The sequence below is a fragment of the Mucilaginibacter sp. MD40 genome (genome assembly GCF_002288635.1).
GTDB lineage: Bacteria > Bacteroidota > Bacteroidia > Sphingobacteriales > Sphingobacteriaceae > Mucilaginibacter.
In genome coordinates, this window is the sequence record NZ_NRSW01000001.1 from 3,772,953 (window position 1) to 3,888,295 (window position 115,343).

117 protein-coding genes (2 of these 117 cut by a window edge) are annotated in these 115,343 nt (G+C 45.2%); 49 read left to right on the forward strand and 68 right to left on the reverse strand.

Annotated features, from left to right (window positions below; translation table 11 throughout):
• The 37 genes from CKK33_RS16925 to CKK33_RS17110 all read right to left on the reverse strand — a co-directional run.
• Positions 1 to 60: the beginning of a hypothetical protein gene (locus CKK33_RS16925; RefSeq protein ID WP_095705241.1), read on the reverse strand. Its footprint begins 810 nt before the window's first position; 60 of the gene's 870 nt are visible here — the first part of the coding sequence; it begins with the start codon at positions 58 to 60; the stop codon falls past the left edge of the window.
• A gap of 24 nt (positions 61 to 84) precedes the next feature.
• Positions 85 to 795 (reverse strand): hypothetical protein, encoded by a 711-nt coding sequence (locus CKK33_RS16930; RefSeq protein WP_095705242.1) that lies wholly within the window; start codon positions 793 to 795, stop codon positions 85 to 87.
• Between the two features lie 11 nt (positions 796 to 806).
• Entirely contained in the window at positions 807 to 1,523 is a 717-nt protein-coding gene (locus CKK33_RS16935; RefSeq protein WP_095705243.1) for a hypothetical protein, read from the reverse strand.
• A 1-nt stretch (position 1,524) separates the two neighbouring features.
• Positions 1,525 to 1,974: a PH domain-containing protein gene (locus tag CKK33_RS16940; protein WP_095705244.1), complete on the reverse strand. Its 450-nt coding sequence runs from the start codon at positions 1,972 to 1,974 to the stop codon at positions 1,525 to 1,527.
• Positions 1,971 to 2,438, reverse strand: coding sequence for a hypothetical protein (locus tag CKK33_RS16945; protein WP_095705245.1), 468 nt, complete (start codon positions 2,436 to 2,438; stop codon positions 1,971 to 1,973). Before CKK33_RS16945 ends, CKK33_RS16940 begins: the two co-directional genes overlap by 4 nt.
• Positions 2,435 to 3,010 (reverse strand): hypothetical protein, encoded by a 576-nt coding sequence (locus tag CKK33_RS16950; RefSeq protein WP_095705246.1) that lies wholly within the window; start codon positions 3,008 to 3,010, stop codon positions 2,435 to 2,437. Before CKK33_RS16950 ends, CKK33_RS16945 begins: the two co-directional genes overlap by 4 nt.
• Entirely contained in the window at positions 3,011 to 3,802 is a 792-nt protein-coding gene (locus CKK33_RS16955) for a DUF4099 domain-containing protein (protein ID WP_095705247.1), read from the reverse strand.
• Positions 3,799 to 5,124: an ArdC-like ssDNA-binding domain-containing protein gene (locus CKK33_RS16960; RefSeq protein ID WP_095705248.1), complete on the reverse strand. Its 1,326-nt coding sequence runs from the start codon at positions 5,122 to 5,124 to the stop codon at positions 3,799 to 3,801. The genes CKK33_RS16955 and CKK33_RS16960 overlap by 4 nt, the downstream gene beginning before the upstream one ends.
• Positions 5,121 to 5,954 carry a site-specific DNA-methyltransferase gene (locus CKK33_RS16965; protein ID WP_095705249.1) on the reverse strand — a complete coding sequence of 278 codons (834 nt, stop codon included), beginning with the start codon at positions 5,952 to 5,954 and terminating at the stop codon, positions 5,121 to 5,123. The genes CKK33_RS16960 and CKK33_RS16965 overlap by 4 nt, the downstream gene beginning before the upstream one ends.
• A complete protein-coding gene (locus CKK33_RS16970) occupies positions 5,938 to 6,384 on the reverse strand; it encodes a M23 family metallopeptidase (RefSeq protein ID WP_158223464.1) in 447 nt (148 codons plus the stop codon). The genes CKK33_RS16965 and CKK33_RS16970 overlap by 17 nt, the downstream gene beginning before the upstream one ends.
• Positions 6,374 to 6,817 carry a hypothetical protein gene (locus CKK33_RS16975; RefSeq protein WP_095705251.1) on the reverse strand — a complete coding sequence of 148 codons (444 nt, stop codon included), beginning with the start codon at positions 6,815 to 6,817 and terminating at the stop codon, positions 6,374 to 6,376. The genes CKK33_RS16970 and CKK33_RS16975 overlap by 11 nt, the downstream gene beginning before the upstream one ends.
• Positions 6,814 to 8,832 carry a type IV secretion system DNA-binding domain-containing protein gene (locus CKK33_RS16980; protein ID WP_095705252.1) on the reverse strand — a complete coding sequence of 673 codons (2,019 nt, stop codon included), beginning with the start codon at positions 8,830 to 8,832 and terminating at the stop codon, positions 6,814 to 6,816. The genes CKK33_RS16975 and CKK33_RS16980 overlap by 4 nt, the downstream gene beginning before the upstream one ends.
• A gap of 79 nt (positions 8,833 to 8,911) precedes the next feature.
• Positions 8,912 to 9,700, reverse strand: coding sequence for a DUF4099 domain-containing protein (locus tag CKK33_RS16985; protein ID WP_095705253.1), 789 nt, complete (start codon positions 9,698 to 9,700; stop codon positions 8,912 to 8,914).
• 75 nt (positions 9,701 to 9,775) lie between these two features.
• Positions 9,776 to 15,307, reverse strand: coding sequence for a helicase-related protein (locus tag CKK33_RS16990; protein ID WP_095705254.1), 5,532 nt, complete (start codon positions 15,305 to 15,307; stop codon positions 9,776 to 9,778).
• Entirely contained in the window at positions 15,297 to 15,668 is a 372-nt protein-coding gene (locus CKK33_RS16995) for a hypothetical protein (RefSeq protein ID WP_095705255.1), read from the reverse strand. Before CKK33_RS16995 ends, CKK33_RS16990 begins: the two co-directional genes overlap by 11 nt.
• A gap of 22 nt (positions 15,669 to 15,690) precedes the next feature.
• Positions 15,691 to 16,512: a DUF4138 domain-containing protein gene (locus CKK33_RS17000; RefSeq protein WP_095705256.1), complete on the reverse strand. Its 822-nt coding sequence runs from the start codon at positions 16,510 to 16,512 to the stop codon at positions 15,691 to 15,693.
• A gap of 1 nt (position 16,513) precedes the next feature.
• Positions 16,514 to 17,686 (reverse strand): conjugative transposon protein TraM, encoded by a 1,173-nt coding sequence (locus CKK33_RS17005; RefSeq protein WP_095705257.1) that lies wholly within the window; start codon positions 17,684 to 17,686, stop codon positions 16,514 to 16,516.
• Positions 17,687 to 17,688: 2 nt separating this feature from the next.
• Positions 17,689 to 18,138 (reverse strand): hypothetical protein, encoded by a 450-nt coding sequence (locus CKK33_RS17010; protein ID WP_095705258.1) that lies wholly within the window; start codon positions 18,136 to 18,138, stop codon positions 17,689 to 17,691.
• A complete protein-coding gene (gene traK, locus CKK33_RS17015) occupies positions 18,116 to 18,730 on the reverse strand; it encodes a conjugative transposon protein TraK (RefSeq protein WP_095705259.1) in 615 nt (204 codons plus the stop codon). The genes CKK33_RS17010 and traK overlap by 23 nt, the downstream gene beginning before the upstream one ends.
• A 12-nt stretch (positions 18,731 to 18,742) precedes the next feature.
• Positions 18,743 to 19,888, reverse strand: a complete 1,146-nt coding sequence (locus CKK33_RS17020; protein WP_095705260.1) for a plasmid transfer protein — start codon at positions 19,886 to 19,888, stop codon at positions 18,743 to 18,745.
• A complete protein-coding gene (locus CKK33_RS17025) occupies positions 19,888 to 20,667 on the reverse strand; it encodes a hypothetical protein (RefSeq protein ID WP_095705261.1) in 780 nt (259 codons plus the stop codon). Before CKK33_RS17025 ends, CKK33_RS17020 begins: the two co-directional genes overlap by 1 nt.
• Entirely contained in the window at positions 20,664 to 21,326 is a 663-nt protein-coding gene (locus CKK33_RS17030; RefSeq protein ID WP_095705262.1) for a hypothetical protein, read from the reverse strand. Before CKK33_RS17030 ends, CKK33_RS17025 begins: the two co-directional genes overlap by 4 nt.
• A complete protein-coding gene (locus CKK33_RS17035; protein WP_233138248.1) occupies positions 21,323 to 22,084 on the reverse strand; it encodes a hypothetical protein in 762 nt (253 codons plus the stop codon). Before CKK33_RS17035 ends, CKK33_RS17030 begins: the two co-directional genes overlap by 4 nt.
• Complete coding sequence (locus tag CKK33_RS17040) at positions 21,999 to 22,523, reverse strand: MT-A70 family methyltransferase (RefSeq protein WP_158223465.1); 525 nt, start codon at positions 22,521 to 22,523, stop codon at positions 21,999 to 22,001. Before CKK33_RS17040 ends, CKK33_RS17035 begins: the two co-directional genes overlap by 86 nt.
• Positions 22,524 to 22,539: 16 nt before the next feature.
• The gene (locus tag CKK33_RS17045; RefSeq protein WP_095705265.1) at positions 22,540 to 23,205 is read right to left on the reverse strand and encodes a hypothetical protein; all 666 of its coding nucleotides are present in this window, start codon (positions 23,203 to 23,205) and stop codon (positions 22,540 to 22,542) included.
• Positions 23,202 to 25,655: a TraG family conjugative transposon ATPase gene (locus tag CKK33_RS17050; RefSeq protein ID WP_095705266.1), complete on the reverse strand. Its 2,454-nt coding sequence runs from the start codon at positions 25,653 to 25,655 to the stop codon at positions 23,202 to 23,204. Before CKK33_RS17050 ends, CKK33_RS17045 begins: the two co-directional genes overlap by 4 nt.
• Positions 25,636 to 25,929, reverse strand: a complete 294-nt coding sequence (locus CKK33_RS17055; protein WP_095705267.1) for a plasmid transfer protein — start codon at positions 25,927 to 25,929, stop codon at positions 25,636 to 25,638. The genes CKK33_RS17050 and CKK33_RS17055 overlap by 20 nt, the downstream gene beginning before the upstream one ends.
• Positions 25,926 to 26,234: a DUF4134 domain-containing protein gene (locus CKK33_RS17060; protein WP_095705268.1), complete on the reverse strand. Its 309-nt coding sequence runs from the start codon at positions 26,232 to 26,234 to the stop codon at positions 25,926 to 25,928. Before CKK33_RS17060 ends, CKK33_RS17055 begins: the two co-directional genes overlap by 4 nt.
• 72 nt (positions 26,235 to 26,306) lie before the next feature.
• Positions 26,307 to 26,594 (reverse strand): DUF4134 domain-containing protein, encoded by a 288-nt coding sequence (locus tag CKK33_RS17065; RefSeq protein ID WP_095705269.1) that lies wholly within the window; start codon positions 26,592 to 26,594, stop codon positions 26,307 to 26,309.
• Positions 26,595 to 26,662: 68 nt separating this feature from the next.
• Positions 26,663 to 26,902, reverse strand: coding sequence for a hypothetical protein (locus CKK33_RS17070; RefSeq protein WP_095705270.1), 240 nt, complete (start codon positions 26,900 to 26,902; stop codon positions 26,663 to 26,665).
• Positions 26,899 to 27,234 carry a hypothetical protein gene (locus CKK33_RS17075; protein ID WP_095705271.1) on the reverse strand — a complete coding sequence of 112 codons (336 nt, stop codon included), beginning with the start codon at positions 27,232 to 27,234 and terminating at the stop codon, positions 26,899 to 26,901. The genes CKK33_RS17070 and CKK33_RS17075 overlap by 4 nt, the downstream gene beginning before the upstream one ends.
• Positions 27,235 to 27,238: 4 nt before the next feature.
• Positions 27,239 to 27,964 (reverse strand): ParA family protein, encoded by a 726-nt coding sequence (locus CKK33_RS17080; RefSeq protein ID WP_233138249.1) that lies wholly within the window; start codon positions 27,962 to 27,964, stop codon positions 27,239 to 27,241.
• The gene (locus CKK33_RS17085) at positions 27,900 to 29,012 is read right to left on the reverse strand and encodes a relaxase/mobilization nuclease domain-containing protein (protein WP_095705273.1); all 1,113 of its coding nucleotides are present in this window, start codon (positions 29,010 to 29,012) and stop codon (positions 27,900 to 27,902) included. Before CKK33_RS17085 ends, CKK33_RS17080 begins: the two co-directional genes overlap by 65 nt.
• Before the next feature lie 426 nt (positions 29,013 to 29,438).
• Positions 29,439 to 29,843 (reverse strand): plasmid mobilization relaxosome protein MobC, encoded by a 405-nt coding sequence (gene mobC, locus CKK33_RS17090; protein ID WP_095705274.1) that lies wholly within the window; start codon positions 29,841 to 29,843, stop codon positions 29,439 to 29,441.
• 172 nt (positions 29,844 to 30,015) lie between these two features.
• Positions 30,016 to 30,975 carry a hypothetical protein gene (locus tag CKK33_RS17100; RefSeq protein WP_233138250.1) on the reverse strand — a complete coding sequence of 320 codons (960 nt, stop codon included), beginning with the start codon at positions 30,973 to 30,975 and terminating at the stop codon, positions 30,016 to 30,018.
• Between the two features lie 10 nt (positions 30,976 to 30,985).
• Complete coding sequence (locus CKK33_RS17105; protein WP_095705896.1) at positions 30,986 to 31,261, reverse strand: hypothetical protein; 276 nt, start codon at positions 31,259 to 31,261, stop codon at positions 30,986 to 30,988.
• Positions 31,262 to 31,457: 196 nt separating this feature from the next.
• Positions 31,458 to 31,715 (reverse strand): hypothetical protein, encoded by a 258-nt coding sequence (locus tag CKK33_RS17110; RefSeq protein WP_095705277.1) that lies wholly within the window; start codon positions 31,713 to 31,715, stop codon positions 31,458 to 31,460.
• 835 nt (positions 31,716 to 32,550) lie between these two features.
• On the opposite strand from CKK33_RS17110, the gene CKK33_RS17115 reads away from it, so the two are divergent.
• Complete coding sequence (locus CKK33_RS17115) at positions 32,551 to 33,615, forward strand: alpha/beta hydrolase (RefSeq protein WP_095705278.1); 1,065 nt, start codon at positions 32,551 to 32,553, stop codon at positions 33,613 to 33,615.
• A gap of 229 nt (positions 33,616 to 33,844) precedes the next feature.
• On the opposite strand, the gene CKK33_RS17120 is transcribed toward CKK33_RS17115, so the two are convergent.
• Positions 33,845 to 34,741 (reverse strand): AraC family transcriptional regulator, encoded by an 897-nt coding sequence (locus CKK33_RS17120; RefSeq protein ID WP_095705279.1) that lies wholly within the window; start codon positions 34,739 to 34,741, stop codon positions 33,845 to 33,847.
• 172 nt (positions 34,742 to 34,913) lie between these two features.
• Between CKK33_RS17120 and CKK33_RS17125 the strand changes: the two genes are divergently transcribed.
• The 3 genes from CKK33_RS17125 (at position 34,914) to CKK33_RS17135 (ending at position 38,459) form a co-directional block, all read left to right on the forward strand.
• A complete protein-coding gene (locus tag CKK33_RS17125) occupies positions 34,914 to 36,512 on the forward strand; it encodes a carboxylesterase/lipase family protein (RefSeq protein WP_095705280.1) in 1,599 nt (532 codons plus the stop codon).
• Positions 36,513 to 36,604: 92 nt separating this feature from the next.
• Positions 36,605 to 37,456 (forward strand): aldo/keto reductase, encoded by an 852-nt coding sequence (locus tag CKK33_RS17130; protein WP_095705281.1) that lies wholly within the window; start codon positions 36,605 to 36,607, stop codon positions 37,454 to 37,456.
• A gap of 19 nt (positions 37,457 to 37,475) precedes the next feature.
• Positions 37,476 to 38,459, forward strand: a complete 984-nt coding sequence (locus tag CKK33_RS17135) for an aldo/keto reductase (RefSeq protein ID WP_095705282.1) — start codon at positions 37,476 to 37,478, stop codon at positions 38,457 to 38,459.
• A gap of 56 nt (positions 38,460 to 38,515) precedes the next feature.
• On the opposite strand, the gene CKK33_RS17140 is transcribed toward CKK33_RS17135, so the two are convergent.
• Together CKK33_RS17140 and CKK33_RS17145 are read right to left on the reverse strand one after the other, a co-directional pair.
• Positions 38,516 to 39,268, reverse strand: a complete 753-nt coding sequence (locus CKK33_RS17140) for a LytTR family DNA-binding domain-containing protein (RefSeq protein WP_095705283.1) — start codon at positions 39,266 to 39,268, stop codon at positions 38,516 to 38,518.
• Positions 39,265 to 40,314 (reverse strand): sensor histidine kinase, encoded by a 1,050-nt coding sequence (locus CKK33_RS17145; protein WP_158223467.1) that lies wholly within the window; start codon positions 40,312 to 40,314, stop codon positions 39,265 to 39,267. The genes CKK33_RS17140 and CKK33_RS17145 overlap by 4 nt, the downstream gene beginning before the upstream one ends.
• A 372-nt stretch (positions 40,315 to 40,686) precedes the next feature.
• Between CKK33_RS17145 and CKK33_RS17150 the strand changes: the two genes are divergently transcribed.
• From CKK33_RS17150 to CKK33_RS17185, 8 genes are all read left to right on the forward strand, one after another.
• Complete coding sequence (locus CKK33_RS17150) at positions 40,687 to 41,202, forward strand: nuclear transport factor 2 family protein (protein WP_095705285.1); 516 nt, start codon at positions 40,687 to 40,689, stop codon at positions 41,200 to 41,202.
• 16 nt (positions 41,203 to 41,218) lie between these two features.
• Positions 41,219 to 42,346 (forward strand): aldo/keto reductase, encoded by a 1,128-nt coding sequence (locus tag CKK33_RS17155; RefSeq protein ID WP_095705286.1) that lies wholly within the window; start codon positions 41,219 to 41,221, stop codon positions 42,344 to 42,346.
• A 98-nt stretch (positions 42,347 to 42,444) separates the two neighbouring features.
• Positions 42,445 to 43,248 carry an ATP/GTP-binding protein gene (locus tag CKK33_RS17160; RefSeq protein WP_095705287.1) on the forward strand — a complete coding sequence of 268 codons (804 nt, stop codon included), beginning with the start codon at positions 42,445 to 42,447 and terminating at the stop codon, positions 43,246 to 43,248.
• A gap of 44 nt (positions 43,249 to 43,292) precedes the next feature.
• Complete coding sequence (locus CKK33_RS17165) at positions 43,293 to 44,459, forward strand: sorbosone dehydrogenase family protein (protein ID WP_095705288.1); 1,167 nt, start codon at positions 43,293 to 43,295, stop codon at positions 44,457 to 44,459.
• Positions 44,460 to 44,463: 4 nt separating this feature from the next.
• Complete coding sequence (locus tag CKK33_RS17170) at positions 44,464 to 44,889, forward strand: cytochrome c (RefSeq protein ID WP_095705289.1); 426 nt, start codon at positions 44,464 to 44,466, stop codon at positions 44,887 to 44,889.
• Positions 44,886 to 45,482 carry a flavodoxin gene (locus CKK33_RS17175; protein ID WP_095705290.1) on the forward strand — a complete coding sequence of 199 codons (597 nt, stop codon included), beginning with the start codon at positions 44,886 to 44,888 and terminating at the stop codon, positions 45,480 to 45,482. The genes CKK33_RS17170 and CKK33_RS17175 overlap by 4 nt, the downstream gene beginning before the upstream one ends.
• A 62-nt stretch (positions 45,483 to 45,544) precedes the next feature.
• Entirely contained in the window at positions 45,545 to 46,024 is a 480-nt protein-coding gene (locus CKK33_RS17180; RefSeq protein WP_095705291.1) for a cupin domain-containing protein, read from the forward strand.
• Positions 46,025 to 46,363: 339 nt separating this feature from the next.
• Positions 46,364 to 47,422, forward strand: a complete 1,059-nt coding sequence (locus tag CKK33_RS17185) for a PAS domain-containing sensor histidine kinase (protein ID WP_095705292.1) — start codon at positions 46,364 to 46,366, stop codon at positions 47,420 to 47,422.
• On the opposite strand, the gene CKK33_RS17190 is transcribed toward CKK33_RS17185, so the two are convergent.
• The 6 genes from CKK33_RS17190 to CKK33_RS17215 form a co-directional block, all read right to left on the reverse strand.
• Positions 47,391 to 47,780, reverse strand: a complete 390-nt coding sequence (locus tag CKK33_RS17190) for a response regulator (protein WP_095705293.1) — start codon at positions 47,778 to 47,780, stop codon at positions 47,391 to 47,393. The genes CKK33_RS17185 and CKK33_RS17190 overlap by 32 nt on opposite strands.
• Positions 47,781 to 47,890: 110 nt before the next feature.
• Complete coding sequence (locus CKK33_RS17195; protein ID WP_095705294.1) at positions 47,891 to 48,781, reverse strand: helix-turn-helix domain-containing protein; 891 nt, start codon at positions 48,779 to 48,781, stop codon at positions 47,891 to 47,893.
• Positions 48,782 to 49,249: 468 nt separating this feature from the next.
• The gene (locus CKK33_RS17200) at positions 49,250 to 50,170 is read right to left on the reverse strand and encodes a hypothetical protein (protein WP_095705295.1); all 921 of its coding nucleotides are present in this window, start codon (positions 50,168 to 50,170) and stop codon (positions 49,250 to 49,252) included.
• A 134-nt stretch (positions 50,171 to 50,304) separates the two neighbouring features.
• Positions 50,305 to 51,957 (reverse strand): alpha-glucan family phosphorylase, encoded by a 1,653-nt coding sequence (gene glgP / locus CKK33_RS17205; protein WP_095705296.1) that lies wholly within the window; start codon positions 51,955 to 51,957, stop codon positions 50,305 to 50,307.
• A 30-nt stretch (positions 51,958 to 51,987) separates the two neighbouring features.
• Complete coding sequence (locus tag CKK33_RS17210) at positions 51,988 to 54,381, reverse strand: phosphoketolase (RefSeq protein ID WP_198952492.1); 2,394 nt, start codon at positions 54,379 to 54,381, stop codon at positions 51,988 to 51,990.
• Positions 54,382 to 54,385: 4 nt separating this feature from the next.
• A complete protein-coding gene (locus tag CKK33_RS17215) occupies positions 54,386 to 55,582 on the reverse strand; it encodes an acetate/propionate family kinase (protein WP_095705298.1) in 1,197 nt (398 codons plus the stop codon).
• 633 nt (positions 55,583 to 56,215) lie between these two features.
• Between CKK33_RS17215 and CKK33_RS17220 the strand changes: the two genes are divergently transcribed.
• The 17 genes from CKK33_RS17220 (at position 56,216) to CKK33_RS17295 (ending at position 74,775) form a co-directional block, all read left to right on the forward strand.
• Entirely contained in the window at positions 56,216 to 56,470 is a 255-nt protein-coding gene (locus tag CKK33_RS17220; RefSeq protein ID WP_095705299.1) for a hypothetical protein, read from the forward strand.
• Positions 56,471 to 56,710: 240 nt separating this feature from the next.
• A complete protein-coding gene (locus CKK33_RS17225) occupies positions 56,711 to 57,298 on the forward strand; it encodes a hypothetical protein (protein ID WP_095705300.1) in 588 nt (195 codons plus the stop codon).
• Positions 57,299 to 57,302: 4 nt separating this feature from the next.
• Positions 57,303 to 57,917 (forward strand): AraC family transcriptional regulator, encoded by a 615-nt coding sequence (locus tag CKK33_RS17230; RefSeq protein ID WP_095705301.1) that lies wholly within the window; start codon positions 57,303 to 57,305, stop codon positions 57,915 to 57,917.
• Between the two features lie 60 nt (positions 57,918 to 57,977).
• Positions 57,978 to 58,568, forward strand: a complete 591-nt coding sequence (locus CKK33_RS17235; protein ID WP_095705302.1) for a hypothetical protein — start codon at positions 57,978 to 57,980, stop codon at positions 58,566 to 58,568.
• Positions 58,569 to 58,697: 129 nt separating this feature from the next.
• Positions 58,698 to 60,386 carry an alpha-amylase family glycosyl hydrolase gene (locus CKK33_RS17240; protein WP_095705303.1) on the forward strand — a complete coding sequence of 563 codons (1,689 nt, stop codon included), beginning with the start codon at positions 58,698 to 58,700 and terminating at the stop codon, positions 60,384 to 60,386.
• A 1-nt stretch (position 60,387) separates the two neighbouring features.
• Entirely contained in the window at positions 60,388 to 61,035 is a 648-nt protein-coding gene (locus tag CKK33_RS19450) for a hypothetical protein (protein ID WP_143822990.1), read from the forward strand.
• Complete coding sequence (locus tag CKK33_RS17245) at positions 61,028 to 61,858, forward strand: DUF2764 family protein (protein ID WP_158223468.1); 831 nt, start codon at positions 61,028 to 61,030, stop codon at positions 61,856 to 61,858. The genes CKK33_RS19450 and CKK33_RS17245 overlap by 8 nt, the downstream gene beginning before the upstream one ends.
• Before the next feature lies 1 nt (position 61,859).
• Positions 61,860 to 63,632 (forward strand): V-type ATP synthase subunit A, encoded by a 1,773-nt coding sequence (locus tag CKK33_RS17250; RefSeq protein ID WP_095705305.1) that lies wholly within the window; start codon positions 61,860 to 61,862, stop codon positions 63,630 to 63,632.
• Positions 63,613 to 65,034, forward strand: a complete 1,422-nt coding sequence (locus tag CKK33_RS17255; RefSeq protein ID WP_095705306.1) for a V-type ATP synthase subunit B — start codon at positions 63,613 to 63,615, stop codon at positions 65,032 to 65,034. The genes CKK33_RS17250 and CKK33_RS17255 overlap by 20 nt, the downstream gene beginning before the upstream one ends.
• Positions 65,035 to 65,066: 32 nt before the next feature.
• Positions 65,067 to 65,615, forward strand: coding sequence for a V-type ATP synthase subunit D (locus CKK33_RS17260; RefSeq protein WP_198952493.1), 549 nt, complete (start codon positions 65,067 to 65,069; stop codon positions 65,613 to 65,615).
• Positions 65,616 to 65,628: 13 nt separating this feature from the next.
• Entirely contained in the window at positions 65,629 to 67,098 is a 1,470-nt protein-coding gene (locus tag CKK33_RS17265) for a V-type ATP synthase subunit I (RefSeq protein ID WP_143822991.1), read from the forward strand.
• A gap of 51 nt (positions 67,099 to 67,149) precedes the next feature.
• The gene (locus CKK33_RS17270; RefSeq protein WP_198952494.1) at positions 67,150 to 67,560 is read left to right on the forward strand and encodes a hypothetical protein; all 411 of its coding nucleotides are present in this window, start codon (positions 67,150 to 67,152) and stop codon (positions 67,558 to 67,560) included.
• A 55-nt stretch (positions 67,561 to 67,615) separates the two neighbouring features.
• Entirely contained in the window at positions 67,616 to 68,899 is a 1,284-nt protein-coding gene (locus CKK33_RS19825; protein WP_095705310.1) for an efflux RND transporter permease subunit, read from the forward strand.
• Positions 68,900 to 68,903: 4 nt separating this feature from the next.
• Positions 68,904 to 70,856 carry an efflux RND transporter permease subunit gene (locus CKK33_RS19830; RefSeq protein ID WP_095705311.1) on the forward strand — a complete coding sequence of 651 codons (1,953 nt, stop codon included), beginning with the start codon at positions 68,904 to 68,906 and terminating at the stop codon, positions 70,854 to 70,856.
• 163 nt (positions 70,857 to 71,019) lie between these two features.
• Positions 71,020 to 72,210 (forward strand): TolC family protein, encoded by a 1,191-nt coding sequence (locus CKK33_RS17285; RefSeq protein WP_198952495.1) that lies wholly within the window; start codon positions 71,020 to 71,022, stop codon positions 72,208 to 72,210.
• Positions 72,211 to 72,316: 106 nt separating this feature from the next.
• A complete protein-coding gene (locus tag CKK33_RS17290; protein WP_233138251.1) occupies positions 72,317 to 73,477 on the forward strand; it encodes an efflux RND transporter periplasmic adaptor subunit in 1,161 nt (386 codons plus the stop codon).
• A 2-nt stretch (positions 73,478 to 73,479) separates the two neighbouring features.
• A complete protein-coding gene (locus tag CKK33_RS17295) occupies positions 73,480 to 74,775 on the forward strand; it encodes an efflux RND transporter periplasmic adaptor subunit (RefSeq protein WP_198952496.1) in 1,296 nt (431 codons plus the stop codon).
• Between the two features lie 181 nt (positions 74,776 to 74,956).
• Here CKK33_RS17295 and CKK33_RS17300 read toward each other — a convergent pair whose 3' ends face one another.
• From CKK33_RS17300 to CKK33_RS17365, 14 genes are all read right to left on the reverse strand, one after another.
• Positions 74,957 to 76,999 carry a copper-translocating P-type ATPase gene (locus CKK33_RS17300; RefSeq protein ID WP_095705313.1) on the reverse strand — a complete coding sequence of 681 codons (2,043 nt, stop codon included), beginning with the start codon at positions 76,997 to 76,999 and terminating at the stop codon, positions 74,957 to 74,959.
• A 27-nt stretch (positions 77,000 to 77,026) separates the two neighbouring features.
• On the reverse strand, positions 77,027 to 78,280 hold the full coding sequence (locus CKK33_RS17305; RefSeq protein ID WP_095705314.1) for an MFS transporter: 1,254 nt from the start codon (positions 78,278 to 78,280) through the stop codon (positions 77,027 to 77,029).
• Between the two features lie 192 nt (positions 78,281 to 78,472).
• Positions 78,473 to 78,703, reverse strand: a complete 231-nt coding sequence (locus CKK33_RS17310; RefSeq protein WP_095705315.1) for an SHOCT domain-containing protein — start codon at positions 78,701 to 78,703, stop codon at positions 78,473 to 78,475.
• A 16-nt stretch (positions 78,704 to 78,719) separates the two neighbouring features.
• Positions 78,720 to 79,001 carry a DUF5676 family membrane protein gene (locus CKK33_RS17315; RefSeq protein ID WP_095705316.1) on the reverse strand — a complete coding sequence of 94 codons (282 nt, stop codon included), beginning with the start codon at positions 78,999 to 79,001 and terminating at the stop codon, positions 78,720 to 78,722.
• On the reverse strand, positions 78,998 to 79,213 hold the full coding sequence (locus CKK33_RS17320) for a hypothetical protein (protein ID WP_095705317.1): 216 nt from the start codon (positions 79,211 to 79,213) through the stop codon (positions 78,998 to 79,000). Before CKK33_RS17320 ends, CKK33_RS17315 begins: the two co-directional genes overlap by 4 nt.
• 129 nt (positions 79,214 to 79,342) lie before the next feature.
• Positions 79,343 to 79,813, reverse strand: a complete 471-nt coding sequence (locus CKK33_RS17325; protein WP_143822992.1) for a 5-fold beta-flower protein — start codon at positions 79,811 to 79,813, stop codon at positions 79,343 to 79,345.
• A gap of 199 nt (positions 79,814 to 80,012) precedes the next feature.
• Positions 80,013 to 81,095 carry a glycosidase gene (locus tag CKK33_RS17330; RefSeq protein WP_095705319.1) on the reverse strand — a complete coding sequence of 361 codons (1,083 nt, stop codon included), beginning with the start codon at positions 81,093 to 81,095 and terminating at the stop codon, positions 80,013 to 80,015.
• A 39-nt stretch (positions 81,096 to 81,134) separates the two neighbouring features.
• Complete coding sequence (locus tag CKK33_RS17335) at positions 81,135 to 81,812, reverse strand: class I SAM-dependent methyltransferase (RefSeq protein ID WP_095705320.1); 678 nt, start codon at positions 81,810 to 81,812, stop codon at positions 81,135 to 81,137.
• A complete protein-coding gene (locus CKK33_RS17340; protein WP_095705321.1) occupies positions 81,812 to 84,424 on the reverse strand; it encodes a multicopper oxidase domain-containing protein in 2,613 nt (870 codons plus the stop codon). The genes CKK33_RS17335 and CKK33_RS17340 overlap by 1 nt, the downstream gene beginning before the upstream one ends.
• 10 nt (positions 84,425 to 84,434) lie before the next feature.
• Positions 84,435 to 84,890, reverse strand: coding sequence for a heme-binding domain-containing protein (locus CKK33_RS17345; protein WP_095705322.1), 456 nt, complete (start codon positions 84,888 to 84,890; stop codon positions 84,435 to 84,437).
• Positions 84,891 to 84,893: 3 nt separating this feature from the next.
• Entirely contained in the window at positions 84,894 to 85,478 is a 585-nt protein-coding gene (locus CKK33_RS17350; RefSeq protein WP_095705323.1) for a DUF3347 domain-containing protein, read from the reverse strand.
• Between the two features lie 79 nt (positions 85,479 to 85,557).
• Positions 85,558 to 86,058, reverse strand: coding sequence for a DUF3347 domain-containing protein (locus tag CKK33_RS17355; protein ID WP_095705324.1), 501 nt, complete (start codon positions 86,056 to 86,058; stop codon positions 85,558 to 85,560).
• A gap of 76 nt (positions 86,059 to 86,134) precedes the next feature.
• Positions 86,135 to 86,545, reverse strand: coding sequence for a hypothetical protein (locus CKK33_RS17360; RefSeq protein ID WP_095705325.1), 411 nt, complete (start codon positions 86,543 to 86,545; stop codon positions 86,135 to 86,137).
• 79 nt (positions 86,546 to 86,624) lie between these two features.
• The gene (locus tag CKK33_RS17365; RefSeq protein ID WP_095705326.1) at positions 86,625 to 87,875 is read right to left on the reverse strand and encodes a hypothetical protein; all 1,251 of its coding nucleotides are present in this window, start codon (positions 87,873 to 87,875) and stop codon (positions 86,625 to 86,627) included.
• A 246-nt stretch (positions 87,876 to 88,121) separates the two neighbouring features.
• On the opposite strand from CKK33_RS17365, the gene CKK33_RS17370 reads away from it, so the two are divergent.
• From CKK33_RS17370 to CKK33_RS17395, 6 genes are all read left to right on the forward strand, one after another.
• Positions 88,122 to 90,356, forward strand: coding sequence for a cation-translocating P-type ATPase (locus CKK33_RS17370; RefSeq protein WP_095705327.1), 2,235 nt, complete (start codon positions 88,122 to 88,124; stop codon positions 90,354 to 90,356).
• 14 nt (positions 90,357 to 90,370) lie between these two features.
• Positions 90,371 to 90,583 carry a heavy-metal-associated domain-containing protein gene (locus tag CKK33_RS17375; RefSeq protein WP_095705328.1) on the forward strand — a complete coding sequence of 71 codons (213 nt, stop codon included), beginning with the start codon at positions 90,371 to 90,373 and terminating at the stop codon, positions 90,581 to 90,583.
• Positions 90,584 to 90,693: 110 nt separating this feature from the next.
• Positions 90,694 to 91,167, forward strand: coding sequence for a hypothetical protein (locus tag CKK33_RS17380; protein ID WP_095705329.1), 474 nt, complete (start codon positions 90,694 to 90,696; stop codon positions 91,165 to 91,167).
• A gap of 68 nt (positions 91,168 to 91,235) precedes the next feature.
• On the forward strand, positions 91,236 to 91,799 hold the full coding sequence (locus tag CKK33_RS17385; RefSeq protein ID WP_095705330.1) for an AraC family transcriptional regulator: 564 nt from the start codon (positions 91,236 to 91,238) through the stop codon (positions 91,797 to 91,799).
• A 13-nt stretch (positions 91,800 to 91,812) separates the two neighbouring features.
• Positions 91,813 to 93,309: a hypothetical protein gene (locus CKK33_RS17390; RefSeq protein ID WP_095705331.1), complete on the forward strand. Its 1,497-nt coding sequence runs from the start codon at positions 91,813 to 91,815 to the stop codon at positions 93,307 to 93,309.
• Between the two features lie 240 nt (positions 93,310 to 93,549).
• Entirely contained in the window at positions 93,550 to 94,164 is a 615-nt protein-coding gene (locus CKK33_RS17395; RefSeq protein ID WP_095705332.1) for a TetR/AcrR family transcriptional regulator, read from the forward strand.
• A 46-nt stretch (positions 94,165 to 94,210) separates the two neighbouring features.
• Here the strand turns inward: CKK33_RS17395 and CKK33_RS17400 are convergent, their stop codons facing one another.
• A complete protein-coding gene (locus tag CKK33_RS17400) occupies positions 94,211 to 94,435 on the reverse strand; it encodes a helix-turn-helix transcriptional regulator (protein WP_095705333.1) in 225 nt (74 codons plus the stop codon).
• Positions 94,436 to 94,583: 148 nt separating this feature from the next.
• Between CKK33_RS17400 and CKK33_RS17405 the strand changes: the two genes are divergently transcribed.
• The 5 genes from CKK33_RS17405 to CKK33_RS19835 all read left to right on the forward strand — a co-directional run bounded on the left by CKK33_RS17405 (position 94,584) and on the right by CKK33_RS19835 (position 98,886).
• Positions 94,584 to 94,826 (forward strand): hypothetical protein, encoded by a 243-nt coding sequence (locus CKK33_RS17405; RefSeq protein WP_143822993.1) that lies wholly within the window; start codon positions 94,584 to 94,586, stop codon positions 94,824 to 94,826.
• Between the two features lie 172 nt (positions 94,827 to 94,998).
• On the forward strand, positions 94,999 to 95,547 hold the full coding sequence (locus CKK33_RS17410; RefSeq protein WP_095705335.1) for a hypothetical protein: 549 nt from the start codon (positions 94,999 to 95,001) through the stop codon (positions 95,545 to 95,547).
• Between the two features lie 198 nt (positions 95,548 to 95,745).
• The gene (locus CKK33_RS17415; RefSeq protein ID WP_095705336.1) at positions 95,746 to 96,570 is read left to right on the forward strand and encodes a universal stress protein; all 825 of its coding nucleotides are present in this window, start codon (positions 95,746 to 95,748) and stop codon (positions 96,568 to 96,570) included.
• Between the two features lie 725 nt (positions 96,571 to 97,295).
• Positions 97,296 to 98,303, forward strand: coding sequence for an ATP-binding protein (locus CKK33_RS17420; protein WP_095705337.1), 1,008 nt, complete (start codon positions 97,296 to 97,298; stop codon positions 98,301 to 98,303).
• Positions 98,304 to 98,652: 349 nt separating this feature from the next.
• A complete protein-coding gene (locus CKK33_RS19835; protein WP_095705339.1) occupies positions 98,653 to 98,886 on the forward strand; it encodes a helix-turn-helix domain-containing protein in 234 nt (77 codons plus the stop codon).
• A gap of 41 nt (positions 98,887 to 98,927) precedes the next feature.
• Here CKK33_RS19835 and CKK33_RS17435 read toward each other — a convergent pair whose 3' ends face one another.
• A complete protein-coding gene (locus CKK33_RS17435; protein ID WP_095705340.1) occupies positions 98,928 to 99,332 on the reverse strand; it encodes a helix-turn-helix domain-containing protein in 405 nt (134 codons plus the stop codon).
• Between the two features lie 2 nt (positions 99,333 to 99,334).
• Positions 99,335 to 99,742: a helix-turn-helix transcriptional regulator gene (locus tag CKK33_RS17440; RefSeq protein WP_095705341.1), complete on the reverse strand. Its 408-nt coding sequence runs from the start codon at positions 99,740 to 99,742 to the stop codon at positions 99,335 to 99,337.
• A gap of 638 nt (positions 99,743 to 100,380) precedes the next feature.
• On the opposite strand from CKK33_RS17440, the gene CKK33_RS17445 reads away from it, so the two are divergent.
• From CKK33_RS17445 to CKK33_RS17455, 3 genes are read left to right on the forward strand one after another with little or no spacing between them, the layout of a single operon-like run.
• Positions 100,381 to 103,578 carry a SusC/RagA family TonB-linked outer membrane protein gene (locus tag CKK33_RS17445; RefSeq protein ID WP_095705342.1) on the forward strand — a complete coding sequence of 1,066 codons (3,198 nt, stop codon included), beginning with the start codon at positions 100,381 to 100,383 and terminating at the stop codon, positions 103,576 to 103,578.
• Between the two features lie 11 nt (positions 103,579 to 103,589).
• Entirely contained in the window at positions 103,590 to 104,966 is a 1,377-nt protein-coding gene (locus CKK33_RS17450) for a RagB/SusD family nutrient uptake outer membrane protein (RefSeq protein WP_095705343.1), read from the forward strand.
• A 14-nt stretch (positions 104,967 to 104,980) separates the two neighbouring features.
• Complete coding sequence (locus CKK33_RS17455; protein WP_095705344.1) at positions 104,981 to 106,297, forward strand: TlpA family protein disulfide reductase; 1,317 nt, start codon at positions 104,981 to 104,983, stop codon at positions 106,295 to 106,297.
• Positions 106,298 to 106,363: 66 nt separating this feature from the next.
• Here the strand turns inward: CKK33_RS17455 and CKK33_RS17460 are convergent, their stop codons facing one another.
• The 3 genes from CKK33_RS17460 to CKK33_RS17470 form a co-directional block, all read right to left on the reverse strand.
• Positions 106,364 to 106,639 carry a hypothetical protein gene (locus CKK33_RS17460; protein WP_095705345.1) on the reverse strand — a complete coding sequence of 92 codons (276 nt, stop codon included), beginning with the start codon at positions 106,637 to 106,639 and terminating at the stop codon, positions 106,364 to 106,366.
• A complete protein-coding gene (locus CKK33_RS17465; protein ID WP_095705346.1) occupies positions 106,626 to 107,111 on the reverse strand; it encodes a MauE/DoxX family redox-associated membrane protein in 486 nt (161 codons plus the stop codon). Before CKK33_RS17465 ends, CKK33_RS17460 begins: the two co-directional genes overlap by 14 nt.
• A gap of 308 nt (positions 107,112 to 107,419) precedes the next feature.
• On the reverse strand, positions 107,420 to 107,986 hold the full coding sequence (locus CKK33_RS17470; protein WP_158223469.1) for a Crp/Fnr family transcriptional regulator: 567 nt from the start codon (positions 107,984 to 107,986) through the stop codon (positions 107,420 to 107,422).
• Between the two features lie 270 nt (positions 107,987 to 108,256).
• Here CKK33_RS17470 and CKK33_RS17475 point away from each other — a divergent pair, with 270 nt between their 5' ends.
• From CKK33_RS17475 to CKK33_RS17490, 4 genes are all read left to right on the forward strand, one after another.
• Positions 108,257 to 109,540, forward strand: a complete 1,284-nt coding sequence (locus CKK33_RS17475; protein ID WP_095705348.1) for an aminotransferase class I/II-fold pyridoxal phosphate-dependent enzyme — start codon at positions 108,257 to 108,259, stop codon at positions 109,538 to 109,540.
• A 20-nt stretch (positions 109,541 to 109,560) separates the two neighbouring features.
• Positions 109,561 to 110,142, forward strand: a complete 582-nt coding sequence (locus CKK33_RS17480) for an N-acetyltransferase (RefSeq protein WP_095705349.1) — start codon at positions 109,561 to 109,563, stop codon at positions 110,140 to 110,142.
• Position 110,143: 1 nt separating this feature from the next.
• Positions 110,144 to 111,064, forward strand: a complete 921-nt coding sequence (locus tag CKK33_RS17485) for a response regulator transcription factor (RefSeq protein WP_095705350.1) — start codon at positions 110,144 to 110,146, stop codon at positions 111,062 to 111,064.
• A gap of 123 nt (positions 111,065 to 111,187) precedes the next feature.
• Positions 111,188 to 112,318 (forward strand): RteC domain-containing protein, encoded by a 1,131-nt coding sequence (locus CKK33_RS17490; RefSeq protein WP_095705351.1) that lies wholly within the window; start codon positions 111,188 to 111,190, stop codon positions 112,316 to 112,318.
• A 404-nt stretch (positions 112,319 to 112,722) separates the two neighbouring features.
• On the opposite strand, the gene CKK33_RS17495 is transcribed toward CKK33_RS17490, so the two are convergent.
• Both CKK33_RS17495 and CKK33_RS17500 read right to left on the reverse strand, forming a co-directional pair.
• On the reverse strand, positions 112,723 to 112,953 hold the full coding sequence (locus CKK33_RS17495) for a YtxH domain-containing protein (protein WP_095705352.1): 231 nt from the start codon (positions 112,951 to 112,953) through the stop codon (positions 112,723 to 112,725).
• A gap of 54 nt (positions 112,954 to 113,007) precedes the next feature.
• Positions 113,008 to 113,568 (reverse strand): biliverdin-producing heme oxygenase, encoded by a 561-nt coding sequence (locus CKK33_RS17500; RefSeq protein WP_095705353.1) that lies wholly within the window; start codon positions 113,566 to 113,568, stop codon positions 113,008 to 113,010.
• Positions 113,569 to 113,820: 252 nt separating this feature from the next.
• Between CKK33_RS17500 and CKK33_RS17505 the strand changes: the two genes are divergently transcribed.
• Both CKK33_RS17505 and CKK33_RS17510 read left to right on the forward strand, forming a co-directional pair.
• Positions 113,821 to 115,221 carry an ATP-binding protein gene (locus CKK33_RS17505; protein WP_095705354.1) on the forward strand — a complete coding sequence of 467 codons (1,401 nt, stop codon included), beginning with the start codon at positions 113,821 to 113,823 and terminating at the stop codon, positions 115,219 to 115,221.
• 13 nt (positions 115,222 to 115,234) lie between these two features.
• Positions 115,235 to 115,343, forward strand: the start of a protein-coding gene (locus CKK33_RS17510; protein ID WP_095705355.1) for an FAD-dependent oxidoreductase. The gene runs 1,550 nt beyond the window's last position; 109 of the gene's 1,659 nt are visible here — the first part of the coding sequence; the start codon lies at positions 115,235 to 115,237; its stop codon lies off the right edge, out of view.

The window sequence follows — 115,343 nt, forward strand, 5'->3', positions numbered from 1 at the left end:
TTTCATTGCGGCCGCCGGGTTTCCGCCAAAGCTCACTTCATTGAAGCAGGTGTTTGCCATAGGTAATGGTTTTGTATTGATTAACTAACGGTTTGGGCCCGTCTTGTGCTGCTGCCCGGGCTGCCAATTGTTCAGGCAGTCCCTGAGGAAGAGCAAAGCGACCACTTCATCGCGGCTGGTTTTTGGGTTTACCAGCTCCATTTCCCCGTCCAGGTAAGTTTCCATCGCCCAGACCGTTTCCGCGTCCCAGTGGTCACACAGGGTTTTCGCGGCCCGGAAGTTCCGGTTTTCGGCGAGTTTCATAAAGAGATCGCCCGTCAGTAAGGGGCCATAGGTTTCTTCCAGCTCTCCGGCGGTAACGGAACTTGTTGTGCGGAACATGGCGGGGGTTTCCGCCAGCAGCCGCTTCTTTTCTTCCAGCAGCCTTTCCCAGGAACCATAGTCGTGACCTGCGATATCGGTTATATCTAACCAGACATGATTAAATTCGCCTTCCTTATACCAGGCCTCGCCATAGACCATGTTGGCGGGTTCCTCATACCAGTGCACATAGTCGAGCCCGAAGTGTTCCGCCAGCCGGAGCACGCCTTCCAGGTTCGGCACCCAGCGCGTCTCATAAAAAAGTTTGTTCCCTTCCATGGCGGCATCGAAAAAATAACTGCTGTCCGGCTCTTCCGGCAGGACATCGGGCCGGAAAGCCTTGCCATATTCCGCCGCTGCAAACAAGGTGCGGAGGCGCAGCAGCCCGGACAGGTCGCCCGAGAATTCTACGGTGTTGGCGCAATAGTTAGCCATAACAGCTTTGTTTAACGCCCATTTTTACGGCCCGCATGTTGACTTAAACGTTGCTTATTTTCTTCGATAAATCCTTCAAGACCGATACCGGTGATAGGTTTTAAGCTGGCGGAATGTTTTAACCGTACCGGGTTATGGGCCAGTAGCCCCGCTTCGCCCAGTTCGCATTCACGGGCTAAAGCCACCGGGTCAAGGCCATACTCATTAGGGATCTCGGCTATAAGGACATTTTCAGGCATTTCGGTGACCGTTTCATTAAAATCGAAAACGTTATGTTCCGCTGTGTCGTAAAAGAATACGTAATTCAGGCCATCGTCCGACATATCCAGGTCGTTAAAGCTGATATGTTTCCAGGGCTCGGCGGTTTCGCGCATTTCACGGAGCCGCCAGTCCACGGTAAAATCGGTTCCGGCGATATCGATGTGGGGAAGTTCTCCTGATAGCCGGCGCGCCGTTGCTTCATCGCCGAAATAGATACCCCAGTTTTCATCATGGCTACGTAGGTTGATACTGGTGCGCGAAAGCGCGGAAATGCCTTCGGGATTTAATATGAGTTCAACGGGGATTTTAAAATTATTGCCGTTGATCTCCGCCCAAAAAAAATCTTTAGATAAAGAATAGCCTAATGCCTCGTACGAAATGGTATTATCCGGGCGGTTATATTGCTTGAGTTCCTGCTGGTCCGCGTCAATAATGAACGGGCGGTTATCCATAACTAAAATATGCATATCAGTTTAATTCTACGATCTTGCTGTTCTGGCGGGCACGCTGAACGCGTTCACGAATAATATCCGGCAGGTCGGACTTAGGAATGCCCCGTAAAATGGTGACCGGTCCGGTAAGATCGGTAGTCAGCAACGTAAGGCTCATTAATCCAAAAAGTTGCATCAGTAAATTGCGGGTAACAATGTAATCCTTGACCCTGTATAACTCAAGGCTGTCCGTCCTGCGCAGAAATATGCCGGTTGAAATGTGCAGTACCTCGGCATCAAAGCTATAAACCGTCTGCCGGATTTTCCAGTAACGGTATAAACCAATGGCGCTGCAAAATGCACTGATCAAAATAAAAGCAGGTAAAAACCGGCAGGCCATACCGAAAAAGAGCAGCGCAAGCAGGATTATCGGGATAACCATCAGTAATGCATAGATCGCGGATGGCCTAATGGTGATCGTATTCATACGCTTTCAGGCTGGAAATAATTTCGCCACATTTCCTTATTTGCGGCAATACCTTCCTTTAACTGCTGAAGGACCTGCAGCATGGTATGATTATCTACGCCGATAATACGGATACGATCAGCCGGGGGCCCTTCAAGGCCGCAGTGGATGTGTGAAACGTGCAGCCAACGTAACGGCCCGTTATAGCGAATGTCGGTACCCTTCAGTTGCCAGATCGCGCGGCTTTCCACTGTTTTAAAAATTACGCCCTTGCTGACAACCAGCATGTCCTGGGTAAAATAATATTGCACAGCAGTAAGCGTAATCAGCCGCCATATCAAGATGGCGGAAAGCGCAAGGTAAACCATGTACCATAGTATATTCATTCCCCAGGCCATATAAGCGCTTACGATAGTGAGGATGGTATATGGTGCCAGTTGCAGGAAAATGTATTTGACCGAATGTTGAAAAGAGATGAGTGTCATAAGTTTTGATATTTTATTTGTTCAAAAAAGGTGTTATAGCTCCGTGGCTTAACGGTCCGGATTCCGGAGCGGATGCCCAATGTTTTTTCAAATGCGTTCAAGGTCAGCTGCCCTTCGGAAAAGCGGTGCCCGTCAATATGGAATTCTTCGTCACCAGTGTACCGGATAGCGATTTTTTTAGTGCGAAGTGCAGCGGATACCTTGACGTCTGTAAGCCGTCCCAGGATGTCCTTACCAAATAATAAGGTGGTTTTACCCGTGATCGAGGGTATATTTTCCCAATGGTTGCCAACTGCTATGAATTGCAGGAGGTCGAGATCCGGAAAGGAATGGGCCGAAAAACTTAAAAAAGAGATGGCTTCCATTGCTGAAAAACTGATAAAAACCAACGGGCCACAGCCGGCAGTCCAGGGATTGACAGCCGTTGGTAAGCGGTGTAAGTTTGGGGCGACATGCTCAAATTCGTCACCGAAAGGAAAAGCGATACTTCCATCGGCCAGTACCCGGTAGTAGGGTTCAAAAAAAAGCCGGACGTTCCGGGGAACGCCCAGCTTATTTAACAGCATAGCCATTTAGCGCGAACGGCGGCTATTTGTCCGTGTTTTATCGTCGCCGCTCAGGTCAAGCACAGGCGCAGGTTCTTTTTCCTGCTGCTGTTTCATTTTTTGAAGCGTATCCTTATAATCCTGGCTTAATTCCGATGAAGCTGCATCATGTTTTTGACCGATGAAGGCCTTAATTCCGTGGAATAACAGGTAGGAAATGCCACCGTCAAAGACAATTGAAGCGATCAAAGCGAGGCGGTTGGCCCGAATTCCGTTGCGGTTCGTTGCGGTATACTGCACTTTAGTACCGTCAGCGACTTCGACTTCTTTACCACGCTTAAATTTGGCTTTCTGTTCAGGCGTAAGGGGCTGACCATTGATCTCGTCGGGCGCCTCCAATTTTTCCTCGTCAGTTTCCAGAAACTGATTGGTTTCCCGGTCAAACTCCACCAGTACACGTTTTTTCTGCCCTTTACTGTCAACGATGTCCTTTTCAAGACTTATTTCATCGCCGGTTTCCAATGCCCAGGATTCTTCCTCGGAAAGATATTCAGGCGCTGTGCTGCGCAGATAGGTCGGGTGTATCATCAGTTCGGGTTTGCCGGCAACACCGCTGACCAGCGAAATTTTGGCATTCAATGAAGCGATCCTGATCTCCGCATACTCCAAATTTTTTAAGGGTAGCATTTGAGTGCGGCGTCCGGAAAGCAGCGCTTTAAGGTCCGCTTCTTCCAGCATCACCCTTCCGTCAGATACAAGGCCGATTGCCGCCAGGTCATCCAGCGGCAGTTCGGCTTCGTTAAAAATTTCGGTATTCACCGTTTCCTCCCGCTTTTTTGTTTCTCACCGGCTTCCTCATTCAGGTCCAGCTCTGGAATTTCTTCATATTCCTCACTGAAATCGAGGATGTTGCCCTCTTCTTCATCCAGACCATTGCTGTCCTGCTGCCGGAAGCTGATCACATTGTCAGCTTCATGTTCCAGTTCGTTCTCATGCTCATACTGGATACTGTTATCCTGCTCCTCATTCAAACCTTCGGACTGTTCAGGCGCTGCTGTTCTGTTTTGTTCCCGTTGCGTTTTCAGCCCCTCAATTTTGGCATTCAGCAAGGAAGCATAGATACCGTCACCTGGGCTGGCCTTAAAGCGGTTTCCGGTGGATTTGTCCATCACCTGCAGGTCCTTCCCCCGCAGTTTGCCCATCACCTCATATTGTTTCTCATTATAGTCGATCACATCGCCTACAATAAGGATCCGGTCCTGCCTGGCCGCCTGGCGTTGTTCAGGTGAGTTGATCAGGCCATGAAGATAATCCGTAATGTATTGGGCGTTGTTGGCGGCCTTCTCCAACTCGTCCGGCATGTCCACGGCGGCCTGATAAACATCTTCCAGGTTGATCTGGGGTGCCAGTTGGGAATAGACGCCAATTTCATTTCCGATAAAGAGTGCTGCAAGGGCTGGTTTGGCTTGTTCCGCTGCGGAAATATCCATTGGGTCAAACAGTTCTTTATCCTGGCCTGCAAATTTCACGACCTCGTATAATAAGGCAGCCTGGTATTCCTGTGGCGTTCCGAAGCTGTCCGGCTCCGGCATATAAATGATGCGGTCCGCCGCATCATAGCCCGGCTCGCCAATGGTTGACTCTACCTTGGCATTGCTTAGCTCTACCAGCTTGCCCAGTTGTTCCATCGGGTCAGGCCTTGATGATGCCCTGCGTTCTTCATATTCCTTTAATGGAGGAATACCTTCGATCTGCGTGGCATTAAATACATAGGCGTCCGTTTCAACCGGGTTCGCCAGTTTGATCAGTTCCGTTTTGGGGTTACGGCGGCTGTTGAGCTGCGGTTTGCCCTGCTCATCCAGAAGTTGCACACGGTCGGTCGTTTTCAGGAAGCTTATAAGCGTTCCTTTGGAACCGGTCTGTACTTTCCAGCCGTTCTTGTTCGATGCCTGTTTAAGTGTCATCCAGCGCGGGTCGCGCGGTCCCTGCATGGCAAGCCATAAGGCATTCATGCCGCGATAGGCCTTGCCGGTTGTCGGGTTCACCGGCATGGCAAAGCCGGGAAGATCAAATGGGCTCTGCCTGTCGTTCATTTTTTCGACCAGGCGTGCCGCAATCTGTTGATTTGATTGTTGACTCATAAAATTTGTGTTAATTGTTTGTAAATGGATTGTTCCTGCGCAAATCTTGCGCGGCAATAACTGATCAGGTCTAAAGGCTGATCTTTCAGGTAATAGATATGCTGATTTTGTTCAATGGCGATAAATTGCCTGCCTTCCCGTATGGCAGCTACCGGGAATGTTCCGCTGCCGCAGGCATTATCCAATACAATGGCACCGGGTTTTGAGTACGTTCGGATCAGGTATTGGCCGAGCGCAACGGGCTTCTGCGAAGGATGAACTGTTTTGCCTTCACATTCCGCTGTTTTGAAATAAACCCAGTCTGTATCGGTATCCTCAAAAAATAAAACATCGGTGGGATGCCGCAGCCCGTCGCTTTTGGAGTGTGTCGGCTTATAATGACCATAACAACCTGTCAGATTGGGTTTGCGGAAACCCCGGTCATAAGGTTGGCCTGCTACCATTTGTGGATAGTAGTCCGGTTGCTTTTTATAAAAAATGCAAATATCCTCATGCTTTTTGAGCGGCTGCCGGTTAGCTTGCAAAAAATTGGGGGTCTTGGATTTAATCCATACCAGTTTGTAGCGGTACCATTCGGGATTGCTCAGGATCAGCCTGGCTGTAAAAAGGCCGTGTGCCGTCAGGATGACAACCCCGTTTATTTTACTGATACGTTTATACTGTTCCCATAAACGCGAAAAATCTATGACGGTATCCCAGGGATTTTGCGTGGTGCCATAAGGCAGGTCGCTCAATACTAAATCGATACAGGCATCCGGCATTTGTGCCATAATTTCCAGGCAGTCCCCTTCGGTTACCTTTCCCAAAAAGTCGTTAAGGCTTTTCATCATCGGTAAGCCGGTAGAGGGTATGGTAAAGAAACTTTAACGGATTAAGCCATTGGTTTTCATACGTAAGGGCGAAATGCAAATGCTCGCCGGTTACGGCGCCCGTCGAACCGGTAACGGCGATCGGCTCCCCGGCTGCCACCGTGTCGCCCGGTATAACGAGCCATTGGGATAAATGACCGTAAATACTGCGCAGGGAATTGCCATGATCTATGGTCACGGACAGACCGAGCTTAGGGTTATACCGGCAGCTTTGTACAACGCCGTCCAGAATGGAAAAGACAGTGTCACGGTGAGCAGCAAGATCGATGCCTGTATGCAGCTTTAACCTGTGGTAAATGGGATGCAGCCGGTAACCAAAGCCGGAAGTCAGGCGTATTTGTCGTAAAGGAAGGCTGCACATGAGCATAATTCCCCAGAGTCTAACGGCCATAACTTTTTGCATTCGTTTGTTCCTGTTCCACAGCGTTTCCGATATCCAGGCCCAATTTGCTTTGTAAGGTTTCCATTGCCTTATTTAGAATACCGGGGTTTTCAACAGCAAGTTGCATGGCTTCCCTGGCACCTTTGCTGGTCCCGTTTTCGAGGAGGTTGCCTATACGGTACAGGGCCTTTAGGTCAGGAATCGCAATATCTTTCGTATTGGTCATCATCTCCTTGTAGATATCGTTAGGCTTTTTAAAAACCAATAAGGCATCACTGCCATAAAGTGCGCGCTCATTCTTGCCAAAGGTGACATAGATATCATCCTTTTCGGGTTCCGCAAATATGATCATGGCCATTTGACCCTGTTTGTTAACCGGGTCTTCAGGCAGTTCAGGATGGACCAGTACGAGGGTACCGGTCAGGTCATCAGTTTGATTCATTTTCTGTTATTTTTTAATTGCTCTTTCATGGTAGCTTTTGGCGTATTAACTTTTGGCGGCTGATGTTTCTGGATGATCTGGGCGATCTCGCGGTTGATCCGTTTAAAGTTTTCTGTCAGTACGGTTTCTCTGTTTGCCCCGAAATCATAGTAGACGGGGAGCGGCCTGTAGCCCGCTTCTTCTTTCTTGAGTTCGTCCAGGTCGAGATTCACACGGCAATTAATCGATGAGGTTTCGTAATCCCCGGTGTATTGTTCTTTGACATCAGCCGCGATCACGCCAACGAGTTCGCCGGCGTTCAGCGTAGCTATTTTGCCGGCGGGCACCAACGTTTCCAGCTTTTCATTCAGCGATGTCGATGTCTTGTTGCGGTCAATAGAAAGCCCTTCGCTGATCTGTTTATTTCGGCCCAACAATTTTTCCAGCCAGTCCAGGGTTTCCTTGCTGCGCACAGACCCGGATAATACATTGCCTGTCACAGAAGTGATGGTCGCAGCGGTTTCTTTACCGTATTGTTGCTGAAACTGAGGAAGTTCCTGCAAACCCATCAGGACGGCGACCTTATTGGAGCGGGCTGTGGCGATAAGATTTTCGATTTTATGCACAAACAGCGTTGGTAATTCATCGATGATCAGTGCCGAAGGCTTATTTCCCTTGCTGTTGATCAGCTTGGTCAGCCGGTTGATGATGACTGAATAGCAGGCGGAATTGATATTTTGCGTTGCCGGGTCGTTGGCCAGAACCAGCATCGCAGGATGTGCCTTATCTGATATTTTCAGATCAAAGTCGTCCCCGGAAAATACCCAATACGTCTCCTTGGTGGCGAGCCGTGATAAAAAGATCTTCAATGTACCGACCTGACCTTCTAACTGGTCAAATGCCTTGTTTTTAAAGGCTGAAACGAAAGGCGATAGCAGCGAGGCCAGTTCTGCCTGTTTGAACAGCGTTTGAAATATTTCCTCATAGCTGCGGTTTAGCAGGGCTAACACGTGCGGAAAGGAAGAATATTTCCCCTCTTCATACCGGCTCATGAAATAGATACAGGCAGACAAAAAGTTAATGGCGGACTGGGTAAAAAACTGGTCTGAACCGCCCGATTTGTCGCCTTTTTTCATGGCTTCCACCAATGCCTCAGCCGTTTCACCTGCATCAGCCAGCGTTCGGATATAGTCCTTTTTCCAGGGATTGATGCGCCGGCTTTTTTCCACCTCGTTGAGGTTCACTACATGGAAGTCATAGCCTTTCAGTTTGCCTTGCTGTTTGGCAAGCAGGTAGTGATAATAGGCGATCTGCCCGAGATCAGGGAATTTGAAATCGTATAACGCCAGGCAGAAACCCTTGGCGGTCAGTTGCCGGATAAATGGATTGACGATCGAAAAACTCTTGCCGGAACCTGGCGTACCGATCAGAAGCGTCGCCCTGAAAGGGTTGGTCAGGTTGATCCAGCCGCGCCGGACTTTACGCTTGTAATAGAACAGCATGGGAATGTTCACCGAATAATCCGTTGCTTCCAGTTTTTCCGGCTGCTGGAAACTTTCGCCTTCTACGTTCCAGACATCTTTGCCTAAGCCGGAGCGTATCAGCTTGGAAATATTGTCCATGGCGATACTGGTCAGTAAAGCGCCACCGGCCGACAGGATCATATAGATCAAATCCCACCAACTTGTATAGGCAAATACTAATGGCCCGTCCCGCCCGTAACAAAAAAGGCTGCCGAAAAATAACAGCAGCCCCAACACGAGCGGGTAAACGATATGTTTTTTGGGTTCGAGATCGACTTCCTTTTTGGCAACCGTACCGATACTGACCAAACAGATGAGGGCTAAGGTGGCCAGTTTGCTGTAAACCAGGTTTTGGTAAAATGGAAGCAGGCTGATCCGGTACAGCGCATGGTGAAAAATTCCCCATATCGGCGCCCGGATGTAAATAAAAATGGCCGCTTCAAGGGCGACCATCACATAGATCAGACATTGCAGGAAGCCATGCAGCTTCTGTTGTTCACGTGTTTCTTCCATAAGTGATTTGTTTATCGGCTGGAGGGATGGCAGCCGTTCTTTCCTAAATCATTGATCTTAAAGCAGACAAGACAGCGTGCTAACGCTTATATGGTTTCTGAGTCCTTGCTTTTCCTGAAATGTTGAGTGTTTCACGAAATAGGGGTTGCACCTCGGCATTCATCGCATCAAATTCCTTTTTAAATGCTTGGCTTTCCTCAGCGATTTGCGCTGTTCCCAATGGCCTGATACCGTCAATCAGTTCATAGTGCTTTCCGTCTTCCGTGTCTTTCGATAGTATAAGTGAGTACCGGTTCGCCAATAATCCATTGCTATCCGTGGCTTTATAAACCAGGTTTGTTCCATCCGGTAAGGTTAAGGGGATTGCGCGGCTGAAATCGGCCTTTTGTGCCGGACTTAATTCAAAACCGTTAATACGGTCCGGTATTAACACTTCTTCAGGCGAATAAGAAATAAATTCACGGGTTTCCTCATCGTATTCATAGATATACTCATATTTCTTAGACACATCGGGTGGAGCTACGGCGGTTGCCATCATAAAGCGGGCATGCAATTGTTGGCCATCGATGAGTGCCTGTATAGTGTCATCTCCACGAGCAAACGGGAGCCTGGGTTTGTGATAAACGGGATGAACACGAATAAATGCCTGTCCATCGCGATCCCGGTGCAATGATAATTTAGCATCCATTTGTGCGATATTCATGCCATTGGATGAGAGATCGTGCAAACGCATCAGGGAAGTTCGGCGGCCTGACAGCAGTACATACAAGTCCTCGGGTTCTATCTTTAGATCACCGTATTGATCATACAATCCCAGGGACCTCATTTCAGAGTCGCTTAATTCATAAAGCGCGAAAGAGTTACGCATAAAAAACAATTAGAATTGAAAAACCGCTTGAATGCGGCTAAAGCGAACCAAGGAGAACAAACGGCAAGTACAATCTTATCTTCCGCCAAATTTTCGTAGCTGCGGTTTTTCTTCCTGTTCCTCATCTTTTTCCTCGTCACTGTTAAGCGATAACACATTGTCTTCTTCAATTTCCTCAACCTCATCGGAATTGATTTCCACGATCTTCATTTGGTTGTCGCGGATAGTGCCGGCGATTTGTTCCTGGAGGCGGGCAGATTCGGCTTTCAGTTCGGCCAGTTCTTCTTCCTTATCGAAGGTCCGGCCCATGATCTTGGTCAGTACGGCCTTTTCCTCGTCGGCTGTTTTCAGGTCCTTTTGGTATTTTTCCCTCAGACCGGTTACCCGGTCGATGGCGCTGATATAATAGCGCGCGGCCAGTTTCGGGTTGTCGATATTGGGATGCCCGCTGTTATACAGGTATTTGATGCCCGAGGCCGGGCTTTCGGCATACAGGCTGTTGTGGTAGCTGTATTCCATGATACCGTTTCTTTCAAGGCCTTCGCGCTGCTGGCGGAGATAGAGTTCAAAACCATACAGCGTACCGATCTGCTTATCTTCCGACTCCCCTTTCGCAGGTTTCCAGTTTTGGTAAAGGTCGATGATATGGCGGCCGATGACTTCGGGATCGGCGGAATCCAGTCCATCGATGCGGATGGGATTGTGTTTCGTGCCCTCGGCATCATGGGTCAGCAGGCTTTGATAGCTTTGCTCATCGCCGGCCAATTTTTCCAATGTACCCCGCGTTTTTTCCGTATCGCGGTCAATGGTTTCGATGCGGTAACGTGCCTTTGACACCTCTTTATAATGAGTGGATTTGGCGCCTTCCAGTACTGCGATCTTTTTATCGATACGGGTTTTGTCCAGCAGCGAGGTGTCGCCTGAAAGAATGGCGATATATTCCGCGAAGTTCATGCCGCCCTGTTCATCGAGTGAGCCTTCATCAATGGAACGCACGCTGAGCTGGCTGTTTTTGATCTGCGAAATAAAGGTCTGCTTGTTCTTCAGCAGGTTGAACTTATAGGTGTCGAGCGATTGCTCGGTCGCCAGGATACCGCGGAACACGGTATTATCAAAATGCTGCTTGGCGACCCAGTTGCCGGGACGTGCGCCTCTGCCCCCGCGCTGGTTCAGGTCTGCGGGACGCCAGGGCAGGTCCAGGTCCCACATGGCGACCACACGGTTCTGGATGTTGTTGCCGGTACCCAGCATATCTGTGCTGCCGAACATGGCGCGGATATAACCCTCGTTCATCAGGCGGAACATTTCCGGGCGTTTCTTTTCGGGCCAGTCGTGGATAAAGGAGATCTCGTGGGCCGGGATATTAAAATCCTGCACGAGCTTGTCCTTAAGCGCATTATAAATATCGAACTGGTCCTTTTTAGGTGTACCGATGTCGCAAAAGACCAGTTGTGTACCCCGCCATTCCCGGCTCTTATGATAGTATTCGTTGATGAGCCGTGCACAGGTGTTGACCTTGTTATCGGGATGATCGCTGTATTTTTCCGCATCGATGAGGCGCATATCGGCGGACATTTTCTTCGCGTAGTTGGTCGCTATGAGCATCCTTGCGTTGTCCTCTTCCTCAGTCAACGGCGCCCGGCCGATCAGGGTGGCATCGCCGGTTTTCGCAAAGGTCATCAGCCGCTGGATAAAATCCAGTTGATCAGGCGTTGGTTTCAGGTTGATGAGCCGTTCTTCGATCTGCGGACGGTCCTGCTGAATCTGCTCGGCGGTTTTGTAGTCGGTGATCTCGTTATAGAAAAGCGCCAGTTCGGGCACTTTGATGAAGTGCCGGAAGCGCTCCTTCTGGATGATCTCGTTGGTGACCGAAAATTCAAAATCGACCGTTTTCCTCGCATAGACAGCCGCCCAGGCATCAAAATTGCTGATCTGCTGGCGCTCCAGTTCGCGCGGCCGCAGGTACTTGAAGATCAGGTACATTTCGGTCAGACTGTTGGAGATCGGTGTGCCGGATAAAAAGGTTACCGCCAGGTCCTGATCGAATTTCTGCTGCAAGGAACGCACCGCGAAGAGCATATTTAATGCGCGCTGGCTGCCCTGCGGGTTTCCCAGGCCGGCGACCCGGTTATGCCGCGTGGTGAAGGTGAGGTTCTTGAACTTATGCGATTCATCCACGAAAAGATGGTCGATCCCCATCGTCTCAAAGGTGATGCCGGTATCCTGGTTGTTTTCGATGGCATAAACTGCGCCGTCCAGCTTAGCCTGAAGGTTTCGTTGCTGGATTTGAAGGCCTTTGAGCATCTTGCGGGTGATCTCCCCGCCAAGTTCCCGCGCGGTATCTAAATCGAGTTCCACGTTGTTGAGCTCGATCTGGGTGATCTCCCGAACGATCTCCGGCGCCTGCGGGATTTTGCCGAACTGGTCGTGCGTCATCACAACGCAATCCCATTGGTTGTTGGCGATCTGCCGAAAAAGCTGCTGCCTTTTGCCCGGTGAAAAATCATTTTCGCCGGGGGCCAGCACACGCGCGGCCGGATACGCTCTGCGGAAGGTATCCGCGACCTGGATGGCATTGGCTTTTAATCCTAAAATTGACGGCTTGAACACAATGCCCAGCCGCTTCATTTCCATGGCAGCAATGATCATCGTCAGCGTTTTGCCAAGCCCCACTTCGTGGTCAATCAGCGCGCCCCGGTTTTGAATGATACGCCACGCGGCGTTCTTCTGCGAATCGTAAAGCGCCGGAATACGCAGTGCCTTCAGATCCAGGCCCGGAAAGGTCAGGTGGCTGCCATCATACTCCCGCAACACATAACAGTTGTAGGTATCGTTATACTTTTTTTCCAGTGCGGATTTTTCGTAGTCAGGAAGCGCCTGCAGCCAGACCAGGAAACGTTCGCGGATGGTTTCGATCTTTTGATGCGCGGCTTGGGTGGCCTCGTTATCGGGCACTTTCACCTCAACACCATCCCTGGTCACTTTGTAGGTAAAAAATGGCGAAGTGTTTTCCAACGCATATTCCAGCAGCGTATGGCCCTTCATTTTCTGGCCGGAACGCGGCGTCACGCTGAACTCCCCGTCGGTTACCGCATTGCCGCCAGAATAGCCGACTTTGAACATATCCATCGATGGGAAATAGGCCACCTGGGTTTTCAGGCCGAACAGCGAAGTAGCGAAACGCTGATAGTAGTCCGCCGGTATCCAGCGTTCCCCAAGGTTAAAGTCCAGTAGCTCGAAAGGGATCGGTTCGGGCTGTACCCGCGTAATGGCCGCCAGGCTTCGGGCCACCTGCAGGTCATCGGGAAGCTCTTTCGTAACGGCTTCGGCCTCGGCAAGTTTCTGCACAACGTTGCCCGACAGATAATGGTCGCTGGTTTCCCAGGCCATGCCCTTAGGATTCAGGTAAATGTGTTTTTCCAGCGCGGCAACCAGTTCGCCCTCTGGCAGCCCGGTCATTTCGCAGATATAGGGCAGGTCCACTTTTCCCTTGTCATTCAGACAGCGGGCCAGCGCCTCGGCGGGGTCGTCAGTTTTGAGCGCTTCCTGCCGTGGAAATACCGGCCCGTTGAGAATATCCGAGCGCACGATGCTACCTTCCTGCTGTTTTTCCAGCGAATACAGAATTGTAAAGCCAAAGGGCGGGTCGTTCAGGATACGCGAGCGATTGAGTGTTTTGTTCAGTTCGCCATAGGTTTCCGTAAAGGCCTGATAATGTCCATTGAGCGTTGCACGTAATTCGGGTTGCTCCTTGAGCGATTGCATTTCTGTGTCAAAAAGTTCGACATAAGCATCCCGAACGGCAACGTAGGCCTTGTAAAAAGCCCGTTGCTGCTGGTCTTCAAAAGGGAAAAATTCAGCTTCGGCCTCACCCGGCGTACCGATCAGTCCGGCTTTATCACCATGTACGACGAGCGTATCCTTAACATAAAAGGGTTTAAGGTTGCGAAAACCTCTTGGTTTTTCGGCTACCAGGCCGAAGGCTGGTTCAAGGCTGCGGTCGCCTTCATAAACATAATTATATCCAAAACCCTTTAGTTTTGCGGATAGCATCCTCAGTTCGTCTGATAAGGCATTCCCGCTTAGCCATTTGGCCGATAATTTAACTTCAGCAGCATTGGAATACTGTTTATACAGATATTTTCCGGTTACTTTTGAACGGGCGGTCAGCAAAACCACCGTATCATGTTCGGGTCGGTCGGTGGTACGGATAGTACTGATAATACGGGCGGACGATGGTACTACGGCTGCTTCATCGGTATCCGATAAGTAAGCCTGTGCCTTTCCGACCGGTTGAGGTGCAGTATCAAAAAGGCCGAGCTGGGCAACAACATGGGTTTCTTTAGGAACCGGGACATCCAGAAAAGTGAACTTCTTGCTGTCTGTTTTAACCGCTTCATTGCGGCTTTCCAAATCCCCGTTTTCAAACCCTAACTGTTGCTGCAATGTCTCGAACCGTACTTTATCAAAGCGGGCATCCAGGTCATTGGCCAGTTGTTCGACCATGGCCGGAAACAGGGCTTCCATATCACCATTATGCCAAACTACCCGTGCGGGTTTGCCGTATTGATTGGTGCCTTCGGCAACTTCGTCGGCCATAATCAGTTCATGGTGACGATGGGCATAGGCATTTAAGGGGTAAATGCCATTTTCGCCGCTCTGTTCAACGGTGGACAATAACAATTCCTCTGCTTCCGTAAAACTGTCTTTGTGATCATTCTTTTGTACCATTAAGAGGTGCGTTGGTGCTTCCACATTCGCATTATCTTTCATCAGGTTGTCCGGCAGGATCAGCAGGCTGACAAAATCGGCCTGTGTGAACAGGTATTTGCGTGCCATAGCATTACCGGGGGTATTTAGAAAAGCATCTGTTGTTAGAAATGCCAGCAGGCCACCGTGACCGATCTTATCCAGCCCTTTTGCAAAAAAGTAGTTATGGATGCGATCAGTAATATTGTTGTTGTGAAATGCCTTGTCAAAAACAGAAATATTGCCGAACGGGATGTTAGAAGTGATCAGATCAAAACGGCCCTTTTCGGTAGCCGCCGTTTCTTCGAAACCTTTCACCTGGACATCTACCGGAACCGGCAAGGCCGAACAGATCGCTGCCAGCACTTTGCCCGTCAGTTCGTCTTTTTCAACAGCGGTGACATTTTGCAGGTCGGGTAACAGCCGCACCGCTTCCGTAACGAATATTCCGGCACCAGCGCTTGGTTCATAAACGCGTTTGGGTAACACGTCCCGGTCACCGAGGGCGGTATAGATCGCCCTCGGTATGAGGTCCGGGGTATAATAAGCGGTCAAAGAGCTATCCTGCAAGTCATCAAAAGCACGCTTATACCCATAACTGCTCAGTTTTTCCTGCAGCAGGGCATGCAGTTCCATGACCTGCGGGTACAGGCGCAGATCAGCTTCCGAGGCGTTCATCTTCACCCATTCTTCGCGCTCACCGGCAGGGTAAAGTACTGCCTTCAGACCGCCGAAGCCGGAATAAGCTTTAAGTGATTCGACTTCGGTGGTGCTCAGGCCCCGTTTTCCGTCCCAGTCCAAAACGATCCGCAGGGCGGCGATATTGGCGGCCAGTTTCTCACGTGCATTATAGGCCATTGCTGCCCCCTTCCTGTAAATAGTCGTCAATGGCGGTGATCACTGCGTATCGCAGCAGGCGGTTGTCGTCCGTTTCCGGCCATCCAAACTCTTTTAAGGTGATTTCGCAGGCTGCACAGATGTTGAGTAATTCATAACGCATTATCCCTGCCTCATGAAAGCGGAGCCAATGCAAGTGAAAATCCTCTTCCAAAACATCTTCCAGAAAATCGAGCGGAGATGATGGCAAGGCCGAAAAGCTATCTATACCGTCTAAATCTGCCAGGTATTCCGCTAAAGTATTTTCATCCTGCAGGCGGATATACAAGGCAGGGTCAAGCCGCACCAGCGCTTCTGCGAGGCGAATTGTAGGTTCTGCCATAATTTGTTGTAATTAGGCCCGCCTATCTTGGAAAGACATCGGCGTGAAGCAGGTCCTTATAATCAGCTTTCAGGGTCAGCGTGCGTCCCGACAACTGTTTTTCACTGAGGTCAATAGCAAATACTTTATTGCCGGGAAAGGTTAGTTTTTTAAATGCGAAGATATTCCGGTAATACTTATCAAAGGAAGGAATGTCCTGCAACACGAAAAGTGGTTTAACCTCGACCGACTGTATCGTACTGGCCTTGGTTACTTTTTTGTCCTCGATACTGAAGTGCAGCCGGTCAATCGTATAAGGCAGCCTGGTTTTATTACGAAAACCGATATCCAGAAAAATATAATCGCCAAGCGTATAGATGTGATAAAGAAAACCCTGCAGGCCAAACGCTTTTGCTTTTTCAACCGGATCATCCGGCCGCATGGCCAGCAACCGTAGCGCATTAGCTTTTAGTTCCGGCTGTGAAAGGCCAACTTCGGGATTATCCAGAGGGCGGCAATCCGATGGCTCCACGGCTATTTCAGTCTGAACTGTTCCATCGTGGTCATCGGGACAGGGTACGATGCGATACTGTGCAATAAACTTTTCACCTGTGATCGTAACAACGGCATCGTTAAATCGCGTAATGGAGTCGCGGGTATGTATGCGCAGGATGTTCGGCACCGGAAGGTCACCGGAAACAGCTTTTACGGAAATGTCCACAAAGCGGATGGGTTCAGGTGAAACAAAGTGAACGGATACGTTCTCGGGAAGGTAGACGACCGGCAGGTCGCGTTTTTTTAGCTGGGCAAAACTATGCCCTGCTGCCGAAATGAAAACAGCAAGCAATAACAAATATTTTTTCATGTTAATGGTTATTTTGAAGGGTTTGCGGATCGACCAGGTACACGTAGGTGCCGTATTTGATCTTCGCCTTGTTTTTGCGGATAGCGCCCGCAATGGCTGAGGAAGTGGACTGGAATATTTTATCCATGGAACTCATCAGCAGTTGGTTGCCGGCGCTGCCGGATTCTATGCTTACACCCTGCATGGTGTTACCGCTGAGGTCTTTAGTAAAGTCACGGAACGCCGATGCGGGAACGTACAACCCTAAAATCCCGTCCTGGTCATATACTGAAAGCTTCACCGGCAGTATCTGACCGGCTGACAGCACGGAATTGATCACAAAGGTTACCCTTTGCTGGGTAAATCCATTGACCAGGCCATAAAGTGTGCTTCCCTTAGGGATCAGGTTTTTACCGGCCCAGATATCTTCGAGCAACCGCAGCCGGATACGTGAACCGGCATAAGCGGTGACATCCTCGTCGATGATGGCAGAAATAAGCTCACTGTGCGTTTCCGGCCTGACCGTGTTAAAATCCACGACTCCTTCCGGTGCCTTACGGACCTCCAGGGCCACCGGCTGCTCTGCAAGCGCCTTAGCTTTGGCCTGTTGTTTTTGCCGTTCGGATCTGAGCGAAGGGTCATTTGCTTTCTGCATGCTGTCTACGTAGGCCATCTGCTGCTTAAAGACAGCCATTGGGTCTTTTTCCCGTTCGGTAACGCCGCTACCGGGATAATTTGCGGAAGCTGTTTTTGCTTTTCGTTGGGTGGCCAGCGCATTTAAGGCTGCGGTCACCTGCCTGTCCTGAACGGAGAACCCCTGTTTAGCGGGCGGCGCGGTCATACCTGAACTGAAACGGGCTTTCATGGCCCGGTCAATGGAATCCAATTGCATCCGTTGTTTATCGGAATAGCCCGCCGACAATTTAGTACCGGCGGTTTCGTCATTGGTTACCGGCGTCACAGCCGTCAGGCCATCGCTTTCCTTATAAGTATTCCGGAAAGCATCCAGCTTATCGGAAAGCGCGCTTTTTTTAACGTGGGCCGAAACGTCGCCCACATTGCTTTGTATTACTGCGGCCTGATTTACCGGCCCTTTTTCTTTCGTCTTTCCGTGAAATACATAAAAGAACAGGCATAAAAAGGGCAGCAATATCAACGGCACGATATAGCGCGGCTGTTTAAAATTGATTTGCATAATTAATGAATTTGATGTTGAATAGCGGCAATGGAGTCCAATGCCTGTTCAAGCCGGAGACTATCCGCAGGTGATATTTTTCCTTTCGCCAGGATGGCTTCCACTTCCTGCTTGAGGCCAAGCGTCTGTTTTAAAGCGGCGCCTGTTTCCAGTATCCGGGAAAAGCCGTCATCCAGCGGATGCGGGCTTTTGACCGGGGCCGCGTTGTGGTGAGGCGCAGCCGAACCTGAACCCGGCCCCGGCCCATGGGCGGGATGGTGAAATACCGTGAAGGACAGGGCTGCCGAAAGCACCAGCAATGCGACCATACTGCCAAAAATGGCCTTCGGATGGTTTGCGCAAAAGTACCCGAAGCTCGTTCCTGCCTGCTCGAAATAGCTGCCGAATTCCTGGCGCAGCGATTTCCAAAGTGTTTCGCCGGGATCTCTGTTAGAATGAATTCTTTTGAACATCGGAGAGGTCTTTATTTTCAAGGGTTTTCCAGCCGGTGATCAGCACACCGTGCGGGTTATTGTCGCTGCGCGGAATATCCTTCAGGTAGCCTTCGGTGATCAGGGAGCGCGTCAGCGTGGAGCTGCGGCGGTCGATCTTCAGTTTACCATAATACCGGAAATAATGCCTTGGCATATCCAGCAGAATGGAGTCGGTTTGCAGCGTCAATACCGAACTGGAGGACAGAATAGAGGTAAAAAAACCTTTTTCCTTCAGGTCGTCATATTCGCGGGCCCCGGACTCGTCGATCAGGTACATCGCTCTTTTTAGCTGGTATTCGATGTACTTGTCATCAGGCGTCAGCGAAAAGAACAGGGAATGGAAAAGGTCAACATGCGCCCGGTATTCTGCCGGCCTGTTCACTTGCATATCGGTTTGTTTGGCGAGGATCGGCACATTGTTATCCAGGATATATACGCTTCTGCGCGCATTGGCCACCTGCTCAAAGGCGAATATGGATACGATACCGCTGATGACGACGGAGCAGATGAGGCTGCCCAAAGCAACGACAGTCGCAAGCCGGATCTTGGCTTCGATATTTTTAATAAGCATGAACTATTGATTTTACAGCATGGCGCCGCCGGCTTTGCGGGCGGCCATGACCACCATCGAGGCGTTGCGGCCAAATGCTGAAGATGCTGAGCTGATCCCTGACGTGGAAATGATCCAGGTTGAGATCGATGGTACCGTGAACATACAAACGGCACCGATAAAGAAGACGACGATCACTTCGCCGAAAGACAATACGCCATTACCTGCAAATACGGCGAACTTTTCCATCAGGCCGCTTGCGCCCGGACGGAGCAGCTCCTGGTATTTGCTGATCTCCGAGGATAGCGCATATTTCTGCATTAAAGCGCAAAGGTACATGATCAGGTAAGCAATACCGGTATAGAGGTTAACAGAAACGAACCTGGCAACCCACGTTGAAAAACTATCTCTGAATGCGGGTAGAATACTGACTGCGACCGCGAATGGCCCCAATATGATCAGGATACTTGAATAGATGATCTGGATCATAAAAATTATGTAGGTCGCGATCCGCAGTATCCAGATCCCTGCCAGTTCCAATATTTGTGTCATCAGCAATTGAATACTGATCTGCAGGCGGGCTTTTAATTCCATTAAAGGGGCGACAACGGTGGAAATGCCTTCCTTGACGGTGGATGTCACGGCATCCCAGGCCTTGCCGTACCAGGTATCCGATTCTTTGGCGGCAACTTCGGTTTGTGCCTGGAAATTATACAGGGAGTCCGCCACCTGTTTCATGAGGTCGGCCCTCTGAAAACGAAGCTGGTTCACGTTATCCTGTTCCGAGGCGAACATTTGCTGCGTTTCATTGGCAACAAGGTCGGTGGGAAAAGCGACCATTTTAGCAAACCCGCCCCACCAGAGTATTACCATGGCCAGGCCGAAGGGCCTTAACAGGGGCATGATCTCTAATTTTTTATCCCCCGCCATCATTTCATAACTTTTTATAGCAAAAAAGATGATCATAAAGATAGCAGCCAGTGCCTTGGCGTCGGTGATAAAGAGGTCAAAGTTGGACCAGATAGATTCTTTTAGGCTGGTTAGAAAGGTCATCATTCCCGACTCGTAAACGCCGTCACCCTGTAAAAATTCCAGCGATTTTCCATAAGTCGTATCCTGCGCAAAACAGCAGAAGCATACCGCGCAAAGGAAAACGATCAATATTATTTTCTCTTTCATCAATATTTCCTTTCTGCCAAAACCTGCCTGGCCAGCGCTACGTCGGTGGCCGGTGTCCAGCCCGTCGTTATGACCGGTGTGCTTTTGGCGGTGGCCTGTTGACTGACCATATGAATGTTTTTCTGCGCGGTAGCCACGCGTGTTGCCCAGGTTGCTGCCAGTGTTCTGTATTCTTTCAGATAGCGGTAATACGCCATGATACGCGAGCCCCTGTCCATATCTGTTGTTCTTGCCGCCTCGATACGTTCTTTCAGCATGGCCAGTTCATTTTCATACCAGGGCAGCAAGCCTTCTGAAACCACCGCCGTCCTCACCTTTGCGGGTAAAGGCCCGAGGATCGTGGCATCCGAGTAATTCAGAACGGGCGCAAGCGCCTGGCTATAATATAGCAGCCAAAGCGGATCGGCGTCAGATAGCAGGCCGGACTGTTCGGCGATAGCAGTTAAGGCCGTGTTTCTGATCGTATCAGAATTTAGTTTATAGCTATTGTCAACCGAGTTCATCGTGCCAACGAGCGCCAGGCGCTGCGTTTGGGGGCCGGCAGCGGAAAGCGGCCGCAGGTCGGTTTTATGGTAATTCGGCTCAAACAGTCCCCAGGTCAGCCAGTAATAGGGGTTCAGGCTAAGGAAGCCTGCTTTGGGCGTGAACTTGTTCTGGTCCCATTGCAGGTAGACCATACGTTCTTCCTGGTAGCGGACACTTTCATCGCTGACCACCCGTTGGGCGCAGGCACGCAGGGCAATAAGCGGTGTAAGGATCATTAATAGGATAAATCTCATTTGTTTAAAAATTTTGCGTTTTGAATGATCTGCGCAGCGAAAGCGCGATCTTTATTGATGTAATTGGCAAATGGATTCAGCGTTTTGAGCACGCCGCGTTCCCTTGCCCAATACATGGCCTTCCAGGTTCCATAAGCCATGCCGTCCAATATTTGCAACTGCTGGACCACCTTGCGCAGCAACTGGTCGCGGCCATTGTAATCAGCAAGCACATTTCCGTCCGATTTCAGGATAAAACCGGATATATCACTAACCATGGCGGTCGCTTTTGGCCCGAAATCATTCTGAATTTTCATGGTTACCAATAGCAGCAGCGGATCATCTTTGGCCAGCATCATGCTTTCGTTGAGGTAATAGATGATGTCGGTTGTGGTACGGGAGATCTGCCTGACCATCAGGCCGTCTTTTAACACGGAATTCACATTGGCGAGGGCATTGTAGATCAGCGTCTGTGCTGCTACCACCGACGATTCATTGGCGTTAACCGTATTAACGTTATCGTTGATCTTTTTAAGATAATCCTGATGCGTACCCTCGGCCGCCATCCGAACGGCCTGGTTTTCCTGAACCACTAACAAATGCTGCGGATCAATGACCATCTCCTGTGCAAAGGCAGCGCATGAGCAAAAGCTGAAAACTAATAAAAGCAACCCTCTCATCGTTTCAGGTATTTGGCATTCGTGAGGATATCAGCGATCATGTGCTGATCCTCATAAACGAAGTCGTCAAAGGGATTGACGTGATGCAGTAAGGAAGCCAGGGTGCCGAACTGCACATTGCGTACCAGCCGGTTGCTCATATCTTCAATATTGCTGAGCTCTGTTATTACATAATCAAAGAGCAGCTTGCGGTCAGACGACTTCATTTGATTGACATCCCCGATAGAAAGAATAAGGCCTGCCAGATATCTGATGAGCATTTGGGAATGCCCGGCAAAATCGATCTCTGTCTGATAGGCCAGGGGAATTATTGCGGGGTTCTTTTGTGCCAGCTGATACAGTTCTGACTGCGAATTGATGATGCTGCTGACCATGGGTTCGGCTTCAATACCAACATTGGCGGCGGTGATTGCAGTTCCAAGCGTTGAATAACGGTTTTGCAGCGTACGGTACATATCCTTGATCTGGCCAAGCAGGGTCTTATTGGTTGTTTCCGTCGAGGTGACGGTAGCCTGTTTATCCCGCGCATTGGTTTGAAGCGTATGTTCCGACTTCGAATAGGAAACCAATTGTAAAAGCTCCGGAATATCGAGTACCTTACCCTGTCCGTAAGACAATACCGAAAGTGAAAGGCAGAAAGCTGTAAGCAGCAGATATTTTTTAAGCATAAATTTAAGGATTAAAGAATGCGGGCTGGTTCCCATACTGGTCCCATCCTTGCCGTGCCTGGCGGCTGAAGACATCAAACCGGCGTGCATCCGGGTACAACTGTTCGATCAGTCTGTAGGCAATTTCAGGCTTGCGGCTATGTTGCCTGGCGGCTTCATGAAAAACCGAAAGGAATTTACCGCGAACATGCGGTGCTACCGGCATAAATTTGCCATGGTAACACCAGATCAGGTATTCATGAGCAAAGCGAACGCTGAAGCAGGGCGCCATACCGTTGCCCTTATCCCATATCAGTCGGCAATGACGACGATAGCCACGCATTTGCAGCATGTTTTCACAGGCCAACAAAAAGCTTTCAACCGTCCAGATAAACAACGAATGCCGTTCGGCGGCGAGGCTAAAAACATCTTCGTCTAACAGCCTGAATATGGACTCGACAGACATCGTGCTATAATCCAGCTCACGGCCCTGATTAGGCCGAACCTTTCGTAAACCACCTTTGCGCATAGGCCATGGCGGATCGATCATCAAGACGCCGTAAGGTTTATCGATGCAGGTATTTGGCTTCACTGATGACAGAATTGGCGATCCGTACATCCTCACTTTGCCAGGTAGCCCATGGATTGAGCGATGCCCAGATGCCCCGCAGCTGTGCCCAATACATGGCCCGCTGCATCCCATAGGCCAGGCCGCGCAGGGCATGCATTTCGGTAACGATGTGGTTAAGTAATTTCCCGCGTTCCGAGCTATCCATCAGGTTGTCGCTTCCACCGCGTAATACATAGGCGGAGACATCTGTTGCCAATGCTACTGCCCGTTTTTCAAAATCCTGCGCTCCCTGTTGCGCGAACAGTAACAGCACGGGGTTACTGCGTGCGGTCTGAACTGCTTTATTGACATCGCTGACAATATCTGAGCCGGTTTCGGCTATATCTTTGATCGAATACAGGTTATTGATCACCGATGCCACTTCAGACAATCCTTTGTAGATCTTATTCTGCAAATTATTAACGATGACCAGCTGGCCGCTTACGGCAAGCTGCGCGGTTTGTATGGCTGTTAGTTTATTGTTGGTATTATTCAGCTGGCTGTTAATGATGGCGCTGTTGGCCAGCATGGCGCCGGACGTTGCGGGGTCAACCACCAGTTCCTGGGCATGTAGTGCCAGGGATAGCATCAGCCCAGTGATTAAACAAAGGAATGTTTTCATATTAAAAGCGTTATTGGTTTATTGTGCAGGTTGATCTTTTGCACGAAGTCACCCGGAGCCACGCCGCTGTGTTCCAAATCTGAAAGAAATGCCTCCAGCGCTGCGGGGTAAGAGCCATAATGATGAACATAGATCTGCACGGCGTTTTTTTCCGGTTTTTCTGTGGTATAAACGTAATACTGATGACGGCTTACCTCTACGCCGTAAACCTCGCCGGTGGAACCGCGCCGGATATAGACCTCGTTAAATCTGGCGCGTCCGTCTTTATTATCCAGCTGATTGATGGTGAATATCTTTCGCTGTTCAGTTGGTGAAATGGAGAGCACTTTGGCGATCTCGCCGTAATTATCCCGGAATTTTCTTTGGTCAAGCAGGATAACGGTATCCGAGTTATTGATGATGCTGTCCTTTACCACCGGATTACTGATAATATCGGAGAGTTCCTGCGTTACCTCTATGACCTCGCCCCAGAATTTCCGCACGGTCTTGTTCAGATAAAGCAAAAATGAACTCATGATCGGAGACATGAGCGCCCGCCAGGCTTCTTCAAGGATCAGCACTTTGCGCTGGTTCTTACGATTGCGCATCTTCTGGATGAAAACATCCATAATGATCAGCGTCACGATGGGCAGCAATACGGCGTTATCCTGAAGGGCATCGATTTCATACACGACGAAGGGCTCATTTAGCAGCGACTGGTCGCCCGCCTCGTTAAGGATACTTTCGTATTCCCCTCCCCGGTAAAACTTTTTGAGCACATAGCGAAACTCGTCCAGATCGAACGGAATCCGTTCCTCGCTTTTGATCTCGGGTATTTTGTTTAGCGCGAACTCGTAAAAACTATTAAATGAAAGATCAATGTCAGCGTCATCCGAAAAGGCGATCGCATAATACCCGCTTACGGTAGCCGTCAGTACATCCCGCTCAATAGTGGAAACAGAACCTCCGGCACCTTTCCAGAGCAACGCGATCAGGGTCACCAGGTTATCCTTTTTTTCCAGGTTATACTCGTCTTCGGTGATCAGGAACGGATTCATCGTTATCGGCCTTTCGTCCGACCAGGTGATATATTTTCCGCCGTAGTAAGCGCAAAGACCTGAGTAGGAATGCCCGACATCCACGATCACGACATCCACATTAAAAAGCAGATATTGCTCCACTAACGAGTTCATAAAGAATGACTTACCAGAACCGCTGGGACCTAACACGAACTTGTTCCTGTTATTGATGCGCCCGGTGCGCATCGGCAGATCGGCGGGGTCTATCGCCACCGGGATACCTTTTCGGTCGGTTAACCGGATGCGAAAGGATGAGGGTTCATCTTCCATCGGACGCTCCTTGAAAAAAAGGCAAAGCGCGGCATCACTGGTGGTCAGAAACCAATCGTAATTCTTCAATTCAACGCCGTTTCCCGGCATCGCTGCCCGGAACAATTCCAGTTGGTTATAAGCATTCTGGTTGGGAATGATGCCTAATTGGAACAAAGCGCTTTCAATAAAATTTGCCGAGCGCTGGATATCGGCAGCAGGTGCGGACAGGATAATACTGTAATGGACATTCACGAGCAGCTGACCGTTACGCGCGACATCTTTGAGCAGCTGATCGATATCTTCTACACAAAGTAAATTTGCAGGGTCAGGAATACCCGAATGCCGCTTGCGCTTGACTTCCAGTTTATTGAGCAATGCCTGTTGTCCGGGGATTTCGATGACCTGGTTATAAAGGATGGCCTCAAAGGCCGGCACGCTGTTCAAAAAGGAAAGCATATCCACCGGAAAGCCACGCACCGCTTCGTTCTCATTAAGCTCGGTGAACGTTCCGATCTCAGAAGGCATATCTACGTTTTCACTGTTCACCAATGGAATGCAGCGGATGGAACGGTCGCCCATCAATATTTCAGTGTCCGTTGGTTTGAAGTTGTTCAGTGAAAATGGTGCGTTGCCAAAGCGCATGGCGAGCACTCTCCGGATAAGGCCGCTGATCTGAGCTTCGCTTAAAATAACGGGTTCGCATTTGGCGGCCTTTAATACATCGGTAACTTTGTTAACAGACGTGCGGAAATCCCGCAGTTGTTTGGGGTCGTAAATATAAAAGCGACCTTTTTTAACTTGCCTGGTCAGCGTCAGGTAAGTATCGATCCGCAGTGCTGCACGGCCCTGAAAATGCGCATTGAACTTTTGTTGCAGGTATTCAGTTGCGGGCGGCGGATCGAATGGGGCCTTGTGTATGATATCCTGTTTTTGCAGCAGATAACCATCGCCAAGTATTTTGATGATGCCGGTCAGCAGGTTCTGAAATTCATCGTAGTCGCCCGCCGCCGCCGAATGCTGGATAATGGGATTTTTCATCGCGATCACCACGGAAAATTCACCGCTTGCACCGTACAGGATATCGAAGTCTTTACCGGCGTCTACGCCGATATAAGGCGTTTCAAACTTCCGGGCGTTCATAGATCAAAGGGGTAACGATAAAGATGCCCTTGTGCCGCGTCTTGTTGTACAAGCCTTTTTTCTGGCGTGAGGCGATATAGACCAGGCCGCCGACAATGCAGCCGATCAGGACGACCGTGCCGAGCCACATATTGATCACGGCCATCGTGACGGAACCCAAAACGAGGCCCGTAAGTACGGCGCCGATGCCCCAATAAATGAATTTGCCACGGAAGCCTTTGTAAATAAGGGGCCGCGAGAGCCCCTTATAAACTGTAAATTTTCGTGCTGTCATAAACCGAAAAAGGCTTTGATGATCAGCGATGAGAGAACTAAAAAGAGACAAGAACCACCCCAACCCATTAACTCCTTGTTAATGTCTTGGTCACCGCTGTTCCATTTTGAATAGACGCGAATACCGCCGACAATGCCGACGATCCCGCCGATAACAAGCGTGATATCGGTCACCGGGTCTACATAGGTTTTCAGGTTTGAAGTAGCGGCGTTAAGGCCGTTAACACCGCTTTGGGCAAATACGAAGATTGGGCTGACGATAAACGCCAGTACCCAGACCAGCTTGCGCTGAATGTTTTTAAGCATGAAAAAAGCATAAAAAGGATTTTTTGAAGCCGGCTTAAAGATGTCGTGCGGCTAACATGGAAAATGATGGTTTTAAATACCGAAAACGGCCTGACAGAACGCACCGAGTAAAACCATAAACAAGGCGGAAAAGAACCAGGCAGCCACTTCAGCCGTGAAGCGCTCGCGGCCCATTTGCAGATTGTGGTAAATACGCACGGCACCGATAATGCCCAGAATGGCGGCTATGACGAGCGACAGATCGCGGGCTGAAAAGAAGGACTGCGCCAGGTCTGAACGGGCCTCCTGCATTTCGGTAATACCCGGCTGGCAAATCGCGGCGGCAGGTATAAACAGGAGCAATACCAGCAGCTTCTTCATTTAGAAGGTCACCGACTGGTTGTAAGCGATCAGCTCTAATTTTGCAAGCTGAAAAAGGTCTTTCACCCTCACCCCGCCAAGGGCCGATGTCGCCACTTCGGTATTCCCTTTTTTGGCTGGTTCCGCTTTTTTTCTTCCTGTACTTCGGGTGCAACCTGTAGCGGCGCTACCGCCTCCTCAAAATGAAGTTCCGGGACGGCCTCTTTGCCGCCCTGCTGTTTCCTGCGCAGGACATCCCAGGCGATATTGAGTAAATAATAAAACGCATACAGCGCGGTTAACCAGGAAATAAATTTGATCCAGGTCATAAAGTCATGTTTTGAATGAATTGTTTAATGATCGCTTTGAGTTCGGGGTTTCCCTCGAATAGCTGTTTGACGGCAAAGGCTACCAGGCGCGTAACATCGACTCCCGTCGCCATTTTAAAATGATTGAGTGTTTTTACCGTTTTTTCATCGAACCGGACGTGTACCAGGCTCTTATGGTTCGAATTGTCATAGGCCCTGATCAGCTGAAGAATTTCCGCTTCTTCGTTTTTTGTTTTTTTAACCTTTAAACCCTTTGGCTGCTCCCGGGACTCGGCTGGCGGCTGCGCGATACGGTTACGTATCTCATCAGCCAATGAGGTGATCTTTGTCATCGCTTTAGCTGTTTGCGTTCACCGTAATTTTTTCCTCAATCACGCTGTAGATCTGGTCAAAGACCGGGATAATGACCGGAATAACAGGCAGCGGTGTCATAAAGGTGGTAACCCGCTGAAAATCGATCCTGTCCGGGATCATCGGCGCCAGGACGCCGAGTTTGGATAATTGCTTGTTTACTTCCTGCATCGTCTCGTAGCGTACATTCGCTTTTACCCGGTTGGGAATGAATATGATCGGGATATCCGCGTTGAGCTTACGAAGTACGATAGCGAACAGCACGGTAGAATCGAAGCTGAATTCATCATAAGAAAAAGGGCAAATGAGCAGGTCTGCTGAACCAAAAACCGGCAAGAGTCCATCATCATCCAGCTTTCCCGGCAGGTCGATGATGACCGCTTCGTTCGGGGTTTGCATGATGGCGCTTTGTAATACCGGGTAATGCGCCAGTTGTGCGGCGACCACGTCATATGGCGGTTTATTTTCCAGTACTTTTGCTTTTTCAAACTTTTGCGCGATGGACTGCTGATAATCCATATCGATCAGCGTTAATTTCTGATGTTTGACCATGGTCAGGTAGTTGGCAAGCAAAAGCGCAAGCGTGCTTTTTCCGCACCCGCCTTTCTGATTGCCGATAAGAATGTTCATAAAATTAAGTTTTAAGTTAACGGGTGTTGGTGCGCGCTTTTTTCTGCCTGCGCCTGCGTGGGCCGTGGATCTGCTGATCATCCACGTCGTTCGTGAGATAAGGCCGGAAATAGGTCAGGTGACTGTTCTTTGCATGATGGTCAGCCGCTTCGCCGGTAGTTCTATCCGGAGATAACCCTGTAGAAACTTCTGTATCCGGGCTGGCCAGTATTGCCAGTTTGATGATCTCACTGCCTTTGAAAACCCGCTGCTGGAGGTGATCAATGACAGTGTACCCATAAGGCGGCTTATCGCCGGAAGCGTGGTAGATCAGTTCAATACCGAATTCATTCCTGAGAAAATCACCCAGGTCAGAACGATAAGTACCCGTTTGGGATGTTCTTCCACCCGGAAGATGGAGTGTTGCACGCTCAGGAACAGGGTTGTAAACGGCCTTGTATTTATTAAAGATCGCTTTCCATTGAATTGCCTGGCGTTTATCGGGCATAAAGGCCGCAAGACGTTCTTCAACACGTTTCCCACTGACCGCAAAAAGCTGGCGTCCATATTTATAGAGTAAAAACTGACCTTCCTTTTCATGGATTTGATAGCCCATGCCTTCCAGCAACAGGAGCACCTGCGCTTTAGTGGAACACTGGTATTGCAGTGCTTTGCCTGCATCCAATTGCGCCTGATGCGCCTCGTCCATTTGCAGCAAACGGTTAAGCTGGTTAACTGCACGTTTATGTTCAAAGGCGCTGTCGATCTTTTTGCCCTGCCGGTCAACCCGCGTGGTGACCATGTGCACATGGGACTGGTCGGTGTCCCGGTGATGTACCAATAGGTAAGGCTGATCTTTGTAGCCCATCTGGTCCAGCCATTGGCCGGCAAGCTTTGCCAGCTTATCTTTATCAAAGGAATGATCAGGCGCTGAGATCATGGCATGAAACTGCGGAAGCCTTACATTGCGATTGAGGCCGGATAATGCTTCCAGGTAATTCCGGTAATCTTCCGGCCGTACTTCGCGCAGCTGCCGTAGCGCTCCAAAACCCGATACTTTCATTAAAGTCGCCTGTCCCTTGGCGATCTTATCAAAATTATAGGTGATCGCTTTGAAAGTTGCAGCAGCACGGAAAATTTTAACGATCATAGCAGAGATGAGCTAAATACCAAGCGAACCAAATCGCTACCGATCAGGTGAACAATGTAATCTTGTAATAGACTAACCACTAAACCGGATATCGCTGGAACAACAAAACAGCAGACCAGTCTAACTATTCAGCTCCAGAGCAATCGAACAACCTAACATGCTAATTTCCGATCATTATCTCTATCAAGCATTAGATCCCGGTAATCAAATAACCCTGTATCAACTCAACTAAGCAGCAATCCAACTTAAGATCAGGCTAACAAGGTAATCCTGAAACAACTGAACCAGGCAGCAATCCAGTTTAAGATCGGGCTAACAAAGTAATCCTAAAGCAAATGAACAAAGCAGCTAACGCGCAAATGATCAAAATATCGGGATACGATGATATTTCGTAGCTGTGAAGCAACGGCGCCATGTAACAGTCGATCACGGTATCAAAGACCTGATCAGTTTCCGGAATAACAAGGCAAGTTCCATCTGTTCATTTTCATGACGGCCAAGAAGGCGGAGATATTCATCAATGACCGGAGGAGATAAAAGTCCCCGTTTTTGCAAACGGTTCGCATAACGCGCCAGCTGATTGATATTGTTCCCGCTTCTTGATAATTCGAGGCTGACAGCATCCAGCCGTTTCATCAGCGCTGCGGCATTTACCGCAATGCCTTTACCCTCATATAACAATTTCCGCCTGACCAATTCCGTCTTTTTTAAACCAAGTTCTTTTTCCAAAGCTTCGACCTGCCGGTATTCTGCTTCCGTGAACCGGACATCGATCTTAAAGGATCGCTTGTCATCGCCTGCCGGCGGCCTGCCGCCCTTGTTCCTGGTCATAAGCAAAGAAATTGAGTTGCGAAATTTCTTCCCCCGGCATCAGCCGGGCAAGATTCTTTTTGGCCGACCGGAAATCCCGAAGGGTTTCCGTCGGACAAAAAGACATCTTGCAGGGTAAAAAACAAGAGGGCCCCTGCATTAATAAATGGCACATTTTCAAGAAAAAGAACCCTCAACGCACAAAAGGTATTTCGATGTTTTTAAAGATGTCTATGGGCTTTTGTGCTTCGTAGGCAGCGCGCGCTTCAGTGCGGCGCTTTTCACTGTAATCGTGATGCCCGTTGAATGCCGGTGTACCATCGCTTGCATAGGGCAATTCTATGATAAACTGTCGCAGTGACTGGTGCCCTTCAGGGGTATGGTCAAAATAAACCGAGATCGCCGGGTACCGCATGGCCATCTTTATAGCGGCAGGCAGCAGGCTATAGCTGTTGATCATTAACGCGCTGTCGGTCAGTTCCGGATGATCGTGTTTCCAGCTTAAGTAATCAAAGATATCCTTGAACACGCAAAGGCGACGGCTATCGCCCGTCAATAGGGTAAGCCCTTTGTTGCCGAGGCAACCCTTGAAATATTTATTGCGTACCTGCCAGCTGCCGGAATCATTTCGATGCCCCGCAGCAAAAAACTGTCTGGGCTGCAGCTTGGCATGGACGCTATGATAATGAACTTCCTGCAAAATGCCCTGCGCTTCTTCCCATATCCCGCGCTTCTCCAGAAATAACTGGATCGATGGTGTTTTGCCGAGTTCGCAAACCTTGTCTACATGGTAATAGGGTTGAATTAAAGCTTTATGCCGCTTACGGCGGGATGGTTTCATTAGCGTGACCGCTGCAGGAACAGCCTGCTCCATCATTTCACGAAGTTTGCCGCACACATCCCTGATTTCAAGTCCGGGCCAGAAGGCCAAGCCAAAATCGATCACGTTGCCGCCTTTGCCCGTGCCTTTATCATACCAAACGCCCAGGGTGTCATTCACGCAGAGGGACGGTTTTTTACCGTCCTGGTGAAGAACGCTGCGATAAACGGTTTCCCGCCCGGAATTATGGGCGGGCTGATAGCCAAGGCGGGCAAGCAGTCCGGTGATCGATACCTGTTCGCGGATGACCGCAGGATTCATAGTTGTTTCCATCATGTTTGAATTATAGTTGACGCCAGATTTCCAGGCCTCTGACGATAGCCTCTATCTCTATCCGGTCAATGCGCCAGGCGGCGGAATGATTGCCGTCGCTGCGTATGCTTAACTCGCCTTTTGCCAGCATTTGGTCAATGTTTCGCCGGCCGTAACGGCGGTAGGCCTCGCGTTTCTTCAGGTAAGGCGGCAGCTTGCCGGTGCGGGTGAGCGCGATAATAGCCCCGAGTTCGGCGGCCTCGCGGACGATGGTCCGCAATTGTTGGGTAGTCAGGGGGATTTCCATAAGCGGTGCAATAAAAAAGGGGGCCACCAGGGCCCCCTTCAAGACAAATTCGGGACATACTCACGTCGTATTCTACAATACGGGCCTCTCAGCCTGCCCGGGCGCTTTCAGCATGTTGCGGCTTTACGCTCACCTTCGCCCGATTTCCGCTTTTCAGGCGGATAATGCGTCGTCCCCAGATGTCAAATAACGTCCGTCACCTTTCTGCCACCGGCAGGTAGGTCAGCCGGTTGCTGGCGGCACTTACGGCTTCCAGTGCAGAGCGGCTGATTGTCGTCCCTTGAGGGGTGATAAGCCTTTCGGCGATCCAGCGGTCCACACAGGTGCGACCGTAGCGCCGGTAGGCTTCCGACCTGCTGAGCGTTTCAGGGAGCAGGCGTTCCGTCGCCAGTACCTCATTGGCACCGGCGACCGCAGCCGCTGTAAACAATCCGATCAGTTCGTTTGGTTCCATAGCCTCGGGATGACAGGACAAAGGTTGCCGGACGGTGAATTTTTCTTTCAAGAGGCACTACAGGGGGCACCAACGATTTTTTTACCATGACACGTAATAAATTGAAAATCAGATCAATATTTCAAATTATTGCACCAAATAATGTGATAGTTGAGAGGGAAAACAGGATATATGTATGATGTTCGCTTGTTATTAACATCAGACAATACGCATAAATGACGTTTAAAGGGAGGGTGATGTCATTACGAAATGGGCGATAGCGTGGTTGGTGATCTTATGTTTATGCCCAGCGAGAGGATATTTGTTCGACTTCGATATATGCTTTGATAGTCAGTCATTTACGAGGATCGTAAATGACTTTTTTTTCGACAAAGCTCTTGCATTTACTTAGCAATTTATCAAAAGCGTCAATCAATAAAAAAGAAACAGGCTGCGCAATTGGCAATAACAAACGCCGGGTTTACTAAAATCAAGTTAGTAGGAAAAAGTTTCACCAGGGAATCATCCAGGATCTCAGGAGAGTTGGCACTACAGGAGAAGAGGGCATTGGTAAATTGTTATTTTCACACTCACCGGTTTTTCGGCACTTTTGGTGGTAAGGAAAATAATTACATCAATTTTGATATGATTTACGCTGAAATAGTACTTCTTGGATAGCGTAGCTCAGTATGACCACCAAAAGTGTCGAATAACTTTTAGTTGACCCGCTTTTTTCATTTTAAATGAGATTGATGGATTTTTCGGCAACAGGATTAAGAGATGAATCAGATTATCGGTGATTCGCATTTGTACAGCGATTTAATTTTTTATTTTTAATAAAAATTAATAGCGCCTTATGGAAAATAAAGCTCCTTTAAAAGCCATCCGTCAACAAAAAAAAGGCTCCCGCATCAAACGCGCTTTAATTTGGTTGTTTTCCTCCCTGATCGTTATTATTATCCTGGTTTTTCTGGCCTTTAAACTTTCACCCTGGCCGTCGGTATTATTGATCAGGCATTACCTCCCGGACGAGGGGCCAAAAACAGCGGAAGCGCTGAAAAAGCATATCCCCGGCGGGATATCCTCAGTATTGGAGCAGCAATATGACCGTATAGATAAAGATGCATTCCTTGACGTATACTACCCGTCAGCCATATCGGGTACAGATCAGGTATTGCCGGTTATTGTGTGGGTACATGGCGGTGGATGGATCGGAGGCAGCAAGGAAGGTATGGCCGGCTATTGCAAAATACTGGCGGGCAAAGGCTATACGGTGGTAGCGGTAGATTATTCGCTTGCTCCAGGGAAACATTATCCAACGCCGGTTAAGCAGGTGAATGCTGCATTGGCTTATCTGCGGCTAAATGCCAAACGCTTGCACATCGATGCCGCTCACTTTATCCTTGCAGGCGATTCGGGCGGAGCAAGCATTGCGGCACAATTAGGCAATATCACAAGCAATAGCGGTTATGCGCATTTGATGGGGATAGTCCCGGCCATTAGCCGCGCTGAACTTTCAGGTCTTATTTTATATTGCGGGCCGTATGATGTAGGGATGGTCGATCTGAACGGAAAGAGCGCATTCCTCCTGAATACTTTACTATGGGCCTACAATGGCAAAAAGGATTTTATAAACGACCCGTTTTTTAAGACCCTCTCGGTCGTTAACTATCTGAACAGTGATTTTCCTCCCTGTTTCATTTCAGTTGGTAACGGTGATCCTTTAAAAGCACATTCAGAAGCCTTAGCCAGAAAGCTTGCATTGCTCCATGTGAAAGTAGATACGCTCTTTTATCCACCAAACTATATACCTAATTTGCCTCATGAGTATCAGTTTAACCTGGATATCGATGCGGGAAAAAAAGCATTGGAGCGGTCCCTTCACTTTTTAAGCGATCTTAATATGACAAACGGAAAATAACCCCTGTTATCAACTGGTCTCATTAAAAGCGAAAAAAGCGTCTCACTAATGGGTTCTCCGATACTTTTTTTTACTTATTTAAAGGCTATATGTTTGTCAATTAACAGGTTCATGCAAAAACCTTAAAGTCCGGGTTGTCGTATTTTTTAGGTAATCAATGGGTTTCGTTTGTATTTGCATTTTGGCGGATATGCGGGTCGTACGGTCTATTCAAGGTAGCTCCCCGGCTTTAATTTAAATTGCGATATTCTAAAGGTGTTTGCCCAACCTGTTTTTTAAATAACCTTGCAAAATGCTGCGGATATTTAAAGCCTAATTCACTGGCTATTTGATTTACCGTTTTGTCGCCCTCGAACATTTTTTCTTTAGCAAGATCAATCAGTTTGAATTGAATATATTCCTGTGCAGTTTTGCCAGTCTCCTTTTTAATCAGATCGCCAAAATAATTAGCGGATAAATTTAACGTATCTGCACAATAAGCCACCGATGGAAGCCCGATGGCTTGGGGCTTTTCAGAGGCAAAATAGTTATTCAGCAAATTGTCGAACTTCTCTATGATTCCCTGAAGTGCATGTTCACGGGTGATAAACTGCCTGTCGTAGAAACGGATACAATAGTCTAAAAACAGCTCGATGTTGGATACGATCAACTTTTTGCTATGCTTGTCAATAGCACGTTCTAACTCATAATCAATCTTTGAAAAGCAGTCCAGTACAATGCTTCTTTCTTTTTCTGATAGATGAAGCGCTTCGTTGGACTGGTAACCGAAAAAGTTATAATCATGGATATGTTTCCCAAGTGATGTGCCATGGATCAGATCTGCGTCAAAAGCAAGTACATAGCCTTTTGGCTGGTAATATTCGCCATTGCCGTTGACACCTGCTACCTGCCCCGGGGCCATAAAAACCAGCGTACCTTCCTGATAATCGTAAGTATCTCTGCCATATACCAGGTCCCCACATTTTACATCTTTTAAAAACACAACGTAAAACCCAAAATACATCTTCGATCCCTGGCGCGGAGCGGCTTTTGATAAATCCACCACGCTGATCAGCGGGTGTTTTGTTTCGTTGTTGTTGAAAGCGTTGTACTCACTTATGGTATTGAACCGTAGCATATCATCCATGGCACTATTATTTTCTTCAAAATTACGCTATTAATTCATTAGCCTTTAGGACGTTTGGTTAAATCAGTAATAATGGTACAAACATCCGTAATCTGTATCCTATTCCAGTAGAGGAAACCAGTCATCTTTGTAGTATATAGCATCGTTGCCTTAAAATCAATTCGTAAATCTTATGAAAATAGTATTAGCAGGTCTTGCATTTCTGATCGCATTTTCAGCTTGTGGTCAACAAACTGCCACAGGACCAACTGTCAGTACCAAGGCAGGCGTATTACGTGGCGTTACTGAAGACAGTGTTTCCAGCTTTAAAGGCATTCCTTACGCAGCAGCGCCCATAGGCGAATATCGCTGGCGTCCGCCACAGCCATTTCCCGCATGGAATGGAGAGCGTGATGCTACAAACTATAGTGCGGACTGCGCTCAAATGGGCTGGCCGCGCAATGGAAAATCCATATCCAAATCCTCATCTGAAGACTGCTTGTTTTTAAATGTCTGGAAACCGGTTAATGCAACATCATCCTCTAAGTTGCCGGTAATGGTTTGGATTCATGGCGGCGGCTTCGTTGCAGGAAGCGGCGCACAGCAAAACTTTTCCGGCTCAACCTTCACCGATCATGGGGTTCTCTTGGTAACCGTCAATTATCGTCTGGGCCGCCTTGGTTTCTTTGCGTTCCCAGCGCTTGATAAAGAACATCCCGAAGAACCGAAAGGCAATTACGCTTATATGGATCAGATTGCGGCACTAAGATGGGTAAAAGCCAATATTGCAGCATTTGGCGGGAACCCGGACAACATAACCATTTTTGGTGAATCTGCGGGCGGCGTCTCCGTGCAATCATTGCTCACCATACCATCAGCCAAAGGCTTGTTTCAAAAAGCCATCGTTGAATCGGGTGGCGGCAGGGACGGCGTACTGACGGGAAGGCCGATTAATAAGGATAACGCTGATTCCTATTATCCGATCTCGGCAGAAACTATCGGGATAAACTTCGCAAAAAAGCATAATATCGATGGTACGGACGCGGCAGCACTTGCAAGGCTGCGAGCCTTAAGTGTGGATGAAATTGTCGATGGCGGACAGGAAAACGATGGCAGTACACCTATTTATTCCGGGCCTATCCTTGATGGCAAACTCGTTGTTGAAACCGCGCAAAGCGCTTATAATGCCGGTCATCAGGCAAAGGTTCCGCTGCTGATCGGTTCGAACAGTGCGGAAGTTCCGGCAGGTTTTGTAAATGCCACTTCAAAAGAGGCTCTGCTGAATTTATTCGGCAACATGAAAGCTGAGGCCGGTAAAATTTATGATCCTGATGGCAATACCGATTTTGAAAAAATGCTTACCTGGGTAAATACAGATAAGGTTTGGGCTGAACCCGCCCGGTTTAGTGCAAGGTCAATGGTGGCTAAAGGAGCGCCAGCCTATGTCTATCTATTTTCCTACGTTGCCCCGGCATCGCGTCAGTTTATGCGCAATGGCGCAATGCATGCCTCTGAAATCGCTTATGTCTTCGGCAATCCGCGAAACATGAATGGCGCACCGGTAGATTCGTTGGATAAATTGGTGGCAAAAACGATGAACATGTATTGGACGAACTTCGCCAAAACGGGCAATCCAAATGGTGAGCGCTTACCCAATTGGCCTGCTTATGATCCAAAAACAAATGAATTAGTGGAGTTTAAAGCGGATGGTTCTGCGGTCGGAGAGCCTGACCCAAGAAAATCGAGATTGGATGTGATAGAAAAGGCGGTGACAACTGGCAATCTGCATTAAACGGTAAAAATGGTACAAATTCCCGTAATCTGTATCCAATTAATAGCAATTGCAGGTACGACCTTTGTACTGTTTAATGAAAAACAAAATTTATGCAAACAGTAAAATTAAATAACGGTGTAGAGATGCCAATCTTAGGATTTGGCGTATTCCAGGTAACCGACCTGGCAGAATGTGAGCGGGGTGTAATCGATGCCATCGAAACAGGCTACCGGCTGATTGATACTGCTGAGTCGTATATGAATGAAGAAGCGGTAGGAAAAGCAATCAAGGCGAGCGGTATTGCCAGGGAGGAGCTCTTTATTACCACGAAGCTGTTTATTAAGTCCAACGGCTATGAAGAGGCTAAAAAGTCCTTTGAAAAATCTTTAAAAAAACTCCAGCTGGATTATCTCGACTTGTACCTGATCCATCAGCCTTACGGTGATGTTTATGGTGAATGGAGGGCGATGGAAGAACTGTATAAAGAAGGAAAGATCCGTGCTATCGGCGTAAGCAATTTTCACCCGGACCGGCTGATTGATCTGATCATACATAATGAAATCGTACCGGCTGTCAACCAGGTCGAAACCCATCCATTTCATCAGCAAACTGAAGCTCAGCAGTTCATGATCGATAACAATGTACAGATCGAATCCTGGGGGCCATTCGCTGAAGGGAAGAATGATCTATTCAAGAACGAATTACTGCAATCTATCGGGGAAAAGTATAATAAATCAATTGCCCAGGTAGTATTGCGCTGGCTGACGCAAAGAGGTGTCATAGCGATCCCTAAATCGGTTCGCAAAGAACGCATGGCTGAAAACCTGAACAGCCTCGATTTTGAACTGACTGGCGAAGAAATGGAAAAGATCAAAACGCTGGATACCAATGCCAGCCTTTTCTTCGACCACCGCGACCCTAAAATGGTGAAGTGGTTAGGCGAGCGCAAACTGAATAACTAAAAAACAACTATCTACAATTATGAAAAAGCGGCAATTAGGAACAAGCGGTTTGGAAGTATCAACCCTCGGTTTTGGTTGCATGGGTTTAAGCTTTGGTTATGGCCCTGCAACTGAAAAAGGTGCGGCTATCAAATTATTACATGCTGCGGTAGAACGCGGTGTAACGTTTTTTGATACTGCTGAAGCGTATGGCCCATTTGATAACGAGAAATTATTGGGTGAAGCTTTTGCGCCATATCGTGACAAGGTGGTGATTGCTACTAAGTTCGGTTTTAAAGATGGTAAACCTTCATTAGGAACAGACAGCCGCCCGGAACGTATCCGCGAGGTAACCGAGGCCGCCTTAAAGCGCTTGCGCACCGACCGTATCGACTTGCTTTACCAGCACCGTGTAGATGGTAATATACCGATGGAAGATGTAGCCGGAACGGTTAAGGATCTGATTGCCGAAGGGAAGGTAAAATATTTTGGTCTTTCAGAGGCGAGTGTTGATGCTATCAGGAAAGCACATGCCGTACAACCTGTGGCCGCCCTTCAAAGCGAGTACTCGCTTTGGTGGCGCGAACCGGAGGAAGAAATTATCCCTGTGCTCGAAGAGTTGGGTATTGGATTTGTTCCTTTCAGCCCTTTGGGGAAAGGTTTTCTGACCGGGGCAATCAATGAAAACACTTCATTTGACAAAACTGATTTCCGCAATACGGTTCCTCGTTTTTCAGAGGAAAACAGGAAAGCTAACCAGGGTTTGGTTGAGAAGCTTGGCCATATCGCTGCGGACAAAGGTGCAACTGCCGCACAGATCGCATTGGCATGGTTGCTTGCTCAAAAGCCATATATCGTGCCTATCCCAGGAACAACTAAATTGCACCGCCTGGAAGAAAACCTCGGTGGAGCAGATATCACATTAAGCGCTGCCGACCTGGATACGATCAAAGCATCACTGGATGAAATCGAAGTATTCGGGCATCGGTATTCAGCGGATGCGCAGAAAATGATTAACCGGTAATTCCTGTATAAATTAGCTGTCAATCGTTCTTTAAGGATAATTGACAGCTAATTTTACTACACCCAATCTTTTATAAATTCGCTGAATGCTTCTTTATACTGATCGGTTACGGGTATGGTAAGTTCCCCAATTTGTAAGGTGTTTTTAGTAACTGCTGTAACTGCATTCTTTGCTACAATGAATGAGCGGTGAATCCGTATAAAACCTGAGGCGGCAAGCCGCTCTTCCAAATTTTTCAGGCTTATTAAAGTAAGTAAGGGCTTATCTTGATTTTTAAGAAAGATCTTTACATAATCCTTTAATCCCTCAATGTACAAGATATCCGTAATCTGAATTTTTACCAGTTGGTAATCAACTTTTAAATAAATATAATTTTTTTCAATGTTTTGCTGTGCTGGAATAGAACCGGCATTTACGCTGGTGTTCTTTAACAGTTTAAAGTATTCAAAAGCTTTAGTTGCAGATTTTGTGAAGTCCACGAAGCTGAAAGGCTTTAACAGGTAGTCCAGCGCGTCAACCTTAAACCCTTCCAGCGCATACTGATCGTAAGCTGTGGTAAAAATCACGCGCAGGCTTTTATTTCTTCCTGTTTGTTCGATTATCCTGGCGAGCTCTACACCACTCAAATCAGCCATACGGATATCCAAAAAAAGCAATTGCAGGTCCGGCTGTTCATGGATCGCCTTAAGCGCTTCAATGGCATTAGTGTAAGTAGCCATTAAATGTAAAAATGGCGTTTGCTCTATGTAAGAGGTCACCAGTTTTAAAGCAACCGGTTCATCGTCTACCGCTATACAGTTTATTCTCATTGCAAATCCAGCGTTAATATCACGGTATAATCTTTAAGCTTGAGGTCATTGATGACCTCAAGGATATGCCTGCCGGGATAAAGCAGATCAAGCCGGCGTTTGGTGTTTGCTACCCCTATCCCATTGCTATCTTCCAAATGTTCGGATTTATCTTCAAATAGCGAATTTTTCACTTCAATCTTTACCTGAGTTCCCAATTGGCTGATATCAATATAAATATAACTTGGATGTACCGAACTAATGCCATGCTTAAATGCATTTTCGATAAAGGGTAGAAAAAGCATTGGTGCTATTTCGCGGTTCTTCATCCCTTCTTGCTTTTCGTAAATGACCTGTACGTTATCTGTGAGCCGCAGCCGCATTAAGGCAATATAATCTTCTACGAATTTTATTTCCTTCTCCAATTCTGTAGTATCATTTTTTGTTCCGTAAATTACATACCGCATCATATGTGATAAAGTGTAAATGGCATCTTTAGATGCCGTTGGATTGATATCTGCAAGCGCGTATATTGTGTGCAGGATGTTGAAGAAAAAATGCGGGTTGATCTGGGCCTTTAGCAGAGACAACTCGGTGGTTACCTTTTCGCGGGAAGTCGCTTCAAAGATAACCTGGTCGGCTTTCATCTTCTTATAAAAAGAAATGATGGTGCTAATGCCCAGCAATACCAGAGCGGTCATCATTGTCCAGTAAAAGTCATGCGTATTCTTTGGATCCGGCTTTTGGTTAAATAACTTACGTAGTGCGGCATTTGCGCCGGTTATATGGTCAAGCCATCCGTTTAAGTAAACGGAGACTATGACCAGGATTAATGATATAATGATAAAAAAAAGCAGTTTACCTTTATACAGTAACTTTGGGGTCAGGATCAACAGGTTAAAATAGAACAGGGCGGCCCAAATTAAATGCATGGAGATTCGCTTAACCCAAAATTCACTGGGTAAGTTAAATGGCCAGGTTAACGGGAAAAGCGTATAAATGATCAGCCCTGCCACGATGTAAAAATGTACCGAGAGAAATATCTTTTTTAGAACTGGAGAACCCATATATCCTTTTAATATAAAAGTAGTATAAAAAAGTGCGTTTTGTTTCTCAGGCAAAACGCACCATACCGTTTCAAAACAGTAATCAACTAAATCCCATCTCACCGGGATCGCACAAAGCAGCATATTTTTATGGAATAAAAATCGCCTAATAGACGGTTGGCGTTATAAAATCGATGGAATGGTATTTTTTATCTATCGTCGCTATCATCATAAAATCACCCTAACGATATGCCGAAAATTGCAATTAGTCCCACAAAATCAAAGCCATCGATTTTAAAAGCGGTTTCGTCTATTTTTTATGCGCAGCGGTCTATTACCAAATTCTAAGTAGTTGAAATTGCGTTGATTTGAGATAAACCAAAATACAAAATCATGAAAGCAGTAATCATTGCACTGTTTATGTGCATTGCAGGTATGCAATTATCAAATGCTCAGGCCAAACTGCCAGGAGCGGCAGCCACAACCACCACTAAAGACGAGCAGGAATTACTTGACCTTTCCAAAGCCAAATGGCAGTGGATGGCCGATAAAAAAGTGGATACGCTAAATGAACTGTTCAGTGAGAAATGTGTGTTTGTGCACATGGGCGGCAGTTGGGGTAAAACCCAGGAATTGAACACCATCAAAGGTGGCTTTATCTGGTATAAAAAAGCCGAAGTTTATGGTGCATCAGTAAACATTTTCGGCAATACCGCCATCCTGTTGAATGATATTGACCTGCTGGCTGTTGTAGGCGGTAATGAAGTTACCCATGCTTTTATGGTGACCGAAGTTTATATCAGGGAGAATGGCAAATGGAAAATGGGTTCACTAACCTTTTCTACGCTGTTAAGGCCGGTCAAAATGAATGGCGGAACAAGTCAACAACCAACACAACCACAACATTAACATTAATCTAAAAAATATGAATCGTCGTGATGTCTTAAAAACAGGGCTGACACTTGCAGGCAGCTCTTTGCTTGCTTCAAATGTAAACGGCAATGCCTTAATGCCCGGAACAACTGCACAAAACGCAGCGCCCGGACGGCGCAAGCTTGGTGGTAAGCTGGAAGTTTCCAGCATCGGCATCGGGGTACAGAATATGCCGCGGACTTATCAGACTACTATTCCATACAGGCCTGATATGATCAAAATTATACAGAAAGCATATGATCAGGGCGTTACCTTATTTGATACGGCAGAGGCATATGGGCCATTTGAGAGCGAGCGGATATTAGGAGATGCGGTTTCTTCCTTCCGCAATAAGATTGTGATCGAAACAAAATATGGCTGGAATATAGACCAGGCTACTGGTCAGCGTTTACCCGGTTTGAACAGCAAGCCCGATCACATTAAATTGGTTGTTGAAGGCATGCTGAAACGTCTTCGCACCGACCGGATCGATCTATTATATCAGCACAGGGTAGATCCGGCAGTACCCATCGAAGATGTTGTCGGCGCCATTAAAGACCTGATTCAGCAAGGAAAGGTGCTGCATTATGGACTTTCTGAGCCCGGGTCCCAAACGGTAAGGCGCGCGCACGCGATTCATCCCATTACTGCAATACAGAACGAATATTCTCTTTTATGGCGCGGACCTGAAGAAACAATTATCCCGCTTTGCCAAGAATTGGGAATCGGTTTTGTTTGCTGGAGCCCGCTTGGCGTAGGTTTCCTTACCGGTGCCATTGACGCCAATACACGGTTTGCACAAGGCGATATTAGGGGGATAGAGGAACGGTTTTCACCTGAAAACCTGCCAAATAACCTGGCATTGGTCAAGTTATTAAAAACATGGGCGGATCGGAAACAAGCTACACCCGGTCAGGTATCACTCGCCTGGCTACTGGCACAAAAACCGTGGATCGTTCCAATACCTGGTACTACACAGATGGCGCACATGCTCGAAAACAGCGCTGCAAATGAGGTGAAATTCACCGATGACGATTGGAAACAATTTAACCAGGAATTAGCAGGGATAGCGATCAAGGGTTTACGACTGCCTCAGGCTGTATTAAACTTTTCGAATGTCGAAGCACCTGCTAAACAGTAATTCAAGAGCGGTGTAAAGCACCTGAATGCAAGCGATTAAGGGAGTAGGTTGTTCGTAATTCTTTTTATTAATGATTTAAAATCAAATAATTGACTGCTATGAAAAAGCTATTATTATCCATCATTGTGTTATTTATCGGGTTGACCGGATTTGCGCAGCGCCGTTTAGAAAAACTATGGGAATCTGATTCCCTTACCCTGAAAGGCCCGGAATCGGCGCTTTTTGATGCCAAATCCCAATCGCTTTATATTTCCAGCATGGGTGCAGGTAGTGTTGTGCAAATGGATCTGAACGGCAACATAATGAAAAGTGATTTGGTAAAAGGCCTCAATGCCAATAAGGGATCAGGGATTTATAACGGCTTATTTTATACTGCCGAAACATCGGCTGTTGCCGTTATCGATCTTGCAAAAGGTGCTATCATTAAACGCATACCAATCGAAGGCGCAGGGATGTTAAACGATCTGGCCATAGATTCAAAAGGAATTGTTTATGTGAGCGATACCAGAACTGGCAAAGTACACCGGATAGAGGGTGACAAACCTGCCGTATACCTCGAAGGTATACCGGGTGCAAACGGATTGCTCACGGTCGGTGATGATCTATATGTGGTAGGCTCAACGCTATTCGAAAAAGTAAGTTCCGGTAAAGAAATCACAAAAATCGGAGATGGTTACGAAAGCGGTCTTGATGGTATCGTCATGATAGCCAAGGACGAGTTCATACTCAGTAATTACACGGGGATCTTATACGATGTTAAAGTCGACGGCACAAAACAGGTATTATTGGACACCCGCTCCAAGGGAATAATGTCCAACGATATCAGTTATAATGAGAAGACAAATACGCTATATGTTCCTTCATTTCGTACCAACCGCATCATCGCTTATAGCGTAAAATAAGACGTCAACGAATCATTTTTCAAATCATTTTAACATTAACCGCTATGAAAAAAATACAATTTATACCTCTCGCCGCCGTGTTGACCGGCCTGATTTTACTTGGGAATACCTATAAAACTGCGGCGCAAAACGCCGGTGACGGTTCAGTTCCTGCCATTACCGATGCCAGCGCTAATCTGCCTTTAGATAAAATTAAATTACCTGCCGGCTTTTCGATAAGTGTGTACGCGGAAGTTCCGGGGGCCAGGTCGCTGGTGATGTCCCCCTCCGGGACCCTCTTTGTAGGAACGATGAGGCAAGGTTTCGTTTACGCTGTAAAAGATGTAGATGGCGATAATAAAGCAGATAAGAGATGGGTGATTGCCTCAGGCATGAATAACCCCAACGGCGTAGCGGTTAAAAACGGTAATTTGTACGTCGCTGAGATCAGCAAGGTCACCAAATACACTGACATCGAAAATCATCTCGCCAATCCCGGCAAAGGCGATGTTATCTATGATAAATTCCCCACAGAATGGCCGCATGGCTGGAAAAACATTGCTTTCGGACCGGACGGCAAGTTGTATGTTCCGGTAGGCGCTCCATTCAATATTGGTATGCCCGACGAACGGCACGCATCCATATTCCGAATGAACGATGATGGAACGGGAATTGAAAAATTTGCAAGCGGGGTACGCAACAGTGTCGGTATTACCTGGAGCCCAACGACGAAAGAAATGTGGTTTACCGACAATGGCCGGGATATGCTGGGAGATGATTTGCCTCCCGACGAATTAAATCATGCACCAAAGGCAGGGATGAACTTTGGGTATCCCTATTTTCATGCCGGCACCATCAAAGATCCCGAGTTTGGCGGCACCCACCAGGCCTCTGAATTTACACCGCCGGCTCAAAACCTTGGGCCGCATGTTGCTTCGCTTGGTCTTAAATTCTATACTGGCAATATGTTTCCTGCAGATTACAAGAATCAAATATTCATTGCAGAACATGGCTCCTGGAACCGCACCAAAAAGAACGGCTATAGGGTCAGCCTGGTTAGCGTCAAAGACGGTAAAGCCTCAGGTTACGAAACATTCGCCAGCGGCTGGCTGGATGACGCGACCCAAAAGGTATGGGGCCGGCCGGTAGACGTGCTTGTACTCGCGGATGGATCAATGCTGGTTTCGGATGACACAGCAGGTGTAATCTATAGAATTACTTATAAAAAATAATGGGATGAGAAGGCCATTCTTCCTCATCCTATTTACCTTTTTATCGCTCATTTCGCAAGCGCAAAAAAGAAAATCACATGTTACCTATAGGGTGACCGGAAAAGCGATATATGTAAAGCATTGCATGACATGCCACCAGTCAGACGGAACCGGCGTACAGAACATGATGATTCCGCCGTTGATAAAAACCGACTATGTACTTGGACCTAAAGCAGCGATTATTAAGATATTGCTAAACGGACTAAATGGAGATATAAAGGTTAACGGGGATAATTATTCAGGCGAAATGCCCTCGCAAGCTGTGTTGAAAAACAGCGAAATAGCAGCAGTGTTGACCTATGTGCGCAGCAGTTTCGGCAATAAAGCCAGCCCGGTAACCGTAAGTGAAGTAAAAAGCGCCCGGGCTGCCAATAAAAAAGCAGGGTTATGAAAAAGCGGATCTTTCTATTTCTCCTTTTTGGATTGTGTTGTATGGCATGCTCAAGCGCACAATCTCAATCATCAAAAAAGATTTTGATCGTGTATTTGTCGCGAACTAATAATACGAAAGCGGTTGCTCAAATGATTCAAAGCTATGTGGGTGGAAGGTTGGCAGCGCTTGAGTTGCAAAACCCTTACCCGGCAAATTACCGTCAGCAGGTCGACCAGGTTGTGCACGAGAATGAGACGGGGTTTCTGCCACCATTAAAAACCAAAATTGACAGTATCGAAAAATATGATATCATATTTATAGGTTTTCCGACCTGGGCAATGCAGATGCCGCCGCCCATGAAGAGTTTTTTACATCAGTACAATCTCGCCGGGAAAACCATAATTCCTTTTAATACTAATGCCGGCTATGGGGTAGGCAGTGGCTTCGAAACATTGAAACAGCTTTGCCCGAATAGCACTGTACAAGAAGGCTTCTCAACCACAGGAGGGAAGGAACGTGATGGAATACTCTTTGTTATGAAAGGCGAAAAGGAAATTCAGGTACGGGAAGAAGTGAACCAATGGCTAAGGAGAATTAAGATGCTAAAATAATTGCAGTTGTGCAACTTCTTTTAGCAGCTCAACCAGAGGAACGATAACTAAAATCTATTGTTATGAAAACTGAAAATTTTATAAAAAGGCTTTCCGGAGGAATATTGACCGGTATCATTTTCGTTGTTTTCCTTCCGGGCAGTGCGAGCGCCCAAACCGGTCGAGACTCGACGCGATCAATCCCGGCAGGCGGATTCTTCACGGGCGGTACCGCCTCCGTAATCAGGATTCCGGCTGTACCGGAAATAAACTGTGGCGTAGCCAAGGTTAGTTTTCCAGCCGGCGTTCGCACGATATGGCACGCTCATGCAGGCGGGCAGATCATTGTAGTTGTTTCAGGCACGGCCTGGTACCAGGAAAAAGGTAAACCAAAGCAGGTTATTAAACAGGGTGAGTCGGTGATCTGCCCGCCAAATGTAATGCACTGGCACGGCGCTACACCCGATGGACCTATGGTACATACGGTAGTCACTCCTAATCTGGACAAAGGAGGTGTTACATCAGGACAGGCTGTAACAGAAAAGGAGTACAAATCATTGTAGGATATTTTTTGCAAATAAACCATCAATATATTTTTGATTCCGCTTAACTATTTGCTAATTATAATTGAGCTTATTGCATGGAATGGTCGCTCCATGTCCGGGATGAATTAATCGTCGAAGTTATCGATGATCCGCTGTTCATCCGCTCTAAAGATAACGTGTTTCGACACGTCATCGTTAAATAATGCCCGATGATCATTTTAACTGGTGACGGCAGTCATTATTTGGCATTGGATACATCACTACTTTTATTGTCTGAATAATACCGGCACACAAATACGGTCGGTGCGATCACAGGGTATGATCGTCCGTGGAGCTAAATTAATTTTAACAAAATAGATGAAGGATACCGACCTGGTCGCGGCGATTTACGAGCATATGGCCGACGGAATTGTGATCGCAGACGCAAAGGGGTTGATCTTGTCTGCCAACAAGGCGGCCTGCCTGATGTTCGGTTACGCCGGAGAGGAATTGTACAGACAGCCTTTTGGGATCCTGTTAAGCGCTTCGGCCGCTCCCCTCGCTATGCGGTTCTGCGGCGAGGTGAAAGCACTTCAAAGGAATGGCTCCAGATTTCCGGCCCGCTTATCGGTAAGCGGGGTGATGCACCAGGGCCAGCAGTACTACGCAGCGGTCTTTTGTGATCTGAGCCGGGAGAAGGAAACGCAGGCCAGCGATGAGGTCCATATTTTCCTGCGCAAAGAAAGCGAGCTTAAGCGGATGAAGCATCGTTTCATCGCGCTGGCCTCACATGAGTTCCGGACCCCTTTGAGCAGTATCCGCTCATCGGCTGCCTTGATCGAACGCTATTATGACCGTTTGGACCGAACCAGGGTGTTCCGGCATTTACATAAGATTAAAAAGTCCGTGGGCGGACTGATCGCTATGTTGGAGGATTTTTTAGAAATGGAAAAAATTGACAGCGGCAAGCTTCAGCCGGTCGGCCAAACGTTTGACCTGGCGCAGCTTTGCGGGGAGATCGTTGCAGAAATGCAAGAACAGGCACAGGCTGGTCAGACGATCACGTACCGACATACCGGTCTTGAGACAAACGTTTTTCTGGACAAGGATATGCTGCGGTATTGCCTCTGCAACCTGTTATCCAACGCGATTAAATATTCCGGAGATCAGGGCATCATCGACATGCGGTCGGTGATCTCGGCAGAGGACTGGCGGATCAGTGTCATCGACCACGGGATCGGGATCCCTGTGGCCGAACAGGCCCATTTGTTCGATGTATTTTTCCGGTCGTCCAATACGGTCAATATACCGGGTATCGGTCTTGGTTTGCACCTGGTCAAACGAATCACCGAACGCTTACAGGGTAGTATCAGTTTTGAAAGCAATGAAAAGGCCGGCACCACTTTTACCTTGTGTTTTCCACCCCTCCATCACTAAGCATTTTTTTCACGGAGGCAAAAAGTTCATTTTCATCAAAAGGTTTGATGAGGTAATCGCAATAGCCGATGGACAGGGCCTTTGCCCGGTCGGCATTTTCTGATTTAGCGGTCATAAAAACAAAGGGGATATGCCCTGTTGTAGTACTTTCCAGTAATGCGCTGAAAACCGCATAACCATCTGTTTCCTGCATCAGCACATCACAGATCACCAGGTCAGGCAATTCCAATTCGGCCAACCTGATACCTTCCGTTCCGTTGTTGGCGGTAATGACCAGATAGCCCTCCAGTTCAAGTAATTCTGCTGTGTTTTCACGGATATCCTGGTTGTCTTCAATAAGTAGTATCGTTTTCTGCATGTTAGATGCACCGTTAATAGGTTCGGATCAGCAATTACTGGTTAAATATCGGCAATAACCCGTAAAGTTACCCATCCAAAACACCTGAATAGTTATCCAAAACACGCAGATCAGCGTTCCGGCTGCTGACGAAAGACCGAAGGAGATAAGGCCGAATGCTTTTTGAAAAATTTAGTAAAGGCTGCCGGGTTGCTGAAATGGAGTAATTCAGCCACACGCTTAATGCTCAGGCCCCGTTGCGCCAACAGCAGTTTAGCTTCAGCCACAATCGCCTCATCGATCAGTTGCCCCGGTGTTTTACCACAGGCGTTCTTGATGGCGTGGATCAGGTATTTGGGGGTGATAAAAAGCGAGTCGGCATAAAATTTCAGGTGATGCTCTTCCTTATCGTGCAAGACCAGCAGTTCGGTGAACTTTTGGTACAACTCCTGTTCACGACCGATCCGGTGCCGGGCATCGCCGGGATTTTTTTTGTAGATGGCGGCGGCTTCGAACAAAAAGGTAAAGAAGAGGCTGCGGATGATCTCTACATGGTAGACCGACCCCTCATCTCCTCTTTTTTCCTTCAGTATCTCATACAGCTGAAGCAGTGGGGAGGCATCTTTGAAGGTAAGCGGGATACAAAACCCAACCCGTTCGGTCAGGTAATGAAAGGCGTCCAGCAGGGATGGATCGATGATGTTGCGGAGTAGGAACGACCGGGTAAAAAACAAAAACCTGCCTTTACAATCCGGGCTGATCCGGGTGACCTGGATGATCGTTTCAGGACTGGCCCCAATGAAATCATACGGAGTGAGGGTCATGCGCCTTTGATCGACCACTACCTCCAGCTCTCCTTCCACACAAATAAATAAGGCGTAATAATCCGGCCGGAAAAGCGCGTTGCCGGCCGTGAGGTATTCATCCGCTGATATAAAATACTCTGACGAGTGCCATTCTTCATTTGCCTGGGCAAGCATCGCCGTGATGGAGACTAAGGGTATATTTTTCTTGCTTTTCATTAAATTAAGAGCCTTGATCAAAGATAAGCCCTATCCGGCGACTAAAAAGTGATGGACGGCATTAATTTAGCTGACCATGCTCCAACGACCCGGCTATAAAAAAGGGATATTTAGGATCTCCTACCAGATATCTTCGGGCAACTTTTCATTAATAATCAAAAAAGTTAGGGGTTGCCAGTGAATATAGACGAAGCGAAAAATATCCAGGTCGTTTTCCTTGAAATACCGGCGATGCTTTTTTTGAATGGACATCAGGCAGTCAAAAACAAGTTCAGGGCTAATGCTGTCCGTTAACATGGGTCAAAAGGTGCCAAAAAAAATTTGACCCGGCAATGTTTCGGATGATTAATTACAAGCATTTTTGAACGTGTTGCCTTTCTTGCCAACAAATCATTTTTAAATGCTGATGGTTATTGGAGCTGAAAGCTTTGATTGAGTACCCATATTCCACGGTGAATCGGTGATCCGTTAATATGGAAAAACAAGCAATGGGACCGTGATATGCCCGGGAAGGGCATTGGTTATGTACCTGCCTACTATTTCTTCAAAATGAAAATGACGATTAACCAATACCAACAGATCATTTTGCATACCATTGATGATGACGTCAACAGCAATTAACAAATCCTTTTCCTTTATATTATTAAAAAAAAGTTGATCATAATTTACCTTTTTGCAGACTTCTTCAGTAAATACTTCCTGCGCGTATGCTTCGACCATTTCAGTTAATCCAGGTGCCGTTACGTGTCCGATGGACAATTTTGCGTTCCATGGTTTTGCGAGCGCTGCCAAATATCGTACGATTTGTATGCGGCAATATCTTAGATCAGTTAGGTAGGTCAATCGTTCAATTTTTTTTAATGGCCAGGTTTCCGGAACAAGCAATAATGGACAAAGGACCCTGTTCAATACAGAATGGGCATTAAAAGTTCTATTTAGTTGAGCTTCAGTTATGGTATCGCCCATTCCTTTAACGATCATCCATACCTGACGTTTAATCACCAGTTCGATCACTTCATTTTGGCTTGTAAACGCGATATCGACTTCTTCTATCCGGGGCATAAAATTAGCCTGGCCATCGGTAAGTATTTTTAGATGGTAACGCATACCTGAAGCAGGATAATCAACACAATTGCAGTCTTCGGGGCAGGGCTTGGATAGCTCATCTTTCATTCCCTTATCGGAAACTTCATAAGGAAAGCAGTCACATCGATCCGTACAGAGGTCAAAAATTGCCTCTGAAGGTACTTTACAAAATTCTTTTTCGTCTATTCCGATGCTATTCAATAATAAAATGTCAGCTTCCATCTTTTGCGCTATTATTAACGCAAATTCCGCAGCATGCCGCGCTTCGGAAGAATTATCGTTGATGATCAAAATGGTTCCCATGAGCTTTGGCTATCGTCTTTCTATTTTAAGCCTAAAGTTTAAAAACAAAATGCGTTTAAAATATGATGACGGTCACCAGGAGAAATGTTTATTGTCAATTAATAGCCAGGCTCATAATTGTCAGTGAAAAAACTTTATGCCATATAGATCTTTTCATAATATTCATCTGCTAATCTACCTGCTTCAAATTCGGGTACTATTTCGTTCGCTGCGGTTTTGATCATGGCGATCCAATTTTCAGGTTGAGTATAATACATCGGCAAAACAATGTCTTCAAGGGTGTCCAGCAGATTTTTGTTTTCCTGGATGTCTCTTTCAACCATCGATGACCGGTCTGGTGCCGGCGCTATTACAAAGCAATTCTCCTTATCCTTTGCAAATTCCGGCACCCAGCCGTCAGGCAAAGACAGGTTAATGCTCCCATTCATAGCCGCTGTCATGCCACTTGTTCCTGAAGCTTCATGATACATTCTTGGATTATTCAGCCAAACATCTGAACCTTTTTTGAGCAACGCCGATAAGCCAAGTTCGTAGCCGGTAAGCACAGCGCAGTTAGCAAATGGTTTTGTGCGGCTAATCATCTGGTTAAATAAATTTATTGATCCTTCATCTTCCGGGTATGGCTTTCCGGCCCAAATTAGCTGCACAGGATAATCTTTACTATCCATTAATTTAATGAATCTATCCCAGTCAGCCATAATCAGGTCGGCGCGTTTATAATCCGCAAAACGTCTGGCCCAAACAATGGTCAATATATTTTCATCGAATAGTTTTCCGCATTGATCGGCCACAACTTTAAACAAATCACTTTTCATTTCCTGCTTTCTGCGGGTGATACATTTATTGTCGCGCGCGGAAATAGCTGTATTAAATTGGATGTCTGCCCAATAGGCTTTATTCTGCGCATTGGTGATCGATACAATTTCACATATTCCGGGATTGTCGCCCCACATTCGCCGTGCTACTTCCCCGTGTAGTTTAGAAACACCGTTAGCCTTTCGTGCAAATTTTAATGCCGCCAGTGTATAGTTAAAATAGTCGCCTTCCATACCTAATATGGATTTCGCTTCATGATCCTGCAAGTGGTAAAAAAAAGACATCTCTTTTAGCAAACTATACGAGTGGGCCTCATTACCTGCCATCTCGGGGGTATGTGTGGTAAAGACCACCCGTTTTCTTACCTCTTCCAGGCTTTTATATTTCGCGTACAAATAAAAATTAAGTGATACGGAATGCCCTTCATTCATGTGGTACACATCAGGTGTTATACCTAAAATATCCAGGAGCATGGCCCCGCCAATACCTAAAACTATAGTTTGCGCAATGCGGGTTGCTTCGTTTTGGTCGTAAAGACAATGGGTAATTGAGCGCGAAAGCTCATCATTTTCAGCGATATCGGTACTTAATAAAAATAACGGGGCCGATTTAAATGTTTCCGGTTTGAGCAGGTAAGCCTTTACATGTACCGGCGAATCATGGACGGAAACCGTAAAAACAATGCCGGTATCCTGTAAAAACGAATACTCCTTTTCTATGAACTCGGGTTTCATTAGGCCATTATTGCCCTTCACCTGATCGTAATAACCGTATTTCCATAAAATACCAATGCCCAGCAGGTTTTGCTTCAACTCATAGGCACTGCGCAAATGCGATCCCGCCAGGAATCCAAGTCCGCCGCTATATATTTTCAACGCCTGGTCGATGGCAAATTCCATGGAGAAATAGGCGATGCTGGCAGTATATTTTTCATCCGGCGCAAAGCCAAAAATATCTCCTCTGGTTATCATTTATCGTAACGCTTTTATTTTTAACATTTATTAACTTCCTGTCCTATCGGTCCATTTCCAATCCAATATTTCCGGCATATCCTTACCATTCGACCTTATAAATTGTTTGTGTTCAGTTAGCTTATCCATCAATTGTTGTTTTAAATGAACTCCCTTGCTGCCGGTTTGGGGTAGCCGGTCGATCACATCCATCACCAAATGAAACCTGTCCATTTCATTTAAAACGGTCATATCGAATGAAGTGGTTATAGTTCCTTCTTCTTTATAGCCTCTGACATGGATATTGGCATTGTTTGCCCGGTTGTAGGTTAGCCGGTGTACCAGCCAGGGATACCCGTGAAATGCAAATATGACGGGCTTGCCGGTGGTAAACAGCTCATCGAAATCTTTATCGCATAAACCGTGGGCATGTTCCGTATTCTTTTCCAGTTTGAAAAGGTCAACCACGTTAATCACCCTGATCTTCAATTCGGGTAAATGTTCGCGCAAGATGGTCACGGCTGCCAATGTCTCCAGGGTCGGCACATCGCCGCTACAGGCCATCACCACATCAGGCTCACAATCCTGGTCATTACTGGCCCAATCCCACATACCGATCCCACGGGTGCAATGTTCAATCGCCTCATCAATGGTCAGCCATTGCGGCGCAGGATGCTTGCCGGCTACAATAACGTTTACATAATGACAGCTTCGCAGGCAATGATCGGTAACCGATAACAAACAGTTGGCATCAGGCGGCAGGTAAACCCGTACTATGTCCGCCTTTTTATTAACAACATGATCGATAAAGCCGGGGTCCTGGTGCGTAAATCCATTATGGTCCTGCCGCCATACCGTTGATGTCAATAAAATATTTAACGAAGCTATATTTCTTCGCCAGGGGATTTCACGGGTTGTTTTTAACCATTTGGCATGTTGGTTAAACATGGAGTCGATGATATGTATAAACGCCTCGTAACAGTTAAACAGTCCGTGCCTGCCGGTTAATAAATAACCTTCCAGCCAGCCTTCGCATTGATGCTCGCTTAACATTTCCATTACACCGCCCGATGAAGATAAAAATTCGTCATGTTCATCAACCGGTCCGAGCCATTGCCGGTCAGTCGCTTCAAACACAACATCCAGGCGGTTTGAAACAGTTTCGTCAGGGCCGAAAATCCTAAAATTTCGTTTGTCATGATTTTCTCTGATCACATCCCGCAGGAAGCGCCCGGAAACATAGGTATCTCCTTCGCCGCCGGTTCCGCGAACGGGAATGGGTACGGCATATTTCTTAAAATCAGGCATACGCAACTCACGTAACAGTTGCCCTCCATTGGCATGGGGGTTTGCGCCCATTCGCCTGTCTCCTTTAGGTGCCAGTTCTGCCAGTTCCGGGTTCAATCGCCCGTTTTCGTCAAAAAGTTCTTCCGGCTTGTAGCTTTTCATCCAGCTTTCCAGCAATTGCAAATGTTCAGGCGGGGCAGCGGCGGAAACCGCCAGTGGTATTTGGTGAGCCCTGAAATTCCCTTCTATTTTATACCCGTCCACCTCTTTGGGCCCCGTCCATCCTTTTGGCGACCTTAGAATGATCATTGGCCAGCGCGGGCGCGTTAGCTTCTCCTGGCTAACAGCATCCTGTTTAATTTGCCGGATCTGCTCAATTGCTTTGTCCAATGCTGCCGCCATTGCCCAGTGCATAGCCTCCGGCTCAGCGCCTTCGACAAAATAGGGCGTCCAGCCATAGCCAATGAACAGCTGTTCCAGCTCTTCGTGACTTATCCGCGCTAAAACGGTAGGGTTAGATATTTTATAGCCGTTTAAATGCAGGATCGGTAATACGGTGCCATCTGTAACCGGGTTTAAGAATTTATTGGAATGCCAGGCGGTAGCCAGCGGGCCGGTTTCGGCCTCGCCGTCACCGACCACGCAGGCCACTATCAGGTCGGGATTGTCAAGGACAGCGCCAAAAGAATGACTCAAGGAATAGCCCAGCTCGCCCCCCTCGTGTATAGAGCCTGGTGTCTGTGGTGAAGCATGGCTGGAAATTCCACCGGGGTAGGAAAATTGCGTAAAAAGCCTTTTCAGGCCATCGGTGTCTTGTGAAATAGCCGGATAAACTTCACTATAGGTACCTTCCAGGTAAGTGCCTGCAACTACCGCCGGTCCACCGTGCCCCGGCCCGGAGACGTAGATCATATCCAGGTCATACCGATTGATTATCCTGTTTAAATGGGTGTAAATAAAGTTTTGCCCGGGCGTTGTGCCCCAATGCCCCAGCAGCATATTTTTTACATGCGCCAATTTCAACGGCTCCTTAAGCAATGGGTTATCGCGTAAATAAAGTTGCCCGACTGATAAATAATTGGCTGCGCGCCAGTATGCATTCATTTTTTGAAGCATTTCGGGCGACAATGGTTCCGGTTTAATCAATTCAGTTTTCATCATGTTAATTTTTAACGGCTTGATCTAATACCCCGACAACCAGGTTTGCGATCATTAACTCTTCGTTTGTTTTTATGACGCGGACGGATACCCGGCTCGTCTGTTTAGAAATCAGGGGGGTGTTCTCCAGATTTTTTTCTTTGTCTATATCAATACCTATAAAATCGAGGTCCCTGCAAATCCGGTCGCGGATAACGGACGAGTTTTCGCCAATACCCCCGGTGAATACCAACATGTCCAGCCCGCCCATTGCAGCAGCGAGCATGCCTATAAACTTTTTGGCCGAATAACAAAAAGTGGTGAGCGCTTCTTTTGCCCGGACATCGTCAGGCTCCATGTCAAGCAATTCCTGCATATCGCTCACACCCGAGATGGCTTTTAAACCGGAATGTTTACTCAGCAAATCGTCCAGTTCGGCTGGACTTAATTGATATTGATTTAAGAGGTATAATAATACACCGGGATCCAGGTCGCCTGATCTGGTACCCATGACCAGGCCCCCTATCGGGCTCATACCCATTGTCGTATCAAAGCTTGATCCGTTTTTTACTGCCGCCATACTGGCGCCGTTCCCCAAATGGGCAATAATGATTTTTTTCGCAGCAAGGGCGGAATATTCATCAGCCAGTTTCTGCATGATGTACTGGTAGGATATACCGTGAAAACCATATTTCATTAGCCCTTTATCTTTATATTCAGCTGGCAGCGGGTAATTTTGAACGTAAGAAGGCATATCACGGTGAAAAGAGGTATCAAAACAGGCGATCTGTGCTGTATCAGGATAAGCTGATTGAAATGCCCTGATGACTTTGATCTCATCCGGAAGGTGATTTGGGGCGAGGTAAATATACCGGCGTAAGGTTTGCAATAACTCATCGGTTATTTTTTCTGGTTGGCGGTGTTCCGGGCCGCCTTGTACAATCCGGTGTCCTATGGCAACCAGCGGATAGCGTAGCTGCCTGTTTTTCAGCCAGTCAACGATCACATTGGCTGCGGCGTCCATATCATTGAAATGCGCAACCCGGTTTTCCAGGATATTAAAAGCACTATCCTTTATTTCAAGCTGGCTATTATGAGCCCCAATGGTGCTGATAGCGCCTGAAAATTCAATTTGAATAGGTGCAGAACGATACAGGCAGAACTTCAGGCTTGAAGAACCACAGTTCACCGCTAATATATATGTATCCGGTTTATCGGTCATTTAATTGTTGTTTGCAGCTATAACGATTACTGTGTTTAAGATTGAATCCATAAATCAAATATCAGTGCAGGGATGCTGATGAAAAATGACGCGTATCATTATACTGTCTGATTGAGGACAATAGAAATTTTAAATTTACACTAAAGAGGTCATCTATGTTGATGTTCACAACATCCCATCTAAGATTATAAAAGATGATGACAATCACATTTCCAAATGTCCGCGATCAGTTTTATTACCAGGATATGACCATAGATTTGAACAGGATTTCAATTTATATCAAAAATGAATACTGTTCAAAAGTATTTGAGGCCGGTAAAAAAACGGGAAAAGGGATTAGATTATCTTTTTAAAAATAAACTCCAAAACTGTATTGATCAGATCACGTACAGGGAAGGAGACTGGATCGCTCTCGAACAAATGCTTGGCAAGTTAAAAATTTGATATTACGATTCTGAGAAAGTAATACGTTATTAATTTAATACCTCAAAGGTGAAACGCGCAACGCTCATATTATTAACAGCCATTTATCTGTTATCCAACCTTGGGTTAACGGTTAATAGCTATTATTGTTGCGGCGTATTATTGTCGACTTCCCTTTCCCCGGGACCTAAACATCATGACGGTTGCAAAATGGCGTCCGATAACAACGGATGCTGTAAAACAAAGAAGCAATATTTCAAGCTTAAGGACCGGCATTGGGGCGAGCCCGGGTTTAATTTGAATGTAAAGCTGTTTCCAGCTTTAGATATGCTCAGCCCTTATGTTACCACTAACTCGTGGTTAAATAACCGCGGGCACCAGGTTATTTCTTATAACAACCACCGGCGGCCCCCTGACTGGCTTAAAACATCCGTTTATATTTTCAATTGCACTTACCTGATCTGAGTGATCCTTTGTCTAACCGCCACTTCGGCTGCATGGTTAGCGTTTCCTGTTGATTTTTCTTAACGCCACATTAGTACCGGTCTTTTCGGCTTAAATTATTTATCGACCCTTTAACGCAAGGGGCTCATAAATGAAGATAGCCCTATTTGCCGGCAATGGCGATCCATTTGATTAACAGGGGATGTAGTTGCTTTATTTCTAAAGTTCTATCAATAATCACCATAATTAAAATAAGTAAAAATGAAAAAATTAAATAGTTTTTTGATACTGGCCGGACTTTTCCTTGCCATATCGCAGAATTCGTTTGCCCAAAAAGACAGCAGCGGGATTTATAAAACTGCCACCGACTTTCAGCAAAAAAAATTGTCTTATGCTATAAACTACAAAACAGAAAAGCATAGGATCAATGACGATTTTTTATTTAGCGCAGGTAAAATAAAAGTCGTTCATGAGGGCAAGGCTTACTTCATGGACAAGAACAGTACCTACGGTTATAAAAGCACGACTGGTGAGGTTTTCAGATTTGTTGACAATAAGGAATACAAGATTCTGAATCCCGAAGCTTCATTAATGCTATATGAGGTTCCAAATATCAACAAGGCAAGCAAAGGGCAATTTCGCACCTATCCGGTGTATTTCTTCAGCACCGATGCGTCTTCAATCCCGCAGGCTTTAACAAAAGAAAAACTCAAAGCGGCATTCCCAAACAATCATAAGTTTCACGACGCATTGGACGAAAACTTCAAATCGGACGGTGAACTGGCGGCTTATGACAGCTTTCACAAAGTATATAAACTAAACCGGATTTTTAATAACAGTTTAAAATAAAAAGATGAATGCGACTTATTTGCATATCAAAAATATGTGCTGCCAAAGATGTATTGAAATAATCAGGAGGCTGTCAAAAAGCGTTAAACTTTCGGTTATTTCAATTAAACTGGGTGAACTGGTTCTTAAGGGTAAAGTCAGCAGTGAAGACAAGGATGACTTTGAAAAAAAGATTAATCAAGAAGGTTTTTATCTTTCTGAAACCCACCAGGAAAAAGTTATCGGCCATCTCAAAACGCTGCTCCTTCAGTATCGGGATGAACTGATGAAAAATGAGAAGCCGATCAAGCTGTCAGAATTTATAGTTGGCCATATGCAAATGAGTTTTTCCCATTTAAGCAGGATTTTTTCAAAATCGGAGGGGGTAACAATTGAGAGGTACTTGTTGCTGCTGCGCTTAGAGAAGGCGAAGGAGCTGCTGATTCAAAAGCAATTATCTGTTACGGAGGTTAGCTACAAGCTGGGTTATAACAGCCCGCAATCTTTTATAACACAGTTCAGGAAAGATGTCGGGAAAACACCTCATGAGTACCAGCTAAGCCCGTTGCCGCCGAGAAATAATATTGATGCGCTGACAAATCAATATATCAAACAACAAGAGCATCCAGGCGAACAATAGCCGATTACACGGTAAGTTAAGTTTGTGATCTAATGATAATTAAATTAAAAAAAAGTAAAAATGAAAAAATTAAATTGTTTTTTGATACTGGCAGGAGGTTTCCTTGCCATATCGCAGAGTTCATTTGCCCAAAAAGACAGCAGCGGGATCTATAAGACCGCCGCCGATTTTCAGCAAAAAAAATTGTCTTATGCTATTAATTACAAAACAGAAAAGCATAAGATCAATGACAATTTTTTATTTAGCGCAAGCAAAATAAAAGTAGTTCATGAGGGCAAGGCCTATTTCACGGACAAAAACAGCACCTACGGTTATAAAAGTACGACCGGTGAGGTTTTCAGATTTGTTGACGATAAGGAGTATAAGGTGCTTAATCCTGAAGGGCAATCCTTATTACTCTACGCTTTCTCAAAGATCTCCACCGTCAGCAAAGGAAACGTCAGGCATTATTCGATTTACTTTTTCAGTCCCGGTGCATCTTCGGCCTTGCAACCTCTAACAAAGAATAACCTGAAGGCAGCATTTCCCAACAATCATAAATTTCATGATACATTGGATGAAAACTTCAAAACGGATGATGAGCTGGCCGCTTATGACAGCTTTCATAAAACATATAAACTGATCCGGATTTTTGATAACAGCCTTAAATAAAATAAGGACGACCCAAACGTATGTCTGCAATACATCCATTGAAAAAGGATGATACAGATGAATTAAAAAGCAGGTATTTCATGGATTTTGTCTTGAAATACCTGTTTATACCCTGGTTAAAAGCTTTATATGAAATCCATAAATGATATAGACCTGTCACCCAAACCTGGAAAAAAGTACTGGGATAGCTGTCACCGCGAATGGCGGGAAGAGTTTATCTACTTCTTATTGGTTGACCGTTTTCATGACAACGAGAAAAGACAAAGCGCGGAATTTGAAGTTAGGCATTCCGGCTTTGGAGATGAAAAACAACTGGGTAAATCGTGCGGGGGCACTATTCGCGGCATCACAGATCATCTTGATTATATCAAAGAACTGGGTTGTACGGCAATATGGCTAAGCCCGGTTTTTAAAAATAATCCGGAATCCTATCACGGCTATGCTATTGAAAATTACCTGGAAATAGATCCGCGTTTTGGCACCAAGGACGACATGGAAAAACTGGTCGAAACCGCTCATAGTTATGGCATGAGTGTTTTCCTGGATATCGTTTTACATCATAGCGGCAATAACTGGCGTTATCCGGATGGTCTCGAATATTTTTACTATAAAGGGTTCAGGTTTCCTTTCGGCGGATGGCGTTATGAAGATCAACCGTCACCGGCGGAACTGCGGGACCCGGAATTATATGGACGTAAAGGACAGATCCGGAATTTTGACAGTTACCCTGAAACAAGGGAAGGGGATTTTTATGGTTTAAAGGCATTCAAAAATGATGAGTCTTCCGAAGCCATTTATGTTCAGAAGATATTAGCTGATATTCACTGCTATTGGATGAGAGAGCTGGATATCGATGGTTTCCGGCTGGATGCCGTAAAGCATATGGGCGAGTTATCCATCAGCCGCTTTTGCTCAGCCATACGGGAATATGCCTATGCGCTCGGCAAGGAAAATTTCTTTCTTTTTGGCGAGGTTGTAGGCGCAGATGAAATGTACAACCGCTATTGGGGGGCTAAGATCTTACCGACTTACCATGATCAAAATATTTACTATGGACTAAACTCCGTATTGGATTTTCAGTTGTACTTCACTTTGGAAGGTGTGATCAAAGGCGCTGACTCGCCGGAAAAACTGATCGACCGATATCAGCAACTCCAAAAAAGCGCGCTTGACAGAGGCGAATATGGTGAGTTTTTGGTAACCTTCCTGGATAACCATGACCAGGTTGGAGCTGAAATCAAGCACCGTTACGGCTATCATGCAGAACCCGCTCAAATTATTGCAGGGATTGCCTTCCTGCTTTGTGCCCTGGGCACGCCCTGTATTTACTACGGCACGGAACAAGGTCTTGACGGACAAGGTAAAGGTGATAGCCATATCAGGGAATGTTTGTTCGATCCCGGCGATAAAACGACCAACCTTCTTAATCAGCATTCTTCCATTTACTTGGCCATAGCCGAACTGGCAAAATTCAGAAGCACAAGCAATGTGCTGAAGTTCGGCAGGATGTTCATGCGGGAAATCTCAAATGACGGTATCAACTTTCATTTGCCGGATTGCAACAAATGCACACTGGCGTTTTCCAGGATCTTGTCCGAAGAGGAGATTGTATTCGTATTTAATTCCTCCGCCGAGGAAACAAAGGAGGAACACATCGTGGTAGACCGCGAGGTCAACCGCAAACGGCGATGGATGATACCGGTTTATGGCTATGAAAACAACGTGGAAATACGGCATTCAACAGACCCATCCTACCCGGTGAGCTATATCAGGCTGGAATTGAAACCCATGCAGTTGGTTATACTTAAAAATTATTAAAATGGAGACGAATGATTACCTGAATGCAGACCTGAAGCCGCTTGTCGAAAAAGTCTATCAGGAAGGGGTTAAAAAGGCAAAGGATGAAGCGGAACAAATCATTGAAGCTGCAAAACGGCAGGCGGAAGAACTGCTTAAAAAAGCGGAGCAACAGATCGCCAGGCTGGAAGAACGGTCATTGGCTGAGACTAACCGGGTCAGTCAAAATTTAAAAAGCGAGCTGAAGGCTGTCGCCGGTCAAACCATTAGCGCCGTCAAAACGGAACTCGCTGCGGTCATCACCAAAAAGACAAGCGTCCGCGAGATCAATGATGCCTTGGCGGATAAAGAATTTTTGCAAAAAATCATTTCCGATGTGCTTCGGAAGTGGGACCCGTCAGATGATCAGTTTCAATTTGAATTGCTTTTAAATAAAGATGATGAAGCGCGGCTGAAGGAATTTTTTGAGCAGCGGATCAAAAAAGAATTAAGCGCCGGGATCGACATTACAATTGACAATAAAATTAAAAGCGGCTTTAAGATCGGCGTAAAAAATGAAGATTACTATGTGGATTTTTCCGGCGGAGAGTTTGAGGAATTCTTCAAGGGGTATTTGCGTAAGAGCACATTGGAATGGATTTACGGCACAAAAGAAAACGAACATGTCTGAGCAGCATTATTTTTACCTGATCTCCGGCCTGCCGGACATTTCTGCGGAGGATGCGCATTTGCCTTTTTCTGCGAAAACGTTTTTGGATGAGCATAAAGACCAGGTAGACGAAAATGATTTCAGACTGCTCTGCTACCTGTATTATCCAAACGACAACCGCAACCTTCTCGACATACTGCTCGGGAAAAAGGAGACGGCACCGTCCGGGGGCCGCTATTCACTTCAGGAGCTAAAAAAGGGAATTGAGGGAGATGGGGCTTTACCGGATTATATGAACAGGTTTATTTCCGCTTTCGGCGAAAATAAGAACCGTTTCAGCGAAACCGAATGGGAAGCCAGGCTCACCGAAGCTTATTTCAGGGAAGCCATGAACTCGGAGAACGGGTTTCTTAACCGTTGGATGGAATTCGAACTGAACCTGAAAAACCTGCTGCTTTTAACGAAGAACAGAAAGCAGCAACTTCCATTTGCCGAATTTTTAATGGAAGCGAATGGAATGGCAGCAATAATGAAACAAAACCCATCGGTTGATCTCAGCACGGAATCGGCTATTGATTTTATGAGCGGCCTTTCTAAAATTATGGAAACAGGAAATATCGTTGAACGGGAAAGAAAAATTGATTGGCTGAGATGGAGGAAGCTCGAAGAAATGACCTTTTTTAACTATTTCACCGTGGAAGCCATCATGAGTTTCCTTATTAAGCTCATGATAGTTGAGCGATGGGTGAAGCTGAAGCATGATAATGAAGCAACGTTTCTTCCATCCCTATTAAGTGCCTACCTGGAAAAAATTGAAATGCCCGAAACAGTAAATATACAATAAGATGCGCACCGGAAAAGTAAAAGCAATCGTTTCAAATTTGGTCATCGTTTCAGCGGATGAAACGGTTATGCAGAATGAGATCTGCATGATCCGTCTTGGCCAAATATTCCTTAAGGCAGAAGTGATCAAGGTGGTTGGCAAAGATGCTTATGTGCAGGCGTTCGAAAGCACGCGGGGCTTAAAAGTTGGTGATGAGGCTGTTTTCCAGGGCCATCTGCTGGAAGCAGATCTGGGCCCCGGCATCCTTACAAAAAAATATGACGGGCTGCAAAATGACCTGGATAAGATCGAAACTATTTTTCTTACCAGGGGCACCTATACCGATGCATTGGATAAGGACAGCGAATGGGATTTCACCCCGATCACAAAAATTGCGGAAACCGTTAGGGCAGGCAGCTGGATCGGTGAAGTAAAAGAAAAAAATATCCCGCATAAGATCATGGTTCCGTTCCTGCTCGAAGGCGAATACACCGTAAAGAAAGTGGCTGAGAAGGGGCGGTATAAAATAACGGATACCGTCGCTGTGATCGCAGATAAGGACGGAAATGAAACTGCGGTAACAATGGTGCAGAAATGGCCGGTTATCAGGCCGCTGAAAGGATATAAGGAAAAAGTCCGCCCCTATAAATTGTTGGAAACCGGCATCAGGATCATCGATATGATGAACCCCTTGGCAGAGGGCGGAACAGGGTTTATTCCGGGCCCGTTCGGCAGCGGGAAGACGGTATTGCAGCATGCCATCGCCCGGCAGGCGAAAGCGGATGTCGTTGTCATGATCGCGTGCGGCGAACGGGCCAACGAAATTGTCGAGATCTTCACCGAGTTTCCCCAGCTGGATGATCCCCAGACAGGCGGCAAACTTATTGACAGAACCGTTATTATCGCCAATACCTCGAATATGCCGGTGGCATCCCGCGAAGCTTCCGTGTACACCGGGATGACCATCGCAGAGTATTACCGCGCAATGGGATTAAAAGTTTTAGTGCTGGCCGACTCCACTTCCAGGTGGGCGCAAGCGCTAAGGGAAATGTCAAACCGGATGGAAGAGCTCCCCGGCCCCGATGCCTTTCCGATGGATCTGCCGGCGGTTGTTTCCGGTTTTTATGCCCGGGCCGGCCAGGTAAAACTGGTGAACGACGCTGAAGGCAGTATTACATTTATCGGAACGGTCTCCCCGGCGGGAGGGAATTTAAAAGAGCCGGTAACGGAAGCGACAAAAAAAGCGGCGCATAGTTTTTACGCCTTGTCACAGCAGCGTGCAGACAGCAAACGTTATCCTGCCATCGATGCTATTGAAAGTTATTCCAAGTTCCTCGACTATCCTGAATTGATCGGCTACATGCAGCAAACCATTTCGCAGAACTGGAAGGCTGAAGTGGTAAAAATGAAAGACCGCCTGTTCAAAGGCCATGAAGCGATGGAACAGATCAATATCCTCGGCGATGACAATGTTCCCCTCGATTACCACGAAAAATTCTGGAAATCGGAGTTGATCGATTTTGTCATTCTGCAACAGGATGCCTTCGATGCGGTAGACGGCTTTACCGCGCTTGACCGCTTGAAATATATGCAGGAAAAAGTGGCCGAAATCTGCGAAACGTCGTTCCGGTTTTCCGATTACGAAGAAATAGGCGGTTATTTCCGGGCCATCATTAATATATGGAAGCAGATCAACTACTCCCTGTTCCAATCCGAGGAATTTAAAGGTTTTAACAGGCAATTGGATGAGTTATTAAATCAAAGGAAAAAAACAAATGAAAGCGTCCCTGTTTAAAAAAATTCATACAAAAGTTATTCATTTAACCAAGGCCACTTGTACGCTGGAGGCGACAGGGGTAGGTTATGAAGAAATGGCCATCGTGGACGGCAAAGCTGCCCAGGTCGTAAAGATAGCCGGCAAGCAGGTTACGCTGCAGGTATTTGAGGGAACAGAGGGGATCCGCACAGATGCCGAGGTCGTTTTTTTGGGTACAGCCCCAACATTGAAGGTAAGCGAAGAATTAGGCGGAAGGTTTTTCGATGCCTACGGCGATCCTATAGACGGCAAATATGCGCCTGCAGGAAAAGCGGTGGAAACAGGGGGACCGGCATTAAACCCGGTAAGAAGGAAACAGCCGTTCGACATGATTAAAACCGGTATCGCCGGAATTGACCTGAACAATACCCTGGTGGCCGGGCAAAAGATCCCGTTTTTTGCTGATTCCGATCAGCCCTATAATGCTGTTATTGCGCTTGTGGCGCTCCGCGCCAATGCCGACCGCATTATTCTTGGCGGTATCGGTCTTTCCAATGATGATTATTTGTATTTCAGGAGCCTCTTTGCCAATACAGACAGGCCTGAAAAGATCATCGGCTTTATCAACACCACCGAATCCCCGGCCGTGGAGCGTCTGCTCATCCCGGACATGGCGCTGGCGGCAGCCGAATATTTCGCCATAGAAAAAAATGAAAAGGTGCTGGTATTGCTCACTGACATGACTTTATACTGTGATGCCCTGAGCATCGTCTCTAATCGCATGGACCAGATCCCTTCAAAGGACAGCATGCCGGGTTCATTGTACAGCGACCTTGCAAAGATCTACGAGAAATCGCTGCAGCTTCCGTCGGGCGGTTCCATTACGATCATTTCTGTAACGACTATTTCAGAGGGAGACATTACCCATGCCATTCCGGACAATACCGGTTATATCACCGAAGGACAACTATTTTTACGAAGGGACACCGAGATCGGAAAAGTTATTATCGATCCTTTCCGCAGCTTATCCAGATTGAAACAGCTCGTGATCGGCAAAAAGACGAGGGAAGATCACCCCCAGGTGATGAATGCAGCTATTCGCCTGTATGCTGACGCGGCCAACGCCAAAACAAAACTGGAAAATGGTTTTGACCTGAGCGACTACGATAAACGCACCCTGGCATTTGCAAAACAGTACGCGCAAAAATTACTCGCCATCGACGTCAACATCGATATTACCAGGATGCTGGATATCAGCTGGGGCCTTTTCCGAAAGCATTTTCAGCCCGAAGAACTCGGCATCCGCGAGAAATATATTGAGGCATATTGGGAAAAAGCGACAGAGCCGGAAGGTGAAGACGATGTCCTGACAGACGAAAACGTAATGCTGGCAGATACCTCATTTAAACAAAGGAATAAGATAGCACCAAAATGGCAATAAAATTTCAATATAATAAAATTTCATTGCAGGATATGCAAAAGCAATTGAAAGTTCGTTTGGACGCCCTCCCCGTGATCAGGTATAAGGAGATGGTATTGCACGCAGAAGCGGAAAAAGCAAAAAGAGAGATGACAGCCCTGGAAACGACCCTTTTGAATAAAATAAACCAATACGAATATATGAATAGGCTATGGCAGGAATTTCCGCAAGATGCAGTAAGCGTGAAAGAAATTAAGACATGTCTGAAAAATATTGCCGGGGTAAAGGTGCAGCAATTCGAGGATGTCGTATTTGAAATGAAACCGCTTGTACTGTTCAATCAACCGTTTTGGGTTGCTGATGGCATTGCGCTGCTCTGCGACCTGCTGCGCCTTTCGATCGAAAAACAATTGCTGGTGATCAAAACGGAATCATTGAACACGGCCAGGAAAAAAACTACCCAGAAAGTTAACCTTTATGAAAAAGTGCAGGTACCCGGGTACCTGATCGCTATTTCAAAGATTAAAAAGTTTATGAATGATGAAGAAAGTTTGGGAAAAGCCACCCAAAAAATTATGAAGAAAAGAATTTTATCCATTTAAATAAACGGAAGCCATGATCGTACCGATGTATAAATTTTCAATGCTTATTTTCCATAGGGAATATGATGCTTTTTTGGAGGAACTTAAAGGTATAGGGGTTTTCCACGTAGCCGAAAGAACAAAAGGAACTGATGCCGCGCAAACCGACCAGCTTCAAATGATAACGGCAGTCAATGAGGCCATAGCCTTTCTTCTCCCATTTAAGAAGGACACGGATAGCCCGTCAACTGACGCGAATAAAACGGTTGATGAAATTCTGGAGCAGGTGAAACAAGCGAAGGAAAAATCAGGGACAGAGGTGAATGAAGAAGTGAAAACAAACCTGGAACAATCTGCAGCTGCCTGGATGTCCTTGCTGGAAAAAAGAAAAGCCGAACTGGAGGCGGTTTACGAGTTAAACCGAATGATGAAAAATACGCAGCAGGCAGCCGACGGAACGATCAGCATATTGGAAGGCTTCGTTCCGAGACCGGAGGAAAAGCGATTTTCTGCATTTCTCGCAAGCAAAGGCATTGTGTATATAGAGAAGCGGGCGCTTTTTGCTGACAATCCGCCGATCCTGCTGCATAACAACTGGTTCACCCGCCTGTTTGAACCGATAGGAAGTTTGTTTTCACTGCCAACCTACAATGATTTAGACCTCACCGTTTTCTTTGCCCCGTTTTTTGCTTTGTTCTTCGGTTTCGGTATGAACGATGCGGGTTATGGCCTGCTCCTGCTTATTGGCGCAACACTTATGAAGATTTTGGGGAAACCGAAGATCAAACGGTCATATCTTACACTGGTGCAACTGCTTGGCGGCATTACTTTTTGCTTCGGGCTGATTACGGGAAACATTTTCGGCTTTTCAATTGCCGAATTACCGGGGCTTTCTTTTTTAAAAAATGTATTCCTGAAAGATAAGCAGATTTTCACCCTGGCCATCGCCATCGGTTTTGTGCAAATCTTATTCGGCATGACCTTACAGGGAATAAATAAAATGGTAAAATTCGGATTCAGGTATGGCCTTCCCCAGGTGGGCTGGATCATGATCATCCTGCATATACTCAACATGTTTTATTTCAAGATACTGCCGACGTATGCCCACGTTGACATTTTTATCGGGTTGGGCCTGATCATATTTTTTGCCGACCCCGACGCGGGTTTTTTCAAAGGGATCGGCAGCGGCATTTGGGAATTGTTCGGCATCACCGGCCTCATGGGTGATGTGCTGTCTTATATCCGTCTTTTCGCACTGGGGGTTTCAAGTGCCATACTTGGCCTGGTGATCAATAGTATTGCCTGGCAGATCGAAAAAGTATCCTACATCGGCCCCGTGCTTTTTCTTATCGTACTGATTTTTGGCCATACGTTAAACCTCTTCGTGGCTTCGCTGGGTGCCTTTGTGCACACCATGCGGCTCACGTTTGTGGAATTTTATAAGAATGCCGGATTTACCGGGGGCGGAAATCCTTATAAACCATTTGCAACTATTTCAAACTAAAAAATAATCATTATGACAAATTTATTAATAGCATATACAGGACTCGCACTCATGATCATCCTGCCAGGCATAGGAAGTGCGATAGGCGTTTCCATCGGCTCGAACGCCACCATCGGGGCCTTAAAAAAAAGACCCGATGCATTTGGAAATTATATGTTGCTAAGCGCCCTTTCGGGGACACATGGCCTGTTCGGTTTTGCCGCTTTTTTTATCTTTTATTCGAAGACAGTTTTCACTCCGGACATTACGCCTTTTGCTGCTACAGCGGTGTTTGGCGCCGGATTAATATTCGTTGTAGCGACCTATGCGGCGATCAGGCAGGGGCAGATCTGTGCTAACGGCATTGCAGAAATTGCTTCGGGCAACGATGTTTTTGGCAAAACAATGATATTGGCGGTATTCCCTGAACTGTATTCCATTTTGGCATTTGCCGCAGCGTTTTTGATCAGTAATAAAATATAACGTATTAAAACTATAGCAATAAAAATATTAGCTAACATTTAAACCCAACCCAATTATGGTACAGGCCCTTATAAAATTTGCTTTACGAAACCGCTTTATCGTGCTACTGCTTGCAGGCGGCCTTTTTGCGTGGGGAATTTATGCCGTTACACAAAATCCCGTCGATGCCATACCGGATTTATCAGAAAACCAGGTGATCGTTTTTACCGAATGGATGGGACGCAGCCCGCAGTTGATAGAGGACCAGATCACCTATCCTTTGGTATCCAACTTACAGGGAATCCCAAATATCAAATCGGTCAGGGGTACATCCATGTTCGGCATGAGTTTCGTTTATGTCATCTTTGAAGATAACGTGGATATTTATTGGGCGCGCACCCGGGTATTGGAGCGGTTAAATTACGCGCAAAGGCTTTTGCCCCAGGGGATCACTCCCGCTTTAGGACCAGATGGAACAGGAGTAGGTCACGTCTTCTGGTATCATCTTGATGCCCCAAAAATGGATCTTGGAGAGCAGCGTGCGCTGCAGGATTGGTATATCAAGTTCGCCTTGCAAACCGTGCCCGGCGTTTCAGAGGTGGCATCCTTCGGCGGTTTTGAAAAACAATACCAGATCATCCTGGACCCGGTAAAACTCCAGTTTTACAATATTCCCCTCATGACGGTGATGAATAAAGTACGGGCCAATAACAATGATGTCGGCGGCCGAAAGTTCGAAATGAGCGATATGGGCTATGTCATCCGGGGCCTGGGATATATCAAGTCGAAGGAAGATGTGGAAAACATTGCTTTAGGCGAGAACAATGGGGTACCGGTCAGAATAAAAGATATCGGCAGTGTACAAATGGGCGGAGACCTGCGGCTTGGGATCGTAGACGAGAACGGTACAGGTGAAATCGTGGGAGGTATCGTGGTCATGCGGTATGGGCAAAGCGCAGATAAGGTCATCAAGGCTGTAAAAGCCAAAATGAAGGAGGTGGAAAAAGGGCTTCCGGAAGGGGTCACGTTTAAAACTTCTTATGACCGGAGCGATCTGATAGAAGCTGCAATCAGCACCGTAACCGGAAAGTTAAAAGAAGAAATGATCGTCGTTTCCATCGTGGTGCTCATTTTTCTGTTCCATTGGCGCAGCGCGGTGAGCATTATTGTCCAGATCCCGATCACGCTTTCCATCAGTTTCATACTGCTGAATGCCTTTGGTCTGTCCTCCAATTTAATGTCCTTGACTGGTATTGCTATCGCCATCGGTGTAATAGTAGATAACGGAATCATCATGTCCGAAAATGCCTATCGGAGGCTTTCCGAATGGCAGAATAGTGATCACCCAGAAAATATTTAACGTTATGAAATTCATCATCAAATTAAAGGAATTTTTTAAGAAAAAGAAACCGTCTTACCGGGTGATCCCGGAAGATATCCGGATGAAGCTGGTGGAATCTTCGTGCATACAGGTGTCAAGAGGGGTGTTTTTTTCAACCGTGATCATTATCGTATCATTTATGCCGGTATTTCTTTTAACCGGACAGGAAGGGAAATTATTCCACCCGCTGGCCTATACGAAAACGTTTATCCTGGCAGTAGATGCCATATTAGTGGTAACACTGGCCCCGGTGCTGATTTCCTTTTTCATGAAAGGAAAGTTTTTGCCTGAAAATGTTAACCCCGTAAACCGCGTGCTTGAACGGATTTATGAACCGATGATCAGGGCATGTATCAAAAGAAGAAAAATCACTATCGGGATAAATATAATTGCGTTACTCATCAGCATTCCCCTGGTGATGAGTTTGGGCCGGGAATTTATGCCCCCGCTGGATGAAGGCACCCTTTTGTTCATGCCGGTCATGATGCCGGACGTATCCAATTCAGAAGCCAAAAGGTTATTGCAGGTGCAGGATAAGATCATCGCGTCTGTGCCGGAGGTAACGCATGTGATGGGAAAAGCGGGAAGGGCCTATACGGCTACCGATAACTCGCCAATCAGCATGATAGAAACCATCATCATGCTAAAGCCAAGGGATCAGTGGAGAAAAGGTTTTACAAAAGACAGTATCATTAATGAATTGAATAAAAAACTCCAGATTCCAGGCGTGATCAACGGATGGACCCAGCCGATCATCAACCGGATCAACATGCTTTCAACGGGTATCCGAACAGACGTTGGAATAAAAGTGTTTGGTCAGAATTTGGATACGATCTATTCCTTTTCCCAAAAGGTAGAGAAGGCGCTGGAAGGAACACCCGGTATAAAAGACCTGTATGTCGAGCCTATCACCGGCGGGAAATATATAGATATCATTGTAAAACGGCAGGAAATTGGGCGCTATGGACTAAGTATAGATGACGTAAATGCCGTAGTGGAAAGCGCCCTTGGCGGGATGCAGCTTACAACAACCATAGAGGGACGCCAGCGTTTTTCGGTAAACGCCCGTTTTGCTCAAAATTTCAGAGATAATATTCAATCCCTAAAAAGATTGCAGGTGCAAACCATGAGCTACGGCCCGATCCCATTGGAAGCTGTGGCGAACGTGAAAATAAGCGAAGGGCCGCCGATGATCAACTCTGAGAATGCCATGCTGCGCGGAACCGTCCTTTTTAACGTAAGGGAAAGAGACCTGGCAAGCACAGTAGAAGAAGCGCAAAAGAAATTAAATTCAATGATCAGCAAAATGCCGAAAGGTTATTACCTGACCTGGAGCGGAAATTATGAGAACCTGATACGTGGCGAAAAAACCTTGAAAATCATCATGCCGGTTGTAATAGTGGTCATTTTCATGTTCATGTATTTCGCATTCAATTCCATGCGGGAATCCTTTTTAAGCTTGATCACGATCCCATTTGCGCTTATTGGCGGGGCCTATATCGTTTACTTCTGGGGAGTGAATATTTCTATTGCCGTCGCCGTAGGATTCATTGCATTGTTCGGATTAGCCGTGGAGACGAATATTGTGATGGTTATTTACCTCAATGATGCCATGTTGCAATTAGTTGCGAAAAAGGGGAATTCGAGTGATACCATTACGAGGGATGAGCTGAAGGAATATGTGATAGCCGGGGCTGCTAAGAGGTTAAGGCCAAAGCTGATGACCGTTAGTGTATCCCTATTTGGCCTGGTGCCCATACTCTGGAGTACGGGCGTAGGAAGTGATGTGATGATACCTATCGTGTTGCCTATGATAGGCGGTGTACTGACTTCTTCAACGTTTATCCTGCTGGTAACGCCGCTGATCTTCCTGATGAACAAGGAACACGAATTAAAAAAACACGGGAAAATAGAAGTAATGGAAACGCATCACTAAATAATGAAAGTGTTGCAAGATGTTTAATCTTAAAAAAATCAGTATGATGAATCAAAGCCGCAAAATAAAACCAATTCCCTGTCCGGGAGTCTGCCTCCGGGGTATAATAGGTATTGCCACAATACTTCTGATCCTTTCAGCGGATGCAGTTAAGGCACAGCAGATGATGAGTATAAAAGGCATTCTTGATTCTATTGAGTCGGGTAACCCATCAATGAAGATGTACGATGCCGATATACGATCGATGAATGAAACAGCTAAAGGCGCAAAAAGCTGGATGGCGCCCGAATTAAGCACAGGTTTTTTTATGACGCCTTACAATCCTGCGCTTTGGAAAAAAAGCGGTGACATCAACGGTATGGGTCAATATTCGATAGCCGGTCAGCAGATGATCCCTAATAAAAGCAGGCTGGATGCAGAATCCAAATATATGAACGCCATGTCGACCGTTGAAGCACAAAAAAAAGGCGCCACACTAAATGACCTTTATGCACAGGCTAAATCTGCTTATTATGCCTGGATGATCCTTGAAAAGAAATTGGCCATTCTCAATCAGAACGAAAAGGTATTGAATTTTATGATAGGCAATGCGGAAACAAGGTATAAAAATGGATTAGAAAAGATCAATGCTTACTACAAAGCGAAAGCAGCCCTGGGCTCGTTGCAAAGCATGCGCCTGATGTTACAGAATGATGTAAAGCAAAAACGCATTTTGCTCAATACGTTAATGAATGCAAAAGACAAGATGAAGGATTATATGATCGATACGACCTATTTGGTAAGGGATTATTCATCTTATATCATCGACAGTTCCCTGTTTGTCAATTCAAGAAGTGATATCAAAGCGATAGAAAAAGATATTCAGCTAACTTATCTGAAACGGGAGCTGGAAAGGACAAAGTTAAAACCGGAATTCGGTATCCGTTATGAGCATATGTTCGGCTTTGGCGGAGCATCGAACCTATATACCTTGATGGGCATGGTGCGTATTCCCATCGCGCCCTGGAGCGCTAAAATGAATAAGGCAAATATAGAAGGGCTAAAATGGCAGGCCATTTCGCTGGAGGCCCAAAAACAGATGGTTATTAACGAAAGTACGGGTATGGCACACAGTGCGCTGACGGAAATTGAAACAAAGAAAAAGCAAATCGAATTGTTTGAAAAAAATATCATTCCCGCTTTACGCAGAAATTATCAAACGATGCAATTGGGATATGAGCAAAATACAGAGGAATTGTTTGAATTGTATGATGCCTGGGAAACGCTGAATATGACGCAGCTGGATTACCTGGATCAACTGCAGCAATTGCTGGCCATGCAGGTCGAATTGGATCGGACGCTGCAAATACGTTAGAAACAGGTCCTTAATAATAACGATGATGAAAAAAAAGAAAATAACGCTGATCATATTATCGGTCCTGGTCATATTAACTTCAGCCGCATGGATTTACGTTAAGTACATGCGTCAAAAAAGTCATCCCTTGAAACCTGACGCTATGGCCAACATGGATATGGGAGATAAGGGACAGATGGATATGGATATGCCGATGCCCGGGGAGGAAACGAATAACACTGCTATAGATACTAAACTTGGCTTTTTGCTGAAACCTACGAATGAATATGTATTGTCAAAAATTCCCACTACGTCCATTCAAAATAAAACACAGGATATAGCGATAAATGCGTTTGGCCGCGTAGCCTATGATACCAGGCAGGTAGGATCTATTTCGGCGCGCATAACGGGGAGGATCGTAAAGCTTTATGTACGTTACCGGTTCCAAAAGGTAAACAAGGGGCAAAAGATCATGGATATATACAGTCCTGAAATAGTTACCGACGAACAAAATCTGCTGTATCTCTTAAAAAGCGATCCTGAAAACGCGCCTTTCATAACAGCGGCCAAAGAAAAACTATTGCTATTGGGTATGCGTGAAGAGCAATTAGCACAGGTCATCAGGACTCAAAAAGCGGACTTCACCATTTCGGTTTACAGCCCTTACAGCGGCCATATTCATGAGGCAAGCTCCCAGGGAACCGTTGAAATGCCCTCAGCCCAACCCGGAGAGATGAAAAACATTGCCCTGATCACAGAAGAGCTTCCGCTTAAAGAAGGGATGTACGTGCAACAGGGGCAACCAGTCTTCAGTGTGTTCGATCCGGGTAAAGCATGGGTGATCCTGAATTTTTTTGCTGATAAACAAGCCATTATAAAAAAAGGAAGCCCGGTCCGCATTGTTCCTGAAACTGCCCCGGGGAAGAGTTTCCAGGCAACTATAGATTATATCGAGCCTTTTTATCGCAAAGACAGCAAAACGGTTACAGCACGTGTGTACTTTGATAACACCAAACTCAAAATTCCTGTCGGCAGCCAGGTTTCGGCTGTCATCACCAGTAAAAACCCGAATACAAACTGGCTTCCTTCAGACGCGCTGCTTTCCCTGGGGATGGACAAAGTGGTATTTGTCAAATACCTTACGGGCTTCAAAGCCCACAGGGTGATCACCGGTTTAACAAATGATAAATCAATTCAAATCCTTTCCGGTCTTTCTGTGAAGGATACGGTAGCAGCCAATGCGCAGTACCTGATGGACAGTGAAAGCTTTATAAAAGTAAACGAATAGTTATGAAAAACAAAAACGCCAATATAGGATTAGGTTACGGTACAACCGGCCCGCATGGGGTGAAGCGCAACCGGCTGCCTGTAACCCGCTCGCTACGCATTCCCGGTTTGTTTTTATTTTTTTTGATGGCATTGCTATCCTGTAAAAACAAAGCGGAGAAGCAAGTTACGCATACTTCAGCGGCCAAATTTTATTATACCTGCTCTATGCACCCCCAGGTCATGCAGCACAAACCGGGAAATTGTCCGATCTGTGGCATGAAACTGATCGAAGTGAGCGAAACCAATACGGCGAAGGCCGATGAGATCCGGCTAACACAACAACAAATACAGCTGGGTAATATCCTGGTGGACACCATAAACGATAAGCGCATTGGCGATAAGGTCATATTTACCGGAACGCTGAATTTCAACTTGTATAAAACGGCGTCGGTAAGTGCAAGAGTGGCCGGAAGAATAGAAAAATTGTACTTCAAAAATATAGGGGATTATGTGCGTAAAGGTGATCCATTATTTGACATCTATAGCGAGGAATTGAATAATGCACGCCAGGAATATATATACACACTTCAAAAAAAACAAACCCTTGATAATTCATTAATTGACTATGACCGTCTGGTACAGAGCGCCAGGAATAAGCTGCTCTTATGGGGATTAACGGAAAAACAGATTCAGGATTTAGGTAACAATAAACAGGTTACCAGACTAACCTCTTTTTACAGTACAGCGTCAGGATTTATTACAGAATTAGGTGTAAAGGAAGGCGACTATGTCATGGAGGGGGGCAAGGTTGTCAACCTTGCCGATTTATCTACGCTTTGGGCGGAGGCACAGGTTTACGCTTCCCAGATGAATGATATTGATAAAAACGGGACTGTAACGGTCCAAATACCCGATATGCCGGGTAAAGAATTTAAGGGCCACATTGAATTTGTTAACCCTGAGATCAATCCTGATACCCGCATTGATCTGGTACGGGTGGTTATCCCCAATACGGACCGTCAGTTAAAACCGGGTATGCCCGCCTATTTGATTTTTAGGGCACCGGTACACAAAGCTTTCTCCTTACCAATAGATGCGGTGTTGCGAGATGGCACGGTGTCGGTCGTTTGGGTTCAGACAGGAAAGAATACCTTCAAAAATAAAATGGTGGAAACCGGGCTGGAAACTGAAAATGATATCGAAATAAAATCGGGCCTGCAGAAAGGCGATATCGTCGTCATTAACGGTGCCTATTTATTAAACAGCGAGTACAAATTCAAAAAGGGTTCAAGCCCGATGGGCGGCATGAAGATGTAGCATAGGAATTAGATGATATGAAATCAAACCCGGGCAGTGTTCACCAATGCCGCTGCCCGGACTTCGTTTGAAGTAATTTGTTTGCTGATCCGAATCTTATTTCCGCGCCTGGCCGGTTACTATACCAAGCTATTGAAACCGGCGGCTGATCAACATTCCAGGAGGTAAAGAAAAGTAAAATTTAATTTTTCACCTTTAACAACGCGGCATTGATCGCAACCACAACAGTGCTGACGGTCATCAATACAGCCCCTGCGGCAGGGCTTAATACAATGCCCTGGTTATAAAGCACACCGGCAGCCAACGGCAAGGCAACGACATTGTACCCGGTTGCCCAAACCAGGTTCTGGATCATCTTGCGATACGTTGCTTTTCCGAATAAAATTAAACCAACAATATCTTTCGGATTGCTGTTCACCAGAACAATGCCTGCGGTTTCCGCAGCGATATCGCTGCCCGACCCAACGGCAATGCCGATATCGGCCTGTGCCAATGCAGGCGCATCGTTGACGCCGTCCCCGGTCATCGCTACGAATTCGCCCTTTTTCTGTAATGCTTTTATTTCTTTCAATTTCTGATCAGGCAATACTTCGGCGATAAAACTATCCATGCCCAAAGTCTTGCTTACGCTTGCCGCTACTTTACTGTTGTCCCCGGTAAGCAATATGGATTTAATCTTTTCCTGTTTTAAAGTTTTGATCGCTTCTGCCGATTCAGGCCGTATTTTGTCGGACAAAGCAATGTATCCGGCCAATTTTTTATCAATGATGACAAATACAACTGTTTCTGTATCATCAGCGGTAAAACCCTCAGGAATGGTTATCTTATTTTCCTTTAAATAGCCGGGGCTGACAACCAATATTTTTTTACCTTCTACCGTTGCTTCCACACCTTTGCCTGTAATGGCATTAAAATTTTCCGTTGCCGGTACTTTGATAGCCAGGTCTTTTACTTTTTGCAGAATGCCTGTCGCGATCGGATGTTCTGATTTTTGTTCCAATGCGGACGCTAAACGAAGGATTTCATTTTCCTTTAGCTCTTTATCAAGGGAAATTATTTTTGAAACCTCAAACTTTCCTACAGTTAATGTGCCCGTCTTATCAAATACAACCGTTGTGATCTTTCTTGAATTCTCAAATGCGTTCCTATTTTTGATCAGTAAGCCATTCTTTGCGGACAGGGCTGTTGATTTGGCTACTACCAGAGGGACAGCTAAACCCAAAGCGTGAGGGCAGCAGATCACAATTACCGTAACCATTCTTTCCATAGCGAAGGCTAAGGGCTGGCCCGTCAGATACCAATATAAGAATGTGGCTATACCACTGCACAAAGCAATAATGGTTAACCATCTGGCGGCTGTATCTGCCAGCAATTGTGTTTTTGATTTTGATTTTTGTGCATCATCCACCAGCTTCACTACCTGCGAGAGGTAGGAATCTTTTGCGGCATGGGATACCGTAACTTTAAAAGAGCCGCTTCCGTTGATGGAGCCGGCGATCACTTTGTCCCCCTTTACTTTCTTTACCGGTTTTGACTCTCCGGTAAGCATACTTTCGTTCAGATAACTTTCCCCTTCGAGTATGATCCCATCTGCAGCAACCTTTTCGCCCGGTTTTACCAGGATGATATCATTTTCTTTTAATGTGTCCGTCTTGACATCATGGATCATATCGGGCATCACCATGTGGGCGTCTGATGGCATCAATTGTACCAATAACTCCAGTTCTTTGGACGCCCCTGCAATAGATTTCATTTCGATCCAATGCCCTAATAACATGATCCCGATCAGGGTTGTCAGTTCCCAAAAGAAATCCATACCCTTTAACCCAAATACGATGGCTACGCTGTAGATGTAGGCAACTGTTATAGCGAAGCCGATCAGGAACATCATACCAGGGTTCTTTGCTTTTATTTCCCCGATCCATCCCGTTAAAAAAGGCCAGCCCCCATAAAAAAATACCACGGTTGACAGCGCAAACAATAGATAGGAAGAACCTGCAAATTGCCAGTCAACACCAATGAAACGCTGTATCATTGCCGATAGCAGCATGATCGGTAAAGTTAGTGCCAGCACCACAAAAAACCGCTTCCTAAAGTCGGCGATCATCATGGAATGATCATGCCCTGCCATACCCATTGAGGGATTGGAGCCATGGTGCATGGTGCTATGGTCCATTTTTGAGTGATCCGTTGCCGGCGATTCAGTGTGATGTTGATGTTCCATTTTTTAATTTATTAATAGATATTAAATTTATGATTTAAGGACCAGTAACTTGTTTTTTGGCAATACCAAATACGCAGACCCCAGTAGAACGACCGCGACCGACCAATAAGCAATATGATTTGACCAAATCATAATTACTCCCCCGGTCACTACACCAGTGACCTGCCCAAGACTATTGACAGAACTAAATATTCCAAGGGATGCCCCGTGCCCTTTTTCTGAATTTTTTGTTATGAGTGAGGCAAGGGCCGGCGTCAAAATGGCCATCCCCGTGGAAATGAAAGCGACATAAATTAGAATCCATTCCATTGCCCGCGAAGTAGTGAGCATGAATATTCCAATGCCCAGGAATAGAAAGCCAAAAGGCAGCAAGCTGTTTTCACCTTTCTTATCGATTAACCATGCAACAGGACCTAACTGCAGAAAGCCCATCAGTGAGCCACAAACGATAAAGACAACGCTCAATTGCTGCGGGCCGAACGAGAAAAGGCGCTGGGAATGTAAGGCAAAGGTGCCTTCAAACATGGATAAGGCGAACTGACTGATAAAGGAAAAAGCAAGTAACGATAGGAATGTCCTATTTAATAATTTCCAGTTTGGGATCAGCAATATATTTGCCTTGGGTATAGCTTGCGTTGCTGCTTTACGGTGAACCTTGTGTGATTCCGGCAGCAAAATAACATAAAGAATAAACACCACTAATGCAAGCAAGGATGAAATAACAAAGGGTGTAGAAAATTTATCAAGTTTTAACTGCCCGAAAAAAAGATTAAGCTTTACATTAACTTTTAACAGATTTCCAAGTAAAGGGCCCGCAACCGCGCCGAGCCCGGCAATACTGCTCAGCACCGCCATATTTTTCCCTCTTTGTTCTTTTGAAGTCAAATCGGCAATGTAAGCCCCTGATGCGGTCACAAAACCGGCGGTAAAAATTCCGGCTAATAAACGGGAGGCATAAAGTAACATGATACTGCCTCCCAACGAAAAAAGGAAAGTGGAGACTGCAAATCCGGCTATGCCCGTCAGGATGAGCGGCCGCCGACCTATCTTATCAGACAATGAACCCAGGTAAGAAGAGAACAAAAACTGGGTAAGCGGAAAACTCCCGGTGATCAACCCTACGTGGAGGGAAACCTTATCAGATGAAATGCTGCCTGACAGCAGCAACTTTTCAATATAGAACGGAAGCACCGGAAGCGTTATTCCCAACCCTGTCATTACCAGGAACACGCCGCACAGCAATATTATCTTTCGCTTATCATATTTTTTTATATTAATCATCCGGGCATTTTTAGTATAATTTCCCCTGCATTGTTAAATCCAAACGGATCAGATCCCAATCAGTCCATGGAAGAAATGATCGTTACCCAACAGGTTTCGGTGCTGATCATTTCCATAAAGTATAGTTGCTGACTTCGGACAGGCCTGTAACTAAAAAAAACTGTTCACCGGTCGCTTGCGGACAGCGGCCATTTATTTTTGCTTTGCTGAATCATTTTCCAGGATCTTTTTCTTTTCCTGGTACTCTTCTGTTGTGATCTCACCCGAAGCAAACCGCTTCTGTAAAATATCGAGCGGCGATTCTTTTTTCTTTCGCTGCCCGGGAATATCATAAGGTGTTGCGAATATCCAAAAAAGGAGGATCATCCAAACGAACCACCATATCAGGTGCATTCCCCAAAAATTACCGTTGTAGTACATCATGATCTTTATAATTTAATTATTTATTTCGGCCTAAGGCAGCGTTGTAAATTACAGCTATGCAAGCGCCCATTAACCAGGCGATAATGAACCACTCTATGATTCCCGTTATCGCTTCAGCGAAAGTAATAGGTGCCTTTCTGATAATAGCAGTAAAGTCGAAACTATGAGCGAGGGAGCCGAAAAATCTGGCCACAGCCTCGTTACCGAGCGCCAACGAAATGATAATGCACCCGGAATAGATGATGGCAACGGTTGTGCCGGCTTCAAATCCTAACTTAGTTACATGCAAACGATTCATGATCTGTCCTCCTTAGGCTGATCCTGGCCCTGTTGTGCTGATGAATGATAGTGTTTGCTATGCCTTCCCATCATCATAAAATGACAGCCAAACATTAACACTATGAAAATGAGAAATGAATAATTACCTGTAATGCCAAATAATGGCAAAAGGAAAATGAGCAGCAGGGGCACTGTGCAACCGATGATCATCCAGAATAAGTGCTTGTTCATAATTCAGTTTTTTATTTGCTCAAAAATGTTGTTACTTCAATATAATTCAGCCAGCGAAAACGCCCGGTAAGCACTCTTGCAGAAGACTTACCGGGCTAAACGAATGAGCATACCCCACGTAAATAGGGCTTATTTTGTCTTCGCTTTATCCGCTTTTTCTTTCTTTAGCTTAGCCTGTTCCAACCAGTAACAATGCGCCGCGCAGGCATGCAATTTATAGTTCTGGTGAACATAGCCCTGGCTATGACCTTTGGGGTCTAAAATTTCACAACGTTCTGCATCGGGGTTTTTTAGCTGAAGCACAACTTCTCCCTCGTTATTATAATAATCGCCGTTCTTTTTAGCCTTTCCCAGTTTGGTGCCGTCTGCACTGATCACATTCCCGTCTCTGTCGATGAAATATAATTTTTGTCCCTTATTGTTCCGGACGATATCATTCTTGTCAATATAGCCGAGTTTGGTACCGCCGTGATCATGTATCCCGCCCTTGGCATCGATCACCAATTTCCTGGTGCTGTCTTTTGAAGTTTGCCCCCAGGCATTAACAGCAACACCCGTGGTCATTGTTAATATCAATAATAGAAAATACAGTTTTTTCATGATTTCATTTTTTTTACGTTGATATAGTTTTTAATTAGTGCAAATTAGCTCGATTTGTCTTTTATTTGCATGATTATCAGCAATTTAAAAAGTGATTAATATCATTTAATTCATAACCGACGTTTCAATACCTCGTGTTGTATATGTAAAACTGAAACATCGACAACCCTTATCAACCGGCTTTCAAAGAGCATATCTATTATTCCATATCCGTAGGCAATCTATCAGGTATATCCAATCGTGCAACGCCGATGCGGTTATCCGCCATACCGTAATACACATCAAAGCGTTGCGGTTGTCCCAGGTCGTCCCGCCGGTCTATTCCTGTTGGGAATACTACGTTGGCGATCACCCCAACCTGTTCTTCAGGCAGATCCGGAGACAATACAGGGTTCGGCGACCTGTACAATATCCTTTCCGGATGTTCCTTATCCAGTATCATCAGCCCGGCAGCATACCGTAGCTCATGGGCATCATCTTTAGTGGGGCGCATATCGCTTACGCCATGATATAAGATGAGCCAGCCCAGAGGGGTTAACACCGGCGGTGTTCCCGCGCCAATTTTAAGGCTTTCCCAGGGTGCCGATGGGATCGCCAGCGGCTGATTGGACTCAAACCTTGCTAAATGCCTGGGTTTAGCCGGGTCCATTTTGATATGGCAATAGGATATCCAGATGCATTCATGGTGATCCCCTATTCTGCGGTTAATAGATTTCAGCATCGTATCTTCAGGCCTCGTGCCGGGGAAAAGTGGTCTGTGAAGCATAGCCATGGAGAGGTGGTTATGCTTGCTAAGCACCCCCATTGGAAAAATACAGGCGTCCTTGTTATCGATCCCATTAAACCGAATTTTTTTATACGGTAAAAATTTTGCCAGGCCTAAACGCTCCCAGCGGATCAGGTCTGTTGATTGGGCCAGCGCGATACGGGGACCATCTGCCGAAAGAGCGGTATAGGTCATCATATACCGCCCCAGTGTTTCGACAAAGGTTATGCGGGGATCCTCACAACCGCCGCCGCCAGGACGTTTTTCGTAATCCTCTTCCGGCTCCAGGGCAATGCCCAACCGGTCAACGCCGCAGGGGTCGCCCTTTTCGTCAAACTTTACTCGTGCTATCCCAATGCGGGAATAATTTCCCTTAGCCACCAGTCGGGGGAATAAATAAAGCGCTCCGTCAGGCCCGCGAACTGCTGCCGGATTGAGCACGCCCTCGATCTCCATATCATTACCCGGTTCGGGTACCATTATTGTGCCGAGGCGGTGTAATTTAAATGCGCTCATGATGATCCATTTGATGTTTAATCCCCCAATAGTTATTTTCTAACCCTTTTTATAAGCCATGATGATTTGTACCTCCCCAAAGAATGTCTTAAAATGCTCACTGATCGTAATCTTGTTAAATCCTGCCTCATTAATTAACCCCGGAAGTAGCCCTTTGGCGTTAGCTTCCGTTGATTCAAACCCGTCAAGGGTCCTGATCATGTTAAATTTAAACCTTTGCCAGGCAGATGCTGAACGGCCAAAATCAGCTATGATCAGCTGCCCGCCGCTTTTTAAGATGCGATAGATTTCTTTTAGGATGACTGATTTTTGTGAACTATAAATATGATGAAATACGAGACAGGACACTACAATGTCAAAAGAAGCATCCTTAAATGGAAGTCTTTCCCCGTTATACCTGATCAGGTTAATATCGGCCATGGTGTTGCTCCTTCTCTCCTTAGCCCTGTTGAGAATGTCTATATCCACGTCAACACCCGAAATATTGGCTAAAGGATGGGCAGTTTTCAACATTATGGTAAGCGTCCCCGAACCGCAACCAAAGTCGAGAATGTCTGACGGCGTTGATACTTTTATTTCGCTGATCAAAGCCGTTTTGATGGTTTCCTCCGGCATCGTAACCTTTAGTAAACGATCATAAAACGGGGTTAACCAATTAAAGCTCAAGGCGGGAATAAATTTCGGTGCGGCTGGTGTATTGCTCATCTTTTTATTCATTAATAGGTGATTGTTAAACCCGCACCTGCTCCCATATCACTATCGTAATGCGTTGAAAAGGAGAAATACTTAGTAACAATATACCGCAGCCCGGCAGCATATTCCTTGTCGGTATTGATCATGATGTTAAAGCGAAGGCGTTGCATCAGGGGGATGTCTTCGCGGCCTAACTGAAAACGCAGTTTACCGTTCGCGTCAATGCGCATATCAGCTACAAATAACATCGGCAGCGTATAGGCCAGGCCCGCAACCACTGTATGACGGTTTTCTTTGTTGCTGACCTGCCCGAAGAGGTTTTTGTAATCGCTGCCAAAAATATTCTTCTCATCAGGATTGAATTTTTTATAATGATAGTCAAAGCCCACGTAGGGGAACAGCCATTGGTTCCTGCCAATATATCGGCCGACCGTTGTTTCGCTTTCGTACCCCATCATGGCATCCGTACCCAGGTGCCACATGGTAGTTGCTTTCCAGCGGGTACTGCCCAGCATCAACTGCCCGTCTGTTCCATTGCTTTCCAAACCGATCTTTCCCATCAGGTGCGGCATCTGGTCGTCCCAGAATAAACGGCGCTGTGCAAACTCCGGATCGGGAACATCCGGGTTGGGCAGGGAGTCACTGTAACTGAATATGCGGCCCATTCCGCTCATCATATGGTAAAGGATATGGCAGTGAAAGAACCAGTCGCCCCCCGGTTCGTTAGCCGCGAATTCAATGGTGTCCCTTTCCATGGGCATAATGTCGATCACATTTTTCATCGGGGCGTTCTCACCCTGCCCGTTCAGCACGCGGAAGTCGTGCCCGTGCAAGTGCATCGGGTGCCGCATCATACTATTATTATATAGGATGATCCGCAGGTTCTCCCCTTTTTTGATCAGGATCTTATCCGACTCGGAAACGGTTTTGTTATCCAGCGTCCAAACGTAACGGTTCATATTGCCCGTCAGGTCGAACTTCAGCTCCTTCCACGGGCCGTTTGGTAATATTGTCTTGTTCGGGTCACGCAGCATGCTGTAATTAAGGGTGACCAGGTCTGCATTGTCCGTATCCATATTCATGCCTGACATACTTTTATCAGTCGGTTGTTGCACGGCCGGCATAGCTTGCTGTTCCTTTTTGGCGGGTTTTTCTTCACCGGTTATCTCCGGGTACATCACGGTATTCATATCCATGGTCTGGTTCTGCATTTTCATGCCGTCCATTTCAACCATATTGCCATTCATGTCCATCATGTCGTTCATCATTTTCATCCCGGCGAAATACTTCAGCTTCGGCATCTTACCGGCATAAACCTTATCACCCGTACCCAGCCAAAGTGATGCGGACCGGGTCCGGTCCTCAGGTGTCACCAGGAACTCATAACTCTTATCCTCGGGCAACGTCACCACCACATCGTAAGTTTCCGAAACGGCCACAATGAGCCGGTCGACTTCGACGGGTACCACATCATTGCCATCCGTCGCGACCACGGTCATTTTACCGCCCGCATACTTGAGCCAGAAATAGGAGGATGCGCCGGCGTTGGCGATTCGCAGTCTTACCTTATCACCCGCCTTAAATTGCGGTTGCTCAAGCTGGTTTTTCCCGTTGATCAGGAACTGATCATAGTAAACGTCGCTGACATCCATCGCATTCATTCGCTTCCATTCATTGCCTACCTTAGTTTTAAAATGACCGCTTTGGATGGCCTCCAGGTAACTTTGGGTTGTACCCTTTTTAATAGCGAACCAATCCGTGGCTGCATGCAGGCTGCGCTGTACCTCTTTGGGGTTCATATTGGTCCATTCACTTAAAACGAGCGGAATGGTCGGGATATCCCATTCCTGCCGTTTGTTCATGATAAAAGCGCCGTACATACCGATTTGTTCCTGTAAGCCGGTATGGCTGTGATACCAGTGCGTACCATGCTGTTTGATCGGGAACCTGTAAAGATGAGTGGCGCCTGGCTTGATAGGCATTTGCGTCAGGTTCGGAACGCCGTCATAACGGTTAGGCAGGAACAGCCCATGCCAGTGCAGGGAAGTCTCTTCTTTAAGTTTGTTGTGCACATAGATCTCCGCTGTATCGCCTTCGGTAAATGTTAGTGTGGGCATAGGGATACTACCATTGACCGCGATGGCCCTTTTCGGTTTTCCGCCGTAGGTCACCGTCGTGTCAGCAATATACAGATCGTAACGCACCGTACGCGGAGGAAATTTGGCTGCGACTGTTTTAATAGGTTCCAATTGGGCCTTCGCTGCCGGGCCTGCTGGCATACTACCCATATCATCCATTTTTCCGTCCTGTTTCGTGCTGTCCGTCACCGGCATCTTCATACCCTCCGGCATTTTCTTGATATTTGGCTGCTCTTTGACCATCTTCATGTCTCTTCCCATCACGGGCATGTTCCTGGTGGCCGCTTTTTCAGGAGCGGTCTTTGGCTTTTCTTTAACCAGCTTCATACCGCATTTAGGGCAATTCCCCGGTTTGGTAGCGTGTATCTCCGGGTGCATGGGGCAGGTATAAGTAATTGGCTGCTGTTTTTGCATACCGGCCATGGTTTGCATGTCGCTTTGCGCAAAGGCTATCTGTTTCAGGCAAAGTATCAACACCGCAATTAGTATTTTTTTCATTTTTATTTTTCTACAGGCTATCCGACGTTTGTTTAACCCAGTTCATTAATTGTGTCTTTTCCGTTTGGGAAAGTATCGTATTACGGTGCAGTAGTGTGTAGGAAGACAGCGGCATAGACCCTTCTTCCAGGCTTTGACCGATCGCACGCAGTTTGCTTCGTTGCTTTCGTGCCGTATAGGTTCCGAAAGTATTGAAGTTCAGTTCGGCCTTACCATTCCTGACATGACGATCCATCATTAGCCTCACCGGCTGCAGGCGGGCATACCAGGGGTAATCGGTTTGGTCGCTGTGGCAGTCATAACAGGATCTTTTCAGGATCACGCTCACATTCGCTGGGATCTTATACACCCGGTCGATCGCATTGACAGGCGTGTTACCCGCCTCATTATGGTCACGCGGGATGAACTGAAGGGCGATCAGCACCAATGCGACTATACCCAGAAAAGGTTTTAACAAGCGCTTCATGCCTTATTTGATTTCTTCTTTAATAGAACCGCAGGTCGGCATTTGAGCACCCAGGTATGGGTTTTTGATCGCTTCGGTTTCGCTCAGCCAGTTAGCCCCTTTGTTATGGTTATACATCGGGCAATGATCAACGTATAAGGGTTGTCCGGCGCCAAGTAGTTTAACCAGGTCGACCATATCCTGGCTCAGCATCTCGAAATGCTCCCGCTGATGGGGTAAATTCCCGGCGCTTTTACCAATATGTTCAGCCATTTCTTTGGCATCACCTTCGATGTCAGCAAAAGATTTCTTTTGAGCTGCGTTCAAAGCGGTTTGATCAAATTTTTCGAAGCCTTGTGCAAGCGCTTTACCGGCCGTTGCCGCCTGGTTGCTGTTATCGGCGGCGAGCGCATTTTTTAGTTGCAGGTAATTGTCCAAAAGACCTTTTACCGCTGTTGCAGAGGGGCCTTCAGCGGCCGGGTTTTTTGTCGCGGAAGCCGTCCCGGTGGAATCAGCAGACGTAGTGGTAGCAGATTTATTGGCATTATTGCAGGCCAGCACGGTTAACGTGGTTGCCACAAATGCAGCTATAATGATCAGATTTTTCATAACGGAAAATTTAAGGCAAAGGGATAACCCTGCCAAACGAAGCCTGTTCGCTGGCAGGGTTGTTCATTTTTGTCGGAAATTATTTATTCAGGGTTTCGCTCACCTTGCCGCAGGTCAGCATCTGGCTGCCGTAATACGGGTTTTTGATCGGCGCTTCTGCTGATAACCAGTAACTCTTTTTCATCGGGCAGTAGTCATAATAAACAGCCTCGCCGGTCAGTTTGACCGCTTTGGCCAGTTTAAAGAAATTAGCGGATAAATCTCCAAAATGCTCCCTTTGGTGGGCGATATCCTTGCTTTCAGCGATATGCCTGGCATCGAATGCCAGTTTCTCCTGCAATGGCATAAAAGCATTCATATCAGCCGCGGGCAATGATTTCATGTTCACGGCGCTCAGTAGTTTGCCGAATTCGGCAGCACTGGCCGCTGCATCCTGGTTGCTGGAAGCAACAAGCGCGTTCTTTAAGCTGTAATAAGAGGTCAGTAGTGGTGTCAACGGGGTAGCCTTACCATCCTGCGCGAAAATTTGTTGGGTAAATACGGTCACGATCAGCGTAACCATTAAAAATATTTTTTTCATGATCTTTAAATTTGATTAAATAGTAATAGCGATAAAAGGGCATAGAAATGCCATGATAGTTTTATACCTATTGTAATCAGATCAGGAAACTCCGTATGGCGACCCGGATATCTTTGTCCGGCGGCCGCTTTTTCTCCCGCGTAACCTTCAGTTTGGCTACATAAAGATTGGTTGTTGAAATAAGAAAAAAATCAATGGGCTTGCTGAGGAAAGTAAACGAAGCAAGCGGTAAGAGATGATTGCCTGCCGGTACTTGTTTGGCCAGGGAAGTAAAGTTATTCACGGCACCCTGGCAGCAGGGTTCGTTTGGCGATTGTATGGCGCTGCGGGCTATTTGATCGTGAGTAACGGATCCGGTGGTGTGCCGATGTTCGTGATGCCCTGTCAGCTCGTGATCATCCTCATGCATCATATGCAAAGCGCAGCAGAACCCGGTGACCGTGTTCAGGAGGAATACAACCAGCAATATCAGCGCTTTACCTTTCATTAGGATACAAACTTAAAAATTAACGCGGCGGCAGATTTATATAATTCCGTCATTTTTTTATATTTTGACGTGAAAGTTTTCAAATAGCCGTCCTTGCGATTTTCTGCATAATCGCATGGTCATCGCCAAATTTGCAAAGTGCATCACAATGCTGCCGCAAGTCTGAAAAGCAGATGTATTTCATTTCCATATTTCCCTGCCGGATCGATGGCCTGGTAAGCTGCATGATGACATCTTTCTCGCGCTGATCGGGAACCACCAGGTAAAGTACTTCTTCCTTATTATTTAAGCTACAGCTCAGATCGGTTAACCGCAGGATGCCGGAATAGATACTGGTGCTTTTTTCTACTTCAAACGCCGCGATCACTTTTGACGTGGCTTTTTGAAACCAGAGTACATCGATCAGCTTTACGGTATTCAGTACTTCCTTGTCTAAGTCCATCTGCGGAAAATCAGCCAGGGAAATAAAGCTGAACTTATTTCCGGCCCAGCCTTTGGAGCGGTCGTTAGATGCGGCGATCACGTCATAGCCGAGGGAATGCCCGATCTTTAGCAAATGATACTGCATTTCATTATGTAGCTGTTCATCCGCAGTTTCCGTACTTTTTTCCTTGTGGCGCTTTTCGATAAGTTTTTCCAGCCGGTTCCGCTCCGTCTCTGACAAGTATTCATCCTTACCTAAAAGCAACTTTTGGGTACCGATCTCGAAAAGCAGGCCCGCAAAAGCGCCGGTATCCAGGGAAAGTTCATTACAGTGCTTTCGGTTGGTGTCCATAATAACCTCCCTGATCTTCAGATATTCGCTCCAGCTGCCTAACTTTTTCTTATCCTTAAACAGGTAATTAAATCCATTGATGATCGCGGTATTAAACGGCGGTATCCAGGTCGGGTGCAGAAAATACAGGATACTTGCCACGGCCGGGCCAAGGCCCTTTATTTTGAGTGCGTCCAGTTTTTCGATCTCTTTGATCACCTGTTCTTCATTTTTGGCATGGATACAGTTCTCCAGGAACTGCCCGAATGCGATCTTGTTCGCCTGGTTCTCATAAATGTCCGGAATCCTTAATTTGGGCTTCCAGTAAAACGGATGGGATGCGCCCTCAAATACCTGTTTTTGTTCTGTGATGCAGGAAAGCACGAATTCAAGCGACGTGCCTTTAAAGTCATTGCCGAAACGTTTGGTCTTGATATCATCGATTACCTGCAGTACCCCCCTGCGGATCGAACGAAAAGCTTTTAAACGTTCTTCATTGTTAATGAACCAGGTATTATATACCGATTCCTGGTCATTCTTGTATTGATCGATGATGGATTGTAAGTGTTCGCTCATTGCGGATAAAATTAGGTGCCGGCGTAAAACGCGTGCCCCTAAATTAAGCAAGTTTAAATAGATAATAACAATGGGTCTGAAATAACCCTTGCTTTAAGATTCTCTTATCGCCAGGATCCTTACGGGTGATTTCTGCTGCCAGTTCCTGTTTCGGGACCACTTGGCGGTATTTTATAAAAGTTTAACGGAATCCTGTAAAGATGCGGCTGAGCGTTAGGCTAACTTTGTATCCTAAACAGAGAAAGAATGTCACCTGCAACCATATACACCCAGACTTTTCCGGTTACCGGCATGACTTGCGCCGGCTGCGCATCAAGCGTTGAATCGATGATCGGCGCCCAAAAAGGTGTTGAAAAAGCTGAAGTTAATTTTGCCACCCAGTCCGTAAAGGTAGCTTACCACCCGGATCTCATCCGGCCGGAAGGCTTACAGCGATCCGTACAGTCGGTTGGTTACGACCTGATCATTGACACGGAAAATGGAAAAGAAAAAGGTGAACAGGCACAGCTGGCCCACTACCGTGAGCTGAAGAAAAATATCATTTGGGCCGCTGTCCTTACCCTGCCGGTTGTCATGATCGGGATGTTTTTGATGGACATTCCTTATGCCAATTATATCATGCTGGTGCTGACCGCCCCTGTGCTGTTCATCGCGGGCAGGAATTTTTTTACCGGTGCCTGGAAACAGGCACGGCACGGCAGGGCAAACATGGATACGCTGGTGGCGATGAGTACCGGGATCGCTTTTTTCTTCAGCGTGTTCAATACCGTCTATCCGGAGTTCTGGCACCGGCAGGGCTTACATCCGCACGTTTATTACGAGGCGGCATCGGTGGTGATCGTATTTATCATGCTGGGAAAATTGCTGGAAGAGCGGGCGAAATCCAACACCTCTTCCGCTATCAAAAAGTTGATCGGCCTACAGCCGAAAACCGTATTGCTCATAACGCCCCAGGGAGAAAAAATCACGCCTGTTGAGGAGGTGAAGATCGGCGACCTGCTGTTGGTTCGTCCGGGCGAAAAAATTCCGGTGGATGGCATCGTAACGCAAGGCGGCTCCTACGTGGATGAGAGCATGATCAGCGGCGAGCCTGTGGCCGTAGAAAAAAAGAAGGGCGACAACATTTTTGCCGGAACGATCAACCAGAAAGGCAGTTTTCAATTTCAAGCCGAGAAGGTCGGCGGTGAAACCCTGTTGGGTCAGATCATCCGCCTGGTAGAGGAAGCGCAGGGATCGAAAGCACCCGTTCAGAAACTGGTCGATAAAATTGCCGGTGTATTTGTCCCGGTGGTGCTGCTGATCGCGCTGGCGACTTTAGGCATCTGGCTGTTGCTCGGCGGCCCGCAGGCGCTGACACATGGACTTTTAGCCATGGTGACCGTTCTGGTCATTGCCTGTCCCTGCGCACTGGGGCTGGCCACACCTACCGCCGTCATGGTCGGTATCGGAAAAGGAGCTGAGAATGGCATCCTGATCAAGGATGCCGAAGCGCTGGAATTGGGATACAAGGTCAACGCGGTCATCTTTGATAAGACCGGAACGATCACCGAGGGTAAACCTGCGGTCACCGATATCGTCTGGGCCAATCAGGCCGCAGGCGGGGAACAGGCATTATCGGCGATACTGTTGGCACTGGAACAGCAGTCAGAACATCCCTTAGCGGCCGCTATCGTCAGCTACCTGAAAGAAAGGGATATACAAAGCGTGGAATCGGACTATTTCCACAGCCTGACCGGCCGGGGTGTCGAGATCCTGTTTAACGGCCAGCCCTATTATGCCGGTAACCTTAAACTGGTCGAAAGCAGTAAGACGCCACTTCCGGGTGAACTCGCTTTTGCGGCAGCCCAGCTTTCACAGGCCGGAAAAACCGTGATCTATTTTGCCTCACACCTTTCTGTATTGGCTATAGTGGCTTTGCAGGACCGCGTCAAGCATAATTCGGCAAAAGCCATTTCAGCGCTAAAGACCAGCGGTATCGAGGTCTATATGCTGACCGGTGACCAGGCGGTCACGGCGGCCCATATTGGCCGGGAAGCCGGGATCAGTCATATCATTGCCGATGCGCTGCCCGCTGACAAAGCCACTTTTGTTAAGACCTTGCAAAGCCGGGGAAATATTGTAGCTATGGTTGGGGACGGCATCAATGATAGCCAGGCGCTGGCGCGGGCAGACCTCTCCATCGCCATGGGTCACGGCTCGGATATCGCCATGGACGTGGCTAAGATCACGCTGGTATCATCGGACCTGCTTCAACTGCCTAAAGCCCTTAAACTGTCCCGGCTGACTGTAAGAACGATCCGGCAAAACCTGTTCTGGGCTTTCATCTATAACCTGATCGGCATACCGCTGGCTGCCGGTATCCTATACCCGGTGAATGGATTTTTACTAAACCCGATGATCGCCGGGGCGGCCATGGCGCTAAGCTCGGTGTCAGTCGTCAGCAACAGCCTGCGGCTTAAATATTCAAAAATTACTTTTTAATTAAAAACAGAAAAATGGAAACTTTAAAATTCAAGACCACCATCAAATGCGGTGGCTGCATAGCAACGGTTACCCCCGTCCTCGATCATTTAAACGGGGTAGAAAAATGGGAAGTGGATACCGTAAACCCCGATAAGATACTCACGATAAAGGCAACTCCTGATTTGGAGGCAAAGGAGGTGATCGCCGCATTGGCAGCCAGGGGATACCATGCGGAATCCATATAAATAGACCTATTCCGGTAAACCCTTGAAGCAAAGGCTTCAGGGGTTTATTTGATTATCCGGAAAATACACTAAATTTAAACAATTGTAACATTTTGATGTACTATTAGTTAATGAGAAGATTCGGTGCTTTTACGCTGGCTGCGTTTTACCTGTTGTTGACAACAGGTATGTTCGTATGCCTGGTACATTGCGGCGCCGAATATTTTTTTGGAACACCCGGGCATGAATTAGTCGTTCATGAGGATGGTGACGATGATGATCACGACCATGATGCCGCGCCATCTGCCGGACATGATGATGAGCACGAAAAGGAAAAATCACAGCACCATAAGAAATCCTGCGGGGAAGGCAAAGATTGCAGTTGCTGTAACCGGCACGACAACTATGTGGTTAAAGAAAACACTTCCGGATCACTCGAATTTCAATCGTTCGCCATCCAGGTCATCCTGTTCCCATTACCTTACCAGGCATTGCCACCAATGCCCGGCATTTACGAAGCCAAAGTATCCTGGCTTAACGCAACCGGACCGCCTGGGGCGGTCAGACCACCGCTATTTATTAAATACCGATCCCTTCTGATCTGATTCAAGCTTTGCCGCCTTCTGCGGCCTGAAGAATTATTGCCTTCACTTTCTTTTAGCTTGAATAAAACATGACATTATATATTAAAAATATGGTTTGCGACCGCTGCATTATGGTCGTTAAACAACAACTGGAAAACTTAGGGTTCCGGGTCGATTCCATTGCGCTGGGTAGCGCCGTTGTTCAGCCAGAAGCGGATGCCAACCAATTAAGCGCCATTTCTTCCGCATTAAAACTGCTCGGCTTTGAGCTGATCGATAATGAAAAGGACCGTGTGGTACAACGCATTAAGGACCTGATCATTGAAAAGGTACATCACAGCGACCTATCGGACAGCCACCTCAGCTTTTCGGACTACCTGTCTGATCAGCTGCATAAGGATTATACTTATCTCAGCCGGATGTTCTCAGAGTCGGAAGATACCACTATTGAAAAATTCATTATTCAGCAAAAGATAGAAAAGGTCAAAGAACTGCTGGAGTACGGCGAACTCAATATGAACGAGATCGCCTGGAAGATGGGCTATAGCAGTAGCGCTCATCTGTCCGCGCAGTTCAAAACGATAACCGGGTTAACGCCAAGCCAGTTCAAAGCATCAGGGCACAGGCAGCGTAAAGCCATTGACAAAATTTAAAATCTATCATCCTATGAAAAACTTAATGATTACCGCAGCCCTGCTTTTAGGGCTCACATCTATCGCATTCGCTCAAACCATGAAGATGAACGATACAACGAATGCCAAAAAAGATAAAAAAATGGACATGCCGATGAAGCATGACGGGATGAAGGGCATGAAAATGCCGGACACCGCCAAAAAGGTAAAAGGCAAAAAAATGGGTATGCCGATGAACCATGACCATATGAAAGGCATGAAGATGAAAGATACTTCCATGTCGGGCATGGATATGGGCGGAATGAAAATGGATGATATGCCCATGAAAATGATGAGCAGTTCACAATCGCTTAATTTGCCCATGACGCGGGACGGCTCCGGCACCAGCTGGCTGCCGGATGCTTCGCCGATGTATGGCATCATGTTGGGCAGCGGCAAATGGAGCTATATGCTGCATGGCAATATCGCCCTGCGTTATACCAAACAAGACCTTGGCAATAAGGGCAGCAGGGGCGACGACAGGATCGATGCCCCCAACTGGTTCATGGGCATGGCTCAGCGTAAGGTTGGCACAAACGGCCTGCTGCATTTTAACCTGATGATGTCCCTCGACCGCCTGACGGAAGGCGGCGGCGGCTATCCGCTCCTGTTCCAGACAGGTGAAAGCTGGAAAGGTTCTCCGCTGATCGATCATCAGCATCCGCATGATCTTTTTTCCGAAGTATCGGCGAGCTATGCCTATGCCTTTTCCAAAAAGACCGACCTGAGTATTTATGTAGGCTACCCCGGCGAGCCGGCGTTAGGCCCGGTGGCTTTTATGCACCGGCCCTCGGCGATGTCCGATCCGGATGCGCCGATCAGCCACCATTGGTCTGATGCGACGCATATCACTTTCGGGGTCGCGACCATCGGTTTTCGGTTCTATGATTTCAAGATCGAGGCCTCGTCTTTTACAGGCAGGGAACCTGATGAGAACCGTTATGACTTTGACAAGCCGCGATTTGATTCCTGGAGCGGGCGTTTAAATTATAATCCTTCAGCCAATTGGGCGCTGCAAGTTTCACATGGCTATATCAAGAGCCCGGAGGAGCTGCACCCGGAGGAAAATGTTTATCGTACTACGGCCTCGGCTACTTACAGCCTGCCTTTCGGTGATGAGAAAACGTTCAATGCGACAGCGCTGTGGGGCCTGAATAAAATGCCGAACCATGAGGGCAATAATTCGGCCTTGCTTGAAGGTGACCTGAGGCTGAAAAAGCTGGCAATCTATAGCCGTTACGAATTTGTGCAGAAGACCACAGAAGAACTGGTTTTGAATCCTTTGAGCTATGGCGATGATACCATTTTTCCGATCAATGCGATCACCCTGGGGCTGAATTACGACTTGTTTAAGATCGGTCCGCTGAACCTCGCCGCCGGGGGTCAGCTGACTTATTATGCTGCCGGTGACAAACTCAATAGCCTGTATGGTAAAAATCCAATGGGCGGCGAGGTCTTCCTGCGGCTTTACCCCCGGATGATGAAAATGTAGAATTTATTAAAGCATTAACACATGCTATCATGTCGCATCAAAATCGAGGATTGCAAAACCATGGTCGTTCGAATAAGTAAAAAGACTGACTTCCCGCGCTTGTTCGGGAAGCAGTTTCCTTTTTATTGTACAACTGACCTTGTTCTCTGGCTGTGCCGACCGGGGTAAACCTAATGCTAACTTTTATACATCAAGGCCCGTTGCATTCGGGTCTTTCCTAATAACTAAACCTTAACACCTATGAAAAATAAAGAAGAAACTAAACAAAAGATCATCAATGCGGTTGGTGAAATTTTTAAAGCCGAAGGCCGGGAAGGATTGAATTACGCAAAGATCGCTGCCAGGGCGGGTGTGGACCGGGGATTGATCTACCGGTATTTTGGAAAAAATATTGATAAACTGGTTGAGGCCTATGTCGTGCAAAAAGACTATTGGTTAAAATTTGCGGAAAAGATAAATGCCGAGGTCAGCAAACATACACATGAGAGCAGCAAGGACCTGATCATTGACATTTTAGTTAACCATTGGCGATACTTCTCAGTTGAAACAGAAATGCAGCAACTGATCTTATGGGAATTAACAGGAAACAGCGATTTAATGAGAAGTATTCACAACACCAGGGAACTGATGGCCCAGCCCATCATAGAAATGGCGGAAGCGGAATTAAAGCATAAAACCATCAAGTTTAAGCCCATCGCGGTCCTGTTATTAGGCGGCATATATTATGCCAATGTTCACGCGCTGCATAACGGAAAAATCATTTGCGGAATGGATGTGAAATCTGAACAGGGACAGGCTGATATATTAGATGCAATTAAACAGATTATCGAATGGATTTATATGTACGGCAGCTAAGGTTCCTTGAATTAAACGTAATAAGATCGAATGCATGGTGGGCGAACTAAGCGGACTGATCAGGTAGTTGAATTCCTTTGCAAACGGTCGTTAACACATCGCATGGATCAACATTCATAGCTACCGCGATCTTATATAATTCTTCTACGGTTAGCCTCGTTTTGTTGCTATTTGAAAGCTGGGTTAACCTCGCTTTGCTGATACCTGAACGGCGGGATATTTCTGCCTTATTCACTGACTTCTTTGATAAAAATAATCCCAGCTCTGTCATTAATTTCTAAATCCTAAATATTTATATAGAATTAATGTACACCTGTTTAATTAAATGAAATAATTATTTTGATTTTGGATAGATTTTATATACACTTGTTTAGAAAATAGAAACAAAAAACATATGCGCCATCCGCAACAACCACACCATGGAAGATTCGTTTATGTCCAAAACTCAAGAGCTCTCTCTTTACATAAATACAGTCGAAGTATTTTTTAAGCGTAATTTCCCGCAACTGGACAAGGACAAATTTTGGGCGTGGTTTTTAAAAATGATAACCGGCAGGGAATACGATATAAATAACCTGGCCAACGAAGATATGGACGAAATCCTTGTCAAATTAAGAGAATGGGAAGGTTTACTTTTTGCTCCTGAAAAGGACTTATTCTAAAGTCAAGGGCAATGCTCTAAATCAGATTATCCTGTGTCTTTTCTTTTTTGTCGTTTCCGGGGGGGCAGGTTCGGTATCGTAAACCAGATACCCGATGCAATTTTAGCATGTCACACTTTTGAAAGAAAATGCCCGTTAATTTTGTATATCTGCCAACGACAACTTCAAAACGATGAAAAGCCAATTGTTTTATGCCATTCCCGCCTTATTGCTGATCTCAATAGGTTCTGTAAAAGGGCAGGTTAAGGTAAAAATTGAAAGCGGGCAGATCTTTGTCAATGATCCCTGGAAAAGGCCCGATGAAAGGAAATTGCAACCTTTCGCAGATAGCCTGGACAGGAACCTGAACGTCCATCCGAATGACACCACCAGTTTGTTTTACCGGGCGCTGCTGTACTTGCAATTTAACAAATTTATTGTTAACCCGGATTTATCTACCAACAGGGCAACTAACAAATTGCTGTTAGCCATGGCAATGGCAGGAAGGGCCGATAGTTTAAGGATGCAAAATTTTAATTTAAAGGTGCTGAGAGCTCAAATAGCCAAAGAACTGACAAACCGTTATGCGCCAATGGATCTGTGGCGGTTCACTGAAAAGCAAATTGCTGAAAGGAAAAAGAAGTTCGAGTATTTTAAGGGATTGGCCAACGCGTATTATGATAAACTGGCTTTGATTGACAAAGATAACGCTTATGATTACCAAAGGCTAAAGGTGAAATAATACTATTTGCGACATTTTTAGACGGGGTAATAAGCCTTGGTAACACCTCTTCCTTTTTATGCATGGGGAACGAATAATACAGAATTAAACAGCCGGCCTTTTGCAACGATTACAACGGGACCCAAGTTTTACGCTCAGATAACAATTCACGCAGAAATTGAAGCTAATTTCAGCTTTTATTACTTACACCTAATAATCATGAAAACCATAATTGCTGCCACAGACTATGCTGAGTTAGCTGAAAACGCTGTGGAGTATGCCGCCGCTGCAATAGCCGGGCTTAACAACTACCGGCTTGTTTTATTTAATGATTTCAGCATGCCGATACACGCGATGAGTGCTGCTGTTTCGGCAAAGGACGTGCAGGATCTTTTAGATGAGAACAAATTATTGCTGGAAGCAAAGGCTTTATTGCTTGCTCAGCAATATGGAATTGAAACAATACCGGTGACTACGTTTTCGTTTGTAGCGGGTGCCATAGAGGAATTGATAACTAAATATGCGCCCGACCTGATCGTTATGGGCATGGAAGAAAAAACGCTTGAACAGGAGCTTTTGGGAAATACGACAACTTCGGTGATCAAAAAACTGCATGTCCCTGTCCTTGCGGTTCCCGCGAAAGCAAAATTTAACGGCTTAAAGAAAGTACTATTTTCCTGCGATGCGGTGCATGGTGTCTCCGAACAATTGCTGGAGCGGATCAAAGAGATCGCCCTGATCACAAAGGCTGAAGTTGAAATACTCTTAATTAATGAAACCGTGGAAGAGTTAAAAGCGAAAGGGGCCGACCCGGATTGCTTGCATCGCATTGATAAGGGACTGGAAGGTATTGACTATTATTATAAGAATATTAAATCGGATTCCATTATACGGGGCATCGCCGGCGAAATAAAAAGAATGGATGCCGATTTGTTGATCATGGCTCCGCAGCAGCATGGATTTTGGGGTTCAATGGTACACCGGAGCAAGACACGCATTATGGCCTCTGGATTAAATATACCCTTGTTATCATTTCCCGTCTAAATATCGCGACAAATGACAGCCTTTCCTTGAAAGAATTGGCGATAACGGCTTTTATAACAGGCGAGGCATTCTGAAAGGTGGTATGCTCCTTTACAACCGGCAGGTCGAAATGGATCATTAATTTGACGAAGTATTCATCCGCGAAAAATCAGCAACGAAACAATAAAGGCTTATCCCGAAAGATAAGCCTTTTCATCATTAGCTCAGTGTGTATATAGGGGGAAAATAAGTTGTCAAATAAAAGCTCCCCAAGTCTTGCACCGGGAAGCTTTCAACCTAAACCTTATCACAATAATGCGGTACAGAAAGTACCCGCATTAAATAGTAGCCAAATCTAATCAATAGATTTAATAATTAATACTTTTATATAAAATATATTGGTGAATTAACCAACATTATTTATCTTGCTCCTATAAACCTTGTTACATGGCTAAAGTTAAGGGCATAGACGACTTTTAGCGCCAAATAGTTGCTGCGAAGCACGCGGCTCACGAAATGCACAGCAGTTAGGAAACACCAAAATTGATATGCAAGTAAGTCTGACTGGTATAATGTAGCAAGCAGGGCCAGCTTTGGGCAAAACATCTGTTCGAGGTACTGCAAATGATAGAAGCTATTTAATGCATTGAATTTATAGGCAGGAAATTTGATATAAGGTCAGGAAGTATGGTGTTGCTTAATCCCGGTAATGATTAAATTAGAAGTGGTGGCCTAAACCGTATCAAATGAAAATAAACAATCTTATTGACCGCAATTTTAGCGCTGTGTCTGTTTTAGAAGATACGAGGGTAGTCGCAGATATTCTAAAGGAAACCCCGTATACAGCCGTCATCGATGAGGAAGATCAGACCATTGGTATTATTACCATTAAAGATCTGCAAGCGAACCCGGAAAGCCTGCAAGTTATTGATTGTAATATTACCAAGCCTAAAGTCAGCTCCGAGCAAACCATCATTGAAACTTTTAACTTGATGAAAGAAGCAAAGTCGGATTTTTTACCAGTTTACGAGAATGATCAATTTGTCGGTGTTATTTCCTTAATGTCCGTTATGGAGAAGCTTGTTTTTGAAGTTGCCGAAATGAAACAACACTATCAAAAAGTTATTCATGACCTTAGAAATCCTATCGGCAATTTACAAGGATTATCAAACATCCTTAATGAAACATTAACAGATAAGGAAAACCACGACCTTTTAAAGTTGCTTAATCTATCCTGTAAACATGCATTGGATATTTTAGACGATTTGTTATTTGTGGAGATTGATGAAAACAAACCATTGACTAAAATTTCGACAGAAATGAACAGCTTTTATAAGCAATGTATCAATGAGCAAGCAGGATTAAGCCTGCTAAAACAAATTGATATTGCAACCAATCTCAGCAACGATATAATTCTAAAGGAGATTGACAGGAATGCGGTTAAAAGAGCGGTACAAAATGTTATTTCCAATGCTATTAAATTTTCCTACCCCCATTCTACTGTTAAAATTTCCAGTAAATTAGAGGGCGGGAACATCGTTCTGAAAGTTTTAGATACAGGGGTTGGTATTCCTGAAAAATTACAATCCGAAGTGTTTAAGAAATTTAGTCCGGCGCAAAGAGCCGGGACAAGCGGAGAGCCGTCAACCGGCTTGGGGTTATGCTTTGCTAAACAATGCCTGGAACAACATAACGGGCACATCTATTTTAAAAGCACAGAGGGAAAGGGCACAAAATTCTACATTAGTATATAATTTCCATTAAAGCCCCATAAATTAAAAATGAAAAGGAGTAGAATATTATTATTGTTGTTTCTTTTCAGTTGTACCGCCTCAAAGCCAGTTATTGATAACTTACAGATCATAGCCAAACACCCCAAGCCAATAAAGGTATTTGGAATTGGTAACTGGAAACCCGGTTATTCTGTATTGACCCTCATCGATGCAAATAATCAATATTTTGTGATTACAACAAAACAGAATGATACGTTAAAGAGAGGGGCAATTTATATTCAATAGCTTAAGAAGATCTTTAGTGTGGGTTAAATCACCAACACTTTTAAGCTGATAATGTTCCATTTTTCCTAATCATTTCACAGGAAAAATGGTTAGCGAATCAGACAGACAACATTTAATACAATTTGGAAAACATCTTAAATCATTTAGGCTGTCTAAGAAGCTATCATTCAGGAAAATGGCCGCCTTATGTGATTTAGACTATGCGGATATTAAGAAATTCGAGAGTGGTAAAACCAACATTACCTTGTTGACAATTTTACAGCTTGCCAAGGCATTAGATCTTGCGCCAGATGAGTTATTAAGATTTAAAAAGGATTAGACCAAAATCCGAATTCAGTTACATTTTTTTATTGTGCGACATCATTTTCCTTCAGTCAATGCTATATATTTTGCCCTATAATATTCAACGTCAGATTGTAACTGTTGTACTAAAAGCTCATAGCCATTGGTGTGATCATTAACAACATATTGTTTATGGTTGTTACCAGCAGAATTTGTTTGTGTAAAATGGTAGACCTGGGCGCCTTCCAGTTCCATTACTTTCTGCAAACTTACTTCATAATAATTACATAGTATTGCGAGGGTTTTTATTGATAATTCGTCGGTGCCATTTTCAATCTTTTCTATAAGTGCGGGTTTTACGTCAACGGCAGTTGCTACGCTTTTGATTTCTTCATTTTTATCATTGCGAATTTTGCTTAAATTTTTCCCAATCGTTTTTAATAATTCTTCGGGGATAATTTCATTAGTTTGATGTTTTAACATAATTATGATTCTAATGGTGGATTGTTTTTTGAATGTTGTTCAAAATATTTACGAAGATAGCTAACTTCTGATTGTAATTGATTGATAAGAATTTCATAGCCGTCGGCTAATTCGTGAACAACATATTGTTTATGAAAATTACCAGTTATATTTTTTTGTGTGAAATAAAAAATTTGATTGTTGTCTAAATCCAAAACTTGTTGCAAAGAGATTTTAAAATGATTACAAAGTCTAACCAACAATTCGATGGTGACATTATAGGTGCCGTTTTCAATCTTACTTACAACAGGATGGGTAACTCCTATGGATTTAGCCACGCCATATTGTGTTTCCCGTTTTGCATTTCTTATAGCTGAAATATTTCGGCCAAGTGAAATTAACATCTCATCGATTACGATATCCTTCTGCATAGTGAAAATTGAAAATCTAAATTACAAAATGTAACTGACAGGAACAAATTTTATTCATATAATTGCTTATCAACAAATTAAAATCCTCAAATTAGTGTTTTGAATGAAAATGACATTCTTAGAAAAAGTAGTAATTTAGCGCTTCTTCATTATAGAAAGAAGGTAAGCGCTTAACGGGTCTCGCACTCCGAATCTGACAATTCATTAGAACCGCGAGAGTAAGTTTAAGCGCCCAATCCCTATATCAATAGGGTTGGGCCTACTTACGTATTTGTGGTTCTACCGTTTCGGCGGAGGCTTTGTCAGAGCCTGGAGTGCAAATGGCGGAGTAGGTTTCAACCCTATTGATTTATATGCCTAATGAGACTTGTTATTGATCTGATCAATAATGAGCAAAAAACAATTAAATGATGACCATTCTCAAATTGCTTTTTACAGCAGCAGTCATTTTTTATGCTTCTTATTTTGTCAGAACTACTCCGCCAGACTTATTAAAAACAGATTTAAAAACATCATTAAGGCCCCTGTATGATCTCTAAGGATTGGCGGCCCAAAGATCAGTTAACAGTTAATAATTTTATTGGGCTGCCATCTTTTGTGTTCTTTCCAAGACAAACTAATTAAACTACTCTCATTACATGAAAAAAACTATACTCATAATAGTACTGGCCGTGCTTTGCCTAAATTTTCGAGCGTTGGCCCAAAGTACAATTCCTATAAAAGGTCGAATAACTGATTCTATTGATAATAAACCTCTTCACGGAGCTACGGTCAAAATCAAGTCCACCTCTTTTTCTACTTCAACAGACGAAAATGGAAATTTTACTATAAATTCTGAAAAAAGCCAAGGTTTATTAATTGTCAGCTTCATGGGTTATAAAACCGTTGAAATCAATTTTTCTCAATCAGACATTGGGCCATTTAATATTGCACTGGCGAAAGATCAGAGTACACTCAAAGAAGTAAGCATTGTTTCAACTGGTTATCAGACAATTCCAAAAGAAAGGGCGACAGGCTCATTTACAATAGTTAATAAAGATTTATACAATCAACAGGTAACACAGGATGTATTAAGTCGCTTAGAATATATAGCAAACGGTGTATCAGTATTTCGCAATAGTAGTACAAAGACCAGCCAATTAATGGTTAGGGGATTAAGTACTATTAATGGGCCAACAGCGCCTTTAATAGTCGTAGATAATTTTCCTTACGATGGCAATATTACCAACATTAACCCTAACGATGTAGCATCAATTACAATATTAAAAGATGCAGCAGCAGCTTCGATATGGGGCACGCGTGCAGGTAATGGTGTAATTGTAATAACGACAAAAAAAGGAACTTATAATCAACCGCTTAATATTGAAATCAATTCAAATATAACTATCGGAGAAAAACCAGATTTAAATTATTTGACGCCTATGACGAGTAGCGACTATATTGACTTTGAAAAAAACATGTACAATAATGGATATTATAAAAGTAAAATATCAAGCACATCCTACCCTGTATTATCTCCCGTCATCCAATTATTAGTTAAAGAGACTAATGGTACAATTTCTTCAAATCAAGCTACCGACCAAATTAATTCCTTACGTGGATTAGATGTGAGGAACGATTTCAAAAAATATATTTATCAAAATCTTTTTAACCAACAACACTACGTTAACATCAATGGCGGTAACCCCGATGTAAAATATCTTTTTTCGTCAGGTTATGATAAAGATATATCTAATTTATCGGCTAATTATGACAAACTCAATCTACGTTCCGAAGTCGCCTTTAGACCCATTAATAACCTTCAGGTTACAACTGGCCTGATTTACACATTAAGTAACAACAAGACCGGTAAGCCTGCCTATGGAAGTATCAATCCATTGGCACCATACCAAATGTTAGCAGATGGGAACGGGAACGCCTTGCCGATAGCTCAAACATACAGTCAGCTTGCTAAAGATAATGCTGCATCAACTGGAAGGTTTTTGGATTGGAACTATTACCCTTTGACTGATTATCAACATAATTTTACAGCTGTAAACACACAAGATATATTGGGCAATTTCGGTGCGCAATACCGCATTTTTAAAGGCTTAAATGTTGATGTAAAGTATCAGTATGAAAAGCAACAATTAAAATCTAACACGCTCTATGATGCTCAAAGTTATTTTGCCCGTAATCTTGTCAATACTTTTACCCAACTAACGGGTACAAGTGTAAAAAATGTCATCCCAAAAGGGGGGATTTTAGATCAACAGAACGCCGCGCTAACCTCCAATGATTTACGAGGGCAAATTAATTATGATCGTTCATGGGATAAAAATTCCATTACATTCTTAGCCGGGGAAGAACTTAGACAGATAGAAAACAATTCGAGTATTTTCCGCTCTTACGGTTATAACAACGATATATTAAGTAGCACCGGGGTAGATTATACGAACAGCTATCCAAACTATATTACAAAAAGGAATGCCACAATTCCCTATAATAATAAATATTCTGAAACACTTAATCGTTTCGTGTCATTTTACGCAAACGGAGCATACACCTATGCTGATAAATACGGCATTTCAGGAAGTATACGTAGAGATGCGTCAAATGTTTTTGGAGTTGAAACCAATGATAAATGGACACCCCTTTGGTCGTCAGGTCTGAGTTGGAATTTATCAAAAGAGAATTTCTATAATCTATCGGCTTTACCGTACTTAAAATTAAGAGCCACTTATGGTTATAGTGGCAATGTAGACCCGAGCAAATCTGCTGTTACTACCATTTCTTATTATTCTGCTAATTCTATCTATACAAATTCTCCATATTCCGATGTTTCCAATTTTTACAATCCGGATTTACGGTGGGAAAAAGTTAGGACTTTTAATGTTGGATTAGACTTCAAATCAAAAAATGATCGGATATCAGGTAGCATCGATTATTACAAAAAGAACGCCACTGACCTTTATGCGACTGTTCCTTTAGATTACACCGTTGGACTAAATATCGCTACTATCACAAAAAACGTTGCGTCAATGCAAGGTAGAGGTTTTGATATAGAAATCAATTCTGTAAATCTAAATGGTCCAGTTAAATGGTTAACCTCCTTAAACATAAATTATTACAAGGATAAGGTAATTAACTATTATCTAAGTTCTTCAAGTGGCAGTTATTACGTGGCAGATTACCAAAATCCAGTTCAAGGCAACCCGGTTTGGGGTGTGTATTCATATAAATGGGCCGGGTTAGACGCAAATGGCAATCCGCAAGGGTATTTAAATGGAAAAATTAGTGAGGACTATGCGTCAATAACTGGCAGCGGAACAAAGGTTTCTGACCTTGTTTACAATGGGCCTCGCTTCCCGGTTTTTTACGGTTCACTCGGTAACACTCTAAGTTTCAAAGGAATTTCACTAACTGCCAGAATGACTTACGAGTTTGGTAATTATTTCCGCAGACAGTCTATAAACTACTCCACATTGGCAAGCACTGGCGTTGGAAATGCAGACTATGCCAAAAGATGGCAAAATCCAGGTGATGAGAATAAGACAAATGTTCCATCATCTATCTATCCGCTCGTTGGGGCCAGAGATGATTTTTACAATGGTTCAGAAATTCTTGTAGATAAGGGAGATTGTATTCGATTGCAATACATTACAGTGAGCTATAATTTAGATAAAAAACAGGTTTATTGGCTTCCGTTTAAAGCCATTCAGCTTTATATAAATGCAAATAATTTAGGGATTCTTTGGCGGGCAAATCATGATGGAATTGACCCCGACTACACTTATACTAACTCTGTAATGCCGACACCCAAAAATATCGCAATCGGTTTAAGAGCTAACCTTTAATTTGATTAAACATGAAAATCATAAAATTTAATATAGGAATAACAATCGCTTTACTTGTTATTCTCAGTGGATGTAAAAAATATTTAGATGCAAAGTCTGACAAATCATTGGTCATAATAAGCAATACGCAAGACCTTCAAAGCTTATTAGATGATAATCAAAATATAAATTGGAGTAATCCCAGTTCCGATGAAGCAAGTTCCGATGAATATTATCTTGACTATTCAAGTTATTTGGCGTTACCAGAGGTACAAAAACGGAATTTATACACTTGGCAACCAACCGATTTGTTTCGCCCATATACGAACCTGCCAAATGATTGGAATTTGGTATATAACAACATATACGTAGCAAATACTGTATTAGACAACATGATTAAAGTTAATCGGAACAATGCAAACGCATCCGATTGGGATAATATAAAGGGTCAGGCTTTATTTCTTAGAGCCCATAGTTTTTATAAAGCGGCAACTATTTGGACTTTGGCTTACGACAATACCACATCTTCATCGGATTTAGGTATTCCGTTAAGATTAAATTCCAATTTTAATGAAATTTCAGTTCGATCCACAAACGAACAAACATATACCCAAATCATTAATGATTTAAAGGCGGCTATACCTCTATTAGTTATAACACCTGTACATGTGCTTAGAGCTTCAAAGCCCGCTGCATACGGCTTACTGGCAAGAACTTACCTGTCAATGCGCAAATATGATCTTGCCGCTTTATATGCAGATTCTTGCCTACAGTTAAAAAACTCATTATTAGATTATAACACATTAAATGCTTTATCTGCCTATCCGATACCTCAATTTAATTCTGAAGTAATTTATGATGCTACGGTAGGTGGGTATGATTCCGGGCTAATTAGTGATAGCCAGGCAAAGATTGATTCGGTATTGTATTCTTCCTATGCTGCCAATGACCTACGGAAAATACTGTTTTTTACAACTAATGGAGATGGTTCACATTTTTTCAAAGGTAGTTACGAAGGTACCTTTAGCCAATTCAATGGAGTCGCTATTGATGAGATTTATTTAATTAGGGCTGAATGCAATGCACGTCAAGGGCATGTCAACAATGCAATGTCTGATTTAAATACTTTACTGGCCAAACGCTACAAATCTGGCACATTCACTCCCATATCTGCATCAAATTCCAGTGATGCTTTGTCAAAAATTCTTACGGAAAGACATAAAGAATTAGTTATGCGGGGGAACAGGTGGGCGGATATTAAACGGCTCAATAAGGAAGGAGCCGGCATTAACTTAAATAGAAATCTAAATGGTAAAATCTTTACACTTCCAGCGAATGATTTGCGCTTTGCATTGCCATTACCGAATGACATAATAGCCTTATCGGGCATGCAACAGAACCCAAGATAACCTATTTAGAAAAAATGAAAAGATATTTAATAATAATGATTGGGATAGTTCTTTCAATCATTAGTAATCAATGTGCCGCGCAAATAAAACCTATGGTAATAGGCGAGAAATTACCAGAAAATCTATACAGCCATTTAAAAAAGTATATTGCCATCAATGAGGGCAACGCTATTTTAATAGATTTTTGGGCGACATGGTGCGCGCCTTGTGTTTCTTCTTTACCTTATCTTGATAGTTTACAGACGAACTTTAAAAATAAATTGCAAGTCATATCTGTAACAAGGGAGAATGATAAAACAGTTCATGAAGTAATTAAAAAAGTATTCAGCAATAAACAACCTGCCTTTTCAATACTTTTGAAAGACACTTTAACAGAAAAATTTTTTCCTCATCAAACAATTCCTCATTGCATTTGGATTGATAAAAACGGTGTGATAAAGGCAATAACAGATAAACCCGAAGTGACATTCAGGAACGTTCAAAATTTAATTTCAGGCATTAATTTGGATATAACAAATAAACCACAAACAATTAAATACGATGACAATAAGCCTCCCTATGCAAGTAAACAAATTAGACTCGAAGATGAATTTTTATATCATTCTATGATAACAAAATATCGTGATGACTTAAATTCTGAATATTCTCGGGGTACTCATAATGATTTCATCTCTTGCATAAACAGTCCGATTATCCGGTTATATCAATGCGCCTTTGGCAAATTTGATTTATCATATTGGGATATGAATAGGGTAATTTGCCTGGGGTTTAATACGTTTGCTGATTCTGTCAAACTCGGGATCTTTACATCAGAGCGACTAATTCATGAATGGCAGAACAACATTCAAAAGAATGCTTTTAGCTATGAGTTTGCTACTAAAGACAGCATTTTTTCAAACAAAGAAATATTTCAAATCATGGCTGAGGATTTAAATAGATACTTCGCCACGATGGGTATAAAAGCGAGTTTAGAAAAAAGAGTAATTAACACTTTGGCATTGACCCAAATTGGTAATAACAAAAGCTATCAAAATATTGCCGGTGGTAAATCGTCTCACTATACTACCAGCAGTTATATGAAGATAGAAAATCTACCCATGTCTTATTTTTTATCTCAGATCAAGCCTTTTATTAACAATAATAACCTGGTTATCGTAAATGAAACGGGCTATGATGGAAATATAGATATTAGCCTAAACAAGCTTAACAATAATTTTCTTGATTTGAATGGAGACTTGGAGAAATACGGGTTGAAATTTGTTGAAAAGAAATCGACAACCGATGTAATAGTTGTAAAAAAAACAAACATAATTCATGGAATATCGAATTAAATTTCAAATCTTAAAGTGTAAAACAAACCCGTCACTGTTATTCAGCAAACGGGTTTGTTTTATAAATTAATTTTTGGTGCTGATGTGAGTTGGTGGGTTTGTAGTCACCGGAAATTCAGCAGCACAAACGTTTGTAGTACCCGAACAGCTTGGCTGATCGATTGGATTATCACCATCATAACTGGAAAATTGTTGGGCAGCAGTAGAACTTGGAGATAAGGTGCTGCTTAGTGGCTCGTACCAATCTGTAGCTAATTTTTTTGGTGCATTGGTAAAAGAACTGAAACCAATTGCCAGTGCGCCTACTAATAGGCCAAAGGCTACTTGTTTAAAATTTTTCATTTTGTTTTAAATTTGATGTTATACGTAAATTCGTTAGCCAAATAGCACATATGGCGATTAAAATAAATGCGACATTAAACCATATATGTTGTATCCAGCTTAGTTTTTCGATGGCTCCTCCACAATTACACGGGAGATTTTTTTCCCAAATCAACGCACTGATAATATAAAGTGTAAATCCGGTCATTACGGTTACAAAACAACATAAACCGAATTTAGCAGTTTTGGGGATAAGCAATAATAACGACACAATAATTTCAACTATCGGAACGGCAATAGAAATAAAAGCGGCGGAAGTACTAATAAGATGTACTCTCATCAGTCCCCTTAAAAAACGGTGATGATCTATTATTTTCGCATAGGCAGTATAAAAAAATAGCGCCATACAGCCCCATCGAATAGCAATCACTATTCTTTCTTTTGTAAGTTCTGAAATTTGAAATTTCAAAATATTAGTTATCACATCTTCCATAAGATCGTAGATTGCCCCATCTTTAATTCAATTGATAACGTCTGTTATCGGCAGGTACATAACCCACATTTTGTCATTTTCCTGTTTGTCACTTGCTCCTTTCTTTTGTATACCTATGAGTAGGTAAGAGTAAATAGATTTAATTGGTTTCCATAAGAGGGGAAGCTTATGGGATAAATCTAAGGCCAAATTCTTGGTACGCCTTGTGATCCAAATCACTATTTACAAGTTGATTTTTCACAGTTTTTGCATGCCGTTGTGATGGATTATTGTGATTGAAATCACACCGTTGGCAGATTTATAGGGGATTAGTTACGACCGATATAGCGGGTCAGGGTTTCGCGTGTAATGTGCAGGTAAGACGCGATGATCCGGGAGGGCGCCTTTTTAAAAATGTTGGGGTTGTTTTCGCGGAATAACAGGAACCGTTCTTCTGCCGGTAGTGCGATCAACTTTTGTTTTTCGTATTCTTCATGCTGGTACTTGATCAGTATGGCTTTGATTACAGTGGCAATTTCAGAGAACCTGTTATCTAAGTCATGTAATATTATATAGTTCAGGGTAATCAACCTACTTTCTTCCAATATTTCGGTATAAAAATAAGAAGGCACATTATAATAACCTTCATGGGAAAATACAATGTCCCCGGCTTTCCAAAACCTAACGGTGTGTTCATTGCCATGATGGTCATAGTAATAATTTCTGGCAAACCCACTTTCAATAAAATATAACCTGTTCTCCATTTGCCCGGCGGCATGAATGATTTGATGGGCTTTGTACTTTTCTTCTCCCGCCTTTTCGGATAGTTCTTCTTTTAACGTGTCTGATAATCCGGTAATGTTTGACAGTACGCTGAATATGGATGCTAAATTCATAGGTATAGTTTTATAAGCCATTGCAAGCCCCGTAAACTGATACACTACCATTAAAAACCAGGACGGATTAATTACAGGTGTATTTAGATGTAAAGGCGATAATGACCGGCTCCAATAATTCGAGCAAAATAAATAGCCTTTTTTGTTCAAAAGTGTGACATGCTTAATTATTTTACGTTTTAGTTAATTAAAAATTAACTGAAAATTCACATGTCACACTTTTGAATGTTTTTGCACGGTATTTTAGGGATTAACTTTAACTAAATACCTATGTCGGCAATAAATTTTGAAAGGGCAAGCTTCAAAGATTTTGAGAGCATTGCGGGGCAGGATGTATATCAGACTGCCCGTGAATTTGTGGAGTACCTTGATTTTCTGCGGTCCAATGGTCATTTAAATTACCGGATCGAGTCTTTGTCGCCTGTCGGCCCGGAGATGAACCTGATATTACCGGGTGATAGTCACCCAACGTGGTGCGTGTGCCTGGTTTCCAATGATTATCTTGGTTTCAGCCAGCATCCGCTGGTCAAAGCAGCGGTGATCAAAGGAATAGAACTGTTTGGAACCGGTTCTGGAGCCTCTCCAGCTATCGGCGGTCATTTTGTTTATCATGAACAGTTGGAAAGGAAGATCGCCGGCTTTTATAAACGGAAGGATGCCATCCTATATACCACAGGCTATACCGCGAACAGCGCTACCCTCCAGTGTTTCCTGCATAAAGATGAGCACGATGCCCAGAAGAACGATATCGCGATCCTGGACATGAATGTACATGCCAGTGTTTACGAAGGCGCCCTGACGACAACGGTGAAAACCTTCCTGCATAACGACCTGAATATGCTGGAACATGTACTGAAGAACGCGCAAGATAAATACCGCACGAAAATGGTGGTGATTGATGGCGTTTACAGCCAGGACGGGGATATTGCGCCCATTGCAGCGATAGCAGACTTAACCCATCGTTACGGCGCCTACCTGGTCGTTGATGATGCGCACGGTATTGGTGTGGTGGGCGATACAGGGAGAGGTGTTATCGAATTGGATAATGCATTCGACCAGGTGGATATCATCACCGGTACCTTCAGCAAGGCGCTTGGTAATATCGGGGGTTATGTGATTGCCAGCCCGGAGATTATCACCTATCTCAAATACCAGTCCAAGCAGCATTTATTTTCTACTACTGCAACACCTGCCGTAATGGGTATCCTGAAAGCCATAGATTTAATCGATGAAGAGCCGGTTTGGCGCGCGCGCCTTTGGGAAAACATAGCCTACTTAAAAAAGGGGCTGATCGACCTGGGGTTCGATGTCGGCACGACCGCTTCCGCTGTCATACCGGTTAAAGTCGGCGATATCATGAAAACTCTGGAGGCTGGCAGGTTACTGCTAAAGGCCGGTGTTTATACCAACCCGATTATGTACCCTGCGGTGGCAAAAAAAAACGCACGCATCAGGATGAACGTGATGGCCACGCACACTCAAGCGCATTTAGACAAAGTACTGGCTGCTTTCAGCGATGTGAACAAGCAATTAAACATATCTAAACAGTGTTAAACCCTCTTAAATTATCAAATATGATCCAGGCAAAAAAGGAGCAAAAACATTTGGTGGTGAGTCTGTTAACAGCAGCTTTCAGAGATAACCAGAGCGTCAACTATATTGTGCGGCAGGATAGCCAAAAAATGGAAAGGATTGCGGCTTTAATGGATTATTCCTTTGAAATATGCAGGTTATTTGGAGGGGTGTATTTATCACCTGACATGAATGCCTGTGCGCTGATCTTATTTCCGCACCAGCGGAAGTTTTCTATTGCCGCGATATGGCTGGATATTAAATTGATCTTTAGAGCGATAGGCATTCGAGGGTTGTTTAAGACCTTACAGCGCGAAAGTGCCATCAAGAAAAAGCAGCCCAAATTACCGATGGCCTATCTTTGGTTCATCGGCGTTGAACCGCGCTTTCAGCACCAGGGAATCGGCACAGATCTGCTCAACCAAGTGATCGATTTTGCCTATTTTAGGGATCTTCCAGTTTACCTTGAAACATCCACTATGGCCAACTTGCCCTGGTATGAACGGGCTGGGTTCGCAATCTACGATAAGCTCAGTCTTGGATACACGATGCACTTCCTCAAGCGACCATTGGACACTCGGTAAAATGTTGGTTTTCGGTACACAAATTCATATCGTGACCTTTATTTTTATTGTACTGGAAACGGGTATGTTCCTTTTTCAGTTTTTTTACTATCTATTTCGTCCCCAGGATAAGCGCCGGTTTTGGTACCTTTTATTATTAGCGCTGATGTTATTTTACAACATCACAGGCGGTCTGTTTCCTGATCCTAAAATTCATATTGCTATCAACCTGCAGGAAATGCTTGCCTACGGCAGTGGTTTCCTGATGGCATCTTATTTCCCCTTCTATTTTTACAAGGCTTTTGAATTGAACTCCCTGCGATGGCACGCCTTCTATGGCGTGCCACTTTTTCTGTTTCTTCCTTATATTGTTTTTTTTGTTATCGATTATGCCATTTATGGCAACCTGCAAGCGGATATCAAATATGGTATGATCGCGCCGTTCATTTATGCTATGGTCTTATTATGGGTGATGTTCCGGGCAATTCACAGAAAGCATAAAGGTCGGCGCAACGGGTACAAATATTTGGAGGAAATGGCTATGTATGCCGCGGTCACACCTTGGGCCTCGTTGGCGTTTTTCGGCTTGGTTGAAAGTGACCAGTTGGTAGAGGTGCTCTGTACCAACACCGGAATTGTTGGAATTACTGTTTTGTTTATTTGGCGCTCCATAAAAGGAGCAAGATCTGAATATGAACGCTTGATAGCACTTGCCAGCCATGGGGATGGCCCGAACGTTTTTGAGGAAATGTGCCGTTATTACCGTCTGACCAGCCGTGAAATGGAAATTGTTCTGCTGGTCAAAGAAGGACTTACCTATAAACAGATATCACAAAAATTATTCATAGCCGGTAAAACGGTCGAAAATCATATCCAGCATATTTATGAAAAGACCCATGTCAAAAATAAAGTAGCTCTCCTGCAAAAGTTATTTCAAAATTGATCCTTTGAACCTATGAGGGATTATACCCATATACATCAATTAGAGTATTTATCCTTATTGTCAACTGTTTAGAGGCTTCTCAGCTTTGCTTTAAAATTAAATTATTTTCGAAAGGGGGCGGATATGACAAATGAATTGACACAATTGTTTGAGATCTGGGAAAGAATCAAAGGGCTTGACGAATCCATGATTGAAAAAGAGAATTTTGTTGAAACTTGGGAGCGGCTTTGTTTGCAAATTCAAATTCAGCTGATTTTAGCCAAAGATGAGAAAACCCGTTATCTAAATGCTATTGCAGTCTTGAGTGATCAGATTTATGAGTACTATAGGAAACGCCGTAGGCTCACCTTTTTTTTACGTTTTTTTCTGGACAAGCTGGGGGATTTATTAAAAGAACGCGAGATACCTGAAAAATATCGCCGCAGTGAACTAAAGATCACAGTTGTTAGCTCTGCAAACTCAGTAGTTACCCAGTTAATTAAATCACAAATTCAAGGTGGGTTATTCGAAGCCCTGAGATCAGCGCTGAAAGATATTTCACTAAATAGTGAACCATCCCTACATATTATCGATTTCCTGAGATCGCTCGCCGATTGGTTAAAGCGAAAAAAGGTAATTTCAGCCGAGTACCTGATTGATTACCTGGTATTGGTGGATTTCAATCATCCAGCTTTTTTGGAATATATGTTTGACATTTACGAATCGCCACAATTAGCGGTGGCGGATTCAGAAGGTTTAATTCAAATTGAAAGAAATTTGAGAACGAAACAATTGCATTTGGAGATGTTAAGATTAAGGTCGACTTCTTCGTTGCTAAATGGATTAGAATCGGTTGCAACGAAGCTACTTGTTTTACTTGCTACACAATTAAGTTGGATATGCAATCGATCAAAAAATGAGTTTGGAGGAAATTGTAATCCGAATTGGTCAAACTCAAATCAATCCGATAGCAAGGGTGAGCCAATAGCCCGGAAAATTCTTTCTAAATGGCCTGCTGATAAATCAGACCTTATTGAGCTGGTTTACGGTCTTTACATTTATATGCGTTCCAGGGGGAGCCATATTACTATTGCTGCACTGGTTAAATGGTGTGAGGATGCGTTCGGTGTAAATCTGGCGAGGTATTCACACCGATTTGCCGAGATCAAAATGCGTAAGTCTACACGGCCGTCTAAATTTTTAGATGCAATGGTTAATGAATTTTTAAATTATGTGGAACAGGGGAATGCTTTTGAACCTGACCTTAACAGGTAAAATTAACGTCATGTTTACCGCAATTATATTTCGGATTTTCGCGGATTTTCCGGATATTTGAGTAAGCATCAATTACACGGTATCCATTGTCTGTTCTTTAAAATTGATGTTTGCGAAAAACTTTAAAATACTTGATGAATACTTGATAGTTTTAATTTAATCGCAGCAAAGTAGCTGAAATATAGTTACTTATGAACGATTAACATCCGACTGAAAATCCTTGTGTCGCTGGTTCGATTCCAGCTGATACCACAAAAAAGCCTTCAACGAAAGTTGAGGGCTTTTTTTATTATGGTTGGTAACTATCCAACCTGACTTCTTATAAAAAAATCAAGGTATTGAATGCCGTTCATTGAATCAGCTGCCTTGTAAATGAGCGTATGAGCGCTAAGACCAGAACTGCGTTATCCTACTATGCCTCCAAGATCCTGAATGTCACTTTTGTGTTTCTTCAACTTACCTTCTTTTTTCTTTAAATAATCTTTAGCGTGTGACTTTAGTTCTTCAGCAGCTTCCTTAAGGTCACTTTTCTTTCTGATGTATAGATAAGTAATAGCACCTGCGAACATTGCTCCAATAAGCAGGCCTGATATTAATATACCGTGATTCTCTTCTTGTTTGAATGGGTTTCTCATGACTCTTGTTTTTAGAAATAACGGGATAATTAGCGTTTAGTTTCCGTGAAAGTATTAAACAGCCTCTGCCACATCAAACACTGCGGCAAAATTGGAGAAGGTTTCATTAGCTTTTTCAATTGCCTGGTGCTCCTCATTTTCGGTGGGGGCTATCCTGTTTAATGCATCTACAAATCCGGCCCACATCCTGCCTGTTTCCGCACCATAACCGCTAAAAAAAGAAACACCTTCGGTTACGCCGCCTTTAGAGAGCATTTGTACAATATAAGGGCCACCCATTACAGAACCCTCCATTACGTACAACGCCCCCATAGCCTGCACCGGATTAGTTATTTTAGGGATACGAACTGTCGGCAAATCCTGGTCATCAGCACCAAGTTTTATAATATCCGTTTTTAAATGGTCAGCATGCCGCCTGTTGCTGTAATCTGTCAGCACCTCAGGTGTAATGTAAGGCGCTACAGCTGCTTCCAGCCCTTTAAAATAGGCGTAAAAATATTTTAAAAGATCGGCGTAATCTTTATTTCCCCGTATGGCTTTCAACCGCCTTACCACTTTACCTTCAAGCGATTGATGCGCCTGCTCTGTAGCAGCCTTTATTTTTGTACTTAACATATTATTAAAAGGCTATCCCAAGCCAATAGTTTTATTGCCCGCACCTCGTAGTTTCAATAATAATGTAACTAAGATTTTGTTTGCGCGGCAAGGCTCAAATATATGATAATTTAGGGCGGAGCAATGATAACAACCCGCCGATGAACTTTAATGATAAATCAGGAAAAGAACGATATAATACACCCATACCACGGCACCACTCTGCAATTCTGAATAATTAGCTTTATTATTGTATTACTTTAGCACTACCGCATGAATAAAGTAACACTTGCCGAATTAAGGGCCATACCGGCGCTTGAAACCGTACCCGATGATCAGTTACAATGGCTGCTTAACAACGGCGAAACCCGCGAACTGGAAGCGGGAGAGCATTTGACCGAGGTTAATACCGCGCTTAGTTACACGTACATTATTATAGAGGGCCGCATACGCCTTTGCATGGTGCAAAATGGCAAGCTGCGTGAGATGGCCGTAATACAGGCGCACGCCATTACCGGCTACCTTCCCTTTAGCAGGGCTACCAAAACACCCGGCTATACCGAATGTACCAAAAAAACCCGCATACTGAGCATCAGTAAAACGCATATGCAGGATGCTATAAAGCTGCATTATGAGCTTACCGAGGCCATGGTACACGCCATGACCAGCCGTGTGCGCGATTTTACCTCTTTACAGCAGCAGAACGAAAAGATGTTTGCCCTGGGTAAATTATCGGCAGGTTTAGCACATGAGCTTAACAACCCGGCATCGGCCATTACGCGCGGCGCAGCGGCGCTGCAATGCCAGGTAAAGCATCTTCCTGAGCTTTTTAAGGATGTTGCAGCCATTGATATGAAGCCTGAAAAGATAGACAGCATTAACCAGTTGCTGATTAATAAAACCACACAAACCAACCGGCCCATACTTACCATGCTGCAACGCGCAGATAAGGAAGATGAAATTACCGACTGGCTACTAGACCATCATATTAAAGACCTGGACATGGCCGAGAACTTTGCTGACTTTGATTTCAGCCCGGCCGATCTGGATCATCTTAACAACTGCACACCTTCGCCCAAACTGGATGTGGTTCTGGCCTGGATGAACAACTACCTGTTACAGGAAAAAATGGTGGCTGATATCCGTGATTCTTCCCAACGTATCTCTGAACTGGTAAGCTCAGTAAAAAACTTTACCCACATGGACCGCGATACCGATAAGCAGTTGCTGGATATACACGCCGGTTTGCGCAATACCATTACCATGCTCAATTACAAACTTCGTAAACATAATATTGAGGTACAGGAAAACTTTGATACCTCCCTGCCACAGGTAAAAGCGCTGGCGGGTGAGCTTAACCAGGTTTGGACCAACCTCATTGATAATGCTATTGATGCACTTGAAAACACACCTAACAGCCGTTTAACCATACGCACTCAAAAAGACGGGGATTTTGTATGTGTTTATATTGGCGATAACGGGCCCGGCATACCTGCAGAATTACAGTCGCAGATTTTTGATCCATTTTTTACGACTAAGGAAATGGGTAAAGGGTCGGGCCTGGGGCTTGATGTGGTTACCCGAATTATTCGCCAGCACAATGGCTCCGTTAAAGTAGCCTCAGAACCGGGCAATACCGTTTTTACTGTTTGTTTCCCTATTAATGATAATTAGCCATTAAACATACATGAACCAACCTATCATATTTGTTGTTGATGACGACCAGCAGGTATTACGCGCTATAACCCGCGACCTGAAAACACACTATCGTGAACATTATCGTATCCTGAACACCG

Coding starts and splice junctions, on each gene's coding strand:
- CKK33_RS16930 (WP_095705242.1), bottom strand. CDS start 795: ATGGCTAACTATTGCGCCAACACCGTAGAATTCTCGGGCGACCTGTCC.
- CKK33_RS16935 (WP_095705243.1), bottom strand. CDS start 1,523: ATGCATATTTTAGTTATGGATAACCGCCCGTTCATTATTGACGCGGAC.
- CKK33_RS16940 (WP_095705244.1), bottom strand. CDS start 1,974: ATGAATACGATCACCATTAGGCCATCCGCGATCTATGCATTACTGATG.
- CKK33_RS16945 (WP_095705245.1), bottom strand. CDS start 2,438: ATGACACTCATCTCTTTTCAACATTCGGTCAAATACATTTTCCTGCAA.
- CKK33_RS16950 (WP_095705246.1), bottom strand. CDS start 3,010: ATGGCTATGCTGTTAAATAAGCTGGGCGTTCCCCGGAACGTCCGGCTT.
- CKK33_RS16960 (WP_095705248.1), bottom strand. CDS start 5,124: ATGAGTCAACAATCAAATCAACAGATTGCGGCACGCCTGGTCGAAAAA.
- CKK33_RS16965 (WP_095705249.1), bottom strand. CDS start 5,954: ATGATGAAAAGCCTTAACGACTTTTTGGGAAAGGTAACCGAAGGGGAC.
- CKK33_RS16970 (WP_158223464.1), bottom strand. CDS start 6,384: ATGGCCGTTAGACTCTGGGGAATTATGCTCATGTGCAGCCTTCCTTTA.
- CKK33_RS16975 (WP_095705251.1), bottom strand. CDS start 6,817: ATGAATCAAACTGATGACCTGACCGGTACCCTCGTACTGGTCCATCCT.
- CKK33_RS16980 (WP_095705252.1), bottom strand. CDS start 8,832: ATGGAAGAAACACGTGAACAACAGAAGCTGCATGGCTTCCTGCAATGT.
- CKK33_RS16985 (WP_095705253.1), bottom strand. CDS start 9,700: ATGCGTAACTCTTTCGCGCTTTATGAATTAAGCGACTCTGAAATGAGG.
- CKK33_RS16990 (WP_095705254.1), bottom strand. CDS start 15,307: ATGGCCTATAATGCACGTGAGAAACTGGCCGCCAATATCGCCGCCCTG.
- CKK33_RS16995 (WP_095705255.1), bottom strand. CDS start 15,668: ATGGCAGAACCTACAATTCGCCTCGCAGAAGCGCTGGTGCGGCTTGAC.
- CKK33_RS17000 (WP_095705256.1), bottom strand. CDS start 16,512: ATGAAAAAATATTTGTTATTGCTTGCTGTTTTCATTTCGGCAGCAGGG.
- CKK33_RS17005 (WP_095705257.1), bottom strand. CDS start 17,686: ATGCAAATCAATTTTAAACAGCCGCGCTATATCGTGCCGTTGATATTG.
- CKK33_RS17010 (WP_095705258.1), bottom strand. CDS start 18,138: ATGTTCAAAAGAATTCATTCTAACAGAGATCCCGGCGAAACACTTTGG.
- traK (WP_095705259.1), bottom strand. CDS start 18,730: ATGCTTATTAAAAATATCGAAGCCAAGATCCGGCTTGCGACTGTCGTT.
- CKK33_RS17020 (WP_095705260.1), bottom strand. CDS start 19,888: ATGAAAGAGAAAATAATATTGATCGTTTTCCTTTGCGCGGTATGCTTC.
- CKK33_RS17025 (WP_095705261.1), bottom strand. CDS start 20,667: ATGAGATTTATCCTATTAATGATCCTTACACCGCTTATTGCCCTGCGT.
- CKK33_RS17030 (WP_095705262.1), bottom strand. CDS start 21,326: ATGAGAGGGTTGCTTTTATTAGTTTTCAGCTTTTGCTCATGCGCTGCC.
- CKK33_RS17035 (WP_233138248.1), bottom strand. CDS start 22,084: ATGCACGCCGGTTTGATGTCTTCAGCCGCCAGGCACGGCAAGGATGGG.
- CKK33_RS17040 (WP_158223465.1), bottom strand. CDS start 22,523: ATGATCGATCCGCCATGGCCTATGCGCAAAGGTGGTTTACGAAAGGTT.
- CKK33_RS17045 (WP_095705265.1), bottom strand. CDS start 23,205: ATGAAAACATTCCTTTGTTTAATCACTGGGCTGATGCTATCCCTGGCA.
- CKK33_RS17050 (WP_095705266.1), bottom strand. CDS start 25,655: ATGAACGCCCGGAAGTTTGAAACGCCTTATATCGGCGTAGACGCCGGT.
- CKK33_RS17055 (WP_095705267.1), bottom strand. CDS start 25,929: ATGACAGCACGAAAATTTACAGTTTATAAGGGGCTCTCGCGGCCCCTT.
- CKK33_RS17060 (WP_095705268.1), bottom strand. CDS start 26,234: ATGCTTAAAAACATTCAGCGCAAGCTGGTCTGGGTACTGGCGTTTATC.
- CKK33_RS17065 (WP_095705269.1), bottom strand. CDS start 26,594: ATGAAGAAGCTGCTGGTATTGCTCCTGTTTATACCTGCCGCCGCGATT.
- CKK33_RS17070 (WP_095705270.1), bottom strand. CDS start 26,902: ATGACCTGGATCAAATTTATTTCCTGGTTAACCGCGCTGTATGCGTTT.
- CKK33_RS17075 (WP_095705271.1), bottom strand. CDS start 27,234: ATGACAAAGATCACCTCATTGGCTGATGAGATACGTAACCGTATCGCG.
- CKK33_RS17080 (WP_233138249.1), bottom strand. CDS start 27,964: ATGATCAGCAGATCCACGGCCCACGCAGGCGCAGGCAGAAAAAAGCGC.
- CKK33_RS17085 (WP_095705273.1), bottom strand. CDS start 29,012: ATGATCGTTAAAATTTTCCGTGCTGCTGCAACTTTCAAAGCGATCACC.
- mobC (WP_095705274.1), bottom strand. CDS start 29,843: ATGACCAGGAACAAGGGCGGCAGGCCGCCGGCAGGCGATGACAAGCGA.
- CKK33_RS17100 (WP_233138250.1), bottom strand. CDS start 30,975: ATGGAAACAACTATGAATCCTGCGGTCATCCGCGAACAGGTATCGATC.
- CKK33_RS17105 (WP_095705896.1), bottom strand. CDS start 31,261: ATGGAAATCCCCCTGACTACCCAACAATTGCGGACCATCGTCCGCGAG.
- CKK33_RS17110 (WP_095705277.1), bottom strand. CDS start 31,715: ATGGAACCAAACGAACTGATCGGATTGTTTACAGCGGCTGCGGTCGCC.
- CKK33_RS17115 (WP_095705278.1), top strand. CDS start 32,551: ATGGAAAATAAAGCTCCTTTAAAAGCCATCCGTCAACAAAAAAAAGGC.
- CKK33_RS17120 (WP_095705279.1), bottom strand. CDS start 34,741: ATGGATGATATGCTACGGTTCAATACCATAAGTGAGTACAACGCTTTC.
- CKK33_RS17125 (WP_095705280.1), top strand. CDS start 34,914: ATGAAAATAGTATTAGCAGGTCTTGCATTTCTGATCGCATTTTCAGCT.
- CKK33_RS17130 (WP_095705281.1), top strand. CDS start 36,605: ATGCAAACAGTAAAATTAAATAACGGTGTAGAGATGCCAATCTTAGGA.
- CKK33_RS17135 (WP_095705282.1), top strand. CDS start 37,476: ATGAAAAAGCGGCAATTAGGAACAAGCGGTTTGGAAGTATCAACCCTC.
- CKK33_RS17140 (WP_095705283.1), bottom strand. CDS start 39,268: ATGAGAATAAACTGTATAGCGGTAGACGATGAACCGGTTGCTTTAAAA.
- CKK33_RS17145 (WP_158223467.1), bottom strand. CDS start 40,314: ATGGGTTCTCCAGTTCTAAAAAAGATATTTCTCTCGGTACATTTTTAC.
- CKK33_RS17150 (WP_095705285.1), top strand. CDS start 40,687: ATGAAAGCAGTAATCATTGCACTGTTTATGTGCATTGCAGGTATGCAA.
- CKK33_RS17155 (WP_095705286.1), top strand. CDS start 41,219: ATGAATCGTCGTGATGTCTTAAAAACAGGGCTGACACTTGCAGGCAGC.
- CKK33_RS17160 (WP_095705287.1), top strand. CDS start 42,445: ATGAAAAAGCTATTATTATCCATCATTGTGTTATTTATCGGGTTGACC.
- CKK33_RS17165 (WP_095705288.1), top strand. CDS start 43,293: ATGAAAAAAATACAATTTATACCTCTCGCCGCCGTGTTGACCGGCCTG.
- CKK33_RS17170 (WP_095705289.1), top strand. CDS start 44,464: ATGAGAAGGCCATTCTTCCTCATCCTATTTACCTTTTTATCGCTCATT.
- CKK33_RS17175 (WP_095705290.1), top strand. CDS start 44,886: ATGAAAAAGCGGATCTTTCTATTTCTCCTTTTTGGATTGTGTTGTATG.
- CKK33_RS17180 (WP_095705291.1), top strand. CDS start 45,545: ATGAAAACTGAAAATTTTATAAAAAGGCTTTCCGGAGGAATATTGACC.
- CKK33_RS17185 (WP_095705292.1), top strand. CDS start 46,364: ATGAAGGATACCGACCTGGTCGCGGCGATTTACGAGCATATGGCCGAC.
- CKK33_RS17190 (WP_095705293.1), bottom strand. CDS start 47,780: ATGCAGAAAACGATACTACTTATTGAAGACAACCAGGATATCCGTGAA.
- CKK33_RS17195 (WP_095705294.1), bottom strand. CDS start 48,781: ATGAAAAGCAAGAAAAATATACCCTTAGTCTCCATCACGGCGATGCTT.
- CKK33_RS17200 (WP_095705295.1), bottom strand. CDS start 50,170: ATGGGAACCATTTTGATCATCAACGATAATTCTTCCGAAGCGCGGCAT.
- glgP (WP_095705296.1), bottom strand. CDS start 51,957: ATGATAACCAGAGGAGATATTTTTGGCTTTGCGCCGGATGAAAAATAT.
- CKK33_RS17210 (WP_198952492.1), bottom strand. CDS start 54,381: ATGAAAACTGAATTGATTAAACCGGAACCATTGTCGCCCGAAATGCTT.
- CKK33_RS17215 (WP_095705298.1), bottom strand. CDS start 55,582: ATGACCGATAAACCGGATACATATATATTAGCGGTGAACTGTGGTTCT.
- CKK33_RS17220 (WP_095705299.1), top strand. CDS start 56,216: ATGGCGTCCGATAACAACGGATGCTGTAAAACAAAGAAGCAATATTTC.
- CKK33_RS17225 (WP_095705300.1), top strand. CDS start 56,711: ATGAAAAAATTAAATAGTTTTTTGATACTGGCCGGACTTTTCCTTGCC.
- CKK33_RS17230 (WP_095705301.1), top strand. CDS start 57,303: ATGAATGCGACTTATTTGCATATCAAAAATATGTGCTGCCAAAGATGT.
- CKK33_RS17235 (WP_095705302.1), top strand. CDS start 57,978: ATGAAAAAATTAAATTGTTTTTTGATACTGGCAGGAGGTTTCCTTGCC.
- CKK33_RS17240 (WP_095705303.1), top strand. CDS start 58,698: ATGAAATCCATAAATGATATAGACCTGTCACCCAAACCTGGAAAAAAG.
- CKK33_RS19450 (WP_143822990.1), top strand. CDS start 60,388: ATGGAGACGAATGATTACCTGAATGCAGACCTGAAGCCGCTTGTCGAA.
- CKK33_RS17245 (WP_158223468.1), top strand. CDS start 61,028: ATGTCTGAGCAGCATTATTTTTACCTGATCTCCGGCCTGCCGGACATT.
- CKK33_RS17250 (WP_095705305.1), top strand. CDS start 61,860: ATGCGCACCGGAAAAGTAAAAGCAATCGTTTCAAATTTGGTCATCGTT.
- CKK33_RS17255 (WP_095705306.1), top strand. CDS start 63,613: ATGAAAGCGTCCCTGTTTAAAAAAATTCATACAAAAGTTATTCATTTA.
- CKK33_RS17260 (WP_198952493.1), top strand. CDS start 65,067: ATGCAAAAGCAATTGAAAGTTCGTTTGGACGCCCTCCCCGTGATCAGG.
- CKK33_RS17265 (WP_143822991.1), top strand. CDS start 65,629: ATGATCGTACCGATGTATAAATTTTCAATGCTTATTTTCCATAGGGAA.
- CKK33_RS17270 (WP_198952494.1), top strand. CDS start 67,150: ATGATCATCCTGCCAGGCATAGGAAGTGCGATAGGCGTTTCCATCGGC.
- CKK33_RS19825 (WP_095705310.1), top strand. CDS start 67,616: ATGGTACAGGCCCTTATAAAATTTGCTTTACGAAACCGCTTTATCGTG.
- CKK33_RS19830 (WP_095705311.1), top strand. CDS start 68,904: ATGAAATTCATCATCAAATTAAAGGAATTTTTTAAGAAAAAGAAACCG.
- CKK33_RS17285 (WP_198952495.1), top strand. CDS start 71,020: ATGATGAGTATAAAAGGCATTCTTGATTCTATTGAGTCGGGTAACCCA.
- CKK33_RS17290 (WP_233138251.1), top strand. CDS start 72,317: ATGCGTCAAAAAAGTCATCCCTTGAAACCTGACGCTATGGCCAACATG.
- CKK33_RS17295 (WP_198952496.1), top strand. CDS start 73,480: ATGAAAAACAAAAACGCCAATATAGGATTAGGTTACGGTACAACCGGC.
- CKK33_RS17300 (WP_095705313.1), bottom strand. CDS start 76,999: ATGGAACATCAACATCACACTGAATCGCCGGCAACGGATCACTCAAAA.
- CKK33_RS17305 (WP_095705314.1), bottom strand. CDS start 78,280: ATGATTAATATAAAAAAATATGATAAGCGAAAGATAATATTGCTGTGC.
- CKK33_RS17310 (WP_095705315.1), bottom strand. CDS start 78,703: ATGATGTACTACAACGGTAATTTTTGGGGAATGCACCTGATATGGTGG.
- CKK33_RS17315 (WP_095705316.1), bottom strand. CDS start 79,001: ATGAATCGTTTGCATGTAACTAAGTTAGGATTTGAAGCCGGCACAACC.
- CKK33_RS17320 (WP_095705317.1), bottom strand. CDS start 79,213: ATGAACAAGCACTTATTCTGGATGATCATCGGTTGCACAGTGCCCCTG.
- CKK33_RS17325 (WP_143822992.1), bottom strand. CDS start 79,813: ATGAAAAAACTGTATTTTCTATTATTGATATTAACAATGACCACGGGT.
- CKK33_RS17330 (WP_095705319.1), bottom strand. CDS start 81,095: ATGAGCGCATTTAAATTACACCGCCTCGGCACAATAATGGTACCCGAA.
- CKK33_RS17335 (WP_095705320.1), bottom strand. CDS start 81,812: ATGAATAAAAAGATGAGCAATACACCAGCCGCACCGAAATTTATTCCC.
- CKK33_RS17340 (WP_095705321.1), bottom strand. CDS start 84,424: ATGAAAAAAATACTAATTGCGGTGTTGATACTTTGCCTGAAACAGATA.
- CKK33_RS17345 (WP_095705322.1), bottom strand. CDS start 84,890: ATGAAGCGCTTGTTAAAACCTTTTCTGGGTATAGTCGCATTGGTGCTG.
- CKK33_RS17350 (WP_095705323.1), bottom strand. CDS start 85,478: ATGAAAAATCTGATCATTATAGCTGCATTTGTGGCAACCACGTTAACC.
- CKK33_RS17355 (WP_095705324.1), bottom strand. CDS start 86,058: ATGAAAAAAATATTTTTAATGGTTACGCTGATCGTGACCGTATTTACC.
- CKK33_RS17360 (WP_095705325.1), bottom strand. CDS start 86,545: ATGAAAGGTAAAGCGCTGATATTGCTGGTTGTATTCCTCCTGAACACG.
- CKK33_RS17365 (WP_095705326.1), bottom strand. CDS start 87,875: ATGAGCGAACACTTACAATCCATCATCGATCAATACAAGAATGACCAG.
- CKK33_RS17370 (WP_095705327.1), top strand. CDS start 88,122: ATGTCACCTGCAACCATATACACCCAGACTTTTCCGGTTACCGGCATG.
- CKK33_RS17375 (WP_095705328.1), top strand. CDS start 90,371: ATGGAAACTTTAAAATTCAAGACCACCATCAAATGCGGTGGCTGCATA.
- CKK33_RS17380 (WP_095705329.1), top strand. CDS start 90,694: ATGAGAAGATTCGGTGCTTTTACGCTGGCTGCGTTTTACCTGTTGTTG.
- CKK33_RS17385 (WP_095705330.1), top strand. CDS start 91,236: ATGACATTATATATTAAAAATATGGTTTGCGACCGCTGCATTATGGTC.
- CKK33_RS17390 (WP_095705331.1), top strand. CDS start 91,813: ATGAAAAACTTAATGATTACCGCAGCCCTGCTTTTAGGGCTCACATCT.
- CKK33_RS17395 (WP_095705332.1), top strand. CDS start 93,550: ATGAAAAATAAAGAAGAAACTAAACAAAAGATCATCAATGCGGTTGGT.
- CKK33_RS17400 (WP_095705333.1), bottom strand. CDS start 94,435: ATGACAGAGCTGGGATTATTTTTATCAAAGAAGTCAGTGAATAAGGCA.
- CKK33_RS17405 (WP_143822993.1), top strand. CDS start 94,584: ATGGAAGATTCGTTTATGTCCAAAACTCAAGAGCTCTCTCTTTACATA.
- CKK33_RS17410 (WP_095705335.1), top strand. CDS start 94,999: ATGAAAAGCCAATTGTTTTATGCCATTCCCGCCTTATTGCTGATCTCA.
- CKK33_RS17415 (WP_095705336.1), top strand. CDS start 95,746: ATGAAAACCATAATTGCTGCCACAGACTATGCTGAGTTAGCTGAAAAC.
- CKK33_RS17420 (WP_095705337.1), top strand. CDS start 97,296: ATGAAAATAAACAATCTTATTGACCGCAATTTTAGCGCTGTGTCTGTT.
- CKK33_RS19835 (WP_095705339.1), top strand. CDS start 98,653: ATGGTTAGCGAATCAGACAGACAACATTTAATACAATTTGGAAAACAT.
- CKK33_RS17435 (WP_095705340.1), bottom strand. CDS start 99,332: ATGTTAAAACATCAAACTAATGAAATTATCCCCGAAGAATTATTAAAA.
- CKK33_RS17440 (WP_095705341.1), bottom strand. CDS start 99,742: ATGCAGAAGGATATCGTAATCGATGAGATGTTAATTTCACTTGGCCGA.
- CKK33_RS17445 (WP_095705342.1), top strand. CDS start 100,381: ATGAAAAAAACTATACTCATAATAGTACTGGCCGTGCTTTGCCTAAAT.
- CKK33_RS17450 (WP_095705343.1), top strand. CDS start 103,590: ATGAAAATCATAAAATTTAATATAGGAATAACAATCGCTTTACTTGTT.
- CKK33_RS17455 (WP_095705344.1), top strand. CDS start 104,981: ATGAAAAGATATTTAATAATAATGATTGGGATAGTTCTTTCAATCATT.
- CKK33_RS17460 (WP_095705345.1), bottom strand. CDS start 106,639: ATGAAAAATTTTAAACAAGTAGCCTTTGGCCTATTAGTAGGCGCACTG.
- CKK33_RS17465 (WP_095705346.1), bottom strand. CDS start 107,111: ATGGAAGATGTGATAACTAATATTTTGAAATTTCAAATTTCAGAACTT.
- CKK33_RS17470 (WP_158223469.1), bottom strand. CDS start 107,986: ATGAATTTAGCATCCATATTCAGCGTACTGTCAAACATTACCGGATTA.
- CKK33_RS17475 (WP_095705348.1), top strand. CDS start 108,257: ATGTCGGCAATAAATTTTGAAAGGGCAAGCTTCAAAGATTTTGAGAGC.
- CKK33_RS17480 (WP_095705349.1), top strand. CDS start 109,561: ATGATCCAGGCAAAAAAGGAGCAAAAACATTTGGTGGTGAGTCTGTTA.
- CKK33_RS17485 (WP_095705350.1), top strand. CDS start 110,144: ATGTTGGTTTTCGGTACACAAATTCATATCGTGACCTTTATTTTTATT.
- CKK33_RS17490 (WP_095705351.1), top strand. CDS start 111,188: ATGACAAATGAATTGACACAATTGTTTGAGATCTGGGAAAGAATCAAA.
- CKK33_RS17495 (WP_095705352.1), bottom strand. CDS start 112,953: ATGAGAAACCCATTCAAACAAGAAGAGAATCACGGTATATTAATATCA.
- CKK33_RS17500 (WP_095705353.1), bottom strand. CDS start 113,568: ATGTTAAGTACAAAAATAAAGGCTGCTACAGAGCAGGCGCATCAATCG.
- CKK33_RS17505 (WP_095705354.1), top strand. CDS start 113,821: ATGAATAAAGTAACACTTGCCGAATTAAGGGCCATACCGGCGCTTGAA.